Origin of the sequence: Streptomyces sp. GbtcB7 (genome assembly GCF_019091445.1) — a bacterium.
GTDB classification, from domain to species: Bacteria; Actinomycetota; Actinomycetes; order Streptomycetales; family Streptomycetaceae; genus Streptomyces; species Streptomyces mirabilis.
In genome coordinates, this window is sequence record NZ_JAGXJM010000032.1 from 1 (window position 1) to 115,343 (window position 115,343).

The window sequence follows — 115,343 nt, forward strand, 5'->3', positions numbered from 1 at the left end:
ACTCTATCAGACCGTTTCCCGATCCGATTTCCTCGGTGCTTTCCAGGTTCCCGCTTTCGCGTTTCCCTTTCCGGCGGCTCCGACTTTATCAGAGATTCTGAGTCGGAATTTCCGTCCCGCTCGGGGTGGCTCCTGGCACACGGTCGTGCCGGGTTCCCGTTCAGGCGGAGCCGTAAACGTACTGGAGCGGGGCGCCCCGATGCAAATCGAGGGGCCCCGCTCCGGAGTTGGCGCGTGCGAGGGGTCAGACCTCGACGACGACCGGCAGGATCATCGGGCGGCGGCGGTAGTTGTCCGAGACCCACTTGCCCAGCGTGCGGCGGATGAGTTGCTGCATCTGGTGGGGCTCGACCACGCCGTCCTGGGCCGAGCGCTCCAGGACCTCCGTGACCTTCGGGATGACGTCCGCGAAGGCGGAGTCGTCGATGCCCGAACCACGCGCGTGGACGTGCGGGCCGGCGGTGATCTTGCCCGTACTCGAGTCGATCACCACGAAGACCGAGATGATGCCCTCGTCGCCGAGGATCTTGCGGTCCTTGAGCGCCGGCTCGCCCACGTCACCGACCGAGAGGCCGTCGACGTACACGTAACCCGCCTGGACCTTGCCGGAGATCTTCGCCTTGCCCTCGATGAGGTCGACGACGATTCCGTCCTCGGCGATCACGATGCGGTCGTGCGGGACGCCGGTGAGGGCGCCGAGCTCGGCGTTGGCGCGCAGATGGCGCCATTCGCCGTGGACCGGCATCAGGTTCCGCGGCTTGCAGATGTTGTAGAAGTACAGCAGCTCCCCCGCGGATGCATGGCCGGAGACGTGCACCTTGGCGTTGCCCTTGTGCACGACGTTGGCACCCCAGCGGGTGAGGCCGTTGATGACGCGGTAGACCGCGTTCTCGTTGCCCGGGATGAGCGACGAGGCCAGGATCACCGTGTCGCCCTGGACGATCCGGATCTGGTGGTCCCGGTTGGCCATCCTCGACAGGGCCGCCATCGGCTCGCCCTGCGAGCCCGTGCAGACGAGGACGATTTCGTGGTCCGGGAGGTCGTCGAGCGTCTTGACGTCCACCACGAGGCCCGGCGGGACCTTCAGATAGCCCAGGTCGCGTGCGATGCCCATGTTGCGGACCATCGAGCGGCCGACGAAGGCGACCCGACGGCCGTACTCGTGTGCCGCGTCCAGGATCTGCTGGATGCGGTGAACGTGGCTGGCGAAGCTCGCCACGATGATCCGCTTGCGGGCGCTCGCGAAGACCGTGCGCAGTGCGTTCGAGATGTCGCGCTCGGGCGGGACGAAGCCCGGGACCTCGGCGTTCGTGGAGTCGGAGAGAAGAAGGTCGATACCTTCCTCGCTCAGACGTGCGAACGCATGCAGGTCCGTGAGGCGGTTGTCCAGCGGGAGCTGGTCCATCTTGAAGTCGCCGGTGTGGACGACCATGCCCGCGGGGGTACGGATGGCGACCGCGAGGGCGTCCGGGATGGAGTGGTTGACCGCCACGAACTCGCAGTCGAAGGGGCCGATGCGCTCGCGGTGGCCCTCCGCGACTTCGAGGGTGTACGGGCGGATGCGGTGTTCCTGGAGCTTCGCCTCGATGAGGGCGAGGGTCAGCTTGGAGCCGATCAGCGGGATGTCCGGCTTCTCGCGCAGGAGGAACGGGACAGCGCCGATGTGGTCCTCGTGGCCATGGGTGAGGACGATGCCCTCGATGTCGTCGAGGCGGTCCCTGATGGACGTGAAGTCCGGCAGGATCAGGTCGATTCCGGGCTGCTCCTCCTCGGGGAAGAGCACTCCGCAGTCGACGATCAGCAGTCGGCCGTCGTACTCGAAGACCGTCATGTTCCGGCCGATTTCGCCAAGGCCACCGAGCGGGGTGACCCGCAGGCCTCCCTTGGGGAGCTTCGGCGGCGGGCCAAGTTCAGGATGCGGATGACTCAAAAGACTCTCCTCACCACACGCGCCACGTACCTGGCAAGGCACGTGGCGCGCATGACGTTCGTGCAGTAGCAGTTGTCTGTGTGGGGTGCAGGCCCCTGGCCTGCGTTGTCGTGCATATTCAGTTGTGAAGTCCGTATTTAGAGTTCTACCCCGCCGGCAGCAAGATCGATCTTGAGCTGGGCGGTCTCCTCGGGCGACAGCTCGACCATCGGGGCGCGCAGCGGTCCGGCGGGCAGGCCCTGGAGGGCGAGCGCGGCCTTGGTCGTCATGACGCCCTGGGTGCGGAACATGCCGGTGAAGACGGGGAGCAGCTTCTGGTGGATCTCGGTGGCCTTCTGTACGTCGCCCGAGACGTACGCGTCCAGCATGGCGCGCAGTTCCGGGGTGACGACGTGGCCGACGACGGAGACGAAGCCAACCGCGCCCACGGAGAGCAGCGGCAGGTTCAGCATGTCGTCGCCGGAGTACCAGGCGAGTCCGGAGCGGGCGATGGCCCAGCTGGCTCGGCCGAGGTCTCCCTTGGCGTCCTTGTTCGCGACGATACGCGGGTGCGCGGCCAGCCGCACGAGGGTTTCCGTGCTGATCGGTACGCCGCTGCGGCCGGGGATGTCGTACAGCATCACCGGCAGCTCGGTCGCGTCGGCGATGGCCGAGAAGTGACGGTACAGGCCCTCCTGTGGGGGCTTGTTGTAGTACGGCGTCACGGTCAGCAGGCCGTGCGCGCCGGCCTTCTCGGCGGCGCGGGCGAGCTCGATGCTGTGGTGGGTGTCGTTCGTGCCGACGCCCGCGACGATGTGGGCGCGGTCGCCGACCGCCTCGAGTACGGCTCGTACGAGATCCGATTTCTCCGCGTCACTGGTGGTCGGTGACTCACCGGTGGTGCCGTTGATGATCAGGCCGTCGTTGCCTGCGTCCACCAGGTGGGTGGCGAGCCGCTGTGCGCCGTCGAGGTCGAGTGCGCCGTCCGCCGTGAAGGGCGTGACCATGGCGGTGAGGACCCGCCCGAAGGGGGTCTGCGGAGTGGAGGTCGGAGCCATGGGTAACACGCTACTCGCTGCTCAAGGCGTGGTCTGCCCTCGGGGGACACGACAAAGCGCGACAAATGCGGAGCCCGGCACTGCCTGCTCGGGGGTTCAAGCAGTGCCGGGTCCGTTTGATCAGGCTAGATGAACTTCTCGAAATGCCGCAATACGGACACCTCGCTCGGTTGATCCGCACATCTGTGCCGAACGGCGCGCGGGAGCGCGTTACGGCGCCACGCGCCCGTTGGCATTGAAGGCCGCGTAGGTGAGCGGCATGAGCTTGGCCCACTCCGCTTCCATCTTCTCGCCGACCATCTCGATCTCCCGCTGCGGGAAGGACGGGACCTTGGCGAGCTCGTGCTGGGTGCGCAGACCGAGGAAGTGCATCAGGGAGCGTGCGTTGCAGGTGGCGTACATCGAGGAGAAGAGGCCGACGGGGAGGACGGCGCGGGCCACCTCGCGGGCCACACCGGCGGCCAGCATCTCCTGGTACGCCTCGTACGCCTGTCGGTAGGAGTCCTCCATCACACGGCCCGTGAGCTCCTGCTGCGCCTGGGTGCCCTCGACGAAGACGTACTTGCCGGGGCGGCCCTCCTGGACCAGCTTGCGGGACTCGTCCGGCACGTAGAAGACCGGCTCGAGCTCCCTGTACCTGCCCGACTCCTCGTTGTACGACCAGCCCACACGGTGCCGCATGAACTCGCGGAAGACGAAGATCGGGGCGCTGATGAAGAAGGTCATCGAGTTGTGCTCGAAGGGGCTGCCGTGCCGGTCCCGCATCAGGTAGTTCAGCAGGCCCTTGGAGCGCTCCGGGTCCTTCTGGAGCTCGTCGAGGGACTGCTCACCGAGGGTCGAGACGCGGGCGGCGAACAGCACATCCGAGTCGGACGCGGTGTGCTTGACCAGCTCGACGGTGACATCGCTGCGGAAACTGGGCTTGAGGTCGTCGGCGGGGGTGTCGGTCACGGTGCGGAGGGTCCTTCCCATCACATCTCTCGGGCGGCGCCCACTCTACGGCCCGGCACTGACAACGGGGCGTTCGGTGCCGTGCCGCGACATTCGTCGGCGAACTTCAGCGAATTCGGTGATTCCGGGCACCTCTTGGGGCATTCGCTCGTCTGTATGGGTGACAGTGATCCGTTCGAGCCTCCAGAGGAGAAGCAACTCCCATGTTCCGTCGGCGCGAGCCCGTACCGTTCGCCTTCATCGCAGAAGCCGACCAGTTCCGCAGCAATGTCGCTCCCCCACCCCGCCGACGCTCGTCGGCCGGCGAGATATTCGGCCGCTGGCTCCTGGGCCTCACGGTGGTCGCCGGGCTGGTGGGCGCGCTGATCGTCGGGATGCCGGCCCTGTCGCTCGACCAGTCGTCCGCGACGACCCAGCATTCCGAAGCCTCCAACGGCCGCTGACCCTCCCCCGCTGCCCAAAGGGCGTGGGGGCACCCCCATGGCCCCCCAAGGGTGGTGAGCGGGGACCCCGCTCGATAGCCTCACCGGGCACAGCCCATGCGTGGATTGAGTGAGGATCAGTCGTGCCACTGCCCTTCCTGACGGCGGACCGTGACTTTGACGAGGTGGCGGACGAGCTCGCCCTGCCCTTCGACGACCGCGGCCGCTGGCGGCGCCCCTACCGGCCCGGGCCGTGGCGGGTGGCCCTCGCCGCGCTCGTGCTGCTGCTCGCCTCCTACGTGCTCGTCGCGGCCGTCCTCGTCGCGCTGACGGGGAGCCGCTCCGCCGCCCTGCTCTGTTTCGGTGGGTCCGTGCTCGTGATCCTGTGCGCGTTGCGGCTGCTGCGGATGGGCGTCTGGGTGAGTGCGCGGGGGCTGCGCCGCGTGGGCTTCCTGAACACGAGTACGGCGTCCTGGGAGCAGGTCGTCGCCGTACGCACCGTCCAGCAGCCGGTGCGCTGGCTCGGGCTGCCGCGCACCGTGCAGGGACAGGCGCTGATCCTCGTACGCAAGGGTCGTGCGGCGGACAGCGTGCCGCCGCTGCTCACCTCGCACAACTCCGACTTCCTGGCGCGCACGGAGGCCTTCGACCGGGCGGCGGACGCCGTCGAGGTGTGGGCCGACGAGTACCGGCGGGATTGAGCCCCAGCGGCCGTAGCAGGACGCCGTAGCCGGCATCTCCTAGCAGGGCGAAGGGGCCGGTCCGCACTCCGCGGGCCGGCCCCTTCGACGTCCTTCTCGCCGTGCCGCTCGTCGCACTTCTCGTGTGCGCCCTGGCTCTCAGGCCTCGACGGGGGGCCTGCCCTCGCGCAGGGCGATCGCCCGCTGCATCGCCTTGCGGGCGCGCGGGGTGTCGCGGGCGTCGTGGTAGGCGACCGCGAGGCGGAACCAGCTGCGCCAGTCGTCCGGGGCGTCCTCGGTCTCGGCCTTGCGCCTGGCGAAGACCTCGTCGGCCGAGTCACGGTCGATACGGCCGCCCGGGGTGCGCTTCAACTCGTCGACGGGCAGGCCGCCCTCGGCGTCGAGCTCGGCGGCGAGCCGGTTGGCCTTGCGGACGAACTGGGTGTTCTTCCACAGGAACCAGATGCCGATGACCGGCAGGATCAGCACCGCGACACCGAAGGTGACGGTGATCAGGGTGCCGTTCTGGATGAGCAGCACGCCTCGGCTGCCGACCAGGACGAAATAGACGACCAGGACGGCTGCCGTGACGGCGTAGGTGATCTTCGCACGCATGTCTGCCGGCTATCTGTTGTACGTCCCTCGGCTCAGCCGAGGTCCAGGAAGTGTTCCAGGCCGAAGGTGAGGCCCGGGGCGGTCACCACGCGGCGGACGCCGAGCAGGATGCCCGGCATGAAGCTGCTGTGGTGGAGGGAGTCGTGGCGGATGGTGAGGGTCTCGCCCTCCCCGCCGAGCAGGACCTCCTGGTGGGCGAGGAGCCCGCGCAGGCGGACCGCGTGCACCGGGACGCCGTCGACGTTCGCGCCGCGGGCGCCGTCCAGGGCGGTCGCCGTGGCGTCGGGCTGCGGGGCGCTGCCCGCGCGCTCCCTGGCCGCGGCGATGAGCTGGGCGGTGCGGGTTGCGGTGCCGCTGGGGGCATCCACCTTGTTCGGGTGGTGCAGCTCGACGACCTCGACGGACTCGAAGTACGGCGCGGCGACCTCGGCGAACTTCATGGTCAGTACGGCCCCGATGGAGAAGTTGGGCGCGATGAGCACGCCCGTCTCGGGGGACGCGGCCAGCGAGGTGTTGAGCTGCGCGAGCCGCTCGTCGGTCCAGCCGGTCGTGCCGACCACGGCGTGGATGCCGTGCCGGACGCAGAAGTCGAGGTTGCCCATCACCGAGGCCGGGGTCGTCAGTTCGACCACGACCTGGGTGCCGGTGGCGACCAGCGCTTCCAGCTCGTCGCCGCGGCTCAGCGCGGCCACCAGCTCCAGGTCCTCGGCGGCCTCGACGGCTCGTACCGCCTCGGCCCCGATCCGGCCCTTGGCACCGAGGACCGCCACGCGCAGCTTGCTCATTGCTTCGTTCCTTACCGAGACGGGAATTACGCGACCGCGTCGTGCAGACGGGAGGCCTGCTTGTCCTTGAGCGGGCCGATGACCGACAGCGAGGGCCGCTGTCCCAGGATGTCGCGGGCGGCCGAACGGACCTCGTCCGGGGTGACCGACGCTATCCGGACCAGCATGTCGTCGACGGACATCTGCTCGCCCCAGCACAGTTCGCTCTTGCCGATACGGTTCATCAGCGCGCCGGTGTCCTCCAGGCCGAGGACGGTGGAGCCCTGGAGCTGACCGATGGCGCGGCCGATCTCATCGTCCGAGAGGCCGTGCTCGGCGACGTGGTCGAGCTCGTCGCGGCAGATCTTGAGCACGTCGTGGACCTGGCTCGGCCTGCAGCCCGCGTACACGCCGAAGAGGCCGCAGTCGGCGAAGCCCGAGGTGTACGAGTACACGCTGTAGGCCAGGCCGCGCTTCTCGCGGACCTCCTGGAAGAGGCGGGAGGACATGCCTCCGCCCAGGGCGGTGTTCAGGACGCCCAGGGCCCAGCGGCGCTCGTCGGTGCGGGCGAGGCCCGGCATGCCGAGGACGACATGGGCCTGCTCGGTCTTGCGACCGAGAAGCTCGACGCGGCCCGTGGTGCGGATGGCGCGGCGGCCGTCGCGCGGGGCGATCGGCTCGACGGCGCTCTCCTTGAGGGCGCCGGCCTTCTCGAAGGCGGCGCGGACCTGGCGTACGACCTTGTTGTGGTCGACGTTGCCCGCGCAGGCGACCACGAGGTGCGTCGGGTCGTAGTGCTTCTTGTAGAAGCGGCGGATGCGGTCGGCGCTGAGGGCGTTGACCGTGTCGACCGTGCCGAGGACCGGGCGGCCGAGGGGGGTGTCGCCGAGCATGGTGTGCGCGAACAGGTCGTGCACGCAGTCGCCCGGGTCGTCCTCCGTCATCGCGATCTCTTCGAGGATCACGCCGCGCTCGGCGTCCACGTCGCCCTGCTCGATCAGCGAGCCGGTGAGCATGTCGCACACGACGTCGATGGCGAGCGGGAGGTCGGTGTCGAGCACACGCGCGTAGTAGCACGTGTACTCCTTGGCCGTGAACGCGTTCATCTCGCCGCCGACCGCGTCGATGGCGGAGGAGATGTCCAGGGCGCTGCGCCGGGAGGTGCCCTTGAAGAGCAGGTGCTCCAGGTAGTGCGTGGCGCCGTTCAGCGTCGGCGTCTCGTCGCGGGAGCCGACGTGCGCCCAGATCCCGAAGGTGGCCGAGCGTACGGAGGGGAGGGTCTCGGTGACGATGCGCAGGCCGCCGGGGAGGGTGGTCTTACGGACCGTACCGATGCCGTTCTCGCCCTTGATGAGGGTTTGGGTACGGGCGACGGCCCGCGCCTCCGAAGAGGTGCGGGCCGTCGCCGTGGAGCTACGAGACGTCACTGGTCGGTGTCGTCCTTCTTGTCGTCGTCGCCTTCGCCCTCGATCACGGGGATCAGGGAGAGCTTGCCGCGGGAGTCGATCTCGGCGATCTCGACCTGGACCTTCTGGCCCACACCGAGGACGTCCTCGACGTTCTCCACGCGCTTGCCGCCGGCGAGCTTGCGGATCTGCGAGATGTGCAGCAGACCGTCCTTGCCCGGGAGCAGCGACACGAACGCGCCGAAGGTCGTCGTCTTCACGACGGTGCCCAGGTAGCGCTCGCCGACCTCCGGCATGGTCGGGTTGGCGATGCCGTTGATCGTGGCGCGGGCGGCCTCGGCGGCCGGGCCGTCGGCGGCACCGATGTAGATGGTGCCGTCGTCCTCGATCGTGATCTCGGCGCCGGTGTCCTCCTGGATCTGGTTGATCATCTTGCCCTTGGGGCCGATGACCTCACCGATCTTGTCCACGGGGATCTTGACGGTGATGATCCGCGGGGCGTTCGGGGACATCTCGTCCGGCGTGTCGATCGCTTCCATCATCACGTCGAGGATGTGGAGGCGGGCGTCGCGGGCCTGCTTGAGGGCCGCGGCCAGGACGGAGGCCGGGATGCCGTCCAGCTTGGTGTCGAGCTGGAGGGCGGTCACGAACTCCTTGGTGCCGGCGACCTTGAAGTCCATGTCGCCGAAGGCGTCCTCCGCACCGAGGATGTCGGTGAGGGCGACGTAGTGCGTCTGGCCGTCGATCTCCTGGGAGATCAGACCCATGGCGATGCCGGCGACGGGGGCCTTCAGCGGCACACCGGCGTTCAGCAGCGACATGGTGGAGGCGCAGACCGAGCCCATGGAGGTCGAGCCGTTGGAGCCGAGGGCCTCGGACACCTGACGGATCGCGTAGGGGAACTCCTCGCGGGTCGGCAGGACCGGCACGAGCGCGCGCTCGGCGAGGGCGCCGTGGCCGATCTCGCGGCGCTTCGGGGAGCCCACGCGGCCCGTCTCACCGACGGAGTACGGCGGGAAGTTGTAGTTGTGCATGTAGCGCTTGCGGGTCACCGGGGAGAGGGTGTCCAGCTGCTGCTCCATGCGGAGCATGTTGAGGGTGGTGACGCCCAGGATCTGGGTCTCGCCACGCTCGAACAGCGCCGAGCCGTGCACGCGCGGGATGGCCTCGACCTCGGCGGCGAGCGTACGGATGTCCGTGACGCCGCGGCCGTCGATGCGGACCTTGTCCTTGATGACGCGCTCGCGGACCAGCTTCTTGGTCAGCGCGCGGTACGCGGCGGAGATCTCCTTCTCGCGACCCTCGAACTGCGGGAGCAGCTTCTCGGCGGCGATGTCCTTGACGCGGTCCAGCTCGGCCTCGCGGTCCTGCTTGCCGGCGATGGTGAGCGCCTGGGCGAGCTCGCTCTTGACCGCGGCGGTCAGGGCCTCGAGGACGTCGTCCTCGTAGTCGAGGAAGATCGGGAACTCGGCGGTGGGCTTGGCGGCCTTCGCGGCGAGGTCCGACTGCGCCTTGCACAGGACCTTGATGAAGGGCTTCGCGGCGTCGAGGCCGGAAGCGACGACCTCCTCGGTCGGCGCCTCGGCGCCGCCCTTGACCAGCTGGATGGTCTTGTCGGTGGCCTCGGCCTCGACCATCATGATCGCGACGTCGCCGTCCTCCAGGACGCGACCGGCGACGACCATGTCGAAGACGGCGTCCTCGAGCTCGGTGTGCGTCGGGAACGCGACCCACTGACCGTTGATCAGCGCGACGCGAACGCCGCCGACCGGGCCGGAGAAGGGCAGACCGGCCAGCTGCGTGGACGCGGAGGCGGCGTTGATCGCCACGACGTCGTACAGGTGGTCGGGGTTGAGGGCCATGATCGTGGCGACGACCTGGATCTCGTTGCGCAGGCCCTTCTTGAAGGACGGGCGCAGCGGGCGGTCGATCAGACGACAGGTGAGGACGGCGTCCTCGGAGGGACGACCCTCGCGGCGGAAGAAGCTGCCGGGGATCTTGCCTGCGGCGTACATCCGCTCCTCGACGTCCACCGTGAGGGGGAAGAAGTCGAGGTTGTCCTTGGGCTTCTTGGAAGCACTGGTGGCCGACAGCACCATGGTGTCGTCGTCCAGGTACGCCACGGCGGAGCCGGCGGCCTGCTTGGCCAGGCGGCCCGTCTCGAAGCGGATGGTGCGGGTGCCGAAGGAACCGTTGTCGATAACGGCCTCGGCGTAGTGGGTCTCGTTCTCCACTAGCGTTTTCTCCTCGTCTTCGTCCCGGCCTGCCCGTGTGGCAGGGGGACGGTGGCGGAGAGGCGCTCCGTCTGGTGCGGGCCGGTCTTCGATCGAAGCACCCGGGATCTCATTCCCCCGGGGGCCACTACCGAGGACCGGCGGCGGTGCGGTGCGCGTCTCCTCGTTCGTTGACGTGACGGTCCCTACCCGGCGGGTACGGAGTCGTCACGCTGTGTCGTACGTGCTGTGTCCTGCGTATTGCGTTGTGCTACCACACTACAAAGCGTCGGTGACACTCCGCACGTACAGAGACGTACGGCAATGCTCACGGCAGCGGCACGTACAGCAAAAGGAGCGGCTCCCAAGAGGTGGGAACCGCTCCCTTCACGGCGTCTTACTTGGCGCCCGCCGCACCGCGGCGGATGCCCAGGCGGTCGACCAGCGCACGGAAGCGCTGGATGTCCTTCTTGGCCAGGTACTGCAGCAGCCGGCGGCGCTGACCGACCAGGATCAGCAGACCACGACGGGAGTGGTGGTCGTGCTTGTGGGTCTTGAGGTGCTCGGTCAGGTCCGAGATACGGCGCGAGAGCATGGCGACCTGGACCTCGGGGGAGCCGGTGTCGCCCTCCTTCTGACCGAACTCGCTGATGATCTGCTTCTTCGTAGCGGCGTCGAGCGACACGCGTACTCCTCGTAGTCTCTGAGTAGCCACCGAGTGCCCCTGGTCCACATCTCAGGGGAGCTTCCGTTACTCGGGAGGCGGGGATCCGCTGGGCGCGGCCTCCAGAGCGATGGGCTCCGGGGGTGCGTACACAAACGGCCGTCACACAGCGTACCAGCCTGGCCGGATGCGTTTGTCCGGGTCCCCGAACCTTCCTGGTGACGCGGGCCTGGCCACTAGGGTGACCGCACAGGTCATTCGTACGTGGGGAAGGGGCCGCTTGAACATGGCCGAGGCAGCGGACGCAGCGGGCGTAGCGGACAAGGACAGCGCGGCGGAGACGGCCGCCGACGTCAAGGCGCGCAAGGAGCGGGAGAAGGACGAGCTCTACGCCCTGGACATCTCCGACGTCGAATGGCACAGCGCGCCGGGCACGGAGGAACACGAGGAGCGGGTCGAGATCGCGTACCTGCCCGAGGGCGCGGTGGCCATGCGTTCGTCCCTCGACCCGGACACGGTCCTGCGGTACACGGAGGCGGAGTGGCGGGCCTTTGTGCTGGGGGCGCGGGACGGGGAGTTCGATCTGGAGCCGGCGCCGCACAACGGGGGGCTTGCGGCGCAGTAGGCGACGTGCTGAGGGACGGAGACGGGGAGGGCGGTCGGCTGGTGAGCCGACCGCCCTCCCCGTTCTCGGCTCGGTGATCAGCTGGTCATGGACCGGGCTGCGCCGTACACGTCGAAGACGGCGAGGGCCAGCGGAATCAGGGTGAGCAGTACGAAGCCTTCGGCGACTTCCAGGAAGCGGCCCCAGAACGGGGTGAGGCCGCCGCGCGGCAGGATCAGGCCGAGTGCGGTGACCAGAGCTGCCGCCGCCGCGATCGCCGCGACGAGCCAGATCGTGCGGATGTCGAGGTCCGCACGGTCGCCGGTCAGGGCGTCGCGCATCAGAGCGTGCGGCGGGTTGAGCGCCAGACCGAGGCCGAGCAGGACGAGAGCGCCGAGGCCCGCGGCCAGGACGGGCGCGACCTGGGTGGTGTAGCGGAAGAGGTGGGCGCGCATCAGCATGGCGACGCCGGTGGCGAAGGCGAGCAGCTGTCCCCAGACGTTGTCGGAGAAGCCGAGCACCACCGAGGCGCCGACGGCGAGCAGCGCGCAGCCGCCCACGAGCCCGACGAGGAGTTCGTGGCCGCGGCGGGCCTGTGCCTCGATGCGTTCGGCGTCGACCGGCTCCGGCGGGGCGGGATCGGCGGCGTACGCGCTGCGCGGAGTGGCGTTCGGCGGGTCGAAGCCGATCGGCAGGCGGGCGAAGCGCATGGACATGCCCGGCAGGAAGGCCAGTGCTCCCACGGCGACGGGCGCGCACAGCGCGGCGATCTCGGTGGGTGTCCAGTGCACGAGCAGTGCCACGAACACCACGACCAGGGCGATGGCAGAGGCGAACACGAAGGCGACGAACGGGCCGTCGCCGCGCGGTGAGCACAGGGTGAGAACCACCGAGGCCACCAGCACCGCGGCGCAGGCGAGCAGGAACTGCAGCTTGCCGATGCCCTCGCCGCCCGCCAGTGACAGCAGCCCGGAGCCCGCCACGCCCACGTTCGGGAGCGCGCCGAGTCCCAGCGCGACGGCGGAGGCCCGGTCGTCGTAGATCCGTGCACGGATCGCGGCGAGGACAACAAGGAGTACACCGGTGACGCCCGCGAGGATGCCGGGCAGGCTGTGCATGTCGTGGCGCGGATCGGCGGTCCAGGCAACGAAGGCGAGCAGCGTCGGCAGGACGCCGCCGCCGACGAGCCCCGCTGCGCGCGTCAGGTCGCCACTCCACAGGGAGCGTTCACGGGTGACCGCGGAGGCGACCGCCTCTGACACGTCGTCGAAGACGGCGGGGGGCAGCGACTCGGAGAAGGGGCGCAGGGTGAGGAGTTCACCGTCGAGAATCCGCTGCGCGGCGAAGGAGCGCGAGCTGTCGAGGACAGCGCCGTCGCGGCGTACGAGGTGGTAACCGACCGGAGCGCCCTGGGCGGGACTCTGCTGGGAGAGCCTGAGGATCTCCGGATAGATGTCGGCGACCGGGATGTCGTCGGGCAGCGCCACGTCGATCCGGCTGTCGGGCGCGACGATGGTGACCCGGCAGAAGCCGAGGCCCGTGCCCGCCCCGTGAGGGGCTCCGGGTCCCGGCCCTCCGGCTCCGGTGGTTGTCGCGGAGGCCGTCATGCTCACCTGCTGCTCCCCCTCAATGATGGTCCTGCGTCTGCGATTTCGGTCATGCTCGTGCGTCTGCGTCGGTTGCGCGGACGTGATGGCGCCGCGGCTGCGGTGGTTCTGCGGCCACGGTGTGAAGGTCCTGCGTCTCTTTGCCGGGGCCACCCGGCCGACGATGCGGCAAGGCGGCGGAAAGAGGCCCGTGCGGCCGGTTCTTGAGTCCCGCACACCACCACATCGCGCGGAATGCCCCGTTTTTCCGGCCTCGTTCGCGTGTGCTCACGCGAACATCCGGCACCCTACCGCCCACCCGTCTCCCATGAAGTCAGTAGTAAGTCAGTAGGATCACGCGGCGGCCTGCGTCCGCCTGACACGGGGCGGCGGGCGGAAGACCCTGGGGCCGGCAAGGGAATTGGTGAGCAGTGAGCCAAATCATCGTCAAGCGCCCACCTCGGGCGCTGCCGTCCGAAGTGCCCACGGAAGAGGTCGTCCTTCAGCCGCCGCCGGAGCTTCCGCGCGGGCACCAGGAGAGCGTCCTCATGCAGCTGCTGCCGACGCTCGGCATGGGCGGCTCGGTGGTCTTCTTCTTCACGAACGGGCAGCCGTTCATGAAGATCATGGGCATGGTGATGATCGCGTCGACGGTGGCCATGTCCGTCGCGATGGTGGTCCGCTTCCGTCGCGGCTCCCAGGGCCAGCTCGCGGACTTGCGCCGCGACTATCTGAGCTATCTGTCGCAGACCCGGCGCACGGCCCTGGACACGGGGAGAGCGCAGCGCGACGCCCAGTACTACCTGCACCCTTCTCCCGAGCAGTTGTGGGCGCTGGTCGCCGAGGGCAGCCGGGTGTGGGAACGGCGGCCGGGGGACGAGGACTTCGCCCAGGTGCGCATCGGCCTCGGTCCGCAGTCGCTGGCCACTCCGCTGGTCTCCCCCGAGACAGGTCCGGTCGACCAGTTGGAGCCGCTGACCGCAGGCGCGATGCAGCGTTTCGTGGCCACCCACGGCGTCCTGGACGCGCTGCCGATGGCCGTCTCGCTGCGCGCCTTCTACCACGTCACGGTCAGCGGCGATCCGCAGTCCGTGCGTGCCTCTGCGCGTGCTTTGGCCGGTTCGCTGGCCTCGCTGCACTCGCCCGAGGACCTGGTGATCGTGGTCGCGGCCGGGCGTGAGGAGCTCTCGCACTGGGAGTGGGCCAAGTGGCTGCCGCACGTGCAGCTCTCCGACGCGGTGGACGGCGCGGGCAGCCGCCGGCTGATCGGCAGTGACTCGCGCGAGCTGGAACAGCTGCTGGCCACCCGGCTGACGGGACGCCCACGCTTCCACCCGAACGCCACCCCGCTCCCGGACGAACCGCACATCGTCGTCGTACTCGATGGCCTGTCGCTACCGCCGGACTCCGTCCTGGCCGCCCCCGAGGGACTACAGGGGGTGACGGTCGTCGAGGTCGTCCCCGAGGAATTGTCCGCAGCGCGCGGTGACCTCTCCATCGTCGTGCAGCCGCACGCGCTGCATCTGGAGTCCGGGCACGGCATCGTCTACGAGGGCACACCGGACGCCCTCTCGTACGAGTCCGCGGAGGCGCTGGCGCGGCAGTTGGCGCCGCTGCGCATGGCCTCGGGCGGGGACGACGACGAACCGCTGCTCGCCAACCTGGAGTTCACGGATCTGCTGAACCTCGGAGACGCGGCCTCGGTGGACACCAAGCGCACCTGGCGGACGCGTTCGCTCGCCGAGCGGCTGCGCGTGCCGATCGGTGTCGGTGAGGACGGGCGGCCCGTGATGCTGGACCTCAAGGAGGCCGCGCAGGAGGGCATGGGCCCGCACGGGCTGTGCGTGGGCGCGACGGGTTCGGGCAAGTCGGAGCTGCTGCGCACGCTGGTGCTGGGTCTGGCGGTGACGCACTCGTCGGAGACGCTGAACTTCGTCCTCGCGGACTTCAAGGGTGGTGCCACCTTTGCCGGGATGGCGCAGATGCCGCATGTGGCAGCCGTGATCACCAACCTGGCGGACGACCTGACGCTGGTCGACCGCATGGGCGACTCCATCCGCGGTGAGCTCAACCGCCGCCAGGAGATGCTGCGCGACGCGGGCAACTACGCGAACATCCACGACTACGAGAAGGCGCGGGCGGCCGGGGCGCCGCTCCAGCCGATCCCGTCCCTCGTCCTGGTGATCGACGAGTTCAGCGAACTGCTGACCGCGAAGCCGGACTTCATCGAGATGTTCGTGCAGATCGGCCGCATCGGCCGTTCGCTGGGCGTGCATCTGCTGCTGGCCTCGCAGCGCCTGGAGGAGGGCCGGCTGCGCGGTCTGGAGACGTACCTCTCGTACCGGATCGGCCTGCGGACGTTCTCCGCCGCCGAGTCGCGTGCGGCGCTGGGCGTCCCCGACGCGTACGAACTGCCGAACGTGCCCGGTTCCGGCTTCCTGAAGTTCGGCACCGACGAGATGGTGCGTTTCAAGGCGGCGTACGTCTCCGGGGTGTACCGCACGGGTCCGACCCGGTCCGCGCTCGGCGGCGCGCTGCCGATGGACCGGCGGCCGGTGCTGTTCACCGCGGCGGAGGTGCCGGTGCGGTACGCCGCCGTGCCCCAGCAGCGCGAGGAGACGCCGGAGACGGACGACGCCCTGGCCGACACCGTGCTCGATGTGATCGTGCGCCGTCTGGAGGCGCAGGGCCCGGCGGCCCACCAGGTGTGGCTGCCGCCGCTGGACAGCCCGCCGTCGCTGGACGGGCTGCTCCCGGGACTGGCCGCGGTGCAGGGGCGCGGGCTCACCCAGCCCGGCTACGAGGGGGCGGGACGGCTCGTCGTACCCGTCGGTCTCGTCGACAAGCCGTACGAGCAGCGCCGCGACCCGCTGTGGGTCGACTTCTCGGGCGCGGCCGGCCATATGCAGATCGTCGGCGGTCCGCAGTCCGGCAAGTCGACGCTGCTGCGCAGCCTGATCGCCTCCTTCGCGCTCACCCACACCCCGCACGAGGTGCAGTTCTACGGCCTCGACTTCGGCGGTGGCGGCATGGCGGCCGTGGCCGGACTGCCGCACGTCGGCGGTGTGGCCTCGCGCCTCGACCCGGAGAAGGTGCGGCGTACGGTCGCCGAGGTGTACGGCGTCATGACGCGCCGCGAGGAGTACTTCCGCTCCTCCGGCATCTCGTCGATCGCCGAGTTCCGCACGAAGCGGGCGCGCGGCCAGATCTCCCTGACCGACCAGCCGTGGGGTGATGTCTTCCTGGTCATCGACGGCTGGGGCAACTTCCGCGCGGACTACGAGGCCGTGGAGGGCGTCGTCCTGGACATCGCCGCACGGGGCCTCGGCTACGGCATCCACCTCGTCCTGACCGCGTCCAGGTCGATGGAGGTCCGGGCGAACCTCAAGGACCACCTGATGAACCGCCTGGAGCTGCGCCTCGGCGACACGATGGACTCCGAGCTGGACCGCAAGGTGGCGGTGAACGTCCCCACGGGCGTGCCCGGCCGCGGCCAGGCGCCGGGGAAGCTGCACTTCATGGGCGCCGTTCCGCGCATCGACGGTCTGACGTCGGACACGGACCTCGCCGACGCGACGGCGGCGCTGGCGACGGAGGTGTCCCGCCACTGGCAGGCACCCGGCGCCCCCGAAGTCCGGCTGCTCCCCCGCGAGTTCCCGGCGCTGCAACTGCCTCCGGGTGACCACTCCCCGCACCGCGGCGTGGCCTTCGCGCTCGACGAGGACAACCTCGAACCCGTCTTCGTCGACTTCGAGCAGGACCCGTTCTTCCTCGTCTTCGGAGAGAGCGAGTCGGGCAAGTCGAACCTGCTGCGCCTGCTGATCAAGCAGCTGACCGAGCGCTACTCGGGCGACGACTGCAAGCTGTTCGTGGTCGACAACCGGCGCTCACTGCTGGACGTCACCCCGTCCACGCACCTCGCCGAGTACATCCCCATGTCCAACGCCATGGACCACCACATGAGCGCGCTGGCGGAGCTGATGCAACGCCGGACACCCACGGCGGACGTGACCGCGCAGCAGCTACGGGAGCGGAGCTGGTGGCGCGGCCCGACGGTGTACGTCGTGGTCGACGACTACGACCTCGTGTCCACGTCGAGCGGGAACCCGCTGGGCGGTCTGACGGAACTGCTTCCGTTCGCGCGGGATGTGGGCGTGCGGTTCATCATCGCCCGGTCGACCGCCGGTGCGGGGCGCGCTGCGTACGAGCCGTTCATGCAGCGGATGAGGGAACTGGGTGCGCAGGGTGTGGTGCTCGCCGGCGATCCGGGCGAGGGAGACATCCTGGGCGGGGTGCGGCCTCGGGCGATGCCTGCGGGGCGGGGCGTCTTTGTCTCTCGTAGGCGGGGAAAGCCTTTGGTTCAGACCGGGTTGATGAGTGTGGAGTACTGATGAAGCGCACGCGAAAGTCTTCGCACCCGACAACTCTGAGGCGACAGATCTGCTCCATTGGTACGTTGAAGTAACCCGGCGGCCGTCGGTCCGACGGCCGCGTTCACGGGAACAACGGGGAGGATCGGACGTGGCTTGGGACGAATGGGAGCAGCTGAAGAACCAGGCAGCGCACAAGCAATCCGCGCGCATGCAACTCAATCAGTTGCCGGCCGACGGCGGCGGTGGCGGTGGCGGTGGCGGTGGCAGCACTCCGCAGGGTGATCTGACCGTTGACCAAAAGGATCTCGCCGCCATCGGCGACCGGGCATTCAAGCTGTGGGAAGACTTGGGCCGGTACGGGCGTGACGCCTGGTCCAGCAGCCAGACAGCGGCGTCGGATCTCAAGACCCAGGGCTTCACACTGGGCGGGGCAGTCGACCGCGTGCAGAGCCGCTGGGAAGAACAACTGACGTCGCTCCTCGACGCGTGTGCCCATATCTCCAACCATATGGACTTCACGAAGAAGGCCCACCAGGGCGACGAGTACTACATCGGCGGCCAGATCAGCAGCATCTCCACTCTCGACAAGGGCTTCGACGGTGGGAAGGGGCACTGATGGATCTGGATACGCTCCGTTTTGGGAACTTCGCGTCGCTCGGTACTGCCATAGACGACTGGACTCGGGTCGTGGGGAACCTGGAGACCCTCGAGAAGAACGCCCGTGAAGGACTCAAAGGCCTGGCGGACAAGGCCAATTGGGCCGGCGTGAACGCCACTGTCTCGCGCGAGTTCATCACCAAGACGGCGGGCGAGTTCACTGACGCCCGCACCGAGGCCAGCACCATCCGTAACATCCTCAAGGACACTCACGAGGAGCTCGTCAGCTACCACGAGCAGCTCAACGAGGCGATATCACGCGGGCTCAAGAAGAACCTCACAGTGATGGACACCGGCAACGGCTCCTTCACCGTCACCATGAACATCCATCCCGATCGTGCGGCCAAGGGAACCACGGTCCCTGATCACAGCGAACAGGATGTGACCGAGCTGCGCGATGACGTCCAGCGCATTCTCGGCAGAGCCACGCACAGCGACGAGACCGCGTCCGAGGCGCTTCGCGCAATCGTCGAGCAAGCGGAGTACGGGTTCTCCGGCGCCTCGTACGGCGACAGGGATTCGGCGACCAAGGCCCTGGAGGACGCCGAGAAGTACGCGAATCTCATCAAGAACAAGGGAGATTCGATGTCTCCCCAGGAGTTTGATGAACTCAACCGGAATCTCGCCGGCTACAAGAACGACCCGCTCTTTCAGGAGAAGTTCGCCACCACCCTCGGCCCGAAGGGGACGTTGGATTTCTGGGCCGATCTCTCCGATCCCTCGGACGGCGGCGATCTGCAGCGGGCGCGCCTCGATCAACTCGGCGAGTTCCAAAAGAATCTCAGCCTCACTCTCGCAGGAGCGACACAGTCGGATTCCCCCGCCATGCGGCACTGGGAGAACGACATGGTCCAGCTGGGTGACGATCGCATCCAGACCCGTGGAACACAGGTCTACGGTTTCCAGCTGATGAGCAACCTCATGCGAGTCGGGGACTACAATGACGCGTTCTTGAACAAGTACGGTGACGCCCTGGTGTCAACCGAGAAGAAGATGAAGCTACCGGACCACTACTGGAACGGTGGCGTGGGCGGACCTGCCATGCCCAAGATGAACTTCATGGGCGACGAGTTCGGCCGGGATCCGATGACCGGATTCATGACAGCTCTCTCGAACAGCCCTGACGCCGCCACCGACTTCTTCAACAGGACTGATCCCCAGGACAACGCCGAGTGGGTCCTCAAGGATCGCCCCACATTCGATGACACCCCCCTGAACAGCAACGATGGAAACCAGTCGCGTGACGCGACAGGGAATGCCCTCGTCGCCGCAGCCACGGGCGTCAATCCCAACGACCCCCACGCCGTTCCCGTGGAGCACACGGCCGAGAACCGGCACGTCCTCGATCGCTCGCTGGAGATCATCTCGGGTGTGGGCGACGACTTCGCTCCCGAGATGCGCGATGACATGGCCAAAGTGCTGGTGAACTATGGCGACGAGGTCAATCACACCGCAAGTTCCCTCGCAGACGATCACAGCGACCCGAGACAGCTCGATCGACATCAGCTGTTGGAAGTGACGAAGCAGGTGTCACGTGATCAGAACGCCTACGGAATACTCAACGACGGCCTGAACCGGGAGATGGTGCGCGACATCTACGCGGACCATCCGAGCGACCCGAAGGAAACGCTGCTCCGGGCAGGCCACACCGTCGGCTTCCTCGAAGAGGCCCGCTACGAGGCCCTCAAGACGGACAAGCACGACCCTTCGTGGGACGCCAAGTGGCTGTATCACGGCTTCGGTGGTGCCGTGAACTTCATCCCGGTTGTCGGTGATGCCGCGCAGCGAGGCGTCGACGCCCTTGCCTACCAATGGCAATTGGACGAGCAAGCACGCATCAACGAGGAGACCGCCCGGCAGAACGGCGAGGTCTTCACCGCCCGGGAGAACCAACTGCAGAAGCTGGCGGACCTGTGGATGGACGCCAACCCGAACCACGGCGACAACAACAGGTACACGATTACATCCGAGATCAACGGCGCCGCCTTCGACGGCAATGGCCGTGCTCAGGGACTGGCAGGCGATCAGTGAACAACGGTACTTCTCTGCTTCTGGGTCGGCTCGCGGTACGTACGGGAGGACCTCAGCGCTGTACGCGAAGTGTCGCCGCTGCTGCTGTGACCGTAGTCCTTCTGACGGCGACAGCTTGTTCGGGATCTCGCGACTACGCGGTCCCGGACAAGGCATGCGGTGTGACCGTCGATTCCGACTCGCTGTCCCCCCTCCTTCCGAACGGGAAGAAACTCACCGAGAAGTCGTACGACGCCGGCCCGGAGAGTCCACGTTGTCGTCTGCTGGTGGACCAGAAGCTGGTCGTCTATCTTTCGGGAGATGTCGTTGCCGGCGACACCGATCCGATCAAGGTCCAGGATCGGGCACTCGTACGCCTTGGGAGCCCCGCCGCTGCCGACATCGGCGACGACGCCGTGATCGCCGACCGTGGAGCAATGGCGGTCGCCGGCTGCACCTACAAGGGGAAGCAGCAAAAGTTCGCCGTGCTGGTTCAGCTGCAGAAGAACGTTCCTGAGAAGGTCTCGGAACGGCGCGATGCCCTGCGCTCCTTCCTCCGTTCTTATTTCCCGAAGGCCATGGAGAAGCAGGGCTGCCAGTAACACGGCGCGGTACGCCTTGGCCTCCGGGCGCCGTCAACCAGTCCGGAGCGGGGTCAAGCGACGCCCTCGACTGCCCGCGTCGACTTCGTCCTGCCCGCGTCGACTTCGTCCTGGCCGACTCGACAGAAGCCCGCATCGCACGAGCGACGGTCATGGGCCCGGTCACCTCAGCCCTCCAGAGACATGCGCCATGTTGTGGAGATCATGGTGAGCTATTTAGACTTCCTTGACTCAAGCTCACGAATCCGGCCAGTTTGTAGTTCGACGGATTCGACGTAGCGATCCCGTCCGGAGGACGGGCTTCACGGGGACACGGGGAAGTGATCCGAACGCATGGCGTGGGACGAGTGGGAACAGCTGAAGTCACAGGCGGCGGAGCGCCAGTCGGCACAGATGCAGCTGAACCAGGTGGAGCCCGGCGCGGGCGGCGGGGGCAACACCGCGGATCCCAGTCAGTACGGCGATCTCACTGTGCGCGAGGGCGATCTGGCGAAGATCGGCGACCACGCGTTCACGCTGTACAACGACCTGTGGAGCAAGGGACGCAGGGCGGTCCCCAGCAGCGACAAGGCCGCGGGAAACCTCTCCACACAAGGCTTCGCGCTGGGTGGCGGACTCCAGCACGTGTCGACCCGCTGGGACGAACAGCTGTCGTCCCTCAGGGACGCGTGCGCGCACATCTCGAACCACATGCAGGTCACCAAGAAACTGCACGCGGGCGACGACCACTACATCCGGCGGCAGATGAGCAGCATCGACGTGCTGGACGCAGGCTTCGACGAGCGTGTGGGTGACCCCGGCAAGAAGAACCCGGTGTACGGCGGCTCGGGTGAGAAGAAGGACAAGAACTGATGGACCTCGAAGCCCTTCGATTCGCCGACTTCACACTCCTCGACGACGCCGTGGAGGACTGGACGACGATGATCCGTGACCTCGACGACCTGAAGGAGTCCGCCGACAAGGGCCTCAGGAGCGCGGCCAACAAGGCCAACTGGGCGGGCGTGAACGCCACCGTCTCCAAGGAGTTCATCGGCAAGACGTCCGGCGAGTTCGCGGATGCCCACACCCAGGCGACGTCCATCCGCAACATCCTGAGGGACACGCTCGGCGAGCTGAAGGACTACCAGAAGAAGCTCAACGCGGCCATTGAGCGAGGCCTGAAGAAGAACTTGACGGTGGTGTCCACCACGGGTGGCGAATTCACGGTCACGATGAACATCCACCCGGACCGGGCCGCGAAGGGGACGACAGTTCCCGAACACGACGCGAGTGATGTCACCGCCCTGCGGGACGAGGTCCAGAAGATCCTCAATGCCGCGACGGAGAGCGACAACTCGGCCAATACGGTGCTACAGGCCCTCGTCGACCAGAGCCGGCTCGGCTTCTCCGACGCCGGCTATGCGGACCGGGACTCGGCGGCTGATGCCGTCAAGGAAGCCGATGAACTCGCCAAGCTGGCACAGAAGGATCCGAAGGACCTCACCGTTGCGGAGTTCGACAGACTCGATGCCGGCCTGAAGAAGTACGCGAACGACGACCTGTTCGCGGAGCGCTTCGCCACCGGACTCGGCGCCAAGGGGACGCTTGAGTTCTGGACGAAGCTCACCGAGCCGACCACGAACCCTGAGCTGTTCCGGGCGAGGCGCGAGCAACTCGACGATCTGCAGCAGCACATCGGCCTCACCCTCGCCACCGCCACCCAGAGCGACACCGCGGCCATGACGGAGTGGAAGCGCCAGATGGTGGACCTCGGCGACAAGCCCGTCGGCAGGGGTGGTGGGTTCCCGTTCGGCGTCCAGGTCATGAGCAATTTCATGCGCTGGGGCGACTACGACGACCAGTTTCTTGGCGACTACGGCAAGAAACTGATGGACACGGAGCGGAAGCTGACGCACAACGGTCAGCACGTCGCCTGGCAGCAGATGGGTTTCGACCCGGACCTCAACCGTACGGGGACCGACGGCGGCTACGACCCGATGACCGGCTACTTGAAGGCATTGTCGAACAGCCCCGACGCGGCCACCGAGTTCTTCAACGACCAGTTCATCGGCAAGGACGAGGACCACAAGAAGGCCCTGTCCAACTTCGACTACCTCTTCGAGGAGCGTGCCTGGCCGCAGGACCAGGACGACAAGGGCGATGCCGGCATCGCGGGTCGGAACAACCTGGCGCTGGCTCTGGAGGCCGCGACCACGGGGCACCCGGCGGGTGAGCTGCCGACACTCGACACGCCTTCGCACAACCCGGAGCAGACGAAGCTGATGGAGAGCCTCGTCGCCTCCATTTCGGACGACAACGAGCGCGTCACCAAACACGGGTTCATGGGCGACAGCATCGGGCAGATCGCGTCGGAGTACCTTCCGGACCTCAACCGAGCCATGACCGATGACGGAGACGACGACACCGATCGGCTCTTCCCGATCGCCGGCTCTGAGGCCGAGTTCAATCATCGGGACGTGACACGATTCCTGTTCACCGTCGGACAGAATCCCGAGGGGTACGCAGCGGTCGAAGTAGGCCAGAAGGCCTACATGGCCAACCTGATGGAATACCACTTGAATCCCGATCTCCCCGAGGACCAGCGCTACGCCAAAAACCCGCAATTCGTGGTCGAGCAGATCGCGAAAGGGTCCGGCGAAGTCTCGGGAACCCTTGCGCAAGGCCGCGCGGAAGTCGTCGCGGGTGAGGCCGACGAGAAGGACAAGGCCTACGAGCACTCGGTGGCTCAGTGGAAGAACGCGATCTCCGGAACCGTCGGCACCATCACCGGCGTCGGTACGACCTTCATCACCAGTCCTGCCGGCGGGGCGGCGGCCGGCGGAATCGCGGGCACCGCGACGAGCATGGTCCTGGAGGAACTCTTCAAGGACGCCGAGGGGAAGGCCAAGGACGATGCCGGCCCTGTTATGGGCGAGCACTGGGAGTCCGGCCTGGACAGCAACAGCAAGTACACCGAGAAGGCGGCCGAGGCTGCGGCGAAGAACCACAACCGGACCGATCTCCCGGACGTCGGGGAATGGGCGCGCGATGGCGCACAACGCGGATTCAACGCGTCCGGGACGAATGTCATCGCCATGGCACCGGACCTCAAGACGGATGTCTGACGTCGAGACGTCGAGACGTCGGGCATCGGACTCGGACCTCGAACACCATTCACACTGTCCAGAGAGGCATGCGACCTTGAAGTACTCTCGTCTCCGATCCTCACCGACACCCAGGAGAGTCGCTTTCCTGGCGACGGCCGTCGCCATGGGAATCGCGCTGTCCGGCTGCTCGACAGAAGAGGTGCGGGAGTATGCGCTGCCAAAATCCCTGTGCGGCGTCACCGTGAAATCCGACCTGGTGTCTCCCTTCTTGCCGGCTGGAAAGAAAATTTCCACACAACAAGAGTCGCCCAACGGTGGAACCGAGCGATGCAAGATCAGCATCGATGGCAAAGTCGCCATGATTGCAGGTCAGTTGTGGTGGGAGAAGGACGGCACCGTCATGGACGTTGCTGCCGTGCATGCACAGGTCGCCCCCGGGACCGTGACAGATGACAAAAGATATCTTTACTCAGGAACCGGTGCGGTCGGGAAAGCCGAAGGCTGCAGTGATTCGACCCATCCGGATCAGTATTTGTTCACCGTCATGCAGGTGTTTGCGCCCGACCTCGAGGACGCCGCGACGATGAAGCGTCTGATCGCCGACTACACCAAACAGATCCAGGAGAAGAACAAGTGCGTCTGATGTGAGCGAGAACGCAGAACAGGGTGGGCACCTCCCGTGCGTGCCCACCCCGTCGGCCCGTATCGACCTGCCCTACATGTAGTAGCTGGCGGCCTTCTTGTCGCCGCCGTGGTAATCGCCGCCGGCGCGGCCGACCACCTGCGCGATGGCCACCAGAGCCTGGTGGATGTCGCGCGCTTCCTTGTCCCACACGGCCTGCTGCTGCTTGTACATGTTGTGGGCCTCGCCCTCCCAGCCCGAGGCCACGCTGGCGACCATCTTCTTGATCTCTTCCAGGTCCTGCTCAAGCTGCTTGGCCTGGTTACCGATTTCGGTGGCCGCGGCGTCAAGGGCCCCGTACTTGACTACGAGTTCATCGTGGCTGTTGCCGGCCATGCCTACTCCATTTCATTCGTCATGTCGTCTCACCGGGCCCGACCTGCGAGCCCGGACAAGTCGGACTCAGAACCCGCTGAGGCTCGACTTCGGGGCACCGTCGAACACGTTGATGCTCTGCACGGCCGACCGGACCTCGTCCTCCGTGCCGTCCTTGATCTTCCGGGTGGCGGTCATCGCTTCCAGGAACTTGGTGAGGACGTTGCCGATCCGCACCAGGGACGTGTTGATCTCGTACTGCTTGGTGTTGAAGGCACCGGCACCGATGCCCTTCCACTGTCCGGATTCGAGATTGTCGATGGTGCCCTGAAGGCGGTGGACCTGCCCCTTGATCGACTCGAACTTGAGAAGGATGTCCTTTTCGAGCTTGACTACTTGGGCGTCTGATAGCCGCTGACCATCTGCCATGACTGAGCTTCCCTTCCTGGACTGTCAATGCAACTTACCGAGTTACGCATCGCCACAAGGTGGGAAGCGGAACCTGGCCTGAAAATGGGTCGAACCGTACAGAGGGCCCTCAATTGCCGCGGCGCGCACGGAACACAGCGAAGCCGCCGCCTCCGATCACCACCACCGCCGCTACTGCTCCGAGAGCCACCCACAGCGTGTTGCCGCCGGACGATGTCGAGCTTGATCCTGCCGCTGAAGTCAGGCCACCTGAAGTGGATTTCGGGGGCTGTGACGAGGTTGACGCGGATGTGGAGGGCGAGGCACTGGTGCCGGCGGAGAGGCCGGGCGTCTTCTTGTTGGTGACGGGATCGACGTCGGCGGGTCCGGGATCTCCCTTGCCCTTCAGGAGAACCTGCGCCGGCCGGATCGTTCCGTAGCCGAGGTATCGGCTCGGGGTGCTCTTCGGCCAGTCCCGGCCGGCGGTGTCGATCATCACGCGAAGGACCTGGTTGGCGGTCCACTTGGGGTGGGCGGACCAGATGAGGGCGGCGGCGCCGGAGGTGATGGCGGTGGCTTGGCTGGTGCCACTCGCCTGAGGGCAGTAGGACTTGAACGTCTTGTCACACCAGGTCGGTACGTCCACGCCCGGCGAGGCAAGGTCTACGTACGCGCCGTCCTGCGAGAACTTGGCTACCTCGCCGTTTTCGTTGATCGCCGAGACTCCGACCACGCCGGGGTATTTCGCGGGATAGCCGATGTAGTTCTTTGCGATATCGGCGCTGTTACCCACACCGGCGATGAGCAGCTTTCCCTTGCTCTCTGCATACTGCACGGCCTCAAGTCCACCATCGAACGCAGAAAACGTTTCGAATGACATGCTGATGATCTTCGCGTCGGAATCAGCAGCCGTTCGGATGGCCTTCGCGGAAGTGTCGCCCTGCTCTTCGCCCTTCTTGCCGATGCCGAGGAGCACCGTACGGATCGGGATGATCTTGGCTCCGGGTGCGACTCCCTTGAGCCCGTCGCCACTGCCAGTCCCTGCGATCAACTCAGCCATCGACGTGCCGTGACCGGTGTAGTCGTCCGTTTCATCGCCGGTGGTTCCCGTGACGTCGACTCCGGGCAGCACCTGGCCCTTCAACGATTTCGTGTCCGGGTTCACGCCGGTGTCGACGACAGCGACCGAAATACCCTTCCCCGTGCTGACTTTCCACAGCCCCTGGGCGTTCATCGCGTCCAAGTACCACTGCTGCGACTGGATGTCGTCGGCAGCCGCGGCAGGGGCCAGCCCAACAGACATGACGGCCAAAGCACCCAGCGTCGCGCCCACGGTGGTCACATGTCTCCGGGCATGCCTGGCCCACAGCGCGGCCCGCATACGGCGTACGCCAGTCCCTGACTTCATGCTTCTGTACGTCCTCGGTCGTTTCGGTCAGTCGGTCGCCGACGGCGCATCGCCGCGCCGCGCGTCGTCACGTGAGCGCTTCTTGTCCTCGGCAGAGTGCTGTTGACGCTGCGTTCTCCGGCCGGCGGCACGATCAGGGCTGCGGCCCTCCGTGGAACCGGACACCAGGCCAGAACCACCGGACGCGGCTCCGTTGCCCCTGCCGCCGGCCCGACTCGCGGGCGCGCCGACCACACCGTCCGAATTACCTGGAGACCGGCGCTGAGACTGTCCCTGCCCCGTGCCCGACGCCGGGTTGTTCGCACCGACCACTCCGCGCTGCCCCGGCCTTTCACCCGTTGCGCGAGCGCCGGGTGCACCCTCGCCGCCGATGACCGTGCCACGCGGAACCCTGGCACCCGTCGCACGCGGGCCGGCTTCAGAAGCGGGCCTGCCACCGACCACGCCGCCCGTACGCGCAGCACCCGTGGCTCCTGGGCCGGTCCGTGCCGCTGGCTGACCGGGCACGCCCCCCACACGCCCGCCCGGCGTGCCGCCGGTGCGTGAACCAGTCGTACCCGCACTTCTGGGCATGCCGCCGGTGACACCCCGTCCCATGGGCGACCTGCCCGTCGCAGATGCAGGCCCACGGGCACCCTGCTGGCCAACCGCCGCAGCGCGGCCCATCGGTCCCGCAGGGCCGCGTCCTGTGCGACCTCCGGCAGTGGCTCCCTCAGGGGTGGTGACCCGTCCTTGAGCCGATGCGGAGGTCCTACTGCCCGTGGCCCCGCCAAATGCACCGGCGCGCCCGACCGACCCTCCGAAGGCAGGAGGTACCGCACCGGTTCCCATGGGAGGAAGCGTCCCCCCAGAAGGTCCGTTAGGACCCGTCGCAGCAGAAGGAGGAACCACCGGCGCCGGCTTCGCAACTTCCGGCGGCAGCGTGCCAACACTGTCGATCTCTGTACCGACAGTGGGCCGATGCAGTTCGACATGCGTGTCCGCAGCCGGATGTCCCGAGGAAGGAAGGTTGTTCCTGGAGCTTTCTTGGGACACATCGACGTGTTTGTTCTCGCCGACACTCGTCACGACGTGGTGGCTCGAACCCGAGGTTGAGTCGACGACACCCTTGCGTGAGGCCCCGCCAACGGTGGGCTTGTCGATCGGCACCCCCACGTTGGGCATCGGCTCAAAAGCCGGCGGGGCCTGCTTCTCCAGCTTCGCCAGTTCGGACCCGGACACCGAGTAGAAGGAGGCGAGGCGATTCATCTGGTTGATCGCCTCTTGCCGGTCCTTCTCGACCTGGACCGCCTCGGCATACTGCTTGTTGCCCTCGAACTGCTGGAGCACCGGGAGCTGCCCTGGCTTCTTCTGGTCGAGGGCAGGGCGGGTGTCCCGGGGCGGCAGCGAGCTGCGCACGGATGCGAGCCCCGTCGCAGCGGCCGTGACCTGCACTCCGGCGCCGTCGGCGTACGTGGCCAGGCTCTCGGTGTGCGTGGCTAGCTTCTCTCCCCACTTCTGGAACGCCTCGCCTGCCTCGCCCTGCCAGTCCTCACCCGCATGCTTGAGGTGACGTCGCAGCTCCGCGGCGGCTTCGTTGATCGCCTTGCTCGCCTTCGCCAAGGTCTCGCCGGCGTGCTCCAGATCGGCCGGGTTCGCCTGATGGACCAGGTCGATCATGGCGTTGAGCTTGTGGTCCTCGAAGTCCGTGACCTTCCCGTACGTCAGCAGGCGGACGCGCTTGAATCCGAACGCGTCATGCATCACGTTCGACACACCGGACACCGCGTCGACCTGGCCGACCTGAACGTCGACGCGCTGCTGGTCAGTCAGCTCCTTCGGCGCCTTGTCGTCCCCGCTCACTACTGGAGTCCCTTCGTGGACTTCTTCGCGTCGCTCAGCTTCTTCTCACCCTCGCCGGACTTCTCCTGCTGGGCTTCGCTGTACAGGCGGTCGGTCTCGACCTGGATCTCCCAGAAACGGCGTCGCTGGTCGTCGTCGAGGCTGTCGAAGCCGTTCTGCGCGCCCTGCGTCGCGATGCCCATGGCCTCGATCTGGAGCCCCAGCGTCTTGGAGAGCTGCGTAATGTGCTCGTGAACCTGTTCGTACTGAGTGAACAGGGCGTCAGCCTCATGGAAGGGGCTGCCGTGCCCGCTGAGAGAAGTGCGCGAGACGCGGTGCGCACCCACCTTGGAAGCGCTGCCCGCCGAGTCCTCGAACTCGGACAAGAGCTTGTCGATGCGCTGCTTGAACGTCATCAGCACGCCGGCGCCGACCTTCAGGTCCGCAGCTGTGCTTGGCGACGCCCCACCTGTCATGTCCGCAGGAAGCATGACGCCTTCCCTCCCCGTTTTGTCGCCCGCTCCGGGCGACTGCACCCCTCAAGCGTTCATATCCGCAACGACATCACTCTAGTCGCTTCCTATGACAGTCCCAACTGCTATATGCAACAGCTGTGCTACCGCCCAGCGAAGCTTCACTGCTTCTTCACCGCGCCCTCGCGCTCGCCTGAGCCCGTGCCGCCACTCGACACTACGTGGCCCACAGGGCGACGGACCTGAGTACTCCTACTCATTCGGCGTTGCTGTGTAGCCATTGCGAACTCGCAACGGACGGGCACCCGTTCGACGATCTACCCCGCGCTCCCCACCCCGAGAACCAGCCACTCCCAGACCTTCTCCTTGGCATTGCTCGGCCCGTTCGCCTGCTTCGCGCCGAAGAAGATCCGTCCGTTCTGCACGATGACGTCGTTCAGTTCCTGGTCTGTGAGCGTCCAGGCTTCGGAGGGCAGATCGAAGTAGAAGTACGGGGTCTCCTTGCCGGTCCGCGGGTTCAGGCTGACGAGTGCCATGGGCGTGATGTGATCGCTGCTCTCGCGGAGGGCGAGGAGCTGATCGCCGCTCATCCGCAAGGGATACAGCAGTTGGTCCTTGCCCGACTCGAACTTCTTGACCGTCTTCCCCGTCGCCAGATCGAATCCGATGATCCAGTTGGAGTTGTTCACAATGGATCCGTCAGGGTCCTCCCTGCTCATCAGGAAGACCTGGCCGTCTCCAACCACCATCGACGGGCAGTCGTCCACCGCCCCGTAGTCCACGTCATCGACACACTTGGCGACGTAGTGGCCACCTTCGACGCGAATCGTGGCGCGGTACTTGCCCTGTTCGTCGAGGGAGATCAGGTCGGTGATCTCGACGTCGCCTGCCGCCACGGCGAGGACGGCGGGTTCGGCGGACACCAAGTTGACTTCCTTGACGCCCTTGGCGACCTGGTACGCCCAATTCACCTTGCCTGTGCGGGGGTCGACCTTACGGACCTGAAAAGTGGTGGCGGTGGTCTTCGCGTCGAAGCAGTCGGTCCGGACGAGCAGGGCGCGCCCGCCGGCCAGTCCCCTGTCCCTGCACCCCTCAGCGGGGGTGTTCGTCCAGAGGCTCTTCCCCTGGTCCATGTCGTACGCCCGCGTGCCCCCGCCCCACGCCACGGCCACCGTCGCACGCGACATGGTCACACTCGGTGTGGCGTCCGCGTAGGCGGCCTTCTGCGTGGAGAACCGGGCCTCCCAGAGCTTCTTGCCGGTGTCGAGGCCGACGAAGGCCACACGGTCGCACACCGCGCGGCTGCCGGTACCGGACCGGAAGAGGACTGCCGTGCGGTCCCCCGCAGTCACATGACGCGTCGTGCCGCAGATCGGTCCGGCGAACTTGATGCTCCAGACTTCGTCGCCCGCGCGGGCATCCGTGCCGATCTTGAAACCCACGAGGGTTCTGTTGATGCCTTTGGCAAGGATCTTGTCCGTCGCCCACATGCCCGGCAGCGCGTGCGATTCACCGGCCTGCATGTCATCGGCGGAGAACCTGAAGGCCATACGTCCAGCTACGTTCGCGGGTCGCTTCTCGACCGTCTCCCTGATGTCCAAGGGGCCTTGTTCCGCGGGGGCCGCCTGTTTGCCGGCTGCCTCGGCCGAGTCGTCACCGTGCCAGAGGAGCCAACTGCCCACGCACAGCGCCCCGATCAGGAGGGCTGCCACGCCACCGAACAGTTTCCGGCGGCGCTTCTTTTGTATGCCGTCCGCTGTCAGAGCGGACTGTGTGTACATGGAAGGAGGTGGGCCGAAGCTCACGCGGAGAAATCCTTTCGATGACCGCGATTCATGTCTGTCAAGTCGGTGACCAGGCAACGGAGATGTTGAGAACAGCCATGTCCCAGGCCGTCACTCCGCCCCCGCCACCCGCCGCTTCCTCCGCCGCGCGTCCCGCACCGCCACCGCCATCCCGCTGAGCCCCGCCAGCAAGACCGCCGCCCCCACGGCCACATACGTAGCCAGTCGTGCGTTCCGTTCGTCCGGGGTTTCGCCCAGTTGCAGTTTTGCCGGGGTCGGGGCCTCGGCCTTCGAGAGGCCCTCGTGAGGGTCGGGGGATTCGACGGGGTGGTCGTCCTCCGTCAGGGCGCGGACCGGGTCGACCACTCCCCAGCCGACCAGGCGGTCGTGGCCCGCCACCGAGCGTTCGGCGGTCTGTTCGATCTGGGCCACGATCTGCTGTTGGGTCCAGTCGTGGTGCTTCGCCTTGATCAGAGCGGCGACTCCGGCGACGTAGGGGGCCGAGAAGCTGGTGCCGTTGTCGGAGCAGTGACCGCCCTTGGGGACGGTGGAGATCATGTCCACACCGGGGGCCGCCACGCCCACGAAGTCGCCGGACTGCGAGAAGGAGGCGCGTTCGTTGTTGCGGTCCGAGGCGGCGACCGCCAGGACGCCGGGGTACGAGGCCGGATAGGTGTCCTTGTCGTTGCCACCCAGGCCGTCGTTGCCCGCCGAGGCCACGACCACGATGCCGGCGGCCAGTGCCTCGTTCACCGCCCGTTGCAGGTCCGGGGCCGGTTTCACCGCGTTCGAGGTGTCCTGGGAGATGTTGATGACGTTGGCCTTGGCCCGGATCGCGTCCCGGATGGCCGTGGCGAGCGTTTCCGCCGTGCCGTGGCCCTCGGCGTCGTTCTGCTGGATGGGGATGATCGTCGATTCGGGAGCCAGGCCCACGAATCCGGTGCCGGACATGGGCCGGGCCGCGATGATGCCCGCCACGCGGGTGCCGTGGCCGACGGTGTCCGTCGTGCCGTTCTCCTTGCCGCGTGGGATCGGGTCTCCGTTGTCGTCCTTCAGTTTCTTCGGGAGGAGGTTGAGACCGGCCGCCGTGTCCACGGCGTGGGTGAGCTGCGGGTTCTTCACGTCCACGCCCGTGTCGATCACGGCCACCCGTACGCCCTTGCCCTTTGACTGGCTCCACAGTTCGTCCAGCAGGACGCGTTGCAGCGCCCAAGGGCGGCCCGCGTACTTCTTGTTCGGGAAGGTGCACTGGTCCGTGGACGTGTCCGCGGCCGCGAGCGGTGCGAGGGCGACGGTGGCTGTGGAAGCGAGCAGCGTCGCGGCCATGACGACCACGGTACGAAGAGGCCTTGCGGCCGGTGCGTACGACATGGACTCCCCCTACGAGCCCTGCGGCTGGCGTGCCGCCGATGTCGACAGACGGGGGCCGGTGGGCAGGAACTGGGACCAGGCAGCCGGGATGGGCGCCGGGTCCACGTCGGAGTAACCCAGGCTGATCTGGGCCAGGCGGGCCTCCTGCTCGAGTTGCTTGCGCTCCTTGGCCGTGGTGCCGATGCCCGCGTCGTTCGTGGCACTGTCGTCGTTGGACTGCATCGCGTAGCGCAGTCCGGTGTCGGTGACCAGGAAGACACCGCCCGCCGTGGTCTCCTCGCCCTGGAACTGACGGTAGAGCTGCCCGGAGCCAGGCGTGACGTACGCGCTGGAGGACCCAGTCGGCAGGGTGGCCGGGAAATCCGTGCCCGCCCAAGTGCTGAGCGTCGTCCTGCCCTTGCCCTTGTCGACGTCGCGCAGGACGTTGCAGACGGTGTTGCGGTGCCCGTCCGACGCGTCCGCCTCGTTGACGGGAACGGGCATGCGGCTCGGCCAGGTGTGGTCCGCGGCGAACCCGGCCGTACTGGGCACGAAGGCTCCGGCGCTGACGTCGAGAGCCGTGCCGGCCTGGCCGAGGCCGACCAGGTCGCTGCTATTCAGAAGCAGCTTGGCGGTGAAGTCCGAGACAGGAGCCACCTTGCCCTGCTCGACGAGGTAGTACTGCTCGCTCGCGCCGTTGGGCGCCTTGAGCACCATGCCGACCTTGTTCGCCTCGGCGGACAGGCTGCCCTGGACACCGGCGGCGGTGCCGATCTGCCCCTCGACCTTCGGGAAGGTGATGGGGTCGCCCGGGTGCAGGGTCTCCAGCCACTCCTTGGACACCCGCTGCGGTTCGCGGCCGGAACCGACGAGCGTGCGCAGCAGCAACTCGTCGTTCTTGTCGACCTCGTACGACGTTCCGCTCGCGTCGACGATGTAGCGGGTCTTGTCCGGGCCTACGACGTACAGCAGTTCGCCGCCCGCCAGCTTCTGCTTGCTTCCTTCGGTCTTGTCCATGTCGCGTGAGGCCAGGACGAACGCGGCCTTCTGGATGGACCTGCCGCCCGCGCTCGGGCGTTCGCAGACGGCCCAGCGCTTCGCGGAGCCCGCCTCGGACGCGGCGGGAAGCCGGTCGGGGGCGTAGGGGATGCCGATGGTGACCCCGCGCGGGATGGTGCCCCTGTCGAGGATGGACTCGTCGACGGTGACGACGTCACCCTTGCCCGTCTTGAGCAGGAGCTTCGCGGACGCCATGTTGAGGACCGGGTGCAGTTGGACCTTGCCGTCGGTCTTGAGGACCACGTAACGGGTGGTGGACTTGCTGGCGATGATCACCTTCTCGCCGACGGCGTTCCAGCCTTGCGGGGCGGTCGGTTTGAACATCCCCCACGCCCCGAACGCGGCCATGATGATCACGCCGACGAGGGTGCCCGGCAGCACGGCACGCAACGGGCGCGGCGCCCCTTCCTCCGAACCGTCGGGAGACGACTGGACGAAGGACGCGAGCATGCGTCGCTTCGCGAAGGTGTAGGCGTTGAGCTGGTCCCGCCGAGATGCCATGTGTGCCTGTTTCTCCCCGTGTATCGCCTGGCGGCGCTGGGGGGTACACCGTCCCCCGCCCTCCGTTGTCAGACCGGCCCCCTACTATGCCTGGTAAGGGATCGGTCTTGTGGAGCGGGTAGGGTATCGGGGCCCTCAAGGGCCCTGTGTGGTGGCGTTGTTCCAACGAGTTGTGAGGAAAACGGGGGGATGCAGTGATGGCTTCCGGAACGCGGTTCCGGTCGCGTGACCGGTCGCGGGAGCAGGGCTCCTCGGCACCCCGGTCGCAGCGGTCCGCGCCGCCCGCGCGGGCGCAGGGACAGACGGGGGCGCTGCATCTCAAGGTGCGTCCCGGGCAGTCGGGGTCGTTCCGGTTGCAACGGATCGTTCTGTTGGAAATCGCCGCCGCCGCGCTGCTCGTCGGGTGGATCGTCGGTCCGTTCGCGCTGATGCCGGCCGCTGTCGTCGCGGTCGCACTCGTCCTCCTCGCCTTCGTACGGCGCCGGGGCCGCTCGTTGCCCGAATGGCTCGCCACGGCACGGGCGTTGCGGGCGCGGCAGCGGCGCGCGGCGAGTACGCCGATACCGCCCGGGACGGAGCCCGGTCTCGCCCCCGCCGTGGAGTGCGATCCAGGCCTGCGGACCTCCGCGTACAGCGCGCGGGACCGACGGCCCGTCGGCATGATCGGGGACGGTACGTTCGTGACCGCCGTCCTTCAGGTGGAGGCCGACGCGACCGCGCTGCGCGCCGAGCGGAGCCGGCAGCCGCTCCCCCTGGGACTCGTGCGGGACACGCTGGACGTGGACGACATCCATCTGGAGTCGGCGCAGATCGTGCTGCACACGCAGCCCGCGCCCGCGCTGCACCTGCCACAGCAGTCCGTGGCCGTCAGCAACTACGCGCCGCTCCAGGAGCAGACCGGGGCACCCGCCGTGCGCATCACCTGGATCGCGTTGAAGCTCGATCCGGAGCTGTGCCCGGAGGCGGTGGCCGCGCGCGGGGGTGGACTCGTCGGCGCGCAGAAGTGCGTCGTGCGCGCCGCGGACCACCTCGCGAGTCGGCTCACGGGGGCGGGTTTTCGTACCACGGTGCTCAATGAGGAGGAGTTGACGGCCGCGGTGGCGACCTCGGCGTGTGCCAACCCTCTGGTGACGGCCGAGGCGGGACGCACCGACCTGCCGGCACGGCGGACCGAGGAGTCCGGCCGCAGCTGGCGCTGCGACAACCGCAGACACACGACGTACTGGGTGCGGCGCTGGCCCCAACTGGGCGGTGGCGGCGGGCCTTCCCTGCCGCAACTCGTCGCGCTGCTCACGGCCGTGCCCGCGCTGGCCACCACCTTCAGCCTGACGCTGCGGCGCGGAGAGCGCCAAGAAGTGTCGCTGTGCGGGCACATGCGGGTGACCGGCCGCAGCGACGACGAACTGGTCGCGGCACGCCGCTCGTTGGAGCACGCCGCCCGCCAGGCCGGCACGGGGCTGGCCCGGCTCGATCGCGAGCAGCTGCCCGGCGTGCTCGCCACGCTGCCTCTCGGGGGTGTTCGCTGATGGCCATGACCACAGGTGGAGCCACCGCCTCCGGTGCGTACGGGAACGGGAATTCGGGCGGGTTCGGGGCTTCGGGACCGTACGGGGCTTCGGGGGATCCGGGGGCTCGTGGAGCTGCGGGGCCCGGATCGGCCGACTCCTCCGGCTCGGTCCCGGAGTCGGGGCGTGGGCGTCTGCGCAGCGGGTTCGGGCTGCTCGGGCCTCGGCACGGGCGGCACTCGCTGTCCGTGGAGCAGGTCGACTCGCTCGCGCTGCCCATCGGGGACGACGGGGTCGTCATCGGGGTGGACGCCGAGGGGCAGCCCGCCGTGCTGGGGCTCAACCGGCCGACGCCGTACGACGTCGTCCTGATCGGCGGCCTCTGGACCGCGCAGGTGCTCGCACTGAGAGCGGCGGCCACAGGGGCGCGCGTGGCCGTGGAGACGGGGCGCGCGCCGGCCTGGATGCAGATGGTGCACGCCATGGGCGGCGGGCAGAACGGCATGAGCGTGCACGACGTGGGGCGGGTTCCGCCGCAGGGCTCCTCGGCCGGCAACCCGGTGCTGGTGGTGCGCGATTGCGGGATGCGGCCGCCGCGCGGGCGCGTGGTCTCCGGCCCCTGGCAGTCGGTACTGACGCTGTTGCCGTATCTCAGCCCGGTGGCCCCCCGGTTGCTGCGGCAGGCGCGACTCGTTGGCGTACAGCGGGTCTCACCGGACGAAGCCGCCGAAATAGGGCGGGCATTGGCGCTGCCCCGAGGCGATGTGGACTCACTGCCCACGCTCGCCGACGGGGTCACGCTCTGGTGCGCCGACCGCGACCGCCAGTACGTGATGACTCAGCCCACGGACGCCGAGACCGGATTGTTCGGTACGCCGCGCAGGATGGACTGACCGAGCGCCCCCGAGCGTCGCCGCCTCAACATCGGTCCGCAATTGGACCTTTGGGAACGATTTCCCCCTTGTCGTGCCCGGTTCGTTCACCACGATTGCCCGGTTTGTCGACTCCCTTGATGCGTGCGTACTCCGCTTCTGGGCAAGGTGTGACGGAGCGGACCCGTGCGGAGGGGCGGACGGGCCTGCCGTCGTGGCGCTCGTGGTGATTAGGCTGGGACCGGGCGCGACCCGTATCCCTCGACCCACCCGTCGACGGACCCGCCCGCGCTTCGCACGAAGAGACGCGAAGACAGACGCGAAGCGAACGGTCGCGTCAGCACGGCATTGAGGGTGCTTGACCACACCAGGAGGAATTGTGAACAGCGATCGGGACGGGATCCGCGGGGGCTGGGCCACACCCGGCGATGACCAGTCCGACGCGGAGTCCGCCGTCGAGGCGACGGGCGAGTTCACCATCGACTACGCGCCGCCCGCCTGGTACACGCAGAACGCGTCGGGCCATTCGGCCCAGGCCTCGCCGACCCCACCTCCCCCGGCTCCTCCCGCGCCGTCCACTCCGCCGGTGTCGTTCGACCCGGCCGCACCGGTTCCTCCGGCCGCGCACGTTCCGCCGACGGCACCGGTGCCTCCGGCCGTGCCCGCGTCCGGACCACAGCCCGCCTGGACGCCGCCGACCGTACCGGCCGACGAGGCGGGTCTCGGGAACGGTGACATCGAGAGCGGCGCGACCATGCGGTTCTCCGCCGCCGCGCTCAAGCGTGAGTTCGCGGAGCGGGAGGCCGCGGCCCGAGCCGCCGAGGAAACGTCCGCAGGCCCGACCGGGGACGCCGCTGTCGCCGAGGGCGCGCCGGTCGGTGACGGACCGGACGGCGAGGACACGACCGGCGGTGACTTCGAGCTGAGCGCGCCCGCCGTGCCGGCCGGGGAGCAGCAGTCCGCCGAGGCCTCCGGTGAGGTCGCGGCAGGCGGGGAAGCGCCCTCGCCGGCGGAAGGCGCGAACGCGGGCACGAGCGAGCACGACGGCACCGGCGCCGCCGCTGCGGGCGACGGCTCCGACAACAGCCCCGTGGGCGACGGCTCCGACGCCGCCTACTCCGCCGCGGGACACGGGCAGGAGCCCACGGACGTCGGAGCCGACCTGACGGACCCGACCGGTGGTGAAGACGGCCCGCACGGTGAGGTCGAGTCATCTCAGGTTCCGGCCGACGCGGGCGACGACGACTCCGAGGGCGCCGAAGCCGCGGCCGCTGGTGGCCTCAAGGAACCCGCGGGTGCCTCTGACGGCGACGTCGAGGGGGCCGAGGGGGCCACTGACACGGAGGGCGAGCCGCCCGCTGCCGCCGCGACGGCGGAGACCGCGGCTCAGGACTCCGCTCCCGAGGCCCCCGTCTCCCAGGACGCGGCGGCGCACGAAGCCGATGACTTCGACGACTGGCCCCAGCACATCGCGCCGGACACCTCGCCGGACGCCGGGACCGACGTACCGCAGGCCGCGCAGACGGCCGCACCCGCCTGGGCTCCCCCACCGATGCCGCAGAGCGGACTGCCGCCGCTGCCGCCCGCCTACCAGCCCGCAGCCCCGGCCCCGGCGGCCCAGTGGCCCTCCCCCCAGCCGGTCGTGCCACCGCAGCCCGGGCCCCCTCAGCAGCCGCAGCCGACGGCCGCGCAGGGACAGGCACCCGTCCCGCCGCAGCCCTCGGCCGCGCAGGGACAGCCGACCGTCCCGCCGCAGCCGACCGCCGCGCAGGGACAGCCGCCCCTGCCGCCCCAGCAGGGTGGCTACGGCTTCCCCCATCAGCAGCCTCAGCAGCAGCCCCACCCGGGACCGCCGCCCGCCCAGCCGACGGCCCAGCCGACGGTCCCGCCGCAACAGCCGGTTGCCCAGCCGCAGCCGCCGTTCCAGCCGCAGGCTCCGCAGCCCGCGCCCGCCGCCTGGCATCCGCAGGGCACGCCGCCCGCGCCGGGCCCCGTGGCCCCTCCGGTCGCCGACGCTCCCGTACCCGCGCCCCCCGCGCCGCAGGACGGTTACGGCTTCCCGCATCCCGGGATTCCGGCTCCCGCCGCGCCCAACCCCCCGGCCCCGCCGACCGGTTACGGGTTCCCGCAGCCGAGCGCCCCCGTCCCGCCCCAGCCGGGACCGCAGCAGAGCGGCTACGGATTCCCCCAGACGGGCGCGCCCGCTCCCCAGCCGACCCCACCGCAGGCCACCGCGCCACAGACCGGCGCACCGCAGGCCAACCAGCCCCAGCCCCCCGCACCGCAGGCCCCCGGCCCGCAGTCGGGCTACGGCTTCCCCCAGCCCCCGGCTCCGAACGCGCCCCAGGAGGGTGGCTACGGCTTCCCGCAGCAGCCCCATCCGGGACCGCAGCCAGAAGCGCAGCAGGCGCAGCCCCAGCCGCCGGTGGACCCCCGTACCGGAGCCGCCTGGCCGCAGCCCATCCAGCACGACCAGCGTCAGCCCACCAACCCGGCCGCCGCCCCGCTCGGGTACACGGCCGCGGTGGAGTTGTCCTCCGACCGGCTGCTCAACAACAAGAAGCAGAAGGCCAAGAGCGGTCGCCCCTCCGGCGGCTCCTCGCGGTTCAAGCTCGGCGGGAAGAAGGAAGAGGCCGAGCGGCAGCGGAAGTTGGAGCTGATCCGGACGCCGGTGCTGTCGTGCTACCGGATCGCCGTCATCAGCCTCAAGGGCGGTGTCGGCAAGACGACGACCACGACCGCGCTCGGCTCCACGCTGGCCACCGAGCGACAGGACAAGATCCTGGCGATCGACGCCAACCCGGACGCGGGCACGCTCGGGCGCCGGGTGCGCCGCGAGACCGGGGCCACCATCCGCGACCTCGTGCAGGCGATCCCGTACCTGAACTCGTACATGGACATCCGGCGGTTCACCTCGCAGGCCGCCTCCGGTCTGGAGATCATCGCCAACGACGTCGACCCGGCCGTCTCCACGACCTTCAACGACGAGGACTACCGGCGCGCGATCGACGTGCTGGGCAAGCAGTACCCGATCATCCTGACCGACTCGGGCACCGGTCTGCTGTACAGCGCCATGCGCGGGGTGCTCGACCTCGCCGACCAGCTCATCATCATCTCCACGCCGTCCGTCGACGGTGCCAGCAGTGCCAGTACGACGCTGGACTGGCTGTCGGCGCACGGGTACGCGGATCTGGTCTCGCGGTCCCTCACCGTCATCTCCGGGGTGCGCGAGACCGGCAAGACGATCAAGGTGGAGGACATCGTCAGCCACTTCGAGACGCGCTGCCGCGGTGTCGTGGTCGTGCCGTTCGACGAGCATCTGGCCGCGGGCGCCGAGGTCGACCTCGACATGATGCGGCCCAAGGTGCGGGAGGCGTACTTCAACCTGTCCGCGATGGTCGCCGAGGACATCGTGCGGCACCAGCAGTCGCACGGGCTGTGGACGAACGACGGCAACCCGCCGCCGGTGGCCGCCCCGCCGATGCCGGGTCAGTACCCCTACCCGCAGGGCCAAGGCGCGCCAGGAGCACCGATGCCGGGGCAGCAGCCCCACCCTCAGCAGCCGGGCCAGCCGTACGCGGGGCCACCGCAGCCCGGCCAGCCCTATCCGGGGCCTCCCCAGCCTTCGCAGCCGGGCCAGCAGTTCCACCCGGGCCAGCCCGGTCAGCCGGGCCAGATGGGTCAGCCGGGCCAGCCCTATCCGCCGTACCAGGGCCAGCCCCCTCAGACCCCTCCCCCGCCCGCACCCCCACAGCAGTAACCGGACATCGAAGCCGGACGTCGACAACCGGACATCAGTAGCCCGATCGGGCCCTTCAGGGGCACCGTTTCTCGCCGAGGCCCGCGCCCTTCCTCCAGGGTGCGGGCCTTCGCGTGTCCCGGCAGGAAACAGGGCGTCACCCCCTGGCCAGGAGGGCTTCACCGGTCTGAACCAATGAGCGAAAAATCCGCGCCAACTCGTTATTTCCGCAGGCCACACGGGGTTCGCGCGCCGTTGACGCGCCGAGACCGCCGCTGATAGACACACACATCAATCCCGCCGGCGTCCCCCGATCACCCTGATCCAGTAGGTCAACCAGCCATCCCTGTGCGAGCGATGACGCGAGGTCACCGACCCATGAACAGACACGATCAGCCCAACAGAGGACGTCTGCGCCCCCGGCTCCTCGCCGCCGCAGCCGCCGCCGCGCTCACCCTCACCGCCGGTCTCGCGACCCCGCTCAACCCGGCCCCGCAACAGGCCCAGGCCAAGGGGAGCAAGCAGGCCAAGGAGAGCAAGAAGGTCCTCACCGTCGCGGTCGCGCAGAGCGTCGACTCACTGAGCCCGTTCCTGGCCTCGCGCCTGCTCAGTACGAGCATCCACCGGCTCATGTACGAGTACCTGACCAACTACGACCCCGCGGACAACCACACCGTCCCGGGCCTTGCCACCAAGTGGGAGCCGTCCGCCGACAAGCTCACCTGGACCTACACGATCCGCTCGAACTCCAAGTGGTCGGACGGCCGGCAGGCCACCGCCGCGGACGCGGCGTGGACGTTCAACAAGATGATGACGGACCAGGGCGCGGCCACCGCCAACGGCAGTTTCGTCACCAACTTCAAGAAGGTCACCGCCCCGAGCCCCACCCAGCTCGTCATCGAGCTGAAGAAGCCGCAGGCCACGATGGGCGCGCTCGATGTGCCGATCGTCCCCCAGCACATCTGGGAGAAGGTCAAGGACTTCTCGAAGTTCAACAACGACCAGAGCTTCCCGATCGTCGGCAACGGGCCGTTCGTCCTGACCGACTACAAGGCCGACAGCTATGTGCGGCTGAAGCCGAACAAGACCTTCTGGCGCGGCGCCCCCAAGTTCGACGAGCTGGTCTTCAAGTACTTCAAGGACCAGGACGCCGCGGTGGCCGCCCTGCGCAAGGGCGAGGTCTCCTTCGTCGCGGGCTCCCCCGCGCTGACCCCCGCCCAGGCGGCGTCCCTCAAGGGCGACCCGAACATCAAGGTCAACGACGCTCCGGGCCGTCGCTTCTACGCCCTCGCCACCAACCCCGGCGCCCAGGCCAAGGACGGCAAGCACTTCGGTGACGGCGCCGAGTCGCTGCTGAACCAGAAGGTGCGCCAGGCGCTCTTCATGGCGATCGACCGCAAGACCCTCATCGACAAGGTCTTCCAGGGCCACGCCGTCGAGGGCGAGGGATACATCCCGCCGCGCTTCTCCACGTACCACTGGAAGCCGTCGGCGAGCCAGGAGCTCGCGTACGACCCGGCGAAGGCGGCCCAGCTCCTCGACGCGGCGGGCTACAAGAAGAACGCCGACGGCAAGCGTGTCGAGAAGAACGGCAAGCCGATCGACTACCGGATCCTCTGTCACGCCACCGACCCGAACGACAAGGCGGTCGGGCAGTACGTGAAGGAGTGGTTCGGCAAGCTCGGCATCGGCGTCACTCTCAACTGCCTCGACAACGTGACCGACCCCTGGCTGGCCGGCAAGTACGACCTGGCCTTCGACGGCTGGTCCGTCAACCCGGACCCGGACTTCGTGCTGTCCATCCACACCTGCGGGGCACTGCCCGCCACTGCCAAGGACACGGGCGCGACGGACAACTTCATCTGCGACAAGAAGTACGACGAGCTGTACGACCAGCAGCTCGCCGAGTACGACACCGCCAAGCGGGCGGACATCGTCAAACAGATGGAGTCACGGCTCTACGACACCGGGTACATGAACGTCATGGCGTACCCGAACGCGGTCGAGGCCTACCGCACCGACCAGATCAAGTCGATCGAGACGATGCCCAAGGCCGCGGGCAACATCTACGGCCAGGACGGTTACTGGAGCTGGTGGTCGGCGGTTCCGGCCGACGCCTCCGGTGCGTCCTCCGACGGATCGAGCTCGACGGGCGTCATCATCGGCATCGTCGCGGGCGTCGTCGTTCTCGTGGGCGTCGGGGCGTTCTTCACGATGCGACGCCGCGCCACGGCCGAGGACCGCGAGTAGACCTCCCCGTCCGCCGTCCCCGTCGCCCGACCCCCACGGGGACCCCATGAACGTACGAGCGAATGAGTAGTTCATGACCGCTGAGGCAACACCCTCGCTGGTCGAGGCGACCGACGGTCCGGCCCAGGCCGGGCCGTCGGTCCGCGGGCCACGGGCGCACACCACCACCGCGTATCTGAGGTATGTGGCGGGCAAGTTGGGCGGCGCGGCCGTCTCGCTGCTGGCCGTCCTCGTCACCAGCTTCTTCCTCTTCCGGCTCATCCCCGGCGATCCGGTGAAGTACATGACGGGCGGCCGTCAGGTCTCCGCCGGGCAACTCACGCACTACCGCGAGGAGTTCGGGCTCGACCTGCCGCTGTGGCAGCAGTTCACCGACTACTGCGGCAAGGCCCTCACCGGCGACCTGGGCACCTCGTACCAGTTCCGGGCCCCCGTCATCGACAAGATCTCCGAAGCGCTGCCGAACACCCTCCTGCTCACCGGCACGGCGTTCGTCCTGTACACCGCGCTCGGCATCTTCCTCGGCACCCGCTCCGCCTGGCGCAGCGGCGGCACGAGTGACCGCCTCAACACCGGTCTGGCCCTGACGCTGTACTCCATCCCGTCCTTCTGGCTCGGTCTGCTGCTCATCATCGTCTTCTCGGTGGGCATGGGGCCGATCCCGGGCCTGTTCCCGACCGGCGGCATGGAGTCGGGGGGCAAGGAGGGCTTCGCGTACGTCCTCGATGTCGCCCACCATCTGATCCTGCCGGTGGTGACACTGGTCGCCGTCGAGTACGGGCAGACCCTGCTGGTCACGCGCTCGGCGCTGCTCGACGAGATGGGCAGCGACTATCTGACGACGGCGCGCGCGAAGGGCCTTCGGGACGATCTCGTCCGCCGTCGGCATGCCGTGCCGAACGCGCTGCTGCCGACCGTCACCCTCATCTTCATCAACCTCGGCCGGACGGTCGCGGGAGTGATCCTCGTCGAGACCGTCTTCTCCTGGCCGGGCCTGGGCGGGCTCTTCTACCAGGCGCTGAGCGTGCCCGATCTGCCACTGGTCCAGGGGCTGTTCTTCGTCTTCGCCTCGGCGGTGATCGTGATGAACACCCTGGCCGATCTGATCTATCCGCTGCTGGACCCACGGGTGGGCCGATGACAACCGAATCCACGGCGGCCGAGAACGCCGCCGCGAGCACGCCGACGGGCCCGCGCACCCTCGCCCGGCAGCGCCGCCGCCACTCCGCCGTCCGCTTCTGGCGGCAGTACCGCACCCACCGGGCGGGTGTCTTCGGACTGGCCGCCCTCTCCCTCTTCGCGCTGATCGCCCTGACCGCCCCGCTGACCGTCGGCTCCGACGTGCAGAGCGTGACCGACGCGCCGGGCGGCCCGATGGAGAGCCCCAGCGCCCGATTCCCGCTCGGCACCGACCAGTTCGGGCGCAATCTGCTCGGGCTCGTGGTGTGGGGTGCCCGGGTCTCGCTGCTCGTCGGGCTGCTCGCGGCCGTGCTCTCCGTCGCGATCGGCGCGCTCATCGGGATCACCGCGGGCCACTTCCGCGGCTGGTACGCGACCGTGATCATGCGGATCACGGACTGGTTCCTGGTGATGCCGACGCTGGTGCTCGCGATCGCGCTGATGACCGTGATGTCGCGTTCGATCGGCACGATCATCCTGGCGATCGGCGTCACCACCTGGCCGACGACGGCCCGTCTGGTGCGGGCGCAGACCCTCGCCGTGGAGTCGCGGCCCTACATCGAGCGGGCGAAGGCGCTCGGGGGCGGGCACTGGCACATCATGTCCCGGCACGTGCTGCCCAATGTGATGCCGCTGGTGCTGGCACAGACCACCCTGATCATCTCCTCCGCGATCCTCGCCGAGGCGACCCTCGCCTTCCTCGGCCTCGGCGATCCGACGGTCGTGTCCTGGGGCGGGCTGCTCCAGGACGCGCGGGAGGCGGGCGCGGTCAGCGCCGGCAAGTGGTGGTACCTGGTGCCGCCGGGCGTCGCGATCGCGGTGGTGGCGCTGGCGTTCACGCTGTGCGGACGCGCGGTCGAGTCGGTCCTCAACCCCAAGCTGGGGGTGACCCGATGAGCACTCCGGCGAAGCGGCGTCTGCTGGAGGTCAGGAACCTCGAGGTGACGTACGCGGGCGGGGCGGCCGCCGTGCGCGGCGTGGACCTCTCCCTCGACGCGGGCCAGAAGCTCGGTATCGCGGGCGAGTCCGGCTGCGGCAAGTCCACGCTGGCGCTCGCGCTGCTGCGGCTGCTGCCCACGGGCACCCGTACGAGCGGGGAGATCCTGCTCGACGGCGAGGACGTGCTGACGATGAAGTGGGGGCGGGTGCGGGCGGTCCGCTGGGCGGGCGCCTCGATCGTCTTCCAGGGCGCGATGCACTCCCTCAACGCCGTGCACCGCATCGGCGACCAGATCGCCGAGCCGATCCTGCTCCACAAGAAGGCGACCCCCGCGGGCGCGAAGAAGAAGACCGGCGAGCTGCTGGAGCACGTGGGTCTGCCCGCCGCCCGCGCGAACGCCTACCCGCACGAGCTGTCCGGCGGGCAGCGCCAACGCGTCATGATCGCCATGGCCCTGGCCTGCGACCCCCGGCTCGTCATCGCCGACGAACCGACCACGGCCCTCGACGTGATGATCCAGGCCCAGATCCTGCGCCTGATCGAACAGCTCGTCGCCGAGCAGGAGTTGGGCCTGATCATGATCAGCCACGACCTCGCCGTGCTCGCCGACACCTGCGACCGGCTCGCGGTGATGTACGCGGGCCGTGTCGTCGAGGAGGGCCCGGCCCGGCAGGTGTACGAGGCGGCCCGGCACCCGTACGGCAAGGCGCTGTCGGCGGCGTTCCCGCGCATCGGCGACGCCGCCTCGCGGTTCGCGCCGCGCGGACTGCCGGGCGATCCACCGGACCCGTCGGCGCTGCCGTCCGGCTGTACGTTCCACCCCCGCTGTGCGGTGGCACTGGACAGCTGCGCCACCGAGGACCAGGCACTGCGGGAGGCGGGTGCGGGGCGGTGGGCCGCCTGTGTGCACGCCGGCGCGACCGTCCACGAGCCGGGCACCCCGGCGGAAGAAGCCAGGAGCAGCGCCCCATGACCACCACCCCTGTGACCTCGCCCCCCGTGACCGCGGCTCCCCTGCTCCGGGCCGAGGGCCTGCACATCGCCTTCCCCGGACGTCACGGCGCCGCCCGCGCACGTGCCGTCGACGGGGTCGACCTCGACATCCGCCCCGGCGAGATCGTCGCCCTGGTCGGCGAGTCCGGCTGCGGCAAGACGACACTGGCCCGCTCCCTGCTCGGTCTGGTCCCGCCGACCGACGGCCGCGTCACCTTCGACGGGGCGCCGCTCGACTACTCCGCACGCGCCCTCAAGGCCTACCGCAAGCGCGTCCAGCTGGTCCTGCAGGATCCCAGCGGCTCGCTCAACCCCCGGCACACGGTGTACGACGCGGTGGCCGAGGGGCTACGCATCCACAGGTACGGCGGCGACGAGCGGGCGGCGGTCGCCGAAGCCCTCTCCCGGGCCGGTCTGCGCCCGCCGGAGCGCTTCTTCCTGCGCTACCCGCACGAGCTGTCCGGCGGCCAGCGCCAGCGCGTCGTCATCGCGGGCGCGCTGGTCCTGGAGCCCGAACTCATCGTCGCCGACGAGCCGGTGGCCTCCCTCGACGCGTCGGTACGCGGCGAGATCCTCGCCCTGCTCCTGCGGCTGCGCACCGAACTCGGCCTGTCCGCCCTGGTGGTGACCCACGATCTTGGGCTGGCGTGGAACATCGCCGACCGGGTCGCGGTGATGTACCTGGGCCGGATCGTGGAGACCGGCGAGGTGGAGCAGGTCCTGACCGCACCCCGGCATCCGTACACCCAGGCCCTGTTGTCCGTCCTCCCGGAGGCCCCGGGCGACCCCGTGGTCCTCACCGGCGAACCCCCGGACCCCTCCCGCATCCCCGCCGGCTGCCGCTTCCACGCGCGCTGCCAGATCCTGGCGAGCGGAGAGGCCGAACGGGCGGGCGTCGCGGACGCGTGCCGGGGCGAGGACCTGGAGGTACTGAACGGCGGCGGCGAGGCACAGGTGGCGTGCCACTGGGCACGGCTCGGTACGTGAAGCGGGCGGCGTGGGGACGGACGCTCAGTACGTGAAAAGGGGCGCCCGGTGCCTTTGAGAGCACCGGCGCCCCTGTGCCGTACGACGAGTCACTCCCCGTCGTAGGCCTCGATCAGCTCGCGCGAGCGCTTCACATCGTCGGCGATGGCTTCCAGCAGCGCCTCGATGGAGTCGAACTTGGCCATGCCGCGGACGTAGGCGAGGAAGTCGACGGCGACGTGCAGGCCGTACAGGTCGAGGCCGACGCGGTCGATGGCGTACGCCTCCACCGTGCGCTCGGTGCCGTCGAACTGCGGGTTGGTGCCGACGGAGATCGCGGCGGGCATCGCCTCACCCTCGACGTGCAGCCAGCCGGCGTAGACGCCGTCGGCGGGGATCGCGGTGTGCGGGAGGGTCTCGACGTTGGCGGTGGGGAAGCCGAGCTCGCGGCCGCGCTGGGCGCCGCGGACGACGATCCCCTCGACGCGGTGCGGGCGGCCCAGGATCTCGCGCGCGCCCTCCACATCGCCCTCGGCGACCAGCCGCCGGGTCAGGGTCGAGGAGAACGGCTGGCCGCCCCCGGCGGAACCGCTCACGTACAGCTCCACCACCTCGACGTCGAAGTCGTACGTCTCGCCCTGCTCGCGCAGGAAGTCGACATTGCCGGCCGCCTTGTGGCCGAAACGGAAGTTCGGGCCCTCGACGACGGCCTTGGCGTGCAGCTTGTCGACGAGGACCTTGGCCACGAAGTCGGCGGGCGACAGCTTCGAGAACTCGGTGGTGAAGGGGAGGATGAGCAGCGCGTCCACACCCAGATCGGCGCACAGCTCCGCGCGGCGGTGGTGCGGGGCGAGCAGCGGGGGGTGGCTGCCGGGGCGCACGACCTCGCTCGGGTGCGGGTCGAAGGTCACCACGACGGAGGGAACGCCCAGCTCACGGGCGCGTTCCACGGCATGCTTGATGATCAGCTGGTGTCCGCGGTGCACCCCGTCGTAGGAACCGATGGTGACGACGCTGCGCCCCCAGTCCTCGGGGATGTCCTCCAAGCCACGCCAGCGCTGCACTGTGACCGCTCCTTGTCGAACCCGTGTCCGTCATTGCCTCATTCGCAGCTCTAAGGGTGCCATGCCGAGTGCGCTCGGTTCGCATCGGCATCGGGGTGTGACGCATCGCGCACGGTTCAGGCCGGAACCCGTGGCCCGGCGAGGTTCTCGATCACGCGGCGGGTGCTCGGGCCGACCACCCCGGCCCACTCGTCGGGGGAGCTGGTCAGCCAGCGCGCCACCAGGGTCGCGAAGCCGGGAACCCGACGGGCCAGCTCGACCAGACCGCGGTCGAATCCGGTGGCTCCGGCCGGGGTGCGGACGAGGAGCAGGCCCGTGCGGTGCACCAGCTCCCGGGTGGGTTCCTCGCCCCTGCGGGCCGCGCCGTCCGCGGCGGCCCGCAGCAGGGTGTCGAGAACGGCCGGGTCCTGCTCGTGCGCGAGCAGCAGGTCCAGCAGCTCGCGCCGCAACGGGCCGCAGTCCCGGCTGCCCGGCGCCGCCAGGACGGCCGCGAGGGCCGCCCGCACCGGAGCCGGGCAGCCGACCAGCAGACCGGTGACCAGCGGGAAGAGGACGGATCGCGCCGCGGAACCGTGTTCGAGGCGCCGGTCGACATACGCGGCCACGTGCGCGGCGGCCTCGGGGCACAGTTCCACCACTTCCCTGACCAGCACGCCGACGCGGCGGGCGAGCGCTGGCGTGGTGACGTCGGCGAGCGTGCGCAGCGCCTCCGAGGTGTCCGCGCCCGGCCGTCGCAGCCGGACCCGGAAGGCTTCGAGCACCGGGTCGGGATGCGTGTTCAGGGCCGCGACCAGCGCACTGGCGGCCAGCTGCGGATCGCCCGCGGCGAAGCGCTCCAGCGCCTGCGGCAGGTACCGGGCCCGCGTCCACGGGTCCCGTACGAGCAGGCCGAGCGCGGCGCCGTGCAGCGTGCGGTCGGCGGGGCGGGCCAGCAGGGTCAGCGCCGCGTAGCGCAGCAGCTCGCGGTCGGCCTCGGTGCGCACATGCGGCGCGGCGCGCAGCCCGTAGGCCATCGCCGCCACCCGCCGGGCCGGACGCTCGTCATGCGCCCACCGGTCCACCGCCCGGCACACGGCCGAGGGTTCCTCCTCGGCGAGCGCGGCCAACAGCTCGTCCCCGCGCCGGTGCGCGCGGTCGACCAGGGCCTCCGTGAGGTCGTCCAGGGCGCGCCGCCGGTGCGCGTACAACAGGGCCTGCGCGGCGGTCGCCACGGTCGCGTGGGGCGTCGCGGGCAATGGCCGGTCGTCGTCGAACCAGGGGATGAGGTGGGGCTGTACGGCCGTGGGGTCGGCGGCGAGGAGTCGGGCGACGGCGTCCAGGTAGCGCGGGGCCTCCGGGGGACGGCGGCGGTGGGCGCCGGAGGCGGTGCGGGACCCCTCGTCCGGGCTCGCCTGTCGCGGCGCCCCGTCCACCACGACCAGGCGCCTGAGCAGATCGAACCGCTCCGCCTCCGGCAACGGCAGTGCCTCCCAGAAGGAGGGCCCGAACTCCGCCGGCACACTCCGGCCTTCGGTCCGCCACGCCACGATCCGCTCGGCGAGCAGCCTCAGCACCCGGGTGTACGGGGTCGCGTCGGGCACGCGCACCAGCACGTCGGCGAGGAGGTGAGCGGCCCACCAGATGCTGTCCCCGGCCGGGGCATCGTCCCCGGTCGGGGCGGACTCCTCCGCCAGCCGCTCGTCGACGGCCTCGACGAGGTCTTCGAGGCGGCGGGCCAGCGCACCGGCGCCCTGGTGCCGGGCCAGCAGGAGGAGGGCCTGCACGACGGGGCCGATGCGGTGGCGCGGAACGGGCACGGAACGGCTCTGGGCGGATGGGGGTACGGGCGTCCGCTGGGCCGGTACCCGCTCGGTACGCCAGGCTTCGCCGCGCCGGTGGACCAGGGCCTGCAGGGCCGGGTCCAGGTCCAGGTGGGTGCCCTGGATCCAGTCGGCGAGCTCCTCGTGGGCGAATCGGTAGCCGCTCCCGGCGGGGACCAGGAGGCCCTCGGTGAGGACGGCGGAGGCCCAGCCGGAGATACGCCCCGGGCGGCCTCCCGGGGCGGGGCCCCAGGGGAAGACGGCCTCGAAGGACACGCGGTCCAGCCGGCCCTGGCCGGGCCCCAGACAGCGCCGCGCGGCCTCGTGCACCTGGCCGGAGACCTGGGCGGCGAGCCTTCGTACGGCCGTGCCGCGCAGCCCGTTCGCCGCCGCGAGCCGGACCGCGACGCGCAGGCACATCAGGTCCAGATGGGCGGCGAAGACCTCTTCCCGGTCGAGTGGCCGGGTCGGCGGGTCCGGCAGCGCGGCGCGCAGCTCCGCCAGCAGCCGCAGCGTCAGCGGATGCCCCGCGTCGGCGGCCACCAGCGCGTCCTCGGGGATCCCGGCCCGCGACCGCAGCCGCCGCGCCTCCTCCTCGGTCAGCTCGCCCAGCCGGACGCAGGGCGGAAGCGCCGGCTCCGGGTCGACGCCGGCCCGGTGCAGCGACTCCGCCGGGAACCGGGTCCCCGCCTGCTCCCAGTACTCGGCGCGGCAGGCGACGACGAGCCGCGCCCCGCTCGCCCGCAGCCACTCGGCCGTGCCCGCGGTCCACTCGGGCAGCCGGTGGGCGAGGTCGGGCGGCATCTCCTCCGGTCCGTCGAGCAGGAGCAGCAGTGGCCGTCCGCCGGCCCGTGCCAGCCGGGCCAGCCGGTCGGGACCGATGTCGCCGAGCTCTCCGTCGTACCCGCCGGGCGGCAGCACCCCCGGCTCCCGGTACGCCCCCTCCTCCGGGGCCGCCACGATCCGCCCCGCCCGCTCCAGCGCCCGGGTGGCCGCGTCGGCGACGGAGGTGTCCGTGGCGAGGAGGTCGGCGCCGCGCAGCCAGAGTGTGGGTGCCGGTTCGGTGCCCCAGGTGCGGCGGGCGGCGAGCGCCGCGAGCTCCGTCGTACGGCCGCTGCCGGGTGGGCCGACAAGTCCGAGGACGGCGGCCGGGCCGCTCTCGAAGGCCGCGAACTCCCGTACGACGGCGGCCCGTTCGACGGTGGCTGGCGCCGCTCCGTCGGTGCCCGGGGAGGTCGCGACTCCGGGGCCGTCCGAACCCACCGAGGTCGCCGTGAGTTCGAGTACGCCTGCCGGATTGAGATCGGCCCCGTACGCGGGGACGGTGGTGGCGTTGCGGTCGAGGAGTTCGGCGAGCGGACCCGTGACGCCGGGAGTGCGCAGGAGGACCGCGAAACCCGCGGCCCGGTGCTCGGTGTGCAGCGCGGTGCCGAGCACCCCGATCACCGCTCCGGTCGCGGCGTCGAGGACCGGTCCCCCGGCCGCCCCGCCGCCCAGCCGGAGCGCGTCCGCGCCGGCCGTGCCGATCGCCAACTCCAGTGCCTCGTCGAGGAGATGGAGGCGATCGGTCGCCGTGTACGTCACGGTGGTGCTGCCCAGCACCCGGGCCTCGCGCCAGCCGCCCGCGGGGATCCGGACATACGTGCCGGTCTCGACCCGCTCGCGCACGGTGACGGGGAGCGGGTCGAGGCCGAGGCCCTCGGTGCGTACGAGCGCCAGATCGGTTTCGGGGAGCGGGGTCACGGCGTCGGCGGTCACCACACAGCTGCGGTCGCCGGGCGCGTGCAGCACGAGGCGGGCCAGACCGTCGACGGCCTCGTGGCTGGTGATCACCGTGCCGTGGTGGTCGGCGACGAAACCCACGCCGCGCGGACGTCCGGCCAGGTCGCAGACGCGCACCAGAGTCTCGTCCCGCGCGCGGCGGACGTCGTCCGGTGTCTGCTCGTTCCCGGTCCGCGGGCCCCGTCCCGGCATGCTCGCACCTCCCCGCCGTGCTCTTTCCTCCGACGGTAGGCGCCAAATGATCAGCGGGACAGATCACGCGAGAAACGCGCCCCCTTCCGCTCCCTCGATTCACTCCGAGCGCCTGCCCGAAGGGGTGAATAGGGCAGGGCGGATGGATACACCCTTGGGTGGGGGAACCGAGGGGGGACCGTGGAGCGGCGGGCACGAAACCCCGTGACCGCCGCTCCACGGGCAGGCGCCCGAGCATGAACGGGCCTCAACCGCAGCCTTAGCCTCCGCCTCAGCCGAACACGGCGAGGCTCTTCGCCTTGCCCTTCTCTTCCTCCACCAGCGCGAGGAACCGGCCCTCGGCGTCGAAGACGGCCACCGCGCCGACCCCCGCGTACTCCTCGGGGATCTCCAGGCGTACGCCGTTGAGCAGCAGCCGGGCCCGCTTGGCGTCCACGTCCCAGCGCGGGAAGGCGGCCGCGGCGGCCTCGGCGATCGGCATCACGGTCAGCTCCTCCTGGAGCTGGTCGAGGGTGCGCGCGGAGTCGAGCTTGTACGGGCCGACGCGGGTGCGGCGCAGGGCGGTGAGGTGACCGCCGACGCCCAGGTCCGCGCCCAGGTCCCGGGCGAGCGCCCGGATGTACGTCCCGGACGAGCAGACCACGGAGACGACCAGGTCGAGCACCGGCGTGCCGTCCTCGGCCACGGCGTCCCGGATGTCGTACACCGCGAACGAGGAGACCGTCACCGGGCGGGCCGGGATCTCGAAGTCCTCGCCCTCGCGTGCCCGCTTGTACGAGCGCACGCCGTCGATCTTGATGGCGCTGACCTTGGACGGCACCTGCATGATCCGGCCGGTGAGCTTGGCGACCCCGGCGTCGATGGCCTCCCGGGTCACCCGAGAGGCGTCGGTGGACGAGGTGATGTCGCCCTCGGCGTCGTCCGTCAGCGTGTCCTGGCCGAGCCGGATGGTCCCCAGGTACTCCTTCTCGGTGAGCGCGAGGTGCCCGAGGAGCTTGGTCGCCTTCTCGACGCCGAGGACGAGCACGCCCGTCGCCATGGGGTCGAGGGTGCCGGCGTGTCCGACGCGGCGGGTCCTGGCGATCCCGCGCATCTTGGCGACCACGTCGTGCGAAGTGAAGCCCGACGGCTTGTCGACGATGACAAGCCCGTCGGGCGTCTTGGTCTTCTGCGTCATTCCGCGGCGTCGCCGTCCGTCTCGTCGTCCTCGCCCGGCTTCTTGTACGGGTCCGCGTCACCGGCGAAGGTGGCACCGGCCGAGACCTCGCGCACCTTCGCGTCCGAGGCCCGCGCCTTGTCGAGCAGGTCCTCGATCGTCTTGGCGGTGTCCGGCAGGGCGTCCGCGACGAAGGTCAGCGTCGGTGTGAACTTCACGCCCGCCGCCGCGCCGACCGCCGAGCGGAGCACTCCCTTGGCGCTCTCCAGGCCCGCGGCCGCGGCCGCGCGCTCCTCGTCGTCCCCGTAGACCGTGTAGAAGACGGTCGCCTCCCGGAGGTCCCCGGTGACCCGGGTGTCCGTGATGGTGACATGGGTGCCGAGGCGCGGGTCCTTGATCCCACGCTGCAGCTTCTGGGCCACCACCTCTCGGATGAGGTCCGCCAGCCTCTTGGCACGCGCGTTGTCGGCCACTGGTCCGTCTCCTTCTTCGCCTTGCTTGTTCCGTCAGTCTTCGTCTGTATGAAGTCTGCGCCGTACCGACAGCAGCTCCACCTCCGGTCGCGCCGCGACGAACCGCTCGCACCGGTCCAGTACGTCGGTGAGGTGCTCGGTGTCTCCGGAGACCACCGCCAGGCCGATCTCGGCCCTGCGATGAAGGTCCTGGTTGTCCGTCTCCGCCACGCTCACCGCGTACTTCCGCTGGAGTTCAGCGACGATCGGCCGGACGAGAGAGCGTTTCTCCTTGAGCGAGTGCACATCGCCGAGGAGCAGATCGAAGGACAGCGTCCCCACATACATGTGTAACCGGATGTCCCGCCGGTACGGGATAGATGGCCTGCCAATGCGCTTGGCAGGGACATCAGAACCGTACAACGAACCCCTGGCTCGCTCGACGGAGTTTCGCCCCCGCACCAGCGAGGGCCGTTCACACAGTTCCCCGCGTCCCTGAGAGGGGCGCGGGGAACTGCGCGATCTTCCAAACGGCAAGCTGGCCGACGGTGACTTCTCACCGTCGGCCAGCTCGAGCCACTGCTTACGCCCGCGGCTTCTCGCGCATCTCGTACGTCGCGATGACGTCGTCGACCTTGATGTCGTTGAAGTTTCCGAGGTTGATACCACCCTCGAAGCCTTCGCGGATCTCGGTGACGTCGTCCTTGAAGCGACGCAGCCCGGAGATGTTGAGGTTCTCCGCGATGACCTTGCCGTCGCGGACGAGTCGCGCCTTGGTGTTGCGCTTGACCTCGCCCGAGCGGACCAGGACACCGGCGATGTTGCCCAGCTTGGACGACTTGAAGACCTCGCGGATCTCCGCCGTGCCGAGCTCGACCTCCTCGTACTCCGGCTTGAGCATGCCCTTGAGGGCCGCCTCGATCTCCTCGATGGCCTGGTAGATCACCGAGTAGTACCGGACGTCGACGCCCTCGCGCTCCGCCATCTGCGCCGCGCGGCCCGCAGCGCGGACGTTGAAGCCGATGACGATGGCGTCGGAGCCGGTCGCCAGGTTGATGTCGGACTCGGTGACCGCACCCACACCGCGGTGCAGGACACGGATGTCGACCTCGTCGCCGACGTCGAGCTGGAGCAGCGAGGACTCGAGAGCCTCCACCGAACCGGACGCGTCGCCCTTGATGATGAGGTTGAGTTCCTGCACCAGACCGGCCTTGAGGGCCTCGTCCAGGTTCTCCAGGGAGAACCGGACACCCCGGCGGGCGAAGTTGGCGTTGCGCTCACGCGCCGCGCGCTTCTCGGCGATCTGACGCGCCGTGCGGTCCTCGTCGACAACCAGGAAGTTGTCGCCGGCGCCTGGGACGTTGGTGAGACCCAGGACCAGGACGGGGGTCGACGGACCCGCTTCCTCGACGTTGTTGCCGTTGTCGTCGAGCATCGCCCGGACACGGCCGTACGCGTCGCCGACCACCATCGTGTCGCCGATGCGCAGCGTGCCGCGCTGGACCAGGACCGTCGAGACGGCACCACGGCCACGGTCGAGGTGGGACTCGATCGCGATGCCCTGCGCGTCCTGCTCCGGGTTGGCCCGCAGGTCGAGCGAGGCGTCCGCGGTCAGGACCACGGCCTCCAGCAGCTGGTCGATGTTCAGACCCTGCTTGGCGGAGATGTCGACGAACATCGTGTCGCCGCCGTACTCCTCGGCCACCAGACCGAACTCGGTGAGCTGACCGCGCACCTTGACCGGGTCCGCGCCCTCGACGTCGATCTTGTTGACCGCGACCACGATCGGCACGTCGGCCGCCTTGGCGTGGTTCAGCGCCTCGATCGTCTGGGGCATCACACCGTCGTTGGCCGCCACCACGAGGATCGCGATGTCGGTCGACTTGGCACCACGGGCACGCATGGCGGTGAACGCCTCGTGACCCGGGGTGTCGATGAAGGTGATGCGACGCTCTTCTTCGTTGACCTCGGTCGTGACCTGGTACGCACCGATGTGCTGCGTGATACCGCCGGCCTCGCCCGCGACGACGTTCGTCTTGCGGATGGTGTCGAGCAGTCGGGTCTTACCGTGGTCGACGTGACCCATGACGGTCACGACCGGCGGACGCGCGACGAGGAACTCCTCGCCACCCTCGTCCTCGCCGAACTCGATGTCGAAGGACTCGAGCAGCTCGCGGTCCTCCTCCTCGGGGCTGACGATCTCGAGGACGAAGTTCATCTCGTCCGCGAGGAGCTTCAGCGTCTCGTCGGAGACGGACTGCGTGGCAGTGACCATCTCGCCGAGGTTCATCATCACGCCGACGAGCGACGCCGGGTTGGCGCCGATCTTCTCCGCGAAGTCGGTGAGGGACGCACCGCGCGACAGGCGGACGGACTGTCCGTTGCCGCGAGGCAGCATCACGCCGCCGACCGACGGGGCCTGCATGGCCTCGTACTCCTGGCGCCTCTGCCGCTTCGACTTGCGACCACGACGCGCCGGACCGCCGGGACGGCCGAACGCACCCTGCGTGCCACCACGGCCACCGGGACCACCCGGACGACCGCCGAAGCCGGGACGGCCACCGCCGCCACCGCCGGGACCACCGGGACGACCGGCGAAACCGCCGCCGCCACCGCCGGGACCGGCCGGACGACCGGCGAAACCGCCACCGCCGCCACCGGGACGACCGGCGAAGCCGCCGCCGCCCGGACGACCGCCGCCGCCACCGGGACCACCGGGACGACCGCCGCCGCCACCCGGACCGCGACCACCGGGGCCACCGCCGGGACGCGGACTGCCCGCAGCGGGACGCTGCGGCATCATGCCGGGGTTGGGACGGTTACCGGCGGGGCCACCGCCGGGACGCGGAGCGCCGCCCTGCGGACGAGGCATGCCGCCCGGAGTCGGACGGGCACCGCCCGGACCGCCCTGCGGGCGCGGAGCGCCGCCGGGACCGCCCTGGGGACGGGGACCACGGTCCTGACCCGCGCCCTGCGGACGCGGAGCGCCGCCGGGACGGTCGCCACCGGGACGCGGGGCACCGCCCGGACGGGGCGCCTGCGGGCGCGCCATGCCGGTGGAGCCACCAGAGGTGAACGGGTTGTTGCCCGGACGCGGGCCGGCCGGACGAGCGCCGGGACGCGGGGCCTGGCCGCCGAGACGCGGGGCGCCCTGACGGTCGCCGCGCTCGGGACGGTCGCCGCGACCCTGACCACCCTGGCCGGGACCACCGGCCGGACGGGCACCGCCGGGACGCGGAGCCTGGCCACTGGGACGCGGGGCGCCCGGACGGGGACCTGCGACGGGAGCCGCGGGAGCCGACGGGGGCGCGGTGAACTCGGCCGCGACCGGAGCCGGAGCCGCCGGAGCGGGCTTCGGGGCGGGCTTGGGACCCGGGGTCGGGCGCGGGCCCGCAGCAGCCGGGGTGACCGGAGCCGCAGGTGCTGCCGGAGTGACCGGAGCGGCGGCGGGGCGCTCGGCCACCGCCGGCTTCGGGGCCGGCGGGCGCGGGGCGGCCGGACGGGCAGCCTGCGCCGGAGAGGGGGCACCCGGCTTCGCCGGGGCAGCCTTACGTGCGGGGGCGGGCTTGCCGCCACCGCTGCCCTGCTGCAGGGCGTCAGTCAGTTTGCGTACAACGGGCGCCTCGATCGTCGAGGACGCCGAACGGACGAATTCACCGAGCTCTTGGAGCTTGGCCATGACGACCTTGCTCTCAACCCCGAACTCCTTGGCGAGTTCGTATACCCGGACCTTAGCCACTTCGCTCCTTTTAGGTCCGGGTTGCGTCCGGACCGTCGCTACTTCATGGGCGTACTCATCGCGTGCTCATCGAGTGCTCATCGCAATCTCGACCTACTTCCAACTCGCGGGGTACCAGGGCCGCACGGGGGTTCCGTACGACGCTCCTTACGGTGTTGCCTGCTCGACGTAGAGGCGCAACGCCGCTGTGTCGAGCGATCCCGGGGCACGCAGCGCCCTTGGGAACGCCCGGCGGCGTACCGCCAGGTCGAAACAGACCAGGGCGGGGTGCACATAAGCGCCCCGGCCGGGCAGCGTACCGCGATGATCGGGGACGCATTCACCCTCGACCGCCACGGTCCGCAGCAGATCAGTCTTGGCCGCTCGCTCCCGGCACCCCACACAGGTGCGTTCAGGGCATGCGCGGGCTCGCGTCCGGCCAGACACTCTTTAGTCTACCTCCCCGCACCGACCTCACCCCTTTGGGGCAAGAATCGAACGGTTGTTGTCGTGATCTAAGCCACCTACGGCTCAGAACTATTCCCGGTGCTGGTCCGCGCCGCGCCGGGCGGTCTCGTCGGACGGCTGCTCGGTGTCCGGACGGATGTCGATGCGCCAGCCGGTGAGGCGGGCCGCGAGGCGGGCGTTCTGGCCCTCCTTGCCGATCGCCAGCGACAGCTGGTAGTCCGGGACGGTCACGCGCGCGGAGCGGGCCGCGAGGTCCACGACCTCGACCTTGGAGACACGGGCCGGGGAGAGCGCGTTCGCCACCATCTCGGCCGGGTCGTCCGACCAGTCGACGATGTCGATCTTCTCGCCGTTCAGCTCGGCCATCACGTTGCGCACCCGGCCGCCCATGGGGCCGATGCAGGCGCCCTTGGCGTTCAGACCCGAACGGGTGGACCGGACGGCGATCTTCGTACGGTGACCGGCCTCGCGTGCGATCGCGGAGATCTCGACGGACCCGTCGGCGATCTCCGGAACCTCCAGCGCGAAGAGCTTCTTCACCAGATTGGGGTGCGTGCGCGACAGGGTGACGGACGGACCGCGTACGCCCTTCGCCACCCGAACGACGTACGAGCGCAGCCGCAGCCCGTGCTGATACGTCTCTCCTGGGACCTGCTCCTGCACCGGCAGGATGGCCTCCAGCTTGCCGATGTCGACGAGCACGTTCTTGGGGTCGCGCCCCTGCTGCACGACACCCGTGACGATGTCGCCCTCACGCCCGGCGTACTCACCGAGCGTCGCGTCGTCCTCGGCGTCCCGCAGGCGCTGCAGGATGACCTGCTTGGCGGTGGTCGCGGCGATCCGGCCGAACCCCGACGGGGTGTCGTCGAACTCGCGGGCCTCCTGCCCCTCCTCCAGGTCCTCGGGGTCCTCCTTCGCCCACACGGTCACATGGCCGGTCTCCCGGTCGAGCTTGACGCGCGCGTGGCGGCGGCTTCCCTCGGTGCGGTGGTAGGCGATGAGGAGGGCCGACTCGATCGCCTCGACCAGCAGGTCGAAGGAGATCTCCTTCTCCCGTACCAAGCCCCGCAGGGCACTCATGTCGATGTCCACGGCTACGCCTCCTCTGCGTTCTCTTCGTTCTTGTTCTTACGGTTGAACTCGACCTGGACGCGGGCCTTGGCGATGTCCTGGAAGACGAGCCGCTTGGCGGTGGGCTTGCGCCCCTTCACGCCCGGCACCTCGACATCGACTCCCTCTTCGTCCACGTCGAGGATTCTCGCGACCAACTCGCCGCCGTCTCCCAGCTGGAACTTCACCAGGCGGTCCGTGGCGCGTACGTAGTGACGGTGCTCCTTGAGCTCACGCTCGGCACCGGGGGTTCCGACCTCGAGGGTGTACTCGCCCTCGCCCATCGCGTCCGTCTCGTCGAGCTTCGCCGAGAGCGCGCGGCTCACATCGGCGATCGCGTCCAGGTCGGCACCTTCGTCCGAATCGACGACTACACGCAGCACACGCTTGCGTCCGACCGAGTCCACTTCGACCTCTTCGAGGTCGAGTCCCTGAGAGCTGACGAGCGGTTCCAGCAGTACTCGCAGCCTCTCGCTCTGGGTGGTGCTCATCCGGGTGACTCCTCGGCCGCGTGTGCTGTTGTGGGTTGGTCGTGTGTCTGGTCAAAGGGTATCCGGTCGCGGAGGGTGTTGCCGTCCCCCGCCCCCGACGGGGCTCTCCCAAGGGGCGCGGGGAACCGCGCACCCGACGAGTCCGGGGCCGAGCGGCGGTGGCGAGCCCATGGGGGTCGATCGCGTGGGGCACGGGTACCGTGATCACGGGCGTGCCGCCCTCCCTTTCGTACGAGCCTTCCGAGGACGTCTGCCGTGCCGTTCACCCTGCCGCCGCGCACCCCCTCGGGGCCGCGCCGAAGGAGCCTGCTCGCCTCCGCCGCGGGCGCCTTCGTGCTCGTGGGCTGTTCCGCCCCCGAGCCGTCCACCGACACCACGGTCCGGAGCCCCTCGGCCGCGGACCGCGCACGCGCGCGTGCGGCCCGCGACAGCGAGTCGCTCGCGGCACGCTACGCCGCCGTGATCACCGCCCATCCCCCACTGGCGGCCCGGCTGAAACCACTGCGGGCGGAGGTCGTACGGCACGCGCAGGCGTTCGGGGGCAGCGGAACCGCCGGCAGCCGGCCCTCCGCCTCCGGCTCGCCCTCGGCTTCCGCCTCGGCGCACCCCAGCCCCTCCCCCACCGTGCCCGTCCAGGAGAAGGACGCCCTCGCCGACCTCGCGATCGCCGAGCGCACCTTGGCCGACCAGCGGACCAAGGCCCTGCTGACGGTCCCGGGCGAGCTGGCCAGGCTGCTCGCCTCGGTGGCCGCGGCCGGAGCCGCACACGCGTTCCTGCTGACGGAGGGTGCCAAGTGAGCACAACCGAGGACACAAAAAGCACCAAGGCCGCCGAGCTCGGCGCGTTGCAGGCCGCGCTCGCCGCCGAGCACGCCGCCGTCTACGGGTACGGAGTCGTCGGCGGCAGGATCGACGAGGCACGCCGGGGCGAGGCCCGGTCGGCGTACGACGCCCATCGGGCGCGGCGCGACGAACTCGCGCGCGCCGTACGGGACCTGGGCGGCAGGCCGACGGTCTCGGCGGCGGCGTACGCGCTGCCGTTCGCCGTGAAGGACTCCGCCGCGGCCGTACAGCTCGCGGCCGACCTGGAGGAACGCGTGGCCGGGGTGTACTCCGACCTCGTACGCGCCTCCTCGGGCGATCGGCGGCGCTCGGCCGCCGAGGCGCTGCGGGAGGCGGCGGTGCGGGCGGTGCGCTGGCGCGGCGAGAGCGTAGCCTTCCCTGGTCTCGCCGAGCGGGCGGCCCCCTCGGCCACCCCTGCCGCGGCGACGCCGTCGCCCTCGTGACGCGCCCCTGACGACCTGGACGAGACGACCCGGACGACTTGGACGACCTGGACCAGCTGGAAAGGAACACCTCGCGCAATGGACTCGCGCATGGCCTTCGAACCGCCGCGGCGCCTGGTACGGGCACTCGGCGAGACGCAGCGGAGCGGGTCCAACGGCTCCGGCGGGTCCAACGGGACGGGCGAGTGGCTGGACAAGCTGCCCGTGCTGGCGCAACAGGCGGTCGATCTACGCGAGTTGACCGTGGAGCGGGTGCAGGCACCCGGCGGTCGCAGCAGCCTCGTCCTGCTCGTCCGGCAGGCCGACGGGACGCCCGCCGTGCTGAAGCTGGCGCCGCCGCGGGCCCGTCCGGAGAGCGAGCGGGCCGCGCTCGCCCACTGGGACGGACGGGGCGCCGTACAGCTCCTCAACCCCGCCGACGCGCAGGGCGTACTGCTGTTGGAGCGCTTGCGTCCCGATCTGTCCGTGCGTTCGCTGCCGGAGGCTAAGGCCCTGCTGGAGGCCGCCGGGACGCTGCGGCGGCTGTGGGTCGAACCGCCCGCCACCCATGTCTTCGAGACCGTCGCCGAGCGGACCGGGCGGCAGGCCGAGGCGATGCGGGCGGCGGCGAGCGCCGACTCCGAGGTCGCGCCACTGGTCGACGCGGCGCTCGCGGCCCGCGAGGAACTCCTCGCCGGACCGCCCGAGGAGCGGCTGCTGCACGGCACCTTCCGGCAGAGCAAGGTGCTCGCCGGTGAGCGCATGCCCTGGCTGGCCGTGGGCCCGGACCCGGTGGTCGGCGAGTGCGCCTTCGACCTGGCCCGGCTGGTCCGGGACCGGGTGGAGGACCTGATCGCGTCCCCTTCGGGGTCGTCGATCACACGGCGACGGGTGAAGCGGCTCGCCGAGTCCCTCGAGGTGGACCAGGAGCGGCTGCGGGGCTGGACGTTGTTCCGGGCGGTCGAGTCCGGCGTACGGGCGGGGCGGGTCGGGCGTCCGCAGGACGCGGAGCTGCTGCTGGAGTTCGCGGGCTGGCTCTGACCGCCCCGACCCCTAACTTCCCTGTGCGGTGGCGAGTTTGAGGGCCAGTACCGGGCAGTCGGCGGCGGCTCTGCGGGCGCGTTTCAGGGTGGTGGGTGGAAGGGGTGCCTCGCCCAGGAGCGGGTAGCCCCACTCGTCGAGCGTGATGTGTTCGGGGAGGAGTTCCGCGCACAGGCCGTGGCCCTGGCAGGCGGTCCAGTCGACCTCCAGGCGGTGCGTGCGGTCCGCACGGTCGGTGCGGTGGGCGTGACGGGCCATGTCAGTTCCTGTTCGCGGGGACGGGCAGCAGCGGGGAGTGGTCGGTCGCCGTGCAGTGGCCCGCGGTGTGCGCGTCGAGTTCGGCGGCGAAGGTCGTGAGTGCGCTGCGCACCAGGCGGACCGTGCCGTCGGGGTGGTGGCAGGCGCCGCGGCCCTCGACGAGTCCGGCCCAACGGGCGATGTCCTCGCGGGTGCCGCCCTGCGGACCCGGTGCGGCCAGGGTCTGGAAGGCGGCGGCGATACGGGGCAGACCGTTGAGGCAGGGTCCGCACTGGCCCGCCGATTCGAGGGCCAGATAGCGCAGCACACGGGCGGTCTCGGCGAGGCCGCAGCGGCTTGGAGGCAGCGCGGCGAGGACGCCCGCGCCGAGATCGGCGACGGTCAGCGTGCGGGTCGTGGCCTCGGCGGCCGGGAGCCAGGTGCCGTGGTAGCCGCCGACCAGGACCGCGCCGATGCCGTCGAGCGGAAGGAGACGGTGCAGCGGCATGCCGAAGGGGGCTTCGACGACCCGTACCTCGCGGCCGGGCACATGCACCGTGCACAGGGCGCTGCCCGGTTCGGCCGGGGTGCCCACCGATCGGAACCAGTCGGCGCCGTAGCGGGCGATCAGGGCGAGGTGGGCGAGCGTCTCGACGTTCTGGACGAGCGTCGGCGCGCGGTGCGCGCCCTGCTCGCGCACCGGGGGCCGCTGGTGGCGCGGCAGGGCCGCGTGTCCGGAGACGTACTGGGTGAGGGCCGAGGACTGGCCGGACAGGAAGCGCTTCGGGACGCGTACGGTGCGCACCCGCAGCGGGTCACGTCGCTCGGCGAGCGCCGCTTCGAGGGGTGTGGCGTGGTCCTCGACCGCGAGGTACGCCTCCCCCGCGCCGACGACCTCGGCCACCAACTGCAGCCCGTCCAGGACGAGATGGGGCGACAGTCGCAGCAGGGTCTTGTCCTTCGCGCTCGCGGGCTCGCCCTCCGCGCCGTTGGCGACGACGACCGGGGTGCGACCGGTGCGGCGGCCCGCCTCGGCGACCGAGACCAGCTTGCGGTACGTGGGGAAGGCGGCTCCGCCGCGGCCGGTGAGCCCGGACTCGGCGAGCGTGCGCAGCAGTTGGGCCGGGGCGCCGTGCGCCACCGGGCCGTAGCGCTGTTCGTGGGTGGTGAAGCCGGCCGGGGCGCCGCCGGGGGCGAGCAGGCGCGGTGGCATGTAGATGTCCGTAAAGGTGGTGGCCATGGTCGCAGTCACCGTCGCGGTCGTGGTCGTGGTCGTGGTCATCGGCGGGCTCCTTCGGGCGTACGGGCTTCGGCCGTACGGAGCAGGGTGGACGGGGTACGCCCGGAGGCTCGGGCCGCGTGGGCGACGCGGATGCCGAAGGCCGTGAGGACCGCGGCCACGCACGAGATCGTCAGCCACAGCATCCAGCCGGCGCCGGTGTCCGTGCCGATGCCGATGCCGTGGATGAGCGCGATCGGCCAGGAGGCCCAGGCCAGCCAGTGGACGGCGCGCCAGGCGCGGTGCCCGATGCGGGCGCGGAGCAGGCTGGTGATCAGTACCGCGAGCATCAGATCGAGGGCCACCGTGCCGAGGCCCAGCCAGAGGGGTTGGTAGGTGGAGGCGAACGGGACGAGGACGTCGAGGAGGCTGATGCTCACATAGCTGTCGACGACCGCGGCCGTGATGTGCAGGGCCAGGAAGACGATGGCGGAGAGGGAGAGGGTGCGGTGCAGCTGGACCGTCCCGAACCTCGGGAGGCCGGGGAGTCTGCCGCGCAGGCGTACGGCGATGCCCAGGAGTACGACGACGGTGAACAGGACCAGGCTGACCGCGCCGGTCGCTCTGTTGGCGTACCAGAGGAGGGAGGAGTCGCTCATGCGGCGGCCTCGGGTCCGGACCGGGCCGGGGCGAAAGCCGGCCAGCCCGGTGTCGTCACCACGGTGCCGTCGTTCGCCACCAGACGTGCGGGCAGGCCGAGCCCTGCCAGCCACCGTTGCGCGCCCGCGCCCTTGACCAGGGCCGCCGTGCCGGCCGCGTTGGCGTCCGCGCAGGTCGCGGCGGCCACGGAGACCGTGCGCCAGGGGGTCTCGGCGGGCAGACCGGTGTGCGGGTCGACGATGTGGTGGAGGTCGTGGGCGCCCCGGCGCCAGCGGCGGGACGTGGTGCCGGAGGTCGCGAGGCCGCCGCTCCGGATGGAGACCGTGGCGTACGTGCCCGGCGCGGGTGTCTCGTCGACCGGGCCCGTGGCGTCCTGGACGCGGATGCGCCAGCCGCCCGCCGGGGGTTCGCCGGCCACGGCCGTGTCGCCGCCGAGGCTCACCAGGACTCCGCAGCCCGCCGCCTCGGCGAGCAGGGCGGCGGCCTTGTCGGCGGCCCAGGCCTTGGCCGTGGCGCCCAGGTCGAGGCGGACCCCGGCCGGGACGGTGACCGTGTCGGTCGCGCGGTCCAGGGTCACCGCGCGCCAGCCCGGGACCGGGCGGACGGTGAGCCGGATCGGGCGGCCGTCGTCCTGGACCAGCCGGAAGTCGCGGTCGTAGCCGAGGGCGCCGATGGCCGACCCGACCGTGGGATCGACGGCCCCGTCCGTCGCGGCGGCGGCGCGCAGGGCGACGGCCAGCGCCTCGGCGAGCAGCGGGCTGACCCGGACCGGGCGGCCCTGCGCCTGGTCGAGGGCCACCAGCTCCGAGTCCTGACGGAACCGGCTGCACGCGGCGTCGACCTCGGCGAGGTGCCGGGCGAGCAGCAGGTTGCAGGAGTCCAGCAGGGTCGGGTCGGTGGTGACCAGGCGGACGCTGGTACCGAGGGCGCGCCAGTCGGCGGCGGCCGTGGTGCGGCGGGTCGAAGTGGCCATCACGACGCCCCCGAGGTGGAGTCGGCGGAGCCGCTGCCGCTGGAGGAGGTGGGGTTGTCGGAGGGGGCCTGAAGGGTCGAGTCCGTACTGCCGCTCGAATCGCTGTCGCTGCCCGTGGTCGACGACCCCGAACCGGACGACTCCGTACTCGTCGTACTCGTCGTGCCGTTCGCAGCCGTGTCCGTGTCCGCGTCCGCCTGCATCGTGCCGACCAGGGCGAAGACCCCGGCCGCCGCCGCCAGCGTGACCGCCGCCGCGGCGGCCGCCGTACGCCGTGCTCCTCTGCGGACCGCCGCGGCGGCCCCCCGCTCGCTGCCTGTCATGGCTGCTCCCCTCCGAATGACGCTCTGTCACGTCCTACGGTCGGGGAGCAGCCTGAGAGAAGTCTGTGAGGCAGCCATACGCCTCGGAAGAAGTCCCTGAGAGACGTCTTTAATTACAGACTTCAAGCAGTTTGGCTACTCGGCCGGCTCTGCTACTCGGCCGCCAGGCGGGCGATCGCCTCGTCCACGGTCAGTTCCTCGCGCTCGCCGGTGCGGCGGTCCTTCAGCTCCAGGACGCCCTCGGCCGAACGGCGCCCGGCCACCAGGATCTTCGGTACGCCGATGAGCTCGGCGTCCGTGAACTTCACGCCCGGGGAGACCCCGGCGCGGTCGTCCACGAGGACGCGTACGCCCGCCGCGCCGAGCTTCTCCGACACGTCGAGGGCCAGCTCGGTCTGCAGGGCCTTGCCGGCGGCGACGACGTGGACGTCGGCGGGAGCGATCTCCTTGGGCCAGCACAGCCCCTGCTCGTCGGCCGACTGCTCGGCGAGCGCCGCGACCGCGCGGGAGACACCGATGCCGTACGAGCCCATGGTGACGCGGACCGGCTTGCCCTGCTGGCCGAGGACGTCGAGCTGGAAGGTGTCGGCGTACTTGCGGCCGAGCTGGAAGATGTGGCCGATCTCGATGGCGCGGTCCAGTTTGAGGCCGGTGCCGCACTTGGGGCACGGGTCGCCCTCTTCCACCACGACGACGTCCAGGTAGTCGTCGACCTCGAAGTCGCGGCCCGCGACGACGTTCTTCGCGTGCGTGTTGACCTTGTTGGCGCCGGTGATCCAGGCGGTGCCGGGGGCCACCCGCGGGTCGGCGATGTAGCGGACCTTCTCCAGGCCCTGCGGGCCGACATAGCCGCGGACGAGGTCGCCGCGGCCCTCGAAGTCCTCCGCGGTGACGAGTTCGACGACGGCGGGGGCGAGGTGCTCGCCCAGCTTGCCGAGGTCGACCTCGCGGTTGCCGGGGACGCCTACGGCCACGATCTCGCCGTCGACCTTGACCAGGAGGTTCTTGAGGGTGGCGGAGGCGGGGACACCGAGGTGCTCGGCGAGCGTCTCGATGGTGGGGGTGTCGGGGGTGTCCAGCTCCTCGACCGGGCCGACGCCGGAACCGTCCACCGGCTTCAGGGCGAAGGTGACGGCCTCCGTGTTGGCCGCGTAGTCGCAGGACGGGCAGTCCACGAAGGTGTCCTCACCGGCCGCGGCGGGGGCGAGGAACTCCTCCGACGCCGAGCCTCCCATGGCGCCCGAGACGGCCGACACGATGCGGTAGTCCAGGCCCAGGCGGGCGAAGATCTTCTGGTAGGCGGCGCGGTGCAGCGCGTACGACTCCGCGAGGCCCTCGTCCGTCGTGTCGAAGGAGTACGAGTCCTTCATCTGGAACTCGCGGCCGCGCAGCACGCCGGAGCGCGGGCGGGCCTCGTCGCGGTACTTCGTCTGGATCTGGTACAGCATGACCGGCAGGTCCTTGTAGGACGCGACCTGGTCCTTCACGACGAGCGTGAAGATCTCCTCGTGGGTCGGGCCGAGCAGGTACTCGGCGCCCTTGCGGTCCTTCAGACGGAAGAGGAGGTCGCCGTACTCCTCCCAGCGGGCCGAGGCCTCGTAGGGCTCCTTGGGCAGCAGGGCCGGCAGGAGGACCTCCTGCGCACCGATGGCGTCCATCTCCTCGCGTACGACGCGGGAGATGTTGTCGAGGACCTTCTTGCCGAGCGGCAGCCAGGTCCAGATGCCGGCGGAGTTGCGGCGCACGTAGCCGGCGCGGACGAGCAGCTTGTGGCTGAGCGTCTCGGCGTCCGCCGGGTCGTCACGCAGTGTCTTGACCATCAAACGGGACATGCGCTGGACCTGGGCCATGATTCTCGACTCCTGCTGCGTAAGGGTGATGGCTAGGAGGTTAGCCGGGCGGCCCATCCCGGTGGAAATCGGTTAGCACCCGGCCGGAGGGCAGACCCAGGCGTTCAGCGCCTGCGGAGGGGTAGCGGGGCGCCCATGACGGCGTACGGCTTGGGTGCGCTGGGGAAGAGAACCTGCCGCGCGAGGTCCTCGTACCCGAGCGAGCGGTAGAGGCCGCGGGCCGGGCTGTCGGTGTCGATGGCGGAGAGGATCGAGCGGGGTTCGGTGGCGCTGTCCGTGATGCCGGTGATCAGGGACCGGCCCACGCCGTGGTTCTGGTAGTGCGGGTGGACGTGCAGTTCGGTGATCACGAAGGAGTGGTCGAGCCAGGCGTCGCGTCCCTGGGCGCGCAGATACGGTTCCACGACGGTGGACCACCAGTGGGTGCGGTCGTTGGGCATGCCGTAGACGAAGCCGACGAGCCGTCCGTCGACCGTCGTCGCGCCGAGTGCGCGGGCTCCCGGGTAGGTGAGGTGACGCAGCACGATCTGCCGGCGTACGGCGATCTCGTCGGGGCCGAGCCCGAAGGCGAGGGCCTGCACGGCGAGCGCCTCGTCGACGCGCGCCGCGAGATCCAGCGGGCCGACGACCACGTCGTCGGGCTTGCGGGGGCCCTGACCGGGAAAGCGCAGCATGCCGGGGAGACTACCGGGGCGCTTCGCCGGATTGCGCCGGGACTACGGGAGGTTGTGTCGGGTGCGGCCGGGTCGGGGGCCGATCGGGAGTCGGCCTGGGGCCGGTCTGAGGTCGGTCGGGGGCCGGTCTGAGGTCGGTCGAGGAGTTCCCCGGGCCGCTGCGAGCGCTAGAACAGCACGCTCATGAACGCGCCGACCTCCTGGAAGCCGACACGGTGGTACGTCGCCCGGGCCGGGGTGTTGAAGTCGTTGACGTAGAGGCTGACGAGCGGGGCGACGTCGGCGAGGGCGTAGCGCATGACGGCCGCCATACCCGGGGCCGCCAGCCCCTGTCCCCGGTACTCGGGGGCGACCCACACCCCCTGGACCTGGCAGGCCTGCCGGGTGGCGGCGCCGATCTCGGCCTTGAAGACGACCTTGCCGTTCTGGTCGAGACGGGCGAACGAACGGCCGGTGCCGACGAGTTCGGCCACCCGCGCCTGGTAGAGCAGGCCGCCGTCACCGGCGAGCGGTGAGACGCCCACTTCCTCGGTGAACATCGCCACGCACGCCGGCATGATCGTTTCCATCTCGTCCTTGCGGATACGGCGGACGTACGGATCCGGAGCGATGTCGGCGGGGAGGCGGTCGGTGACCATCAGGGGCTGGTGGGCGCGGACCTCGCGGGCCGGGCCCCAGCTGGGTTCGAGCAGCCGCCACAGCTGGGCGGTGGCCTCGACGGGGCCGACGATCGAGGAGCAGCGGCGGCCGGCCCTTCGCGCCCGGTCCGCGAAGCCGCGTACGGCACGGGGGGTGGCGCAGATCGGGACCAGGTTGGCGCCCGCGTAGCAGAGGGACCGCAGCATGCCGTCCTCGTACCAGCCCCACATCTCGCCGCCGAGCCGCCAGGGGTCGAGGCCCGCGACCTGTACCCGGGACGCGACGAATGCGTTCGCGACCGGGTCGCGGTCGAGGACGGCAAGCGCGGCGTCCAGGTCACTCGGTTCGAGGACCCTGGTGGTGGTCTGGGTCAACAACGGGACGACTCCATCACTCCTTGCGGGCAACGACAGCGCGTCGCGCACCCTGTTAGCGTCGCCGTGTGCTCGTTTGTGGGCACCGGTCAGGGCTTGACCGTCGCATCGCTGCGAGAAGCCCCCCGGGGCAGAGTCACACGGTCTGCTGATCTCCGTACTTTAGCCGGAGATACCAAGCAGCACCGCACGCAAGGAACCCGGGCGCCACCTCCGGAGGGGCACCCGGGTCCCTTGCGCCACAAGGTGAGTCAGCCCGCCACCGACACCGAAGGCTCGCCGGAGGCGATGCCGTCGGCCTCCATCTGCTCGGCGAGCTTCATCGCTTCCTCGATGAGCGTCTCGACGATCTTCGACTCGGGGACCGTCTTGATGACCTCGCCCTTGACGAAGATCTGCCCCTTGCCGTTGCCGGAGGCGACGCCGAGGTCGGCCTCGCGGGCCTCGCCCGGACCGTTCACGACGCAGCCCATGACGGCGACGCGGAGGGGGACCTCCATGCCGGTGAGACCGGCGGTGACCTCTTCCGCCAGCTTGTACACGTCGACCTGGGCACGCCCGCAGGACGGGCAGGAGACGATCTCCAGGCCCCGCTGCTTGAGGTTCAGCGACTCCAGGATCTGGAGACCGACCTTGACCTCCTCGGCGGGCGGCGCCGACAGGGACACCCGGATCGTGTCGCCGATGCCCTCGGAGAGCAGCGCTCCGAACGCCACCGCCGACTTGATCGTGCCCTGGAAGGCGGGGCCCGCCTCCGTCACACCGAGGTGCAGGGGGTAGTCGCACGCCGCCGCCAGCTGGCGGTACGCGTTGACCATGACCACCGGGTCGTTGTGCTTGACCGAGATCTTGATGTCCCGGAAGTCGTGCTCCTCGAAGAGGGACGCCTCCCAGAGGGCGGACTCGACGAGCGCCTCGGGGGTCGCCTTGCCGTACTTCTGGAGGAGCCGCTTGTCGAGCGAGCCCGCGTTGACGCCGATCCGGATCGGGGTGCCGGTGTCCTTCGCGGCCCGCGCGATCTCCTTGACCTGGTCGTCGAACTGCTTGATGTTGCCGGGGTTCACACGGACGGCCGCGCAGCCCGCGTTGATCGCCGCGAAGACGTACTTCGGCTGGAAGTGGATGTCCGCGATGACCGGGATCTGGGACTTGCGGGCGATCGTGGCGAGCGCGTCGGCGTCGTCCTGGGTCGGGCAGGCCACCCGCACGATCTGGCAACCGGAGGCCGTCAGCTCGGCGATCTGCTGCAGCGTGGCGCCGATGTCCGACGTACGCGTGGTCGTCATCGACTGCACCGAGACGGGTGCGTCTCCACCCACGGCCACGGTTCCGACCTGGATCTGCCGGCTCTTCCGACGCTCGGCGAGCTTGGTCGGAACGGACGGCATGCCGAGAGAAATCGCAGTCATCTGCTGTGCAACCCCAAGTTGTGGATCAAGGTCCCGGAATCGTGGGCTCCAGGCTCCGAGATTACGGCACCGGCGCACGCCCGAGCACATCACGCCCCTAAACCCACCCAACGGATGGCGGCCGGACACCCAAGGTGTCCGGCCGCCACGAACGGTGTCCTGCCAAGAGACCGTCTAGGAGATTTTCACCGGGTTAACAACGTCCGCGATCAGGACGAGGATCGTGAAGCAGACGAAGATTCCGGCCACCACATAGGCCACCGGCATCAGCTTGGCCACGTCGAACGGGCCCGGGTCCGGCCGCCTCAGCACCTTCGCCGCGTTCCGTCGCAGCGACTCCCACAGCGCGCCCGCGATGTGACCGCCGTCGAGCGGGAGCAGCGGGAGCATGTTGAACAGGAACAGGGAGAGGTTGAAGCCCGCGACCAGCAGCAGCATCATCGCGACCTGCTGCGATGCCGGGATGTCGAGGGTGAAGACATCACCGCCGATACGGGCCGCGCCGACCACACCCATCGGGGAGTCCGCCTTGCGCGGGCCGTCGCCGAAGGCCGCGTTCCACAGGTCGGGGATCTTGCCGGGCAGCGAGACCAGCGACTCGACGCCGTTCTGCATCATGTCGCCCATGCGGTTCACGGACTGGCCGAACGACTGCTGGACGATGCCGGAGGCGGGCGTGAAGCCGAGGAAGCCGGCGTACACGTACTTGCCCTCGACATAGCCGCCGTTGCCGTCGGTCTTGCTGACCTGGTTCTTGATCAGGTGGGCGGTCAGGTCGACCTTCTGGCCCCCCCGCTCAACGGTGAGCGTGACGTCCTTGCCGGGGTTGGAGCGGATGTCGGACTGCAGCGCCGCCCAGTCGTCGATCGCCTTGCCGTTGAACGCGACGATCTTGTCGCCGCCCTTGAGCCCGGCGGCCTTGGCGGGCGCGGCCTGGTCGCTCGCCGCGCACTTCGACCGGTTCTCGCTCTGCTGGATGACACAGTCCGAGACCTTGCCGACCGTGGTGGTCTGGGTCTGCACCCCGAAGGTCATCATCACGCCGAGGAAGATCGCGACGGCCAGGACGAGGTTCATGAACGGGCCCGCGAACATCACGATCACGCGCTTCCACGGCTTGCGCGTGTAGAAGAGGCGGGTCTCGTCGCCGGGCTGGAGCTCCTCGAAGGCGGCCGACCTGGCGTCCTCGATCATGCCCCGGAAGGGGGAGGTGGAGCGCGCCTCGATACGACCGTCCGGGCCGGGCGGGAACATCCCGATCATGCGGATGTAGCCGCCGAGGGGAACCGCCTTCACCCCGTACTCGGTGTCGCCCTTCTTCCGTGACCAGATGGTCGGCCCGAAACCGACCATGTACTGCGGCACCCGGATGCCGAAGAGCTTGGCCGTCGACAGATGTCCCAGCTCGTGCCAGGCGATCGAGATGAGCAGGCCGACCGCGAAGACGACTATGCCGAGGATCATCATCAGGGTCGTCATGCACGAGCCTCCGCGGTTGTCGTCTGTGCCATGGGCGCTGTCGGTGCCGTCTGTGCGGTCAGTTCACGGGCCCGGGCGCGCGCCCAGGTCTCCGCTTCGAGGACGTCCGCCACGGTCAGGGAAGTTCCCGTTCCGGGTGTGCCGTGTTCCTCGACCACCCGGGTGACGGTCTCCATGATCCCGTTGAACGGCAGGGCGCCGTTCAGGAACGCGTCCACGCACTCCTCGTTGGCGGCATTGAACACCGCCGGGGCCGTACCCGCGAGCTGCCCCACGTGCCGGGCGAGCCCGACGGAGGGGAACGCGTCGTTGTCGAGCGGGAAGAACTCCCAGCTCGACGCCTTGGTCCAGTCGAAGGCGGGCGCCGCGTCCGGGACGCGTTCGGGCCAGCCGAGACCGATGGCGATCGGTCCCCGCATGTCGGGGGGCGTCGCCTGGGCCAGTGTCGATCCGTCCGTGTACTCAACCATCGAGTGGACATACGACTGCGGGTGCACGACCACCTCAATCCGATCGAAGGGAATGTCGTAGAGGAGGTGCGCCTCGATGACTTCCAGCCCCTTGTTGACCAAGGTCGCGGAGTTGATGGTGATCACCGGGCCCATGGCCCAGGTGGGGTGCGCGAGCGCCTCGGCGGGAGTGACGTGCGCCAGCTCCGCCTTCGTACGCCCCCGGAAGGGTCCGCCGGAGGCGGTCACGACCAGCTTGCGCACATCGGCGCGCGTACCGGCCGCCAGTGCCTGGAAGAGGGCCGCGTGCTCGGAGTCGACCGGGATGATCTGGCCGGGCTTGGCCAGCGCCTTCACCAGCGGGCCGCCGACAATGAGCGATTCCTTGTTGGCGAGCGCGAGGGTGCGGCCCGCTTCCAGGGCGGCGAGGGTGGGGGCGAGGCCGATGGAGCCGGTGATGCCGTTGAGGACGGTGTGGCAGTCGGAGGCGGCGAGCTGGGTGGCGGCGTCCGCGCCGGCCAGGATCTCGGGCAGGGTCTCGCCGGGTGCGTACTCGGCCGTGAGCGCCTCCCGCAGCGCCGGCACGACGTCCTCGCGCGCGACCGCGACCGTGCGTACGCGCAGCCGGTGGGCCTGCTCCGCGAGCAGTCCGACCCTGCCGCCGGCGGCGGAGAGCGCGGTGACCCGGAACCGGTCGGGGTTGCGCAGCACGAGGTCGATGGCCTGGGTGCCGATCGAGCCGGTGGAGCCGAGGATCACGACGTCCCGGACTCCGTCCACGGGGTCGAAGACGAGATGCGGATCAGCGAGGGGGGCTGGACTGTCGCTCATCCCCCCATTGTGGCCGCTGCGCGACCCGCGCAGGACAGGGCTCCCCACTTCTCCTCCCTTCTGGCCCCATTAGCACCCCGACGTACCGGAGGAAGCGAAATCACCCTTTGTGAAACCAGCGTGAAGATCATGTGATAGCACTTCATGCACGTCGTCACTCTCACTGGCCGGTGGACGACCGGCCGGGGGGCGACACCCTGGGGGGTTCTCATGCGGATACGCGCCGCCCTGCCCGCGCTCGCGGGCGCCGTGGCACTGACGGGCACGTTCCTTCTCAGCACTCCGGCACAGGCGGCCGGCGGTGTGACCATCTACCACGTCTGGTTCGACAGCCCCGGTTCGGACAACCGCTCCAACGCGAGCCTCAATGCCGAGTGGGTACAGATCAAGAACACCAGTTCGACAGCGATCTCGCTCAAGGGCTGGATCCTGAAGGACGTCTCGAACCACAGGTACACCTTCCCGAACGTGAAGATCGGGGCGCACAAGACCATGAAGGTGCACACGGGCAGCGGCAGGGACACCACGGCGGACAAGTACCAGAACCGCCGCGCGTACGTCTGGAACAACACCAGCGACACCGCCACGCTCACCAAGGCGAACGGCAACAAGGTCGACGCGTGCTCGTGGACGACGCGGGACCCCAGCGACAAGTACTGCTAGCCCCTGCCGTCGCTGCCGGCCCCCGCGCCCTCACCGCTTACGGCGGCGCCGCGCCTTGGACCTGCCGGGGCGCGCGCCGCCGCGTGAGGGCGCGGCGGCCGGCGCGGGGGCGGTCGCGGACGCGTCGCCGTCCGCCGGGGCGAACTCGCCCTCGACCACGCCCTCCGCCGTGTCCATGGTGGGGGCCGTGAAGTGCAGGTCCTCGACGCGGTCGCGACGTTCGAGGGTCCCGGGCGCACCACCGGAGGCGTCCAGGTTGAAGACGTAGCCGACGGACTCCTCCTTGATGGCGTCGGTCATCGCGCCGTACATGTCGAAGCCCTCACGCTCGTACTCGACGATGGGTTCCCGGCCGAGCGTCCAGCGCAGACCGATGCCGTCGCGGAGGTAGTCCATCTCGTAGAGGTGCTCGCGCCATTTGCGGTCGAGGACGTTGAGGACGACCAGGCGTTCGAGGTCGCGCAGGGCCTCGGCGCCGAGTTCGGCCTCACGGTCCTCGTAGCGCTCGTGGATGTCCCGGGTCACGGCCTCGACCAGGTCCTCGGCGGTGAGGTTCGCGCGGTCGCCGGCCGCCTCCTCCAGGCCCTCGATCGTGACCCGTACCGGATAGAGCTGTTCGAAGGCGCCCCAGAGCCGCTCCAGGTCCCATTCCTCGGGGAAGCCCTCGCTGGTCTCCTGTCCGATGTACGCCCGCACGGTGTCGTCCATGAAGTGCAGGAGCTGTTCGCGCAGGTCCTCACCCGCCAGGACGCGGCGGCGCTCGGCGTAGATGAGGGTGCGCTGCCGGTTGAGCACCTCGTCGAACTTCAGGACGTCCTTGCGGGACTCGAAGTGCTGCTGCTCGACCTGGGCCTGGGCGGAGGCGATGGCACGGGTGACCATCTTGTTCTCGATGGGGATGTCGTCGGGGACGTTCGCCATGGCCATCACGCGGTCCACGACCTGGGCGCGGAACAGGCGCATCAGGTCGTCCTCCAGGGAGAGGTAGAAGCGGGAGGCGCCGTTGTCGCCCTGGCGCCCCGAGCGGCCGCGCAGCTGGTTGTCGATACGGCGGGACTCGTGGCGCTCGGTGCCCAGCACATAGAGCCCGCCGAGCTCCTTGACCTCCTCGTACGCCGCCCCGACCGCGGCGGTGACGCGCTCGCGCACCTCGCGGCAGGCGTCGGGGTGCTCCTCCTCGGTGAGTTCGCGCTTCTCCAGCTCGGCGGCTATGAGGGACTCGGGATTGCCTCCGAGCATGATGTCGGTGCCGCGGCCCGCCATGTTGGTGGCGACGGTGACGGCGCCCTTGCGGCCCGCCTGGGCCACGATCTGGGCCTCGCGCTGGTGGTTCTTGGCGTTGAGCACCTCGTGCCGGATACCGCGTTTCCTGAGCAGCGCGGAGAGCAGTTCGGACTTCTCCACCGACGTGGTGCCGACGAGGATCGGCTGCCCCTGGGCGTGCCGCTCGGCGATGTCCTCCACGATCGCGGCGTACTTGGCGTCCACGGTGCGGTAGATCTGGTCGGGGTCGTCGGCGCGCTTCGGGGGCCGGTTGGTCGGGATCGGCACGACCTGGAGCTGGTAGATCTGGTGGAACTCGGCCGCCTCCGTCATCGCCGTGCCGGTCATGCCGGCGAGCTTCTCGTAGAGGCGGAAGAAGTTCTGCAGGGTGATCGTGGCGAGGGTCTGGTTCTCGTCCTTGATCGTCACCCCTTCCTTCGCCTCGATCGCCTGGTGCAGCCCCTCGTTGTAGCGGCGGCCCGCGAGGATGCGGCCGGTGTGCTCGTCGACGATCAGCACCTCGCCGTCCACGACCACGTAGTCCTTGTCCCTCTTGAAGTGCTCCTTGGCCTTCAGGGCGTTGTTGAGGTGCCCGATGAGGGAGGTGTGGTCGGACTCGTAGAGGCTCTCGATGCCGAGCTGGTCCTGGAGGTACTCGACGCCCCGGTCCAGGATCGCGACGGTGCGTTTCTTGGGGTCGTACTCGTAGTCGTACGTGGCCCGCAGTGCCGCCAGTTCCTCCTTCTCGGCCGGCCGGGTGAAGAGCTCCTCCTGGACGCGGACACCCTTCATCCGTCGTACGAGCTTGGCGAACGCCTCGTACCACTGGGTGGGCTGGTCGGCGGGTCCGGAAATGATCAGCGGGGTGCGGGCCTCGTCGATGAGGATGGAGTCGGCCTCGTCGACGATCGCGAAGTGGTGGCCACGCTGTACGAGTTCGTCCCTCGACCAGGCCATGTTGTCGCGCAGGTAGTCGAAGCCGAACTCGGTGTTGGTGCCGTAGGTGATGTCGCAGGCGTACTGGGCGCGGCGTACGGCGGGCGTCGACTCGGACTTGATGACACCGACGGTCAGGCCCAGGAAGCGGTAGGCACGGCCCATCCACTCGGCGTCGCGCTCGGCGAGGTAGTCGTTGACCGTGACGAGGTGGACTCCCTTGCCTGCCAGGGCGTTCAGATAGACGGGGAGGGTGGCGACGAGGGTCTTGCCCTCCCCCGTCTGCATCTCCGCGATGTTGCCGAGGTGCAGCGCCGCGCCGCCCATCACCTGGACGTCGAAGTGACGCATGCCCAGGGTCCGCCGGGCCGCCTCGCGCATCGTGGCGAAGGCCTCCGGCAGCAGGTCGTCCAGGCTCTCGCCGTCGGCGTGGCGCTGTTGGAACTCAGGGGTGAGGGACTGGAGTTCCTCGTCGGACAGGGCCCTGAACTCCTCGTCCAGGGAGTTGACCTGATCGACGACGCGCTGGAGCCTGCGCAGCACCCGGCCCTCGCCGGCTCGCATGATCCTGCCGGTGATGACGTCCAGACCTTTGCCCGGCATAGGAATTCCCCCAGAACTAAACGGCGTCCGCGAGCAGCCGAATCCAGTGATTGGCTCGTTGCAGAATGTGGACGCCCTGCTGATTCGCTTTGATCACCTCGCGCAGGACGGGATCGTCGACCACGTCGAGCGCGCTCTTGAAGAGTTGTTGGATGACGGGCCGTTCCCCCGGCCGTCCGGCGTCCAGCAGACCGTCGACGTCACGGAGGTCGATGCGCCGGATCCGTACGGGGTCGAAGGAGGGCACCGGCGGGCGCGGCTCCGTGTCGACCAGGGCGAGCGCGCAGTCGTTGAGGAGAACCGCGAGGGCGTCGCGGTGCGCCTCGAAGGTCTCGGGCGCGACTTCACGCAGCTTCTGCGCCAGCGGCCGCACCTCCTTGCGGACGGTCCGCAGGGCCCGTACGAGATCCGGTTCGTCGAGCTGAAGCCGGGCCTCGGCGCGGGCGCGCGTCAGCTGCGCGGAAAGGCCGTGACCGTGTTCTTCCCCGATTCCTTGGCGCATCTGCCGTCCCCGTTCGCCATTCTCCTCATTGTTGACGCACATATTCGGTGCGGCAAGCGGCGGAATGGCGAACCGGGACGGCAGTGAATTCCTGGGAAAATGGTCAGCGAATGGGGCGGTGGACGTTTTCCTTCCGGCTCGGGCCGGGCGTCGCGTCGGCGATCCAGGGGCCGTCACCGGACGGGTCGATCACGCCCTGCTCCAGCCATTCGTACGTGCCCGCCAGGACGCCCTTGACGACCTTGCGGTCGAGGTCGTCGGTGTTGCTCCACAGGCGGCCGAAGAGTTCGTCGACGCGGATGCGGGACTGGCGGCAGAAGGCGTCGGCGAGCTGGTAGGCCTCGCGGCCGTGCTGCCCGGTGAGGCGCAGGTGTTCGGCGCGCACACAGGCCGCGCTCATCGCGAAGAGCTCGGCGCCGATGTCGACGATCCGGCCCAGGAAGCCCTGCTTGGTCTCCATCCGGCCCTGCCAGCGGGACATGGCGTAGAAGGTGGAGCGGGCGAGCTTGCGGGCGTTGCGCTCGACGTAGCGCAGATGCGGGGAGAGATCCACGTGCCGGTTGAACTCGCCGTACGAGCGGGGGAGCTGCCCCGGGCCCGCGACCAGTTTCGGCAGCCACTTGGCGTAGAAGACACCCGCGTTCGCGCCTGCCTTCGCCTTGTCCGAGAGGGACTTGTCGGGGTCGATGAGGTCACCGGCCACGGAGAGGTGGGCGTCCACGGCCTCACGGGCGATCAGCAGGTGCATGATCTCCGTCGAGCCCTCGAAGATGCGGTTGATACGCAGGTCGCGCAGGATCTGCTCGGCGGGCACCGCCCGCTCGCCGCGGGCGGCGAGCGACGCGGCGGTCTCGAAGCCGCGGCCACCACGGATCTGGACGAGTTCGTCGGCCATCAGGCAGCCCATCTCGGAGCCGTACAGCTTGGCGAGGGCGGCCTCGATGCGGATGTCGTTGCGGTTCTCGTCGGCCATCTGCGACGACAGGTCGACGACGGCCTCCAGCGCGAACGTCGTCGCCGCGATGAAGGAGATCTTCGCGCCGACGGCCTCGTGCAGAGCGACCGGCTTGCCCCACTGCTCGCGGGCCGCCGACCACTCGCGGGCGATCTTCAGACACCACTTGCCCGCGCCGACGCACATGGCGGGCAGCGAGAGACGGCCGGTGTTGAGGGTGGTGAGGGCGATCTTCAGGCCCGCGCCCTCCGGGCCGATCCGGTTCGCCGCGGGGACCCGGACCTGGTGGAAACGGGTGACGCCGTTCTCCAGGCCGCGCAGCCCCATGAAGGCGTTGCGGTTCTCGACGGTGATGCCCTCGGAGCCGGCCTCCACCACGAACGCCGTGATGCCGCCCTTGTGGCCCTCGGACTTCGGGACGCGCGCCATGACGACGAGCAGATCGGCGACGACTCCGTTCGTCGTCCAGAGCTTCACCCCGTCGAGGACGTAGTCGTCGCCGTCCGGGACGGCGCTCGTGGCGAGCCGCGCCGGGTCGGAGCCCACGTCCGGCTCGGTGAGGAGGAAGGCCGAGATGTCGGTGCGGGCGCAGCGCGGCAGGAAGACGTCCTTCTGCTCCTGGGTGCCGAAGAGCTTCAGCGGCTGCGGTACGCCGATCGACTGGTGCGCGGACAGCAGGGCGCCGATCGCCGGGTTCGCGGAGCCGACGAGGGCGAGCGCCTTGTTGTAGTACACCTGGGTGAGGCCGAGGCCTCCGTACTTGGTGTCGATCTTCATGCCGAGGGCGCCGATGTCCTTGAGGCCGTCGATGACCTCGTCGGGGATCTGCGCCTCGCGCTCGATACGGGCCGAGTCGATCTTCGTCTCGCAGAAGTCGCGCAGCTTGGCGAGGAACTCCTCGCCGCGCTGTACGTCGTCCTCGGCGGGCATGGGGTGCGGGTGGATCAGGTCGAGGCGGAAGCGGCCGAGGAACAGTTCCTTGGCGAAGCTGGGCTTGCGCCAGTCCTGTTCGCGGGCCGCCTCCGCGACCTGTCGTGCCTCACGTTCAGTGACGGTGGGCTGGTGGGGTGTTGCGGACATGAGGCTCACCTCGCCGCGCATAGGGATCTTGGGGACCTTCGTTACTGATCGGTGCTACTCGATCGTATTTACCCGAATACGGGTGACCCCACCAGTCCTCGCGCGCGTTCGCGTGAACGCGTACCCCATAGGTTTGAGCCGATGCCGACCGAGGCCGGCCGATCTCAGCCGATGTCGACGGAGTACGCCTTGGTGTCCAGCCGTCCCGAACCGCGGAAGACCTCGCTGCCCGACTCGATGCCGGAGAGGTACTTGTCGTTGCCGAGCAGCTTGCGGCGGACCAGGGCCTGGGTGAAGTCGTCGAGGTCGAGGGAGGCCTTGGTGGTGTTGGTGCGGCGGACGAAGGAATACACCTTCCAGCCGATGTCGCCCTGGTAGATGTCCCACATGGCGCCGTCGAGGCTCACACTGCCGTACTTGGTGCCGAGGGGGCCCGCGCCGCCCTGCCGGTTGAGCCAGACCATGATTTCGTCGGTGGGCTGGTCCTGCCAGTCCGCGTTGTTCTTGGCGTGCAGCCACAGGTCGTACGCGACGTTCATGGTGCCGGGGTCGGAACTGACCGAGAACTCCCAGCTGGTTCTGACCGGCTTGCGGTCGCCGACCCGGACGGGCAGTTCGGTGGCCGCCTTGTCGGTCTTCCAGCCCCAGTGCCAGCCGAGCACGGTACTGGCGTACGACTTGACGCTGTTCTCCTTGCCGGCCTTGCTGGTCCAGGAGTAGTTCGTGCCCCAGCCGATGGTGTCGCCGGAGCGCGAGGTGTCCCAGACGCACTGGGTGCCCGTGCCGTCGTCCTGCCCCCAGAGGTTGTTGTTGACGTAGTACTTGCCCATCGTGACGGTGTCGAAGGCGCCGCACTTCTCGCTGGCCTCGCCCGCCTGGGCGACGGTGACGCCCGCGGCGGCCGCGAGCGCCACCGTTCCCGCGAGCATCGTCTTCGCCTTCTTGGACAGGCGCGGTCGGCGGTGTTGCATCGGGGGTCCTTCCGGAAAACGGTCTGCGTACGCCTTCTCAGTGACCACCGGTCCTCAAAAGGTTGCCGCCGCACGGCGAAGTCCGGCGCGGGAAACGCACCGGCGCACGACACTGGAAACACGCCTGAGCACGGCACCGCGAACATGCCGTCGCGCGGCACGACAACGACTCCCGACCCGCACCGCAAGAATCCTGTCGAAGCGCTTCGACAACCTATGGACACCCACCACCCGTCGAGCTACTGTCGAGCCACCCTCACACGCCCTTATCCGCAATGCGCACTGTCGAAGCGCTTCACACAATGCTTGGAGAGCTGGATGGTCACCCTCGCCGAGGTCGCCCAGCACGCCGGAGTCTCGGCGAGCACGGTGAGCTATGTCCTCAGCGGCAAGCGGTCCATCTCCGCGGGCACCCGGCAGCGGGTCGAGCGGAGCATCCAGGAGCTCGGATACCACCCGAACGCGGGCGCCCGGGCCCTGGCGAGCAGCCGGTCCAACATCATCGCGCTGATGGTTCCGCTCCGTACCGACATGTACGTACCCGTGATGATGGAGATCGCCATCGCGGTGGCGACCCACGCCCGCACGCACGGCTACGACGTGCTCCTGCTCACCGGCGAGGAGGGTCCCGACGCCGTGCGCCGCGTCACCGGCAGCGGGCTCGCCGACGCGATGATCCTGATGGACGTGGAGCTCGACGACGAACGGCTCCCGCTGCTGCGCCAGACGGACCAGCCCTCCGTACTGATCGGCCTGCCCGCCGACACCTCCGGCCTGACCTGCGTCGATCTCGACTTCGGCGCGACGGGCGCGCTGTGCGCCGAGCACCTCGCACTGCTGGGCCACCGTGACATCGCTGTCATCGGCGAGGCCCCGGCGGTCTACGAGCGGCACACCGGCTTCGCCGAGCGCACCCTCGACGGACTCCGGTCCCGTTCGCGGGAGTTGGGCCTGCGCGTGCTGCACCGCCCCTGCGAGGGCGGGTACGACGCGATGGCCCTGACTCTCGCCCGCATCCTCGACGAGCGCCCCGGCACCACGGGCTTCGTCGTGCAGAACGAGTCCGCGGTCGAGCCGCTGCTCGCGCTGCTGCGTCAGCAGGGCCGGGCCGTCCCCGAGGACGTGTCGGTGATCGCGATCTGCCCGGACCAGGTCGCGACAGGGGCCTCGGTGCGGCTGACCTCGGTCGCCATCCCTGCGCAGGAGATGGGCCGACTCGCCGTGGAGCATCTGATCGCCAAGTTGGAAGGGCACGGCAAGGACGAAGTCGTGCTCATCGCACCCGAGTTGACGGTACGGGCGAGCACGGGCCCGGCGCCGACCGCCGCCTGACCGGGGCCCGGCCACGCGCCACTCCCCGTCCCACCGTTCACCGCACCGCATCACACCGCACTGCCCCAGCCTCAGCCCCCCGGCCCCAGCGTCGTGCCCTCCTCGCCGGGCACCCCCATGTCTGCATGTCTGCATTCCTCATGTCTGCATTCCTTCAGGAGCGCCCCCGTGAATCAGCCTGCCGAAAATCAGACCCAGTCAGGCGCGGTCAGCCTCGCGCAGTCCTCCCCGACCGTCGGCACGTTCCGCGAGCGGGACGGCGCGCTGGAGTGGAGCGGCCGTCAGGAGACCGTCCGTATCGAGCCCTGGGGCCCGGACGCGGTCCGGGTCCGCGCGCGCCTGGGCGGCCCGGTCCTCGAAGGCCTCCCCGGCGCGCTCCTCGACGAGCCGCAGGTGACCGAGAGCACCGTCAAGATCCAGGACGGCGAGGGCCGGTTGACGGTCGGCGCACTGACCGTCGAGGTCGGCGCCGAGGGCCAGGTCCGCTTCCTCCGCACGGCCGACGGCACGGAACTCCTCGCCGAGGAGCGCGCCCACTTCTGGTGGCCCGGCCCGCGCCTGTACACCCCGACGGGCAACGGCCACCACCGCCTGGAGCAGCGCTTCGCCGCGTACGAGGGCGAGAAGCTGTACGGCCTCGGCCAGCATCAGCACGGGCTGTTCGACCAGAAGGGCGCGGTCCTGGACCTGATCCAGCGCAACGCCGAGGTCACCGTCCCGGTGCTCACCTCCAGCCGCGGCTACACCTTCCTGTGGAACTCCCCCGCGATCGGCCGGGTCGAGCTCGCGGGCAACGGCACCCGTTGGGTCGCCGACTCGGCCCGCCAGCTCGACTACTGGATCACCGCGGGCACCCCGGCCGACGCCCAGCGCCGCTACAGCGCCGCCACCGGCCGTACGCCGATGCTGCCCGAGTGGGCGGCCGGCTTCTGGCAGTGCAAGCTGCGCTACCGCACGCAGGACGAACTCCTCGACGTGGCACGGGAGTACAAGCGCCGGGGCCTGTCCCTGTCCGCCATCGTCTGCGACTTCTTCCACTGGACCCACCTGGGCGACTGGAAGTTCGACCCGGCCGAGTGGCCGGACCCGGCGGCGATGCAGCGCGAGCTCGCCGAACTCGGCGTCAAGCTGGTCGTGTCCGTGTGGCCGTCGGTCTCCCCACTGTCCGAGAACCACCCGCTCATGGAGCAGCGCGGCTACTTCATCGGCACCCAGTACGGCCCGATGGCCCACGCCGACTGGCCCGACAAGGAGGTCGCCTCCACCGTCCAGGTGGCGTTCTACGACGCGACGAACCCCGAGGCCCGTGACTTCCTGTGGTCGCGCGTGAAGGACAACTATCTGGACCCGTACGGCATTTCGGCCTTCTGGCTGGACGCCTGCGAGCCGGAGCTGAAGCCGGGCTTCCAGGAGAACCTGCGCTACCACGCGGGTCCGGGTCTGGAGGTCGGCAACCTCTACCCCCGCGAGAACGCCCGCACCTTCTACGAAGGCATGCTCGCGGCGGGCGAGACCGAGGTCGTCACCCTCAACCGTTCGGCGTGGGCGGGCAGTCAGCGCTACGGCGCCGCCCTGTGGTCCGGCGACATCGGCACCGACTTCGCGACCCTGCGCCGTCAGATCGCCGCGGGCCTCAACACCGCGCTCTCCGGCATCCCCTGGTGGAACACCGACATCGGCGGCTTCCACGGCGGCGACCCCGACGACCCGGCGTACCGCGAGGTGATGGTCCGCTGGTTCCAGTTCGGCGCGCTCTCCCCGCTGATGCGCCTGCACGGCTTCCGCGACCCCGGTATGCCGCTGGGCCCCGACATGACCGGCGGCCCGAACGAGGTCTGGTCGTACGGCGAGGAGGCCGGCGCGATCCTGGAGAAGTACCTGCGGCTGCGCGAGCGGCTGAAGCCCTATGTGCTGGACGTCATGCGGGAGGCCCACGAGGAGGGGCTGCCGGTGATGCGCCCGCTGTTCCTGGAGTTCCCCGAGGACCACGCGGCCTGGTCGGTCGACGACTCCTACCTCTTCGGCTCCGACCTCCTGGTCGCGCCGGTGCTCACGGCGGGCGCGACGGTGCGTACGGCGTACCTTCCGGCGGGCGCCTGGTGGACCGACGCGTGGACCGGTGAGACGTACGAGGGCGGCGCGGCCGTCACCGTCGACGCCCCGCTGGACCGCATCCCGCTGTTCCTGCGGGACGGAGCGCGGCTGCCGGTGGCGGAGTAGCCACGCGCGTGTGGGGGAGGCCGGGCCGGCCTCCCCCACACGCCCTGTGACGGCACTGTTGCCGGAACTGTGGGCTCCGTCACAGCCGAGGCGACCTCGGGCTGCTGGAGTCACCGGATGGTGTACCTGCTCCTGCTACTCGTCCCCGGGGGACTGGTCGCGGCCTTCGCCTTCGTCGGGTACTGCTTCGGCACCCTCGGCCGGATCGGCCTGCGGCGGGCCGACCGCGTGGTGTGGCTGCGCGTCGTCGCCGCCCTCATGGGGGCCGCCACGGCCGTCCTGTACGTGTGGGGACTGGTCCATCTGGTCGGCGCGGTCATGGACGCGGAGGAGAACGGCGCCGACTCGGCACCGCTGCGGCCCTGTCGTGCACCGGGCTGGGAGGAGCGGGCGCAGGACCCCGGCAGCGTCGACTACACGGTGCGCTACCTGCCCATCCGGTTCGTCTGCGAGACGGGGGACGGCGACAGCCATGTCACCGACGCCGTTCCCGACTACCTGAATCCCAGCGTGCTGGGATTCGCGCTGGCCGGCGCCGGGTGCGCCGGTGCCGCGCGGCTCGTATCGCGACGGCCCGGCCCCCGCGCGACGCGGGAACCGAGCCACTGATGCCCCTGGGGAATCGGTCAACTACTGCTAACCGCGAGGCTGTTGGTCACGAAGTCCAGGCCGCCGGACGAGGACGTGATCTCGAAGCCGAACTGGAGGTCTCCGATGGTCACGTTGCCGAACCAGCCCTTGGTGTCCTTGATCCACTTGAGGATCGGCAGGACGTCGACGGTGCCGGAGCTGGAGTTCGAGGTGCGCACGAAGGAGAAGACGTCGTTGGATCCGTTGTTGCCCTTGTAGACGGTCCAGGTGTGGCCGCCGAGGGTGAGGGTGCCCTGCGAGGTGCCGAGCGGGCCGACGGCTCCGGTCTTGTTCACCCAGAGCATGACCTCGTACTTGTAGCCGGTGTCCCAGATGTCGTACGACGTGTTGTACGCGCCGGACGACGGGACCGTGACGTTGTAGCCGCTGGTGAGCGAGCCGAGCGAGGTGATCGACTTGTTGATCACCTTCTTGGCGTTGGGGTACGACTTGATGCCGCCGGTGTTGGGGTGGTTGGCCCACACTCCCCAGTTGGTGCCGGAGTTGGCCCAGATGCACTGGCTGCCCGCGCCGGAGCCCCAGATGTTGTTGTAGAGCGTGTACCCGTTGAGGCTGGTGTTCCCGTACTGCTCGCAGGAGTTCCAGACGGCCGCCTGGGCGGGGGCGGAGACGAGGCCGACGGTGGCGCCGAGCGCGAGCGCGGGGGCCAGCAGGGCCTTGGCCGCCCTGCCGAGTGTCCGTGTTGCCATGGTGTCCCTTCCATGGGTGGGGGGAACTGCGGGTGCTACTGCGGCCCCAGGGTGAGGACGCAGTCTTCTCCGGCGCTCAGGGAGAGCGGTCGCGCGCCGGCGGAAGTCCTGAGATCGATCCGCGTGGTGCGGGTGGGGCGGATGACGGCCGTGCGCTCCCCGGGACTCCAGGTCAGGTCGACCTCGGCGCCGAACCGGGTGCGGATGCCGTGGAGCCGGCCGCTCGGGTACGCCGTGGGGAGCGCGGGGAAGAGGACCAGCCGACCGGGCGTGGAGTGGACGAGCATCTCGATGAGCACGGCGGGGAGTGTGTGGGCGGCGTCCGCGTTGTAGACGTGGCGGTTCGGGTAGTGGCCGCTCATCAGGGAGACATGGAAGAAGTCCCCGGCCAGGACGTTGTCGAGGGCGCCCGCCACCCGCTGGGCGTCCCGCAGCCGGGCCGCCACCAGGGCGTGGTGGAGGTGGCCGTGCGCGGAGTCGTTCTCGGCGCCGCGCAGTGCGAGGGCGCGGTGGGCCGCCGCGGCGAGCTCGGGGGTGTCGTACGGGTTGATCTCGTCGAGCGGCCAGACGCCGTAGAGGTGGCTGAGGTGCCGGTGGTCGTAGGTGTCGTCGAGGCCGGGCCAGGCCCACTCGGCGAGTGCCCCGTCGGCGTTGACGCGGTGCGGCGGCAGCCGGTCGGCGAGCGCGCGCCAGCGCTCGGCGTCGGGTCCGGGGTGGTGGTCGGCGGCCGTGCGGAGGGCGTGGCGCGCCGCGGAGAGGTCCATGGCGGCGTTGAGGGTGATCCAGCGCGCGGTGGCGGGCCGGTTCTCCGGCGAGTACGACGGCACGATCACGACGCGGCCGTTCTCGTCGGTCCGGGTGAGGAAGTCCTCGTAGAACCGCGCCACTTCGGCGAGCGCGGCGACCAGGCGCGGGTCGCGTGCGCCGCGCGTCTCGTCGTGGTCCACGAGGGGTTTCAGCAGCCAGTCGGCACCCGCGGTCCACACGTGCAGCGGGTACTCGCGGCTGAGGTGGTAGATGTGCCCGGACTCGCCGTCGGTGTGCGCGGGGGCGACGACACCCCGGGTGCCGAAGATCGCCCGGGCGTTGTCGCGCCAGTGCGGCAACTGGCCGTGGACCAGGGCGGCATGGGCCTCGGACACCTCCGGGAGCGCCGCCGCGGCGGCCGACGCCGTCTGCAGATTGACGTTGGCGTCGGTGGTGAAAGCCCCGGACCAGGCGGTGTCCCAGTCGCCGGTCCACAGCCCGGTCAGCCGTGGCGGCAGCATTCCGGCAGCGGACAGCAGGTGGTAACGACCGGCCGCGAAGAGCCGTTCGAGCAGGGCGGGGCTCTTCGGACGGCGGACCAACTCCGATCCCGGGAGGGCCCGTTCGGCCGGATCTGCGCCCAGCTCCAGGCCCGCCCGCAGGTAGGCGGGACGGTGCAGGGCGGTGTGCCGGGCGAGGAGACGGTCGTACGCGTCCTCGTCGCCCTCGGGCAGCAGGGCGCGCAGCTCACGGGCCTCGGCGAGCGTGTCCCACTCCCCCTCGTGCCGTCGTACCCGCGTGAGCAGCAGCACCGATCGCGCGCCCTCGACCCGTATCCCGGGCGGCGCGGTGAGCGTCCGGCCCCCGGTGACCACGGCGAGCGTTACGCCGGTGTACGCACGCTCACTGCCCGGATAGCGGGCCCGCAGAGTGAGGAGAGCACCGTCGGCGGTGAGGACGGAACTGTGACCCACCGCCAAATCCGACGGGGCGCCCGGCAGTCGGTGGTCGAGCGTCACGTCGACGGTGAGGTCGGCCTCCGTCACGTACTGGACGATGACGTCGTCCGCGCGCGACACGAAGACCTCGCCGCGCCGGCCCCCGCACTCGGCGCGGACGACACCGGTGGTGAAGTCGACCTCGCGCCGGTACGCGTGCGACTCCCGTGGCGCCCGGCGCAGCCGCACCTGGAAGGCCGGGTGGAAGGGCTGCACCCACAGCAGCGGTCGCCCGTCGGTGAAGTCCTCCCCGGCGTCGACGTCACCGGCCAGCAACCGGTCCTGGACGCTCCTCAGCCGTGCGGCCAGCTCGGGCGGCCGGGCGTGTTCACTGCCGTTCGGGCGGACCAGGGAGTGGTGGTTGACGATGACCCGGTCGTCGTTCGGATCACCGAACACCATGACGCCGTGTCGGCCGTTCCCGCTCAGGAAGGCGTCCTCCCAGCGGGCGGCGGGAGCGGGCTCCCAGGTGCCATGGACGGGGGCGTCGGTGGAACCGTGGACGGGAGCGACCGTGAGGCCGTTGGCGCGCTCGTCCGCGGGGCCGCCCGCGGGCTCGCTCATGGCGCTGGCTCCAGTACGACGACCCCGTACCGCCCCAGCTCCACGGCATCGACGACGTCCTCGCCGGTCAGCAGGTCGCGGTGGCGTCCCGGCACCGGCACGGTCACCGTGTCCCGCCCGTGGTGGAGCAGGAACAGCAGTTCGCCCCGGCGTACCGCCTCCACGTCCGCTGGAAGGTGGTCGAGTGGCGGCCGTACGCCCGCGTCCTCGGCGATCCCGGCGAGCAGCGGCCACAGCGCCTCGGGCTCGGGGAGGGTGGACAGGTACCAGGCGCGGCCCTTGCGCAGTACGGCCGGAAGACCGTCCAGCTCACCGCCCTTGTACCGGACGACCGCGTAGGTGTCGTCCGCGGCCTCGATCTCCTCGGACCACAACGTGCCGCAAAAGCCCTCGGCCTCGACCTTCTCGTCGGCGTCGAGCGGCCACCACTCGTGCAGGGTGCGGATGCCGAACAGTGCGCGCAGCCGCTCGTCCATGCCGCCGGGCCGCACCCGGTCGTCCTGGTCGGCGACGCCGGTCAGGAAGCCGGAGACGAGGGTGCCACCGCCGCGTACGTACCCGACGAGGTTGTCGATCGCCCTGTCCGTCAGCAGGTACAGCTGCGGGACGACGACCAGCTTGTACGCGGACAGGTCGTGCTCGGGGTGGGCGAAGGAGGCGGTGGTGTTGGCCTCCCACAGGGCGCGGTGCCAGGCGCGTACGACGCTCTGGTGGTCGACCTCGCAGGACAGCCGCCCGTCCTGCTGACTCGCCCACCAGGCGTTCCAGTCCAGCAGTACGGCGACGTCGGCGCCGACGACCTGAGTGCCCGTCACCTTGTCGCTCAGCAGGGCGAGTTCGGCCCCGATCCGCTTGACTTCCTGGAAGGTGCGGCCCCGCTCCCCCGCGTGGCTGACCATCCCGGAGTGGAACTTCTCGGCGCCCTGCCGGGACTGCCGCCACTGGAAGTAGCAGACGGCGTCCGCGCCGCGCGCGACGGCCTGGAGGGACCAGAGCCGGTTGAGCCCGTGGGGCTTCGGGTGGTTCACGCCACGCCAGTTCACGGACCCCGCCGCCTGCTCCATGACCATCCAGGGCCCGCCGTGGGCCTGTGAGCGGGTCATGTCGTGGATGAGCGCGCCGTACTGGGCGCCGAGCGGGTCGCGCGGGTCCGGATAGATGTCGACGGAGACCACGTCTTCCCGCTCGGCCCACGCCCAGGCGTCCTGACCCTGCCAGAACGGCATGAAGTTGGTGGTCACGGGGATGTGCGGGGTGTGCCGGGCGACGATGTCGCGTTCGGCGAGGTAGCACTCCAGAAGGGCGTCGGAGGTGAAGCGCTTGAAGTCGAGGACCTGGGTGGGGTTGTTCATGTAGTGGGCGTGGCGCGGCGGGAGAACGCCTTCCCAGTCGTCGTAGCCCTGGCTCCAGAAGGCGGTGCCCCAGGCGGTGTTGAGGGCGTCGAGCGTGCCGTACTTGCCCTGGAGCCAGCGACGGAAGGCGGCGGCCGCCTCGTCGCCCCAGTCGTAGGTGCAGTACTCGTTGTTGATGTGCCACATCGTCAGGGCGGGATGGCCGCCGTAGCGGGCGGCGAGGTCCTCGGTGATGGCGGCCGCGTGGCGCCGGTAGGTGGCGCTGGAGTGGGCGAAGTGCTGGCGGCCGCCCCACCACTCGACACGGCCGTCCGCGTCGCGGGGCAGGGTCTCCGGGTGGAGCCGGCCCATCCAGGGCGGGGGCGAGGAGGTGGGGGTGGCGAGGACTACCCCGACGCCGTTCTCGTGCAGCAGGTCCATGAGCCGGTCGAGCCAGCCGAACTCCCGTGCGCCGGGTGTCGGTTCGAGCTTGGCCCAGGAGAAGACGCCGACGGTGACGGAGTTGACGCCGGCCTCCTTCATGAGCCGTACGTCCTCCTGCCAGAGCTCCTCCGGCCACTGCTCGGGGTTGTAGTCGCCGCCGAAGAGGATGCGGCCGCGGGTGGCGTCGCCGAGGCTCGGTCCCTGGCGGGTCGGCGTCGGATTCTTGTGAGTAGGCGTCGGATTCTTGCGCGTCGGCATCAGACCGGCTCCCCGTACTGGATGCCACGCCCGTTCGTACCGAGGTACACACGGCCGTACACGCGCGGGTCTCCGGTGATGACCTCGCCGATCCAGCCCCACTGGTGGGCGTTGTCGTTGATCCGCACCCAGGTCCCGGCCGCGTCGTCGGAGCGGTAGACGGCGGTGATCGTCTCCGTGGAGCCGACCTGGTAGACGGCCGGGTAGTCGGCGCCGTCGGCCGCCTTGCCGAAGCCGAGGGTGTACGAGGCCCAGCAGCTGGCGACCTTGGCGAAGGTGACTCCACCGTCGGTGGACCGGTAGAGCCCGTTCCACTTCACGCTCAGCCACAGGTCACCGCTGCGCCCGGGTGCGGCGGCCAGCTGGAACTGGTCGTCCCCGGAGGGCAGTCCACCGGCACGGACGGTGAAGGAACGGCCACTGTCAGTGCTGGCGTATAGCGTTCCTGTGTCGGTGTCGTACGCGTAGAAGAGCGTCGGGTCGGCCGGGTCGGCGACCGGCGTGGCGCCCTTCGGGAAGGAGGGGACCTCGGACCAGGTCGCGCCGTTGTCCGTCGAGCGGTGAGCCGCGTACTTCGTGCCGTCCCAGTGCACGAAGGACCACAGCAGCGTGCCGCCGTCGGCGCTGGTGGCGATCGGCCCCGGTGCGTTCTTGGCGATGTCGGGCTGGGCCGTGAAGGGCGCCCAGGTCCGCCCGCCGTCGTGGGAGTACGCGCCGTTGCCGTGGTCGCCCCAGCCCGCCCGGACGACGTACGACGGCTTGGCCGCGGCCTGCGCGAGTCCCGTCGCCGACCCGAACACGGGGTTCGTCGCCATGCCGCGCGACGGAGACGCCGTGAGCCGCTCGTGGTACATCACGCCGATGTCCCCGAGTCCGCTGATCAGATGCGCCTCCCCGGCCGGGGGCGAGATCAGCCGGCGCACGGCCGTCTCCTCCAGACCACGGATCTGTGGCGCCCAGCGTCTGAGGTCGCGGGTGCCGTAGAGGGTCGCGCCGGTCCCGTACACGAGGTGCTTCGAGTCGTACGGGTCGAGGGCGAGCGCCTGGATCCACCAGCCGAACTTCGGCTGGTCTTCACCCCAATCGAGGAAGGGAGTCTCGGACACGTCGAAGACCGCCACGTCCTTGAGGGACGCCCAGGTACGGCCACCGTCGGTGGACCGGAACACGGTGTCGCCGTCGGCCCACCGGTTGTTGGTGGAGACGACGACGGTGCCCGCGCGGTGGGCGTCGACGGCGACACCGCCATAGGCGAAGGTGTCCGTCGAGCCCTCGCTCGTCGTCCCGCCCGGCTTCACCGGGGTGACCTCGGTCCAAGTCCCCGTGGCGGTGCGCAGCTTGTGCACGCTGCCGTCGGACTGGCCGCCCGGGCCGGGCGCGTCGCCGTAGGTCACGTACAGCTCGCGGGTGAGCCTGTCGTACGCGGCGCGCAGCGGGACCTTGGCGGCGGTGCCGGACGGCTGTCCGGGGACGGCCTCCCAGGTCGTGCCGTCGGAGGTGCGGTACAGGTTCGCCGTGCCCGTGGTGCCGTCGCCGTCGCCCCAGCCGGCGTAGACGGCGCGCCCGGCCGCGACGAGGAACGTGATGCCCTGCCCGGCGGAGTTCGCCTTCGCCGGGAAGGCGCTCACGCCTGCCCAGGTGGCCCCCCGGTCGGTGGACTTGAGCAGCCCGTCGTGCCTGGTCCCCAGCCACAGGGTGTCGCCGTCGCGCGGGTCGACGAGGAGCCGCTCACCGGCCCCTCGTCCGTCCTCGTTGGCGCCGAGCTTCACGTTCAGGTCGGTGCGGGTCCAGGTCGCACCACGGTCCTCGGAGCGGAGGATCGCACCGTTGCCGGCCCACGACTGGGCGTACGTGCCGAGGGCGAGGTAGAGCCGGTCCGGGTGCGCGGGGTCGACGGCGAGCGACTCGACACCGAGCAGGTTCCAGTCGTCCCAGCCGAGGTGGTCGGTGAGCGGGGTCCAGCGGGCGGCTCGCTCCTCCCAGCGGTAGGCGCCGCCGATGTCGGTCCGGGCGTAGGCGAGCCCTCGTACGGCCGGATGGAACAGCACACCGGTGATGAATCCGGTACCGCCGATGACGGCGTTGCGCCAGCGGTAGGAGGGGGTGGCGGCGGTGACCTCGGCGGCGTGCGCGCGGCCCTGGAGGGGCGGCACGGTGGTGAGCGCGGCGGCGGCCGCGGTCCCGGCGAGAACGGCCCGGCGGCTCAGTCGGGACGCGTGCATGACATACCTCGTTCTACGGAGAGACGGTCAGGAGAGTTACCTGAGGGGCGCGAGGCTGTATCGATATGCGGCTCCGCCGCGTGGGCGCGACCGGCCACGAACAACCCGCGGTCGCCGAACAACCGGAAAGCCCTCTTCAACAGGCGCCGGTCAGCCCTTCACCGCGCCCGTCAACATGCCCTTCTTGAAATGCCGCTGCACGAACGGCGACAACACGGCCACCGGCAGCAACGCCATCACCATGACCGCCATCTGCACCGCCAGACCGGACAGTTGGCCGGTCTTGATGGCCTGGCCGAGGCCCACCGGGGCCTCCTGCTTCTGCACGAGCTGGATCATGACGTTCTGCAGCGGCATCATGTCCTGGTCGTTGAGGTAGAGCGAGGCGTTGAACCAGGCGCTCCAGTACCCGACGGCGTAGAACAGGGTGATCACCGCGAGGACCGCGCGGGAGAGCGGCATGACGATCTGCCACAGAATGCGGACGTCACCGGCGCCGTCGATGCGGGCGCTGTCGATGAGTTCCTGCGAGATGCCCATGAAGAAGCCACGCAGCACCAGGATGTTGAAGACGCTGATCGCGCTCGGGAGGATCAGCGCGAGATAGCTGTCGGTCAGGCCCAGCGACTGCACCAGCAGATAGGTCGGGATGAGACCGGCGCTGAAGAACATGGTCGCCAGCAGCGCCAGCAGGATCCAGCGATGGCCGAGCGAGCCGATGCGCGAGAGGCCGTAGGCGCACAGGACGGACACCGCCATGGAGAACAGCGTGCCGACGAGGGTGATCAGGATGCTGATGACCGAGGCGCGGGTGACCTGGCCGCCGCTGAGGAGTTCCTTGTAGGCGACGAAGGTGATGCCCTTGGGCACCATCACCAGGCCGCCGGCCTCGTCGATGGTCTTCCGCGAGGAGAGGCTGGTGACGATGACGATCCACAGCGGGAAGAAGATCCCCAGGCAGGCGAGGGTCAGCACGAGTCCCTTGCCCGCGAGGCCGGCCTTGCTGGGCTCCTCCTCCCATGTCGGTCGGGGCGGCGCCGCCCAACGGCTGGGGCCGCGCACGGGTTTGTCGATGACGGCGGTCACTTCTTGTACACCCCCTGCTCGCCCATGAGATGGGCCACCTTGTTCGCGGCGAGGACCAGGCCGAGGCTGACCACGCCCTTGATCAGTCCGGCGGCCGCCGCGTAGCCGAAGTCCTGGTTGCGGACGCCGTTCCACCAGACGAAGGTGTCGAGGACCTCCGCCGCTCCTGGTCCGACGGCGTCGCGCTGGAGCAGGATCTGTTCGAAGCCGACGGTGAGGGCGTCACCGACGCGGAGCACCAACAGCAGGGCGATCACCGGGCGCAGCGCGGGCAGCGTGATGTGCCACATGCGGCGCCAGCGACCCGCGCCGTCCATCGCGGCGGCCTCGTACAGGTCCGGGCTGACCGAGGACAGCGCGGCGAGGAAGACGATGATCCCCCAGCCGGCGTCCTTCCACACGCTCTGCGCGGTGATCAGGAACTTGAAGGTGTCGGGGTCGGTCATGATGTCGAGACCGTCGTACCCGTGCTGCCGCAGCAGCTGCGAGAGGATTCCGGCGCCGCCGAAGAGCTGCTGGAAGACGGCGATGACCAGCACCCAGGAGAAGAAGTGCGGCAGGTAGAGGATCGCCTGTGAGAGCGCCCGGACCCTGGGCCTGACCACGCTGTTGATGAGCAGCGCGAGCACGATCGGGATCGGGAAGTACAGGACGAGCTGGAGGAAGAACAGCACGAGGGTGTTCTGCACGGCATCCCAGAACGCCGAGTCCTCGAAGACCCGTTGGAAGTTCTCGATGCCCACCCAGGGGCTGTGCAGCATGGAGACGATGCCGTTGTCGCTGATGTACGGGTCGTAGTCCTGGAAGGCGACGATGTTGCCGAGGATCGGCACATAGTTGAAGAGCAGGACCAGCAGGACCGCCGGCAGCGTCATCAGGAGCAGGACGCGGTCGCGTCTGAACCTGAGTCGCAGGCTCACCTTCCCGGAGGGGCGTTTCTCCCGCGAGCCGGTGGCGCCACCGGACGCCACCGGGGTCTTCTCTGTCGTGTCGGCCTCGGTCCCGCTCCGAGGCACCGTGCTGTGGGACACGGCCGTTCTCCTTGCCTCGGTACCCGGTCAGCTCGCCGCCGGGCCGTTCTCGTCGAGCAGCTTCTTGTACCAGTCGCGCAGTTTGTCGCCGCCCTTGCTCTTCCAGTCGGAGACGGCCTGCTGCATGTCGCTGATCTTCTTGCGGCCGCGGACGATGTCGTCCTCCAGCTGCTCGAAGTCGTTGGAGAGGTTGGTGTAGCGGCTGGGTTCGGTGATCTGCATGCCGTAGAAGGAGGACTTCTTGGTGAAGGCGCCCATCCGCTGCTGCCACTCGACCTGCGCCTTGGCGACCTCGGGGAAGTCGGGGTGGGCGATGGTCGCGGTGGGGCTGGCGACCATGACGTAGGCGTTGATGACCTCGTTGTTGCCCTGGTCGGTCTTGGTGGGAACGCCGTTCTTGACGGTGTAGTGGGTGCCCTCGACGCCGTAGTTGGTGAGCATGTACTCCTTGGTGCCGTACGGCGCGGCGGTGACGTTGGCGACGGCCAGCACGTCACGGATGACGGACTCGGAGGCCTTCTTGCTGACGAAGGCGAAGATGCCGGCCGGCTGTTCGGCCCAGAGGGTCGGTGAGCCGCCGTCGTGGCCGAAGATGTCCATGCCCCAGATCTTGTAGTCCGGGTTCTGGGTGGCCTGTTCGGCGGTGCGGCTCCACCACTGCGAGATGTTCTGGGCGTAGATGAGGAACTCGCCGGCCGCGAACTTGGGGCCCGGGTCGGTGGCCGCGCTCTTGCCCAGCTTGGCGTCCGGGTGGACGTATCCGGCGGCGAAGAGCTTGCGGGTCCACTCCAGCGCTTCGAGGTACTCCTGGGTCTCGATGCGGTAGACCAGCTTGCCGTCGACGAGGTTCCAGCCGAGCGGCTTCTCACTGCCCGAGAGCACACCGAAGGACTGGAAGGCGGTCCACTTCATGTCGAGGCAGGCCCACCGCTTGGCCTTGGCGTTGGTGATCTCCTTGCACAGCGCCATGAACTCGTCGGCCGAGGTGGGGACTTGGTACCCCTCCTTGTCGAAGATGTCCTTGCGGTACAGGGGCACGATGCCGGTGACGTACGGGGCCGGCTGCGGCAGGCCGCGCAGCTTGCCGCCGAAGAGGGAGCGCTGCCAGGCGTCCGTCGGGATCGCCGCGAGGTTCGGGTACTGCTTGATCGCGTCCCCGGAGAGGTACGGGCCGAGGTCCGCGAACTTGCCGATGATGGCGCTGGGTATCTTGCCGCCCATGTTCCAGCCGGGGATGACCACGACGTCCGGGATGTCGCTGGAGGCCAGGACCGCGCCGAGCTTCTGGTCGTAGGTGTTGCCGTCCTGGTTCTGCCACTGGACGTCGACACCGATCAGGTCGTTCATCGCCTTGTAGTAGGCGTTGTCCGACTTCGGCGGGGACCCCCAGAACGGGGACATGATGCTGACCTTGCCGCCCTTGCCGAGCTTCTTCGGCACCGAGGTCTTCAGGGAAGCGATGTCGAGCTTGCTGGTGAAGCCGACCGCGGAGCCGTTCTTGGCGGCGATGTCGGGGGTCACCACGTTGGTCGCGACGTAGGCCGGCAGCAGCTTCTTGGCGCTCTTGCCCGCCGACGTGCCCCCGCCCGAGCCGCTGTCCGAGCCGCCGCAGGCGGCGAGCAGCGGCATCCCTCCCGCGACCGCCGCGGCGGCGACCGCCGTGGAGGCGAGGAAGCTTCTCCTGCTGGGAGCGGAGGAGGCGGAGGTGGCGGTGTTCGGCGTCATTGCGTCAACCCTTCGTGGCGCACAGCAGGACACCCGGCGGTGGAGCCGTCGGCTGCGGTGTCTTGAGTGGAACTGGCTGAGCTGAAGCGGTCCTCGGAGGACTGCGTGGAAGGCTGCGTGCCCCGAGGGAGCCGCTCCACTAGTCGAAGCGCTTCGATGTTGCTGCGAGGTTAAGTGAACACCTGGGGGTGCACAAGAGCCGATTCCAAGATTCCTCGGAGGTGTGGAGGACTGGACCGGCCTCGTCGAGCGCTTGAAATGCCAACGAGGAAACGGAGTTGTTGCGTCGAGGTGTCTTGACACCCACCCCTCGGGCGATCGAGCATCGAAGCGCTTCGAAAGCACCCCGTCGCTCCACCGCAAAGGGATCACCACGTGACCGCACAAACGCCGCCTACGCCGCCTTTTCGCGATCCGCAGCTGCCGTTCGCGAAGCGCATCGACGATCTGCTGGCGCGGCTCACGCTCGACGAGCGCATCGCGTTCCTGCACCAGTTCGCGCCCGCCGTGGAGCGGCTCGGGGTGGCCGCGTTCCGCACCGGCCAGGAGGCGCTGCACGGTGTGGCCTGGATGGGCCCGGCGACGGTCTTCCCCCAGGCCGTCGGCCTCGGCGCGACCTGGAACGACGAACTCGTACGCCGCGTCGGCGAGGCGGTCTCGGCCGAGGTCCGCGCGATGCGCGCCCGCGACGACCGGGTGGGCCTCAACGTCTGGTCCCCCACGGTCAATCTGCTGCGTCACCCGCTGTGGGGCCGCAACGAGGAGGGCTACTCGGAGGACCCGAAGCTCACGTCCGCGATCGCCACGGCGTACACCCGGGGCCTGCGCGGCGACCACCCCGACTTCTGGCGCACGGCCCCCGTTCTCAAGCACTGGCTCGCCCACAACAACGAGACGAACCGGGACACCACCTCCTCCTCGGTCCGCCCGCGCGTGCTGCACGAGTACGACCTGCGGGCGTTCCGCGCGACCGTCGAGGCGGGCGCGGTGGCGGGTGTGATGCCGGCGTACAACCTGGTCAACGGCCGCCCCAACCACGTCTCCCCGTACCTCGGGGAACACCTGCGCACCTGGACGGACCAGGACCTCCTGGTCTGCTCCGACGCGGGCGCCCCCTCCAACCTGGTCGACTCCGAGCACTACTTCGACACCCACGAAGAGGCGACCGCCGCCGCGATCCTCGCCGGGGTCGACAGCTTCACGGACCACGGCACGGACGGTTCGAAGATCGTGGACCGGGTCCGAGGGGCCTTGGAGAAGGGCCTGTTGAGCGAGGCGGACATCGACGCGGCGGTCCGCCGCCAGCTCGCGATCCGCTTCCGGCTCGGCGAGTTCGACCCGCACACGGACCCGCACGGCGGCACCTCGGACTTCGACACCCCGGCCCACCGCGCGCTCGCCCGGGAGGCGGCCGAGCAGGCCGTCGTCCTCCTCAAGAACGACGGCCTGCTGCCACTCGGCCCGGGCGTGCGCGTCGCCGTCGTGGGCCTCCTCGCCGACGAGTGCAAGCTCGACTGGTACAGCGGCACGCTCATCCACCGCTCCACACCGCTGGAGGGCCTGTACGAGCGCTTCGGCGCCGAGCACGTCGACTTCGCCGAGGGCGTGGACCGCGTACGCCTGAGGACCTCCTCGGGTACGTATCTGTCGGTGCCCCTCGCCGGGGACGCGGACGACGAGGTGCGCGGCGCCGAGGGCGCGCTGGATCCGGCCCTGCTCGCGGGCCGCACGGACCTGCCGCCCCTCACCACCGACGCCACCGGCACCGACCTCGCGCTGATCGACTGGGGCGAGGGGCTGCTGACCCTGCGGGCCCCCGACGGCCGCTACCTCTCGGTCGCCGAGGACGGTTACCTCCGTGCCTCCGCCGACCAGCCGGGCGGCTGGGTCGTCCAGGAGACGTTCCGCATCGAACCGGCGGGTTCCCGCTCCGGATCCCATGGGAGCGGCCACCTCCTGAGGCACGTCGGGACGGGTGGGCACATCTCTGTCGCCGCCGACGGCGTGAAGGTTGCCGACGAATCCCCGGAGATTTTCGAGCTGGAGTTCACCGAGCGCGGCGAGGACGCCGTGGCCCGCGTGGCGGCGGCGGCCGACGTCGTCGTGGTCGTGGCGGGCAACGATCCGCACATCAACGGCCGCGAGACGGAGGACCGCTCCACCCTGCGGCTCCCCGCCCATCAGGAGCGCCTGCTGCGCGCCGCCCGCGCCGCGAACCCGGACACCGTCCTCGCCCTGGTCTCGGCGTACCCCTACGCGGTGGACCCCACCGACCTCCCCGCCGCCCTGTGGACCGCGCACGGCGGCCAGGCCGCGGGCACCGCCCTGGCCCGCGTCCTGGCCGGCGACGTCTCCCCCGCGGGCCGCCTCCCGCAGACCTGGTACGCCTCCGACGCGGACCTGCCCGACCTGCTCGACTACGACGTGATCGGCGGCCGCCAGACGTATCTGTACTTCGAGGGCAGCCCGCTGTTCCCGTTCGGCCACGGCCTCGCGTACACGACGTTCGCGTACGAGGATCTGGAAGTCACCGAGACGGAGGCCGCGCTGAAGGTCTCCTTCACGGTCACCAACACGGGCGCGGCGCCGGCGGACGAGGTGGCCCAGCTCTACGCGCGCGTCGTGGACCCGTCGGTGCCGCGCCCCCGCCGCGAACTGCTGGCCCACCGGCGCCTCCACCTCGCTCCCGGCGCCTCGGAGCGCCTGGCCTTCGAACTTCCCCTCTCCGCGCTGGAGTTCTGGGACGTGGCGGTCGGCCGGCCCCGTCTGGAGCCGGGCGCGTACGAACTCCTCGCGGGCGCGTCGAGCGAGGACATCCGGCTGCGCACCACGATCACCCTCACCGGCGAGCCCGCCACCCCCCGCCCGGTGCGCGAACCGGGCCTGAACGCGGCCGACTTCGACGAACAGCGGGACACCGAGATCGTCGACCGTACGAAGGTGTCGGGCGACGCGGTGACGCCGAAGGCCGACGCGACGGGCGAACTCGTCCACCGCGGCTGCGACTTCGGAACCGGTGTGACGCGGGTCGAGGTCGAGGCGTCGGGCGAGGGAGTCGTCGAGGTGTCGCTGGACGGGGGCCCCTCACTCGCGACGGTCACCTTCGGCGGGACGAAGGGCCCGTACGACTACACCACCATCGGCGCCGAGTTCGCGGCCCACGGCGTGCACGACCTGCGTCTCAGGCTGCGCGGCCCACTGCGGCTCGCGCGGGTGGGCTTCTCCGGTTGAGGGTCCGGACAGGCCGACCACCAGGGGCCCGGCACCGGAAGGCATCGGTGCCGGGCCCCTTCAGAAGACTATCTGAAAATGGTTGTCGTTAGCCAGAGGGTGGCGCGGAGCGCGCCACGCCCTTAGAGCACGAGGCCCGTCAGGACGAGGACCCGCTCGTAGGTGTAGTCGTCCATCGCGAACTTGACGCCCTCGCGGCCGACACCGGACTGCTTCACACCGCCGTACGGCATCTGGTCGGCACGGTAGGACGGCACGTCGCCGACGACCACGCCACCGACCTCCAGCGCGCGGTGGGCGCGGAAGGCGACCTGCAGGTCGTGCGTGAACACGCCCGCCTGGAGGCCGTACTTGGAGTCGTTGACGGCGGCGAAGGCCTCCGCCTCACCGTCCACCTTGCGCACGGTGAGGACCGGTCCGAAGACCTCCTCGCAGGAGATCGTCGCCTCGGCCGGTACGTCGGCGAGCACGGTCGGCGCGTAGGAGGCACCGTCGCGCTTGCCGCCGGTGAGAAGGATGGCGCCGGACCGGACGGCCTCGTCGACCCAGGACTCCACGCGCTGGGCGGCGTCCTCGCTGACCAGCGGGCCGACGTCCGTCTTGTCGTCGGACGGGTCGCCGGTGACCTGGGCCTCGACGGCGGCGACGATGCGCGGCAGCAGCCGGTCGTACACCGACGCGTCCGCGATCACACGCTGCACGGAGATGCAGGACTGGCCGCCCTGGTAGTTCGAGAAGGTCGCGATCCGGGTCGCGGCCCAGTCCAGGTCCTCGTCGCTCGCCCAGTCGGCGAGGACGACGGCCGCGCCGTTGCCGCCGAGCTCCAGGGTGCAGTGCTTGCGCGGCACCGAGTCCATGATCGCGTAGCCGACCTTCTCGGACCCGGTGAAGGAGATGACCGGGAGCCGCTCGTCCTGGACGAGGGCGGGCATCCGGTCGTTGGAGACCGGGAGGATCGACCAGGAGCCGGCCGGCAGCTCCGTCTCGGCGAGCAGGTCACCGATGATCAGGCCGGAGAGCGGGGTCGCGGGCGCCGGCTTCAGGATGATCGGCGCGCCGGCGGCGATGGCCGGGGCGATCTTGTGGGCGCACAGGTTGAGGGGGAAGTTGAAGGGCGCGATGCCGAGGACGACACCCTTCGGGAAGCGGCGGGTGAGGGCCAGGCGGCCCTGGCCGCCGAGGTCGGTGTCGAGGCGCTGGGCCTCGCCGCCGTTGAAGCGGCGGGCCTCCTCGGCGGCGAACCGGAAGACGGACACCGCGCGGCCGACCTCGCCGCGGGCCCACTTGATCGGCTTGCCGTTCTCGGCGGAGATGAGCTGCGCGATCTCCTCGGTGCGCTCGACGAGGCGCTTGCTGACGTGGTCGAGGGCGGCGGCGCGGACGTGGGCGGGGGTGGCGGCGAACTCGTCGCGCACGGCGTACGCGGCGGCGACGGCCTCCTCGACCTGTGCCTCGGTCGGGACGCTGACCTGTCCGACGACCCGGCCGTCCCACGGCGAGGTGACATCGAAGGTGGTCTCACCGGTGGCCTGGCGGCCGGCGAGCCAGAAGGCGTGGGTGGAAGTCATGTCGAGTCCCGGCCCTTCCGAGGTTGGGGTGTCCTTGGCGTTCGTGGTCCACGGTAGGGCCGGGGCGGCGGGAGGTCGTTTGTCCGGGACGTAGCAGTGGCGGGGCGTGGCACTCCGCTTTGGCACGATCGAGGTGACCGCCGCGATTCCCTCACCCCCGCCGCCCCATCCCCGGGGGCTCCGCCCCCGGACCCCAAAAAACCGCGCAGTTCCCCGCGCCCCTGAACCCGGGGCGCGCGGGGGATGCGGGGCGCAGCCCCGCCTCAGGGGCGCGGGGAACTGCGCGACCAGCCACAGACGGCCGCGGACGAAGAACCCACCGGGGGGTCTGGGGCGGAGCCCCCAGGTCGGCGGCAGCCCGCGCCGGCCCGCGGACGAGGAACCCACCCAGGGTTCCTACTCCCCCGCCGCCGCCGTCGCCTTCAGCGCCAGCCACAGTTCCATGCGGACGTCGGGGTCGTCGAGGGAGCGTCCGAGGATCTCCTCGACGCGTCGCATCCGATAACGCAGAGTGTGTCGATGCACACCCAGGTCGGCGGCGGCGGCGTCCCACTGACCGTGCCGGGACAGCCACGCCCGCAGCGAGGCGACCAGATCCCCCCGCCCGGTGGCGTCGTGCTCGTTCAGCGGGCGGAGCAACCCGTCCGCGAACGCCCGCACCGCGTCATCGGCGAGCAACGGCAGCACGGACCCCGCGGCCAGCTCCTCGTGCTCGACCAGCGACCGCCCCCGCCGCCGGGCCACGGACAGCGCCTGCTCGGCCTGCTTGTAGGCGGCGGCCGCGGCGATCGGCCCGGCGGGGGCCGAGAGTCCGACGACCAGTTCGTCCTCGTCGCCCACGGGCTGCTCCCGGGTGGCGATCCGCGCGGCGTCCAGCGCGGCCGCGTACTCCCCGCACGCCGTCACCGCCGCGCCTCCGTCCACGGCGAGCACGACCAGCCGCTCCCCGTCGGGCACGACGAGCACGGACTCACCGGAGCGGGCGGCGGCGGACTCGACGATCTCGGCGAGCCCGCCGAGCGGGTCGCCGTTCGTCGGGTCCGGCACCACGACGGGGGCCTTGGACGGCTTCGCGGCGGCCACGCGCGCGTGCCCGTCCGCGTGCGCCCGCGCCGCCGAAGCGGACGCCGACTCGGCGAGGATCAGCCGGAAGGGCGCGTCGAGAAGTTCCCCGTAGAGGTCCCCGGCCACGGTGCGCGCGTGCTCGGGCTGCCCGGCGAGCAGCATGCGCAGCACCGCCGCCCCGATGCGCTGCTCGGCGGCGTGCAGCGACCGTGAGCGTTCGGTGGTGAGGGTCAGCAGTGCGATCGCGGAGTGCACGGCGTAGCGCTCGGCGGTGCCGAGGGCGGCGGCCGTTCCGACGGCGAGCGCGGCGCGGGGGCGGCGGCCGGTGCCGAGGGAGTGGAGTTCCACGCGGTCCTCGCCGCCGACGACGGAGCTGGCGGGCGCGGGGCGCTCGCGCAGCCGCTCCACGTCGGGGGTGATGCGTGCGGCCCGCCGCCCGGCCCACTCGGGCGCGGTGGCGACGACGGCGCCGGACGCGTCGTACAGGGCCGCCCAGCCGTCCACCTGTCCCGCGAGCGCCGACAGCAGCCCCTCGGGGCCGTCGTTGAGGGCCTGCTTCGTCAGTTCGCGCTGCGCGGCGAACCCCGCCGTCACGGCCCGGTACTGGTCCGCGGCGATCGCGGCCGACACCGCCTTGCTGATGGCCAGGAAGGGGGTGCGGCGGGGGACCTCCAGGAGCGGCAGGCCCTCTTCCTCCGCCGCGTCGACCAGGGCCTTCGGGATCTCGTCGTAGTTGACCCCGACGGCGAAACCGAGCCCGACGACGCCGGCTCCCACCAGCCGCTTCACATAGCGCCGCATGACGTCCGGATCCTCCGCGTCCAGCTGGAGCGCGGTGATCAGCAGCAGTTCCCCGCCCTCCATGTACGGCACGGGGTCGGCGAGCTCGCTGACGTGGGCCCAGCGGACGGGTACGTCCAGACGGTCCTCGCCCGCCCGCACGGTCAGTTTGAGCGCGGAGTGGTGGACGATCGAGGCGAGCGTGGGGCGCATGGGACCTTCAGGTCTTCACAGGATCTTCGACGGTCACGGGCAGTGTGATCTTTTGGCCGCAACGTATGAACGACCTATGTCGATTCTGCCTCACCGTACGGTCGACCGTGACCTTGTGCCCAGACCTCCTAGCTCCGTAGATCCACCAGCAACGGTGGCGCGTGCTCTCCCCCCACCGTGGTGAGCGACAGCACCGCGTGCCCCGGCGGCACCTCGTGCGCCAGCTCGGACGCCGACCACCGCTCCCGCTCGACCTTCCTTATGGTCACCGCGTCCGTGGTGACGGCCTTTCCGGTGACCAGCTTGCGCAGGGCATGGATGGCCCGGGTCATCGGCTGGTCCGCGAAGACGGTGTGCTTGGCCACGTCACGGGTCTCGACCCACTCCGTGCCCCAGGCGTGGGCGAAGCGGCTGCCGTCCCAGGTCGTGACGCCGGAGAACGCCATCCGGCAGCCCACGGCCCCGTACAGCGGCCCGTGCAGCGCCTCGGGGATGTCGCCGATCGTGCGCAGGGCGAGCACCACCCCCGCGTTCTGGGAGCGCAGGCGCTGGATGCGGCGTACGGAGTCGGGGGTCAGCGTTCCGGTGGCGTCGTCGAGTACCAGGCAGACGAAGTGCGGGCGCTCGCCGCCGCGTACGACGGCGGTGAACTGGGCCAGCACGAGCCGGGCGAGCAGCCGGGCGGCCTCCTCGTGTCCGTGCTCGGGCAGGTCGATCCGTACCCGCAGCGGGTGGTGGGCCACGGCGCGCAGCGAGAAGGCGCGGGTGGTGCCGCCCGCGCCGAAGAAGTCGGCGAAGGCCGGCCGGTCCAGGAGCGCCAGCCGGTCGGCGAGCGCCGGGCCCGCGTCGGCCGGGCTGCCGACCTGTCGCATACGGGCTTCCAGTTCCCGGCGCATCGCGGCGTGCTGCGGCCCGGAGAGGGCTTCGTGCAGGGCGGTCAGGGCCTCCGGTACGCCTTCCAGGAGTTCCCGCAGGACGGACATGGGCGGGAACGTGCCGTGCACCGCCCGGTAGGGGCCGAGGAGTTGGGCGAGCGCGGTGGTGGCCCGCTGGCCGGCCACCGCGTCGAGGTCCCCGGCCAGCCCTTCGGCGAGGAAGGAGGCCGCTTCGTCGGGGTCGTCGGAGTCCGCGTACAGATCGAGGTCGTGGACGGAGGCGGGGTCGCCGATCTTCACCACGACGTCGAAGGCCGAGTCCGGGCCGAGCGGCGTCCCGGCGGCGGCGACCGCGACGACGGCGCACCGTCCGGTGAGCGCCTGCAGGGCGAGCGACTCGACGACGGGTCCGACCAGGTGCCGGGTCTTCCCGGAGCCGGAAGGACCGACGGCGAGCAGGGAGGTGCCCAGGGCCTCCGGGTCGAGGGCCGCGCCCCCGCCGTCGTAGGCCTCCGGGGTACGGTCCCCGGTCGTCCACCGCCCGATGCGCACCTGTCCCACGAGCACGTCGTGCGCCGCGGTGCGCGCGGGCAGGTCCCGGGCCCCGGAGGGATGCGTCCAGGCCGCCCCGCCCCGTCGCAGGACGGTGTCGACGAAGGTGGCCAGGCGCGTGGCGTCCCACTTCGCCGTGGTCCACGCGCGCCGCACCCGGGCGCAGTCCACGTCGTTCATCCGGCCGCCTAGCACTTCGGCGGTGAGCAGGTCCGCCGCCTCGTGCTGTCCGGCGTCACGGAGTTCGGGCCACTGGGCGGCGGGCAGGTCGGGCGCGAACTTCGCGGTGCCGGCCTCCTGTGCCTCGTTGCGCGCGGCTCGGGCGGCGCGCCACTCCCTGGCGTATCTGCGCCAGGCGCCGATCCGGGCGAACGGCCACAGGACGAGCAGGGTGATCAGCGCGTAGAGCCCGTCGGTGATCAGCTGCGACTGGAACACGTCGTAGCCGCCGGAGACCAGGGCGACGAGGGAGAACAGCGGGGCGACGACCGGCAGGGCGTCCCAGCCGACCCCGGGGAAGGCGTTCGGGAAGACGAACGTCAGGACGATCAGTGCGCCGAGCGCGGCGAGGGCGGCGCGCAGGGGCTGGGGCCGGGCGGTGACGTAGTGGCGGACGACCTCGGGCCAGCTCCCCAGCCGGCCCATGGTGTACACCAGCACGCCGAAGAAGACCCCGTTGTAGACCTCGATGGCCTCCGCCCCCTGCCACACCTTGGGCGAGGTGGTGCCGCTCCACCACCAGTCGTCCGGTGTGAACACCTTCAGCACGACCCACATGTAGGGGACGCTGCCGTGGCGCCACAGCGACCAGACGACGAGTGCCACCACGAGCGGGACGGCGAGCCCGACGATCGTGACCGGCGAGAGCCGCTCCCGCCCCTTCGACGGGCGACGCACCCGGTATCCGTATCGCCAGATCCCGGGTCCGGCGGCGGGTCGCGGCTTGTCGAGCCAGTCGGCGACGGTGGGCCGGGGGGCCGGGGACTGCTCCGGCACGGACGGCAGACCCGCGGGTCGTGGCGGTGTCCCCCTCGGCAGCGGGGGTACTCCGGGTGGCGGAGACGCGGGTGCCCTACCGGGTGGCGGCGGCACGGCGGGTCCCGGCACGGCACCGGTATGCCCGCCCCGCGCGTCCTGCGTCCCGTCGCTGTCCATCGCCCTGCCCCCTGACCAGCCGCTCCGCGCTTCGTCCGCGAGTCAATCTAGTGCCCCTGCGAGGGGAGTTCACCGTTTACGCGGCCGGATCCGCGCCTTGCCGGGGCAGAGCGGCGGCGGACCGGCGAAGGACCGGGACCATCGGTCCCTCGCCCCTCTATGTCCACCACGGACAACCGAATCCTCCGACAACGCCCACATGGAGCATGCCGACCCTCCGTTCCCGGCCCTAGCCTGCGAAGAAAGAAGTCAAGAGTCCGAAAACACCCCGCCCGGCACACCCCGTCCGCCGCGGGGACCGTCCGGTTCGCAAGATCATCAGGGAGCCCCTCATGACCGCACTTCCGCAGGAGCGCCGCGTCGTCACCGCCATCCCCGGCCCGAAGTCGCAGGAACTGCAGGCCCGACGCACCGCCGCGGTCGCGGCCGGTGTGGGTTCGGTGCTCCCTGTCTTCACCACGCGCGCCGGCGGCGGCATCATCGAGGACGTCGACGGCAACCGTCTGATCGACTTCGGCTCCGGCATCGCCGTGACCTCCGTCGGCGCGAGCGCCGAGGCCGTCGTACGCCGCGCCTCCGCGCAGCTCCAGGACTTCACCCACACCTGTTTCATGGTCACGCCGTACGAGGGCTACGTCGCCGTCGCCGAGGCGCTGGCCGAGCTGACCCCGGGTGACCACGCCAAGAAGTCGGCCCTGTTCAACTCGGGCGCCGAGGCCGTCGAGAACGCCGTCAAGATCGCCCGTGCGTACACCAAGCGCCAGGCCGTCGTCGTCTTCGACCACGGCTACCACGGCCGTACGAACCTCACGATGGCGCTGACCGCCAAGAACATGCCGTACAAGCACGGCTTCGGCCCGTTCGCGCCCGAGGTCTACCGGGTGCCGGTGGCGTACGGCTACCGCTGGCTGACCGGCCCGGAGAACGCCGGCGTCGAGGCCTCCGCCCAGGCGATCGACATGATCAACAAGCAGATCGGCGCCGACAACGTCGCCGCGATCATCATCGAGCCGGTGCTCGGCGAGGGCGGCTTCATCGAGCCCGCGAAGGGCTTCCTGCCCGCCATCAGCAAGTTCGCCAAGGACAACGGCATCGTCTTCGTCGCGGACGAGATCCAGTCGGGCTTCTGCCGCACCGGCCAGTGGTTCGCGTGCGAGGACGAGGGCATCGTCCCGGACCTGATCACCACCGCCAAGGGCATCGCGGGCGGTCTGCCGCTCGCCGCCGTGACCGGCCGCGCCGAGATCATGGACGCCGCGCACGCGGGCGGCCTGGGCGGCACCTACGGCGGCAACCCGGTGGCCTGCGCGGGCGCGCTCGGCGCGATCGAGACGATGAAGGAGCTCGACCTCAACGCCAAGGCCAAGAACATCGAGGCGATCATGAAGACGCGCCTCGGCGCGATGGCCGAGAAGTTCGACGTCATCGGCGACGTCCGTGGCCGTGGCGGCATGATCGCCATCGAGCTGGTCAAGGACCGCGCCACCAAGGAACCGAACCCCGAGGCGACCTCCGCGCTGGCCAAGGCCTGCCACCAGGAGGGCCTGCTGGTCCTGACCTGTGGCACTTACGGCAACGTCCTCCGCTTCCTGCCGCCGCTGGTCATCGGCGAGGACCTGCTGACCGAGGGCCTCGACATCATCGAGCAGGCCTTCGCCCGTATCTGACGCCCCACCCGCCCCAGCCCCGGACCCAGGACGGCCGCCCCGAGCGGATTCCGCTTGGTTCCGGGGCTGCGGCGACCGGGGTCAGAGCGTGTGAAGAACGTGTGCGAGGTGCATGACGGGACGCGATTCCGTCTGTCGGAGCCGGATCCCCTGCCGTAGGTTCTACCCAGATGAGAGATACACCCCGCCCACAGGGGACTGTGGGTGACACCGGGTCGAGGCCTCCCCAGCTTCGCCCTGGTCGTGCCCTCGCGCACACACCCGGAGCTTCCGGCTCCGGATCTCCTCACCGATCGGACAGTCGCTCGCCCCAAACCCCCCGGGGCGCGCGACGACCCGATCTGGACGGCCGCCTCGGAACTACCCCCCCTGTTCCGGGGCGGCCGACCTTCCTCCTCGGACGTCGCGGCCTCTTCGGACCTCTCGGCTTCCTCGGCCTTCCGGCCCTCCTCTTCGCGCTGATCACCTGGCAGGTCGCGGCCCACGGCCCCCTCGCCCGCGCGGACGAACGCCTCAGCGACCGTCTCGTCCACCCCGACCGCGTCTCCGAACTCCTGGCCGACCTGGGCAATGTCACCGTCGCGGTGCCGGTCCTGGCCGTCGTGCTCGGGTACGTGGCGTGGCGGGCCCGCGCGGCCGGGCGGGCGCGCTGGTGGCTGCCGTCCCTCGCGACGGCGGCCTTGATGGCGGTCGTACCGGCGTTGATCGTGCCTTTGAAAGAACTGGTCGCCCGGCCGGGCCCACCGGTCATGGGCCCTATCACGGGCTTCTATCCCTCGGGCCACACCGCCACCGCCGTCATCGCGTACGGCGGTGCGGCCCTGGTGCTGATTCCGTGGCTGCGGGGCGCCGGGGCCCGCCGCGCCCTGCTCGTCGGCTGCCTCGCCCTCAACCTGGGTGTCGCCTTCGGCCTGATCCGGCGGGGCTACCACTGGCCGCTGGACGTGGCGGCCAGTTGGTGCCTCTGCGCGGTGCTGCTGCTCTCGCTCCGGCTCCTCCTCGGCCGGAACAGCCGTCAGCCGACATAGGCGTCAGCCGAAATAGCCGTCGAAGGTCCGCTGGAACTCCCAGCTCCCGTAGCGGTCCCAGTTGATCGACCACGTCATCAGACCGCGCAGTCCCGGCCAGGTGCCGTGGGTCGTGTACGAGCCGCAGTTGGTCTTCCTGGTCAGGCAGTCCAGGGTCTTGGTGACCTCGGACGGCGCCACGTAACCGTTGCCCGCGTTCGTCGACGCCGGCATGCCGATCGCCACCTGGTCGGGGCGCAGCGGCGGGAAGACGTTGTTCGCGTCGCCCGCGACGGGGAAGCCGGTCAGCAGCATGTCGGTCATCGCGATGTGGAAGTCCGCGCCGCCCATGGAGTGGTACTGGTTGTCGAGGCCCATGATCGAGCCGGAGTTGTAGTCCTGGACGTGCAGCAGGGTCAGGTCGTCGCGCAGGGCGTAGATGACGGGGAGATAGGCGCCGGCCCGCGGGTCCTGGCCGCCCCACTTGCCGGTGCCGTAGTACTGGTAGCCGAGCTGGACGAAGAAGGTCTCCGGGGCCATCGTCAGGACGAACGTGGAGCCGTACTTGGCCTTCAGGGTCTTCAGGGCCGAGATCAGGTTCACGATCACCAGTGTGGTCGGGCTCTTGAAGTTGGTGTCGTTCGCGTCCAGGGAGAGCGAGTGGCCCTCGAAGTCGATGTCCAGGCCGTCCAGGCCGTAGGTGTCGATGATCTTCGAGACGGAGGACACGAAGGTGTCGCGGGCGGCCGTCGTCGTCAGCTGCACCTGGCCGTTCTGGCCGCCGATCGAGATGAGCACCTTCTTGCCCGCGGCCTGCTTGGCCTTGATCGCGGCCTTGAAGTCGGCGTCGCTCTCGACCGTCGGGCACTCGGTGACGGGACAGCGGGTGAAGCGGATGTCGCCGGAGGTGGTGGAGGTCGGCTCACCGAAGGCCAGGTCGATGATGTCCCAGCTGTCGGGGACGTCGGACATGCGGGTGTAGCCGGAGCCGTTGGCGAAGCTCGCGTGGAGGTATCCGACGAGGGCGTGCCCGGTGGAGCCTCCCGAGCCCGTGGACGTCGTCGCCGTGACCGTCGCCGACTTCGCCGACTCCCCCGCGTCGTTCACCGCCGCGACCTGGAAGGCGTACGCCGTCGAGGGCGCGAGGCCGCTCACGGTGGTCGAGGTGCCGGTGGCCGTCTGTACTTTCACCCCGTCGCGGTAGACGGCGTAGCCCGTCGCGCCGGTGACCGGGGACCAGGACAGGGCGACGGTGGAGGACGTGACCGTGCCGGCGGCGAGGCCGGTGGGCGCGGCCGGGGGCTGTCCCGGGTCGGCGCCGGGGCCCACGAGGGAGACGTCGTCGGCGTAGTACGCGCCGGTGCCGTACCAGCCGTGGGTGTAGAGGGTGACCTTGGTGGTGGACGGGCCGGTGCGGAAGGTGGTGGTGAGCTGCTGCCAGTCGGGTGCGGACTGGGTCCAGGTGGAGACGTCGGTGGTGCCGGTGCCGCTCGCGCCGAGGTAGACATAACTGCCCCGGACGTATCCGGCGAGGGTGTACTGGGAGTCGGGTTTGACGGTCACCGTCTGGGAGCACTGCGCGTTGTCGCTGCCGGCCGGGGTCGCCCGCAACGCCGAACTTCCACTGCGTACGGGTGAGTTGACGGCGGCGCCCGCCGTACAGGTCCAACCGTCGAGGCCCGCCTCGAATCCGCCGTTCCTGACCAGGTCCGCGTCGGCCGCACGGGCGGCCGACGAGAGTGCGGCGAGGCCAGGTACGGCCAGAACGGTGGCCGTGCACACGGCGAGCAGCCTTTGACGCGTGGACGGTCTGGTGCGTTCGGTGCGATCCACAACTGCCTCCGGGCATGGGGGAATTCAGGAGGGTGGAGCGCGCCCAACTTGGTCCAGACCAATTCTGTTGTCAAGACCTTTGACCGTTACCGGGGGCCGTGACCCGGGTCCGTTACCGGGGTCCGTCCCGGCTATCGACCCTCGTTCCCGGCGATGCCCGCCGCCGCCTCGTGCATGGCCAGTTCCAGCAGCGCCGGATCGGTGAGCGTGCCGGTGCCGTCCGGCGGGATCAGCCAGCGGATCCCGCCGGTGGTCCGTCCCGGGTACGGCACCACGATCCACGTACCGCGCCCCGCCGTGCGCACCCCCGTGCCGAGCCAGCGCGCCGCGGTGCCGGGCGGCACGAAGAAACCCATCCGGGCGTCGCCGAAGTCGACGAGCACCGGGCCGATTTGGTCGATCACCCGGGTCAGCACGTCGAGCGTGGGATAGCCGAGCTCGCCCGGCAGGATCAGTACGTCCCAAAGCCTGCCGGCCGGCAGCAGCGCGACCCTCAGCGGATTGCGCTCCCATTCCCAGCGGCAGGCCTCGGGATCCGGCGCCACGGATGCCAGCCACTCGACCGCCGTCTTGGCCCCCGTCATGGCGGAACCTCCCTGTCTCCTCGTGTCGACGCTGGTCGCGTCACAGAGGAGAGGGAGGTTCGGGCCGGGCATTACGCGGGTTCCGCCACTTGTTGATGGTGAGCCGGATCACAGTGGATGAGCTGGGCGTACGCCGGTGGATCAGCCACTGCGGCGCACGCCCCGTCGGCGCGCCTCAGCTGTCGAAGCCCAGTCCCAGCTTGTCCATCGTCTTCAGCCAGAGATTGCGCCGCCCGCCGTGCGCGTCCGCCCGTGCCAGCGACCACTTGGTGAGCGCGATGCCGGTCCAGGCGAAGGGCTCGGGCGGGAACGGCAGGGGCTTCTTGCGGACCATCTCCAGTTCCGTGCGCTCGGTGCGCTCCCCCGCCAGCAGGTCGAGCATCACGTCCGCGCCGAACCGGGTCGCGCCCACGCCCAGGCCCGTGTAGCCGGCCGCGTACGCGACCTTTCCGTGGTGTGCCGTGCCGAAGAAGGCCGAGAAGCGCGAGCAGGTGTCGATCGCGCCGCCCCAGGCGTGGGTGAAGCGGACGCCCTCCAGCTGCGGGAAGCAGGTGAAGAAGTGCCCGGCGAGCTTCGCGTACGTCTCCGGGCGGTCGTCGTACTCGGCGCGCACCCTGCCGCCGTACGGGTAGATCGCGTCGTAACCGCCCCACAGGACGCGGTTGTCGGCGGAGAGCCGGAAGTAGTGGAACTGGTTCGCCGAGTCCCCGAGGCCCTGCCGGTTCTTCCAGCCGACGGACGCCAGCTGGTCGGCGGTCAGGGGTTCGGTCATCAGCGCGTAGTCGTAGACCGGGACGGTGTACGCGCGCACCCGCTTGACCAGGTTCGGGAAGATGTTGGTGGCGAGCGCCACCTTGCGGGCACGGACGGAACCGTACGGAGTGCGTACGGCCATGCCGGCGCCGTACGCCTTCAGGGCGAGCGCGGGCGTGTGCTCGTACACCCGCACCCCGAGCCGCAGGCAGGCCCGCTTGAGACCCCAGACGAGCTTGGCGGGGTGGAGCATGGCGACGCCGCGGCGGTCGTGCAGGCCCGCGAGGAAGGTCGGCGAGTCGACCTGTTCGCGGACCGCGTCGGCGTCCAGGAACTCGATGCCGTCCGCCAGGCCCCGCTCCCGCAGTTCCTCGTGCCACTCGCGGAGTTCGGCCGCCTGGTGCGGCTCGGTGGCGACGTCGATCTCGCCGGAGCGCTCGAAGTCGCAGTCGAGGGAGTAGCGGGCGACGGCCGCCTCGATCTCGTCGAGGTTGCGGGCGCCCAGCTCCTCCAGCTTCCTGATCTCGTCCGGCCAGCGGGTGAGTCCGTTGGCCAGGCCGTGGGTCAGGGACGCTGCACAGAAGCCGCCGTTGCGGCCCGAGGCGGCCCAGCCCACCTCGCGGCCCTCCAGGAGCACCACCTCACGCTGCGGGTCGCGCTCCTTGGCGATCAGCGCGGTCCACAGTCCGCTGTAGCCACCGCCGACGACGAGCAGGTCGCAGGTCTCGGCGCCGGTGAGGGCGGGCTCGGGGTGGGGCTTGCCGGGATCGTCCAGCCAGTACGGAACCGGCTGGGCTTCGGAAAGAGACGTGGTCCAACGGGTCATGGCGCTTGGGGCCATGATTTCAACTCCCTACAGCTGAATTACCCACCGAAATTTCTCTGTGGGTGATGCCTTCCGCGATGCCTTTTGCTATGCCTTTTGCTTGTTGCGGCGGTTGCTGATGACCATTCCGGCCAGGACGAACAGTACGGCGACGATGAACATGGCCGTACCGATGACATTGATCTGAACGGGTGTTCCGCGCTGCGCCGAACCCCACACGAACATGGGGAAGGTGACGGTCGAACCCGCGTTGAAGTTGGTGATGATGAAGTCGTCGAAGGAGAGCGCGAAGGCGAGCAGCGCGCCCGCCGCGATGCCGGGGGCCGCGATGGGCAGGGTGACGCGCAGGAACGTCTGCACCGGGCCGGCGTAGAGGTCCTGTGCCGCCTGCTCCAGGCGCGGGTCCATCGACATCACACGTGCCTTGACGGCCGTCACGACGAAGCTGAGGCAGAACATGATGTGGGCGATCAGGATCGTCCAGAAACCCAACTGAGCACCCAGGTTGAGGAACAGGGTGAGCAGCGAGGCGGCCATCACGACCTCGGGCATCGCCATCGGCAGGAAGATCAGCGAGTTCACCGCGCCGCGCGCCCGGAAGCGGTAGCGGACGAGGGCGAAGGCGATCATCGTGCCGAGGATCGTGGCTCCGATGGTCGCCCAGACGGCGATCTGGAGGCTGATCGAGAGCGAGCCGCACATGTCGGCGACCCCGCACGGATCGCGCCAGGCGTCGAGGGAGAACTGCTGCCACTCGTAGTTGAAGCGCCCCTTCGGTTTGTTGAAGGAGAACACCGTGACGATGACATTGGGCAGCAGCAGATATCCCAGCGTCAGCAGTCCCCCGATGACGACGAGATTCCGCTTGAACCAGCGTACGAAGGCCATTTAGACCAGATCCTCCGTCCCGGACTTGCGGATGTAGAGGGTGACCATGATGAGGATCGCGGCCATGAGGATGAAGGAGAGCGCGGCGGCCGTCGGATAGTCGAGGATCCGCAGGAACTGCGTCTGGATGACGTTGCCGACCATCCGGGTGTCCGTGGAGCCGAGCAGGTCGGCGTTCACGTAGTCACCGCTGGCCGGGATGAAGGTCAGCAGCGTGCCGGAGACCACGCCGGGCATCGACAGCGGGAAGGTGACCTTGCGGAAGGTCGTGAACGGCTTCGCGTACAGGTCGCCCGCCGCCTCGTGGAGGCGTCCGTCGATCCGCTCCAGCGAGGTGTAGAGCGGCAGGATCATGAAGGGCAGGAAGTTGTACGTGAGGCCGCAGACCACCGCCAGTGGTGTGGCCAGGACGCGGTCGCCGGAGGTGAAGCCGAGCCAGTTGGTGACGTCCAGGACGTGCAGGGTGTTGAGGGCGCCGACGACCGGGCCGCCGTCCGCGAGGATCGTCTTCCAGGCGAGCGTGCGGATCAGGAAGCTGGTGAAGAACGGCGCGATGACCAGGATCAGCACGACATTGCGCCAGCGGCCCGCGCGGAAGGCGATCAGATACGCCAGCGGGTAGCCGAGCACCAGGCACAGGATCGTCGCGGCGCCCGCGTACAGCACCGAGCGCAGGAACTGGGGCCAGTAGTCGGCCAGCGCGTTCCAGTACGTCTGGAAGTGCCAGGTGACCTTGAAGCCCTGCTCCAGGGAGCCCGTCTGCACGGACGTGGAGGCCTGGTAGACCATCGGCAGCGCGAAGAAGATCAGCAGCCAGAGGATGCCGGGCAGGAGCAGCCAGTACGGGACGAGACGGCCGCGCTTGCGGGGCGGCTTCTTGTCGGGCTGCGGCGCGAGGAGTGGCGCCTCGGTGACGCTGGCCATCAGGCGGCTTCCTCCTCGACCGTTTCCACGCCGGCGTCGATGTCCTGCGCCGCGTCGAGGCCGAAGGTGTGCGCCGGGCTCCAGTGCAGGACCACCTCGGCGCCGGGGGTGAGCCGGGCGTCGCGGTCGATGTTCTGGGAGTAGACCTCGAACTCGGGGCAGACGGCGCTGTCGATGACGTACTGCGTGGAGACGCCGATGAAGCTGGAGTCGGCGATCCTGCCGGTGATCCGGTTGCGGCCGTCCGGGATCTCGCCCGCGTCGTCGACGTGTGTGAGCGATATCTTCTCGGGGCGGACTCCGACCAGGACCTTGCCGCCGGTCGTCGTGGGCGCCGAACATCGCGCCTGCGGCAGCACCAGCTTGCCGCCGCCCGCCGCCAGGACGATGTCGTCGCCGTCCTTGCTGTCGACGGCGGCCTCGATGAGGTTCGAGGTGCCGAGGAAGTTGGCGACGAACGTGGTCTGCGGGTTCTCGTAGAGGTCGGCGGGGGCACCGAGTTGCTCGACGCGGCCCGCGTTCATCACGGCGACCGTGTCGGCCATCGTCATGGCCTCCTCCTGGTCGTGCGTGACGTGCACGAAGGTGATGCCGACCTCGGTCTGGATGCGCTTGAGCTCCAGCTGCATCTGACGGCGCAGCTTGAGGTCGAGGGCGCCGAGCGGTTCGTCGAGGAGCAGCACCTTGGGGTGGTTGATCAGGGCGCGGGCCACGGCGACGCGCTGCTGCTGGCCGCCGGAGAGCTGGTGCGGTTTCTTGCGGGCCTGCTCGCCGAGCTGGACGAGTTCCAGCATGTCCTCGACCTGCTTCTTCACCGACTTGATGCCGCGCCGGCGCAGACCGAAGGCGACGTTCTCGAAGATGTCGAGGTGCGGGAAGAGGGCGTAGGACTGGAAGACGGTGTTCACCGGCCGCTTGTACGGGGGCAGGTGGGTCACTTCCTGGTCGCCGAGGAAGACGGTGCCGGAGGAAGGTTCCTCCAGGCCCGCGATCATCCGCAGGGTGGTGGTCTTGCCGCAGCCCGACGCCCCGAGAAGGGCGAAGAAGGAGCCCTCGGGGACGGTCAGGTCGAGCGGGTGGACGGCCGTGAAGGAGCCGTACGTCTTGCTGATCCCGGAGAGGCGGACGTCGCCGCCGTTGTCTGTCGTCATGGTGTGGTCCCTGGATGTCGGGGTCGTAGGGGTGTCCGGGGCGGACTGCGGTCGCTGCGCCGGTCGGGGCCGCGCGGCGGAGCCGGCGCAGGTCTCCTCGGGCCCCGGGCAACCGCCCGGGCGGCCCGGCCGGACCACCGCCACCGCTCAGCCGCCGGAGGCGTCACGCCCCGGTGAGCTTGGCGAACTTCTCTTCGTAGGCCGTCTCTTCCTTCTGCGTCAGGGAGCGGAAGGCGTGGGACTTCGCGGCCATGGCCTTGTCGGGGATGATCAGCGGGTTGTCCGCCGCCGACTTGTCGATCTTCGCAAGCTCGTCCTTGACCCCGTCGACGGGACAGACGTAGTTGATGTACGCGGCGAGCTGTGCGGCCGGACCGGCCTCGTAGTAGTAGTCCATGAGCCGTTCGGCGTTCGTCTTGTGACGGGCCTTGTTGGGGATCAGCATGTTGTCCGTGGACGTCAGATAGCCGCTCTCCGGGATGATGAAGTCCACGTCCGGGCTGTCCGCCTTGAGCTGGACGACGTCGCCCGCCCAGGCGACACAGGCCGCGAGGTCGCCCTTGGTGAGGTCAGACGTGTAGTCGTTGCCGGTGAAGCGGCGTATCTGGCCCTTGTCGACGGCCTTCTGGAGGCGGGCGGTCGCCGCGTCGAAGTCGTCGTCGGTGAACTTCGCCGGGTCCTTGCCCATGTCGAGCAGCGTCATGCCCATGCTGTCGCGCATCTCCGAGAGGAAGCCGACGCGCCCCTTGAGCTTGGGGTTGTCGAGCATGTCGGAGATCGACCTGACCTCGATGCCGTTCAACGCCTTCTTGTTGAAGGCGATGACGGTCGAGATGCCCTGCCAGGGGTAGGAGTAGGCGCGTCCCGGGTCCCAGTCGGGGCTGCGGAACTGGTCGGAGAGGTTCGCGAACGCGTGCGGGAGGTTGGAGGCGTTCAGCTTCTGCACCCAGCCGAAGCGGATCAGCCGGGCGGCCAGCCAGTCGGTGACCACGATCAGGTCGCGCCCGGTGTCCTGGCCCGCGGCGAGCTGCGGCTTGATCTTGCCGAAGAACTCGACGTTGTCGTTGATGTCCTCGGTGTACTTGACCGAGATGCCGGTGCGCTTGGTGAACGCGTCGAGCGTCGGGTGGTGCTTCCCGCTGTCGTCGACGTCCATGTACTCGGTCCAGTTGGAGAAGTTGATCGTCTTCTCCTTGGCCGAGTGGTCCTCGGCGGAGACGCCGCCCTGGGTCTTGCCCGCGGCCGGGATCCCGCAGCCGCTCAGCGCGCCGAGCCCGCCGACGGCGAGCGCGCCGCCCGCGGAGGCGCGCAGCAGCGAGCGGCGGCTGAGCGCGGCCCTGCCATTCCTGAAACTGCGCCGCATGGCGGCCACTTGGGCCGGGGAGAGGCGGTCCGGCTCGTACTGCTCCATGCTCGTGATGCCCTTTCGGAAGGGTCGCGGCCGTGGTCTGGCGGCCTGGTCTGCCACTCGGCGATAGTCGGAAGTCGACGCGCGGCCGACTCGTGATTCGACTAGGGCCGGTCCCCGAAGATCGTGCGGTGCCAGTCCTTCCTGGCGACCGCGGTGTTGTCGAACATGACGTGCTTGATCTGGGTGTACTCCTCGAACGAGTACGCCGACATGTCCTTGCCGAAGCCGGACGCCTTGTAGCCGCCGTGCGGCATCTCGCTGATGATCGGAATGTGGTCGTTGACCCACACGCAGCCCGCCTTGATCTCGCGGGTCGCGCGGTTGGCCCGGTACACGTCCCGGCTCCACGCGGAGGCGGCGAGACCGTAAGGAGTGTCGTTGGCGAGCCGGATTCCCTCGTCGTCGCTGTCGAAGGGGAGCACCACCAGCACGGGACCGAAGATCTCGGACTGCACGATCTCGCTGTCCTGAGGAGCGTCGGCGACGAGCGTGGGCCGGTAGTAGGCGCCGTCCTTGAGCTCTTCGGGGATCTCTCCGCCGGTCACCACGCGCGCGTAGCCGCGGGCCCGGTCGACGAATCCGGCCACGCGGTCGCGCTGGGCGTGCGAGATCAGCGGGCCGAGGTCGGTGCCGGACGCGAACGGGTCGCCGAGGCGGACGCTCGCCATCAGGGCGGCCGTCCTGGACACGAACTCTTCGTAGAGGGGCCTTTGTACGTACGCGCGTGTGGCGGCGGTGCAGTCCTGCCCGCTGTTGATGAGCGAGCCCGCGACCGCGCCGTTCACGGCCGCGTCCAGGTCCGCGTCGTCGAAGACCACGAAGGGGGCCTTGCCGCCCAGTTCCAGGTGGAGCCGCTTGACGGTCGAGGTGGCGATCTCGGCGACGCGCTTGCCGACCGCGGTGGACCCGGTGAAGGAGGTCATCGCCACGTCGGGGTGGCCGACGAGGTGCTCGCCGGCGTCCCGGCCGGCCCCCGTCACGATGTTGATCACGCCGTCCGGGATACCCGCCGCGGTGGCGGCCTCGGCGAAGAGGAGCGAGGTCAGCGGGGTCAGCTCGGCGGGCTTCAGCACGATCGTGTTGCCCGCG

87 protein-coding genes (1 of these 87 running past the window's edge) are annotated in these 115,343 nt (G+C 69.9%); 28 read left to right on the top strand and 59 right to left on the bottom strand.

The genetic code is table 11. The features are described from left to right. Window positions 1–244: 244 nt before the first annotated feature. From KVT44_RS39865 to thyX, 3 genes are all read right to left on the bottom strand, one after another. Window positions 245–1,930, bottom strand: coding sequence for a ribonuclease J (locus tag KVT44_RS39865; RefSeq protein ID WP_075031322.1), 1,686 nt, complete (start codon window positions 1,928–1,930; stop codon window positions 245–247). Between the two features lie 137 nt (window positions 1,931–2,067). Beyond that, a complete protein-coding gene (dapA, locus tag KVT44_RS39870) occupies window positions 2,068–2,967 on the bottom strand; it encodes a 4-hydroxy-tetrahydrodipicolinate synthase (RefSeq protein WP_099920353.1) in 900 nt (299 codons plus the stop codon). Window positions 2,968–3,177: 210 nt separating this feature from the next. After that, on the bottom strand, window positions 3,178–3,918 hold the full coding sequence (gene thyX, locus KVT44_RS39875) for an FAD-dependent thymidylate synthase (RefSeq protein WP_067371413.1): 741 nt from the start codon (window positions 3,916–3,918) through the stop codon (window positions 3,178–3,180). Between the two features lie 203 nt (window positions 3,919–4,121). Between thyX and KVT44_RS39880 the strand changes: the two genes are divergently transcribed. Both KVT44_RS39880 and KVT44_RS39885 read left to right on the top strand, forming a co-directional pair. Then, on the top strand, window positions 4,122–4,361 hold the full coding sequence (locus KVT44_RS39880) for a hypothetical protein (protein ID WP_054232800.1): 240 nt from the start codon (window positions 4,122–4,124) through the stop codon (window positions 4,359–4,361). Between the two features lie 122 nt (window positions 4,362–4,483). Continuing rightward, window positions 4,484–5,041 carry a hypothetical protein gene (locus tag KVT44_RS39885; RefSeq protein WP_190172561.1) on the top strand — a complete coding sequence of 186 codons (558 nt, stop codon included), beginning with the start codon at window positions 4,484–4,486 and terminating at the stop codon, window positions 5,039–5,041. A 138-nt stretch (window positions 5,042–5,179) separates the two neighbouring features. Here KVT44_RS39885 and KVT44_RS39890 read toward each other — a convergent pair whose 3' ends face one another. From KVT44_RS39890 to rpsO, 5 genes are all read right to left on the bottom strand, one after another. After that, window positions 5,180–5,635, bottom strand: coding sequence for a hypothetical protein (locus KVT44_RS39890; protein WP_099920356.1), 456 nt, complete (start codon window positions 5,633–5,635; stop codon window positions 5,180–5,182). Window positions 5,636–5,667: 32 nt separating this feature from the next. Then, complete coding sequence (gene dapB / locus KVT44_RS39895; protein WP_075031318.1) at window positions 5,668–6,420, bottom strand: 4-hydroxy-tetrahydrodipicolinate reductase; 753 nt, start codon at window positions 6,418–6,420, stop codon at window positions 5,668–5,670. A 26-nt stretch (window positions 6,421–6,446) separates the two neighbouring features. Continuing rightward, the gene (locus tag KVT44_RS39900; RefSeq protein WP_190172559.1) at window positions 6,447–7,826 is read right to left on the bottom strand and encodes a pitrilysin family protein; all 1,380 of its coding nucleotides are present in this window, start codon (window positions 7,824–7,826) and stop codon (window positions 6,447–6,449) included. After that, on the bottom strand, window positions 7,823–10,039 hold the full coding sequence (locus KVT44_RS39905; RefSeq protein ID WP_217572678.1) for a polyribonucleotide nucleotidyltransferase: 2,217 nt from the start codon (window positions 10,037–10,039) through the stop codon (window positions 7,823–7,825). The genes KVT44_RS39900 and KVT44_RS39905 overlap by 4 nt, the downstream gene beginning before the upstream one ends. A 376-nt stretch (window positions 10,040–10,415) precedes the next feature. Beyond that, window positions 10,416–10,703 (bottom strand): 30S ribosomal protein S15, encoded by a 288-nt coding sequence (rpsO, locus tag KVT44_RS39910; protein ID WP_037741887.1) that lies wholly within the window; start codon window positions 10,701–10,703, stop codon window positions 10,416–10,418. Between the two features lie 265 nt (window positions 10,704–10,968). On the opposite strand from rpsO, the gene KVT44_RS39915 reads away from it, so the two are divergent. Then, window positions 10,969–11,307, top strand: a complete 339-nt coding sequence (locus KVT44_RS39915; RefSeq protein WP_060895421.1) for a DUF397 domain-containing protein — start codon at window positions 10,969–10,971, stop codon at window positions 11,305–11,307. Between the two features lie 77 nt (window positions 11,308–11,384). Here KVT44_RS39915 and eccD read toward each other — a convergent pair whose 3' ends face one another. After that, complete coding sequence (gene eccD / locus KVT44_RS39920; protein ID WP_217572680.1) at window positions 11,385–12,899, bottom strand: type VII secretion integral membrane protein EccD; 1,515 nt, start codon at window positions 12,897–12,899, stop codon at window positions 11,385–11,387. A 404-nt stretch (window positions 12,900–13,303) separates the two neighbouring features. Here eccD and eccCa point away from each other — a divergent pair, with 404 nt between their 5' ends. From eccCa to KVT44_RS39955, 7 genes are all read left to right on the top strand, one after another. Next, window positions 13,304–17,263, top strand: a complete 3,960-nt coding sequence (gene eccCa / locus KVT44_RS39925) for a type VII secretion protein EccCa (protein WP_217572682.1) — start codon at window positions 13,304–13,306, stop codon at window positions 17,261–17,263. 130 nt (window positions 17,264–17,393) lie between these two features. Continuing rightward, complete coding sequence (locus KVT44_RS39930; RefSeq protein ID WP_217572684.1) at window positions 17,394–17,861, top strand: hypothetical protein; 468 nt, start codon at window positions 17,394–17,396, stop codon at window positions 17,859–17,861. Window positions 17,862–17,932: 71 nt separating this feature from the next. After that, a complete protein-coding gene (locus tag KVT44_RS39935; protein WP_308314233.1) occupies window positions 17,933–19,933 on the top strand; it encodes a DUF6571 family protein in 2,001 nt (666 codons plus the stop codon). Window positions 19,934–20,094: 161 nt separating this feature from the next. Then, complete coding sequence (locus KVT44_RS39940) at window positions 20,095–20,514, top strand: hypothetical protein (protein ID WP_099920363.1); 420 nt, start codon at window positions 20,095–20,097, stop codon at window positions 20,512–20,514. 333 nt (window positions 20,515–20,847) lie between these two features. Beyond that, window positions 20,848–21,366 carry a hypothetical protein gene (locus KVT44_RS39945; RefSeq protein WP_217572688.1) on the top strand — a complete coding sequence of 173 codons (519 nt, stop codon included), beginning with the start codon at window positions 20,848–20,850 and terminating at the stop codon, window positions 21,364–21,366. After that, a complete protein-coding gene (locus KVT44_RS39950; RefSeq protein WP_217572690.1) occupies window positions 21,366–23,618 on the top strand; it encodes a DUF6571 family protein in 2,253 nt (750 codons plus the stop codon). The genes KVT44_RS39945 and KVT44_RS39950 overlap by 1 nt, the downstream gene beginning before the upstream one ends. A 145-nt stretch (window positions 23,619–23,763) precedes the next feature. Next, window positions 23,764–24,243: a hypothetical protein gene (locus KVT44_RS39955; RefSeq protein WP_217572692.1), complete on the top strand. Its 480-nt coding sequence runs from the start codon at window positions 23,764–23,766 to the stop codon at window positions 24,241–24,243. A 72-nt stretch (window positions 24,244–24,315) separates the two neighbouring features. Here KVT44_RS39955 and KVT44_RS39960 read toward each other — a convergent pair whose 3' ends face one another. From KVT44_RS39960 to eccB, 8 genes are all read right to left on the bottom strand, one after another. Next, window positions 24,316–24,618 (bottom strand): WXG100 family type VII secretion target, encoded by a 303-nt coding sequence (locus KVT44_RS39960; RefSeq protein WP_101400998.1) that lies wholly within the window; start codon window positions 24,616–24,618, stop codon window positions 24,316–24,318. A gap of 66 nt (window positions 24,619–24,684) precedes the next feature. After that, the gene (locus KVT44_RS39965; protein ID WP_099920366.1) at window positions 24,685–25,026 is read right to left on the bottom strand and encodes a WXG100 family type VII secretion target; all 342 of its coding nucleotides are present in this window, start codon (window positions 25,024–25,026) and stop codon (window positions 24,685–24,687) included. Window positions 25,027–25,135: 109 nt separating this feature from the next. After that, on the bottom strand, window positions 25,136–26,347 hold the full coding sequence (locus KVT44_RS39970) for a S8 family serine peptidase (protein ID WP_308314234.1): 1,212 nt from the start codon (window positions 26,345–26,347) through the stop codon (window positions 25,136–25,138). Window positions 26,348–26,440: 93 nt separating this feature from the next. Next, a complete protein-coding gene (locus KVT44_RS39975; protein ID WP_217572696.1) occupies window positions 26,441–28,255 on the bottom strand; it encodes a WXG100 family type VII secretion target in 1,815 nt (604 codons plus the stop codon). After that, window positions 28,255–28,710: a hypothetical protein gene (locus tag KVT44_RS39980; RefSeq protein ID WP_217572698.1), complete on the bottom strand. Its 456-nt coding sequence runs from the start codon at window positions 28,708–28,710 to the stop codon at window positions 28,255–28,257. The genes KVT44_RS39975 and KVT44_RS39980 overlap by 1 nt, the downstream gene beginning before the upstream one ends. Window positions 28,711–29,024: 314 nt before the next feature. Beyond that, window positions 29,025–30,419, bottom strand: a complete 1,395-nt coding sequence (locus KVT44_RS39985; RefSeq protein WP_308314235.1) for a PQQ-binding-like beta-propeller repeat protein — start codon at window positions 30,417–30,419, stop codon at window positions 29,025–29,027. A 183-nt stretch (window positions 30,420–30,602) separates the two neighbouring features. After that, entirely contained in the window at window positions 30,603–31,817 is a 1,215-nt protein-coding gene (gene mycP / locus KVT44_RS39990; RefSeq protein ID WP_254650558.1) for a type VII secretion-associated serine protease mycosin, read from the bottom strand. 54 nt (window positions 31,818–31,871) lie between these two features. Next, window positions 31,872–33,401 carry a type VII secretion protein EccB gene (gene eccB, locus KVT44_RS39995; protein WP_190172547.1) on the bottom strand — a complete coding sequence of 510 codons (1,530 nt, stop codon included), beginning with the start codon at window positions 33,399–33,401 and terminating at the stop codon, window positions 31,872–31,874. A 197-nt stretch (window positions 33,402–33,598) separates the two neighbouring features. On the opposite strand from eccB, the gene eccE reads away from it, so the two are divergent. From eccE to KVT44_RS40035, 8 genes are all read left to right on the top strand, one after another. Next, a complete protein-coding gene (gene eccE / locus KVT44_RS40000) occupies window positions 33,599–34,927 on the top strand; it encodes a type VII secretion protein EccE (RefSeq protein WP_180292845.1) in 1,329 nt (442 codons plus the stop codon). Window positions 34,928–34,932: 5 nt separating this feature from the next. Beyond that, window positions 34,933–35,799: a hypothetical protein gene (locus KVT44_RS40005; RefSeq protein WP_229889341.1), complete on the top strand. Its 867-nt coding sequence runs from the start codon at window positions 34,933–34,935 to the stop codon at window positions 35,797–35,799. 358 nt (window positions 35,800–36,157) lie between these two features. Continuing rightward, window positions 36,158–39,538 carry an SCO5717 family growth-regulating ATPase gene (locus KVT44_RS40010; protein ID WP_217572704.1) on the top strand — a complete coding sequence of 1,127 codons (3,381 nt, stop codon included), beginning with the start codon at window positions 36,158–36,160 and terminating at the stop codon, window positions 39,536–39,538. A gap of 357 nt (window positions 39,539–39,895) precedes the next feature. Then, a complete protein-coding gene (locus KVT44_RS40015) occupies window positions 39,896–41,767 on the top strand; it encodes an ABC transporter substrate-binding protein (RefSeq protein ID WP_217572706.1) in 1,872 nt (623 codons plus the stop codon). A 73-nt stretch (window positions 41,768–41,840) separates the two neighbouring features. Further along, window positions 41,841–42,908: an ABC transporter permease gene (locus tag KVT44_RS40020; RefSeq protein ID WP_217572708.1), complete on the top strand. Its 1,068-nt coding sequence runs from the start codon at window positions 41,841–41,843 to the stop codon at window positions 42,906–42,908. Next, window positions 42,905–43,843 carry an ABC transporter permease gene (locus KVT44_RS40025; protein ID WP_217572710.1) on the top strand — a complete coding sequence of 313 codons (939 nt, stop codon included), beginning with the start codon at window positions 42,905–42,907 and terminating at the stop codon, window positions 43,841–43,843. The genes KVT44_RS40020 and KVT44_RS40025 overlap by 4 nt, the downstream gene beginning before the upstream one ends. Further along, window positions 43,840–44,859 (top strand): ABC transporter ATP-binding protein, encoded by a 1,020-nt coding sequence (locus KVT44_RS40030; RefSeq protein WP_217572712.1) that lies wholly within the window; start codon window positions 43,840–43,842, stop codon window positions 44,857–44,859. Before KVT44_RS40025 ends, KVT44_RS40030 begins: the two co-directional genes overlap by 4 nt. Continuing rightward, the gene (locus KVT44_RS40035) at window positions 44,856–45,866 is read left to right on the top strand and encodes an ABC transporter ATP-binding protein (protein ID WP_190172540.1); all 1,011 of its coding nucleotides are present in this window, start codon (window positions 44,856–44,858) and stop codon (window positions 45,864–45,866) included. Before KVT44_RS40030 ends, KVT44_RS40035 begins: the two co-directional genes overlap by 4 nt. A gap of 89 nt (window positions 45,867–45,955) precedes the next feature. Here KVT44_RS40035 and KVT44_RS40040 read toward each other — a convergent pair whose 3' ends face one another. From KVT44_RS40040 to rimP, 9 genes are all read right to left on the bottom strand, one after another. Next, window positions 45,956–46,909 carry a bifunctional riboflavin kinase/FAD synthetase gene (locus KVT44_RS40040; RefSeq protein ID WP_217572714.1) on the bottom strand — a complete coding sequence of 318 codons (954 nt, stop codon included), beginning with the start codon at window positions 46,907–46,909 and terminating at the stop codon, window positions 45,956–45,958. Between the two features lie 116 nt (window positions 46,910–47,025). After that, window positions 47,026–50,682 (bottom strand): serine protease, encoded by a 3,657-nt coding sequence (locus KVT44_RS40045; protein WP_217572717.1) that lies wholly within the window; start codon window positions 50,680–50,682, stop codon window positions 47,026–47,028. 271 nt (window positions 50,683–50,953) lie between these two features. Continuing rightward, window positions 50,954–51,859 (bottom strand): tRNA pseudouridine(55) synthase TruB, encoded by a 906-nt coding sequence (gene truB, locus KVT44_RS40050; protein ID WP_054232826.1) that lies wholly within the window; start codon window positions 51,857–51,859, stop codon window positions 50,954–50,956. Further along, window positions 51,856–52,311 (bottom strand): 30S ribosome-binding factor RbfA, encoded by a 456-nt coding sequence (gene rbfA / locus KVT44_RS40055; protein WP_054232827.1) that lies wholly within the window; start codon window positions 52,309–52,311, stop codon window positions 51,856–51,858. The genes truB and rbfA overlap by 4 nt, the downstream gene beginning before the upstream one ends. Before the next feature lie 33 nt (window positions 52,312–52,344). Further along, window positions 52,345–52,638: a DUF503 domain-containing protein gene (locus KVT44_RS40060; RefSeq protein WP_099920380.1), complete on the bottom strand. Its 294-nt coding sequence runs from the start codon at window positions 52,636–52,638 to the stop codon at window positions 52,345–52,347. A 235-nt stretch (window positions 52,639–52,873) separates the two neighbouring features. Beyond that, on the bottom strand, window positions 52,874–56,029 hold the full coding sequence (gene infB, locus KVT44_RS60725) for a translation initiation factor IF-2 (RefSeq protein WP_217572719.1): 3,156 nt from the start codon (window positions 56,027–56,029) through the stop codon (window positions 52,874–52,876). A 147-nt stretch (window positions 56,030–56,176) separates the two neighbouring features. Further along, window positions 56,177–56,455: a YlxR family protein gene (locus KVT44_RS40070; RefSeq protein WP_099920382.1), complete on the bottom strand. Its 279-nt coding sequence runs from the start codon at window positions 56,453–56,455 to the stop codon at window positions 56,177–56,179. A gap of 90 nt (window positions 56,456–56,545) precedes the next feature. Then, the gene (gene nusA / locus KVT44_RS40075) at window positions 56,546–57,568 is read right to left on the bottom strand and encodes a transcription termination factor NusA (protein WP_067371251.1); all 1,023 of its coding nucleotides are present in this window, start codon (window positions 57,566–57,568) and stop codon (window positions 56,546–56,548) included. A 2-nt stretch (window positions 57,569–57,570) separates the two neighbouring features. Next, window positions 57,571–58,077, bottom strand: coding sequence for a ribosome maturation factor RimP (rimP, locus tag KVT44_RS40080; RefSeq protein WP_067371250.1), 507 nt, complete (start codon window positions 58,075–58,077; stop codon window positions 57,571–57,573). Window positions 58,078–58,332: 255 nt separating this feature from the next. On the opposite strand from rimP, the gene KVT44_RS40085 reads away from it, so the two are divergent. The 3 genes from KVT44_RS40085 to KVT44_RS40095 all read left to right on the top strand — a co-directional run bounded on the left by KVT44_RS40085 (window position 58,333) and on the right by KVT44_RS40095 (window position 60,383). Next, a complete protein-coding gene (locus tag KVT44_RS40085; RefSeq protein ID WP_217572721.1) occupies window positions 58,333–58,875 on the top strand; it encodes a hypothetical protein in 543 nt (180 codons plus the stop codon). Further along, window positions 58,872–59,363 (top strand): ferritin-like domain-containing protein, encoded by a 492-nt coding sequence (locus KVT44_RS40090; RefSeq protein WP_099920384.1) that lies wholly within the window; start codon window positions 58,872–58,874, stop codon window positions 59,361–59,363. The genes KVT44_RS40085 and KVT44_RS40090 overlap by 4 nt, the downstream gene beginning before the upstream one ends. A 90-nt stretch (window positions 59,364–59,453) precedes the next feature. Then, complete coding sequence (locus KVT44_RS40095) at window positions 59,454–60,383, top strand: aminoglycoside phosphotransferase family protein (RefSeq protein WP_217572799.1); 930 nt, start codon at window positions 59,454–59,456, stop codon at window positions 60,381–60,383. Between the two features lie 12 nt (window positions 60,384–60,395). On the opposite strand, the gene KVT44_RS40100 is transcribed toward KVT44_RS40095, so the two are convergent. The 11 genes from KVT44_RS40100 to dxr all read right to left on the bottom strand — a co-directional run bounded on the left by KVT44_RS40100 (window position 60,396) and on the right by dxr (window position 71,500). Further along, on the bottom strand, window positions 60,396–60,641 hold the full coding sequence (locus KVT44_RS40100) for a ferredoxin (protein ID WP_054232835.1): 246 nt from the start codon (window positions 60,639–60,641) through the stop codon (window positions 60,396–60,398). A gap of 1 nt (window position 60,642) precedes the next feature. Continuing rightward, a complete protein-coding gene (locus KVT44_RS40105) occupies window positions 60,643–61,902 on the bottom strand; it encodes an NADH-ubiquinone oxidoreductase-F iron-sulfur binding region domain-containing protein (protein WP_254650559.1) in 1,260 nt (419 codons plus the stop codon). Beyond that, a complete protein-coding gene (locus KVT44_RS40110; RefSeq protein WP_217572723.1) occupies window positions 61,899–62,498 on the bottom strand; it encodes a ferric reductase-like transmembrane domain-containing protein in 600 nt (199 codons plus the stop codon). The genes KVT44_RS40105 and KVT44_RS40110 overlap by 4 nt, the downstream gene beginning before the upstream one ends. Beyond that, window positions 62,495–63,472 (bottom strand): FAD:protein FMN transferase, encoded by a 978-nt coding sequence (locus KVT44_RS40115; RefSeq protein WP_217572725.1) that lies wholly within the window; start codon window positions 63,470–63,472, stop codon window positions 62,495–62,497. Before KVT44_RS40115 ends, KVT44_RS40110 begins: the two co-directional genes overlap by 4 nt. Next, window positions 63,472–63,795 (bottom strand): hypothetical protein, encoded by a 324-nt coding sequence (locus KVT44_RS40120; RefSeq protein WP_217572728.1) that lies wholly within the window; start codon window positions 63,793–63,795, stop codon window positions 63,472–63,474. Before KVT44_RS40120 ends, KVT44_RS40115 begins: the two co-directional genes overlap by 1 nt. 152 nt (window positions 63,796–63,947) lie before the next feature. Further along, on the bottom strand, window positions 63,948–65,645 hold the full coding sequence (locus tag KVT44_RS40125; protein WP_099920388.1) for a proline--tRNA ligase: 1,698 nt from the start codon (window positions 65,643–65,645) through the stop codon (window positions 63,948–63,950). Between the two features lie 104 nt (window positions 65,646–65,749). Further along, on the bottom strand, window positions 65,750–66,319 hold the full coding sequence (locus tag KVT44_RS40130) for a GNAT family N-acetyltransferase (RefSeq protein WP_217572731.1): 570 nt from the start codon (window positions 66,317–66,319) through the stop codon (window positions 65,750–65,752). 167 nt (window positions 66,320–66,486) lie between these two features. Continuing rightward, window positions 66,487–67,335 carry a GNAT family N-acetyltransferase gene (locus KVT44_RS40135; protein ID WP_099920390.1) on the bottom strand — a complete coding sequence of 283 codons (849 nt, stop codon included), beginning with the start codon at window positions 67,333–67,335 and terminating at the stop codon, window positions 66,487–66,489. A gap of 248 nt (window positions 67,336–67,583) precedes the next feature. Beyond that, window positions 67,584–68,741: a flavodoxin-dependent (E)-4-hydroxy-3-methylbut-2-enyl-diphosphate synthase gene (gene ispG / locus KVT44_RS40140; protein ID WP_095852303.1), complete on the bottom strand. Its 1,158-nt coding sequence runs from the start codon at window positions 68,739–68,741 to the stop codon at window positions 67,584–67,586. A gap of 174 nt (window positions 68,742–68,915) precedes the next feature. Further along, window positions 68,916–70,220 (bottom strand): RIP metalloprotease, encoded by a 1,305-nt coding sequence (locus KVT44_RS40145; protein WP_101400975.1) that lies wholly within the window; start codon window positions 70,218–70,220, stop codon window positions 68,916–68,918. Further along, window positions 70,217–71,500, bottom strand: coding sequence for a 1-deoxy-D-xylulose-5-phosphate reductoisomerase (gene dxr / locus KVT44_RS40150; RefSeq protein ID WP_099920391.1), 1,284 nt, complete (start codon window positions 71,498–71,500; stop codon window positions 70,217–70,219). The genes KVT44_RS40145 and dxr overlap by 4 nt, the downstream gene beginning before the upstream one ends. 210 nt (window positions 71,501–71,710) lie before the next feature. Here dxr and KVT44_RS40155 point away from each other — a divergent pair, with 210 nt between their 5' ends. Then, the gene (locus tag KVT44_RS40155; RefSeq protein ID WP_190172533.1) at window positions 71,711–72,163 is read left to right on the top strand and encodes a lamin tail domain-containing protein; all 453 of its coding nucleotides are present in this window, start codon (window positions 71,711–71,713) and stop codon (window positions 72,161–72,163) included. Between the two features lie 30 nt (window positions 72,164–72,193). Here KVT44_RS40155 and secA read toward each other — a convergent pair whose 3' ends face one another. The 4 genes from secA to KVT44_RS40175 form a co-directional block, all read right to left on the bottom strand. Beyond that, window positions 72,194–74,965 carry a preprotein translocase subunit SecA gene (gene secA, locus KVT44_RS40160; RefSeq protein WP_217572733.1) on the bottom strand — a complete coding sequence of 924 codons (2,772 nt, stop codon included), beginning with the start codon at window positions 74,963–74,965 and terminating at the stop codon, window positions 72,194–72,196. A 16-nt stretch (window positions 74,966–74,981) separates the two neighbouring features. Next, complete coding sequence (locus KVT44_RS40165; protein WP_099920393.1) at window positions 74,982–75,467, bottom strand: hypothetical protein; 486 nt, start codon at window positions 75,465–75,467, stop codon at window positions 74,982–74,984. Window positions 75,468–75,570: 103 nt separating this feature from the next. After that, the gene (locus KVT44_RS40170) at window positions 75,571–77,502 is read right to left on the bottom strand and encodes an acyl-CoA dehydrogenase family protein (RefSeq protein ID WP_054235427.1); all 1,932 of its coding nucleotides are present in this window, start codon (window positions 77,500–77,502) and stop codon (window positions 75,571–75,573) included. A 164-nt stretch (window positions 77,503–77,666) separates the two neighbouring features. Further along, entirely contained in the window at window positions 77,667–78,473 is an 807-nt protein-coding gene (locus KVT44_RS40175; RefSeq protein ID WP_217572735.1) for an endo-1,4-beta-glucanase, read from the bottom strand. Window positions 78,474–78,791: 318 nt separating this feature from the next. Here KVT44_RS40175 and KVT44_RS40180 point away from each other — a divergent pair, with 318 nt between their 5' ends. The 3 genes from KVT44_RS40180 to KVT44_RS40190 all read left to right on the top strand — a co-directional run bounded on the left by KVT44_RS40180 (window position 78,792) and on the right by KVT44_RS40190 (window position 82,634). Further along, window positions 78,792–79,805, top strand: a complete 1,014-nt coding sequence (locus KVT44_RS40180) for a LacI family DNA-binding transcriptional regulator (RefSeq protein WP_099920396.1) — start codon at window positions 78,792–78,794, stop codon at window positions 79,803–79,805. Window positions 79,806–79,973: 168 nt separating this feature from the next. Beyond that, complete coding sequence (locus tag KVT44_RS40185; RefSeq protein ID WP_217572737.1) at window positions 79,974–82,025, top strand: TIM-barrel domain-containing protein; 2,052 nt, start codon at window positions 79,974–79,976, stop codon at window positions 82,023–82,025. Between the two features lie 117 nt (window positions 82,026–82,142). Next, window positions 82,143–82,634, top strand: a complete 492-nt coding sequence (locus tag KVT44_RS40190; RefSeq protein ID WP_217572739.1) for a hypothetical protein — start codon at window positions 82,143–82,145, stop codon at window positions 82,632–82,634. A gap of 17 nt (window positions 82,635–82,651) precedes the next feature. Here KVT44_RS40190 and KVT44_RS40195 read toward each other — a convergent pair whose 3' ends face one another. The 7 genes from KVT44_RS40195 to KVT44_RS40225 all read right to left on the bottom strand — a co-directional run bounded on the left by KVT44_RS40195 (window position 82,652) and on the right by KVT44_RS40225 (window position 93,771). After that, the gene (locus tag KVT44_RS40195) at window positions 82,652–83,365 is read right to left on the bottom strand and encodes a hypothetical protein (RefSeq protein WP_217572741.1); all 714 of its coding nucleotides are present in this window, start codon (window positions 83,363–83,365) and stop codon (window positions 82,652–82,654) included. Window positions 83,366–83,400: 35 nt separating this feature from the next. Further along, complete coding sequence (locus KVT44_RS40200) at window positions 83,401–85,674, bottom strand: glycoside hydrolase N-terminal domain-containing protein (RefSeq protein WP_217572743.1); 2,274 nt, start codon at window positions 85,672–85,674, stop codon at window positions 83,401–83,403. Next, window positions 85,671–87,707, bottom strand: coding sequence for a beta-galactosidase (locus KVT44_RS40205; RefSeq protein ID WP_254650561.1), 2,037 nt, complete (start codon window positions 87,705–87,707; stop codon window positions 85,671–85,673). The genes KVT44_RS40200 and KVT44_RS40205 overlap by 4 nt, the downstream gene beginning before the upstream one ends. Continuing rightward, window positions 87,707–89,929, bottom strand: a complete 2,223-nt coding sequence (locus KVT44_RS40210; protein WP_217572745.1) for a sialidase family protein — start codon at window positions 89,927–89,929, stop codon at window positions 87,707–87,709. Before KVT44_RS40210 ends, KVT44_RS40205 begins: the two co-directional genes overlap by 1 nt. 150 nt (window positions 89,930–90,079) lie before the next feature. Next, window positions 90,080–91,015, bottom strand: coding sequence for a carbohydrate ABC transporter permease (locus KVT44_RS40215; RefSeq protein ID WP_075031275.1), 936 nt, complete (start codon window positions 91,013–91,015; stop codon window positions 90,080–90,082). Further along, window positions 91,012–92,046 (bottom strand): sugar ABC transporter permease, encoded by a 1,035-nt coding sequence (locus KVT44_RS40220; RefSeq protein WP_190172525.1) that lies wholly within the window; start codon window positions 92,044–92,046, stop codon window positions 91,012–91,014. Before KVT44_RS40220 ends, KVT44_RS40215 begins: the two co-directional genes overlap by 4 nt. A gap of 27 nt (window positions 92,047–92,073) precedes the next feature. Further along, window positions 92,074–93,771, bottom strand: a complete 1,698-nt coding sequence (locus KVT44_RS40225; RefSeq protein ID WP_217572747.1) for an extracellular solute-binding protein — start codon at window positions 93,769–93,771, stop codon at window positions 92,074–92,076. 375 nt (window positions 93,772–94,146) lie between these two features. On the opposite strand from KVT44_RS40225, the gene KVT44_RS40230 reads away from it, so the two are divergent. Then, window positions 94,147–97,002, top strand: a complete 2,856-nt coding sequence (locus KVT44_RS40230; protein WP_217572749.1) for a glycoside hydrolase family 3 C-terminal domain-containing protein — start codon at window positions 94,147–94,149, stop codon at window positions 97,000–97,002. A 122-nt stretch (window positions 97,003–97,124) separates the two neighbouring features. Here KVT44_RS40230 and KVT44_RS40235 read toward each other — a convergent pair whose 3' ends face one another. The 3 genes from KVT44_RS40235 to KVT44_RS40245 form a co-directional block, all read right to left on the bottom strand. After that, window positions 97,125–98,570, bottom strand: a complete 1,446-nt coding sequence (locus tag KVT44_RS40235) for an aldehyde dehydrogenase family protein (RefSeq protein ID WP_217572751.1) — start codon at window positions 98,568–98,570, stop codon at window positions 97,125–97,127. A gap of 396 nt (window positions 98,571–98,966) precedes the next feature. Next, window positions 98,967–100,628 (bottom strand): PucR family transcriptional regulator, encoded by a 1,662-nt coding sequence (locus KVT44_RS40240; RefSeq protein ID WP_095852321.1) that lies wholly within the window; start codon window positions 100,626–100,628, stop codon window positions 98,967–98,969. Window positions 100,629–100,756: 128 nt separating this feature from the next. After that, a complete protein-coding gene (locus tag KVT44_RS40245) occupies window positions 100,757–103,210 on the bottom strand; it encodes an ATP/GTP-binding protein (protein WP_217572753.1) in 2,454 nt (817 codons plus the stop codon). A gap of 332 nt (window positions 103,211–103,542) precedes the next feature. Between KVT44_RS40245 and gabT the strand changes: the two genes are divergently transcribed. Both gabT and KVT44_RS40255 read left to right on the top strand, forming a co-directional pair. After that, complete coding sequence (gabT, locus tag KVT44_RS40250) at window positions 103,543–104,877, top strand: 4-aminobutyrate--2-oxoglutarate transaminase (protein ID WP_217572754.1); 1,335 nt, start codon at window positions 103,543–103,545, stop codon at window positions 104,875–104,877. A gap of 170 nt (window positions 104,878–105,047) precedes the next feature. After that, complete coding sequence (locus KVT44_RS40255; RefSeq protein WP_217572756.1) at window positions 105,048–105,905, top strand: phosphatase PAP2 family protein; 858 nt, start codon at window positions 105,048–105,050, stop codon at window positions 105,903–105,905. A 3-nt stretch (window positions 105,906–105,908) separates the two neighbouring features. Here the strand turns inward: KVT44_RS40255 and KVT44_RS40260 are convergent, their stop codons facing one another. The 8 genes from KVT44_RS40260 to KVT44_RS40295 all read right to left on the bottom strand — a co-directional run. Continuing rightward, window positions 105,909–107,717 carry a chitinase gene (locus KVT44_RS40260; protein WP_217572758.1) on the bottom strand — a complete coding sequence of 603 codons (1,809 nt, stop codon included), beginning with the start codon at window positions 107,715–107,717 and terminating at the stop codon, window positions 105,909–105,911. 131 nt (window positions 107,718–107,848) lie between these two features. Further along, window positions 107,849–108,301, bottom strand: a complete 453-nt coding sequence (locus KVT44_RS40265) for a hypothetical protein (protein ID WP_217572760.1) — start codon at window positions 108,299–108,301, stop codon at window positions 107,849–107,851. 175 nt (window positions 108,302–108,476) lie between these two features. Then, window positions 108,477–109,895 (bottom strand): FAD-binding oxidoreductase, encoded by a 1,419-nt coding sequence (locus tag KVT44_RS40270; protein ID WP_190172518.1) that lies wholly within the window; start codon window positions 109,893–109,895, stop codon window positions 108,477–108,479. A gap of 72 nt (window positions 109,896–109,967) precedes the next feature. After that, a complete protein-coding gene (locus tag KVT44_RS40275) occupies window positions 109,968–110,768 on the bottom strand; it encodes an ABC transporter permease (RefSeq protein ID WP_217572762.1) in 801 nt (266 codons plus the stop codon). Then, window positions 110,769–111,692, bottom strand: coding sequence for an ABC transporter permease (locus KVT44_RS40280; RefSeq protein WP_054235322.1), 924 nt, complete (start codon window positions 111,690–111,692; stop codon window positions 110,769–110,771). Beyond that, complete coding sequence (locus KVT44_RS40285) at window positions 111,692–112,843, bottom strand: ABC transporter ATP-binding protein (RefSeq protein ID WP_099920416.1); 1,152 nt, start codon at window positions 112,841–112,843, stop codon at window positions 111,692–111,694. The genes KVT44_RS40280 and KVT44_RS40285 overlap by 1 nt, the downstream gene beginning before the upstream one ends. Before the next feature lie 163 nt (window positions 112,844–113,006). Beyond that, the gene (locus KVT44_RS40290; RefSeq protein ID WP_217572764.1) at window positions 113,007–114,254 is read right to left on the bottom strand and encodes a spermidine/putrescine ABC transporter substrate-binding protein; all 1,248 of its coding nucleotides are present in this window, start codon (window positions 114,252–114,254) and stop codon (window positions 113,007–113,009) included. 101 nt (window positions 114,255–114,355) lie between these two features. Continuing rightward, window positions 114,356–115,343 carry the 3' portion of a gamma-aminobutyraldehyde dehydrogenase gene (locus KVT44_RS40295; RefSeq protein WP_217572766.1) on the bottom strand. 536 nt of this gene lie beyond the right edge of the window, so 988 of the gene's 1,524 nt are visible here — the last part of the coding sequence; its start codon lies off the right edge, out of view; the stop codon is at window positions 114,356–114,358.

Coding starts and splice junctions, on each gene's coding strand:
- dapA (WP_099920353.1), bottom strand. CDS start 2,967: ATGGCTCCGACCTCCACTCCGCAGACCCCCTTCGGGCGGGTCCTCACC.
- KVT44_RS39880 (WP_054232800.1), top strand. CDS start 4,122: ATGTTCCGTCGGCGCGAGCCCGTACCGTTCGCCTTCATCGCAGAAGCC.
- KVT44_RS39890 (WP_099920356.1), bottom strand. CDS start 5,635: ATGCGTGCGAAGATCACCTACGCCGTCACGGCAGCCGTCCTGGTCGTC.
- dapB (WP_075031318.1), bottom strand. CDS start 6,420: ATGAGCAAGCTGCGCGTGGCGGTCCTCGGTGCCAAGGGCCGGATCGGG.
- KVT44_RS39915 (WP_060895421.1), top strand. CDS start 10,969: ATGGCCGAGGCAGCGGACGCAGCGGGCGTAGCGGACAAGGACAGCGCG.
- KVT44_RS39945 (WP_217572688.1), top strand. CDS start 20,848: ATGGCGTGGGACGAGTGGGAACAGCTGAAGTCACAGGCGGCGGAGCGC.
- KVT44_RS39950 (WP_217572690.1), top strand. CDS start 21,366: ATGGACCTCGAAGCCCTTCGATTCGCCGACTTCACACTCCTCGACGAC.
- KVT44_RS39955 (WP_217572692.1), top strand. CDS start 23,764: ATGGGAATCGCGCTGTCCGGCTGCTCGACAGAAGAGGTGCGGGAGTAT.
- KVT44_RS39960 (WP_101400998.1), bottom strand. CDS start 24,618: ATGGCCGGCAACAGCCACGATGAACTCGTAGTCAAGTACGGGGCCCTT.
- KVT44_RS39965 (WP_099920366.1), bottom strand. CDS start 25,026: ATGGCAGATGGTCAGCGGCTATCAGACGCCCAAGTAGTCAAGCTCGAA.
- KVT44_RS39980 (WP_217572698.1), bottom strand. CDS start 28,710: ATGACAGGTGGGGCGTCGCCAAGCACAGCTGCGGACCTGAAGGTCGGC.
- mycP (WP_254650558.1), bottom strand. CDS start 31,817: ATGGCCGCGACGCTGCTCGCTTCCACAGCCACCGTCGCCCTCGCACCG.
- eccB (WP_190172547.1), bottom strand. CDS start 33,401: ATGGCATCTCGGCGGGACCAGCTCAACGCCTACACCTTCGCGAAGCGA.
- eccE (WP_180292845.1), top strand. CDS start 33,599: ATGGCTTCCGGAACGCGGTTCCGGTCGCGTGACCGGTCGCGGGAGCAG.
- KVT44_RS40005 (WP_229889341.1), top strand. CDS start 34,933: ATGACCACAGGTGGAGCCACCGCCTCCGGTGCGTACGGGAACGGGAAT.
- KVT44_RS40015 (WP_217572706.1), top strand. CDS start 39,896: ATGAACAGACACGATCAGCCCAACAGAGGACGTCTGCGCCCCCGGCTC.
- KVT44_RS40020 (WP_217572708.1), top strand. CDS start 41,841: ATGACCGCTGAGGCAACACCCTCGCTGGTCGAGGCGACCGACGGTCCG.
- KVT44_RS40025 (WP_217572710.1), top strand. CDS start 42,905: ATGACAACCGAATCCACGGCGGCCGAGAACGCCGCCGCGAGCACGCCG.
- KVT44_RS40030 (WP_217572712.1), top strand. CDS start 43,840: ATGAGCACTCCGGCGAAGCGGCGTCTGCTGGAGGTCAGGAACCTCGAG.
- KVT44_RS40035 (WP_190172540.1), top strand. CDS start 44,856: ATGACCACCACCCCTGTGACCTCGCCCCCCGTGACCGCGGCTCCCCTG.
- KVT44_RS40045 (WP_217572717.1), bottom strand. CDS start 50,682: ATGCCGGGACGGGGCCCGCGGACCGGGAACGAGCAGACACCGGACGAC.
- truB (WP_054232826.1), bottom strand. CDS start 51,859: ATGACGCAGAAGACCAAGACGCCCGACGGGCTTGTCATCGTCGACAAG.
- KVT44_RS40060 (WP_099920380.1), bottom strand. CDS start 52,638: ATGTATGTGGGGACGCTGTCCTTCGATCTGCTCCTCGGCGATGTGCAC.
- rimP (WP_067371250.1), bottom strand. CDS start 58,077: ATGAGCACCACCCAGAGCGAGAGGCTGCGAGTACTGCTGGAACCGCTC.
- KVT44_RS40095 (WP_217572799.1), top strand. CDS start 59,454: ATGGCCTTCGAACCGCCGCGGCGCCTGGTACGGGCACTCGGCGAGACG.
- KVT44_RS40100 (WP_054232835.1), bottom strand. CDS start 60,641: ATGGCCCGTCACGCCCACCGCACCGACCGTGCGGACCGCACGCACCGC.
- KVT44_RS40105 (WP_254650559.1), bottom strand. CDS start 61,902: ATGACCACGACCACGACCACGACCGCGACGGTGACTGCGACCATGGCC.
- KVT44_RS40110 (WP_217572723.1), bottom strand. CDS start 62,498: ATGAGCGACTCCTCCCTCCTCTGGTACGCCAACAGAGCGACCGGCGCG.
- KVT44_RS40115 (WP_217572725.1), bottom strand. CDS start 63,472: ATGGCCACTTCGACCCGCCGCACCACGGCCGCCGCCGACTGGCGCGCC.
- KVT44_RS40120 (WP_217572728.1), bottom strand. CDS start 63,795: ATGACAGGCAGCGAGCGGGGGGCCGCCGCGGCGGTCCGCAGAGGAGCA.
- KVT44_RS40125 (WP_099920388.1), bottom strand. CDS start 65,645: ATGGCCCAGGTCCAGCGCATGTCCCGTTTGATGGTCAAGACACTGCGT.
- KVT44_RS40130 (WP_217572731.1), bottom strand. CDS start 66,319: ATGCTGCGCTTTCCCGGTCAGGGCCCCCGCAAGCCCGACGACGTGGTC.
- ispG (WP_095852303.1), bottom strand. CDS start 68,741: ATGACTGCGATTTCTCTCGGCATGCCGTCCGTTCCGACCAAGCTCGCC.
- KVT44_RS40145 (WP_101400975.1), bottom strand. CDS start 70,220: ATGACGACCCTGATGATGATCCTCGGCATAGTCGTCTTCGCGGTCGGC.
- dxr (WP_099920391.1), bottom strand. CDS start 71,500: ATGAGCGACAGTCCAGCCCCCCTCGCTGATCCGCATCTCGTCTTCGAC.
- KVT44_RS40155 (WP_190172533.1), top strand. CDS start 71,711: ATGCGGATACGCGCCGCCCTGCCCGCGCTCGCGGGCGCCGTGGCACTG.
- secA (WP_217572733.1), bottom strand. CDS start 74,965: ATGCCGGGCAAAGGTCTGGACGTCATCACCGGCAGGATCATGCGAGCC.
- KVT44_RS40165 (WP_099920393.1), bottom strand. CDS start 75,467: ATGCGCCAAGGAATCGGGGAAGAACACGGTCACGGCCTTTCCGCGCAG.
- KVT44_RS40170 (WP_054235427.1), bottom strand. CDS start 77,502: ATGTCCGCAACACCCCACCAGCCCACCGTCACTGAACGTGAGGCACGA.
- KVT44_RS40175 (WP_217572735.1), bottom strand. CDS start 78,473: ATGCAACACCGCCGACCGCGCCTGTCCAAGAAGGCGAAGACGATGCTC.
- KVT44_RS40180 (WP_099920396.1), top strand. CDS start 78,792: ATGGTCACCCTCGCCGAGGTCGCCCAGCACGCCGGAGTCTCGGCGAGC.
- KVT44_RS40190 (WP_217572739.1), top strand. CDS start 82,143: ATGGTGTACCTGCTCCTGCTACTCGTCCCCGGGGGACTGGTCGCGGCC.
- KVT44_RS40195 (WP_217572741.1), bottom strand. CDS start 83,365: ATGGCAACACGGACACTCGGCAGGGCGGCCAAGGCCCTGCTGGCCCCC.
- KVT44_RS40200 (WP_217572743.1), bottom strand. CDS start 85,674: ATGAGCGAGCCCGCGGGCGGCCCCGCGGACGAGCGCGCCAACGGCCTC.
- KVT44_RS40205 (WP_254650561.1), bottom strand. CDS start 87,707: ATGCCGACGCGCAAGAATCCGACGCCTACTCACAAGAATCCGACGCCG.
- KVT44_RS40210 (WP_217572745.1), bottom strand. CDS start 89,929: ATGCACGCGTCCCGACTGAGCCGCCGGGCCGTTCTCGCCGGGACCGCG.
- KVT44_RS40225 (WP_217572747.1), bottom strand. CDS start 93,771: ATGACGCCGAACACCGCCACCTCCGCCTCCTCCGCTCCCAGCAGGAGA.
- KVT44_RS40235 (WP_217572751.1), bottom strand. CDS start 98,570: ATGACTTCCACCCACGCCTTCTGGCTCGCCGGCCGCCAGGCCACCGGT.
- KVT44_RS40240 (WP_095852321.1), bottom strand. CDS start 100,628: ATGCGCCCCACGCTCGCCTCGATCGTCCACCACTCCGCGCTCAAACTG.
- KVT44_RS40245 (WP_217572753.1), bottom strand. CDS start 103,210: ATGGACAGCGACGGGACGCAGGACGCGCGGGGCGGGCATACCGGTGCC.
- gabT (WP_217572754.1), top strand. CDS start 103,543: ATGACCGCACTTCCGCAGGAGCGCCGCGTCGTCACCGCCATCCCCGGC.
- KVT44_RS40255 (WP_217572756.1), top strand. CDS start 105,048: ATGAGAGATACACCCCGCCCACAGGGGACTGTGGGTGACACCGGGTCG.
- KVT44_RS40265 (WP_217572760.1), bottom strand. CDS start 108,301: ATGACGGGGGCCAAGACGGCGGTCGAGTGGCTGGCATCCGTGGCGCCG.
- KVT44_RS40270 (WP_190172518.1), bottom strand. CDS start 109,895: ATGGCCCCAAGCGCCATGACCCGTTGGACCACGTCTCTTTCCGAAGCC.
- KVT44_RS40275 (WP_217572762.1), bottom strand. CDS start 110,768: ATGGCCTTCGTACGCTGGTTCAAGCGGAATCTCGTCGTCATCGGGGGA.
- KVT44_RS40280 (WP_054235322.1), bottom strand. CDS start 111,692: ATGGCCAGCGTCACCGAGGCGCCACTCCTCGCGCCGCAGCCCGACAAG.
- KVT44_RS40285 (WP_099920416.1), bottom strand. CDS start 112,843: ATGACGACAGACAACGGCGGCGACGTCCGCCTCTCCGGGATCAGCAAG.
- KVT44_RS40290 (WP_217572764.1), bottom strand. CDS start 114,254: ATGGAGCAGTACGAGCCGGACCGCCTCTCCCCGGCCCAAGTGGCCGCC.